The organism is Aeromicrobium tamlense (assembly GCF_013408555.1).
Taxonomy (GTDB): Bacteria; Actinomycetota; Actinomycetes; order Propionibacteriales; family Nocardioidaceae; genus Aeromicrobium; species Aeromicrobium tamlense.
Window position 1 is genome coordinate 2,864,845 of record NZ_JACBZN010000001.1, and the last position, 113,992, is coordinate 2,978,836.

Annotated in this window: 103 protein-coding genes (1 of these 103 cut by a window edge); 33 read left to right on the top strand and 70 right to left on the bottom strand. The window is 70.9% G+C overall.

Annotated features, from left to right (window positions below; all coding sequences use genetic code 11):
- Positions 1-249, top strand: the 3' portion of a protein-coding gene (locus BJ975_RS14045; RefSeq protein WP_179427006.1) for a hypothetical protein. It extends 51 nt beyond the left edge of the window; the window shows 249 of its 300 coding nt (coding positions 52-300); the start codon falls outside the window, past its left edge; the stop codon is at positions 247-249.
- A 131-nt stretch (positions 250-380) separates the two neighbouring features.
- On the opposite strand, the gene BJ975_RS14050 is transcribed toward BJ975_RS14045, so the two are convergent.
- Positions 381-593, bottom strand: coding sequence for a hypothetical protein (locus BJ975_RS14050; protein ID WP_179427008.1), 213 nt, complete (start codon positions 591-593; stop codon positions 381-383).
- A 190-nt stretch (positions 594-783) separates the two neighbouring features.
- Here BJ975_RS14050 and BJ975_RS14055 point away from each other — a divergent pair, with 190 nt between their 5' ends.
- Positions 784-1,281 (top strand): hypothetical protein, encoded by a 498-nt coding sequence (locus BJ975_RS14055; protein ID WP_179427010.1) that lies wholly within the window; start codon positions 784-786, stop codon positions 1,279-1,281.
- Between the two features lie 130 nt (positions 1,282-1,411).
- Here BJ975_RS14055 and BJ975_RS14060 read toward each other — a convergent pair whose 3' ends face one another.
- Complete coding sequence (locus BJ975_RS14060; protein WP_218845943.1) at positions 1,412-2,389, bottom strand: DUF5677 domain-containing protein; 978 nt, start codon at positions 2,387-2,389, stop codon at positions 1,412-1,414.
- Between the two features lie 484 nt (positions 2,390-2,873).
- Here BJ975_RS14060 and BJ975_RS14065 point away from each other — a divergent pair, with 484 nt between their 5' ends.
- Genes BJ975_RS14065 through BJ975_RS14075 form a run of 3 tightly spaced genes read left to right on the top strand, consistent with a single transcriptional unit; the run spans position 2,874 to position 5,226 of the window.
- A complete protein-coding gene (locus BJ975_RS14065) occupies positions 2,874-3,521 on the top strand; it encodes a HipA family kinase (protein ID WP_179427014.1) in 648 nt (215 codons plus the stop codon).
- A complete protein-coding gene (locus BJ975_RS14070; RefSeq protein ID WP_179427016.1) occupies positions 3,491-4,279 on the top strand; it encodes a hypothetical protein in 789 nt (262 codons plus the stop codon). Before BJ975_RS14065 ends, BJ975_RS14070 begins: the two co-directional genes overlap by 31 nt.
- A gap of 5 nt (positions 4,280-4,284) precedes the next feature.
- Positions 4,285-5,226, top strand: a complete 942-nt coding sequence (locus BJ975_RS14075) for a hypothetical protein (RefSeq protein WP_179427018.1) — start codon at positions 4,285-4,287, stop codon at positions 5,224-5,226.
- A gap of 9 nt (positions 5,227-5,235) precedes the next feature.
- On the opposite strand, the gene BJ975_RS14080 is transcribed toward BJ975_RS14075, so the two are convergent.
- Positions 5,236-5,832 carry a hypothetical protein gene (locus BJ975_RS14080; RefSeq protein ID WP_179427020.1) on the bottom strand — a complete coding sequence of 199 codons (597 nt, stop codon included), beginning with the start codon at positions 5,830-5,832 and terminating at the stop codon, positions 5,236-5,238.
- A 279-nt stretch (positions 5,833-6,111) separates the two neighbouring features.
- Positions 6,112-6,465 (bottom strand): nuclear transport factor 2 family protein, encoded by a 354-nt coding sequence (locus BJ975_RS14085; protein ID WP_179427022.1) that lies wholly within the window; start codon positions 6,463-6,465, stop codon positions 6,112-6,114.
- 157 nt (positions 6,466-6,622) lie between these two features.
- Here BJ975_RS14085 and BJ975_RS14090 point away from each other — a divergent pair, with 157 nt between their 5' ends.
- On the top strand, positions 6,623-7,276 hold the full coding sequence (locus tag BJ975_RS14090; protein ID WP_179427024.1) for a hypothetical protein: 654 nt from the start codon (positions 6,623-6,625) through the stop codon (positions 7,274-7,276).
- 292 nt (positions 7,277-7,568) lie between these two features.
- Positions 7,569-8,858, top strand: a complete 1,290-nt coding sequence (locus BJ975_RS14095) for a helix-turn-helix domain-containing protein (RefSeq protein ID WP_179427026.1) — start codon at positions 7,569-7,571, stop codon at positions 8,856-8,858.
- A gap of 232 nt (positions 8,859-9,090) precedes the next feature.
- Here the strand turns inward: BJ975_RS14095 and BJ975_RS14100 are convergent, their stop codons facing one another.
- From BJ975_RS14100 to BJ975_RS14140, 9 genes are all read right to left on the bottom strand, one after another.
- Positions 9,091-10,062 carry an NAD(P)H-dependent flavin oxidoreductase gene (locus BJ975_RS14100; protein ID WP_179427028.1) on the bottom strand — a complete coding sequence of 324 codons (972 nt, stop codon included), beginning with the start codon at positions 10,060-10,062 and terminating at the stop codon, positions 9,091-9,093.
- Between the two features lie 22 nt (positions 10,063-10,084).
- Entirely contained in the window at positions 10,085-10,981 is an 897-nt protein-coding gene (locus BJ975_RS14105; RefSeq protein ID WP_179427030.1) for an enoyl-CoA hydratase-related protein, read from the bottom strand.
- Positions 10,978-11,760, bottom strand: coding sequence for an enoyl-CoA hydratase/isomerase family protein (locus tag BJ975_RS14110; protein ID WP_179427032.1), 783 nt, complete (start codon positions 11,758-11,760; stop codon positions 10,978-10,980). The genes BJ975_RS14105 and BJ975_RS14110 overlap by 4 nt, the downstream gene beginning before the upstream one ends.
- Positions 11,757-12,776 carry an acyl-CoA dehydrogenase family protein gene (locus tag BJ975_RS14115; RefSeq protein WP_179427034.1) on the bottom strand — a complete coding sequence of 340 codons (1,020 nt, stop codon included), beginning with the start codon at positions 12,774-12,776 and terminating at the stop codon, positions 11,757-11,759. Before BJ975_RS14115 ends, BJ975_RS14110 begins: the two co-directional genes overlap by 4 nt.
- Positions 12,773-13,933 (bottom strand): acyl-CoA dehydrogenase family protein, encoded by a 1,161-nt coding sequence (locus BJ975_RS14120; RefSeq protein WP_179427036.1) that lies wholly within the window; start codon positions 13,931-13,933, stop codon positions 12,773-12,775. Before BJ975_RS14120 ends, BJ975_RS14115 begins: the two co-directional genes overlap by 4 nt.
- A gap of 4 nt (positions 13,934-13,937) precedes the next feature.
- Positions 13,938-15,467: a tripartite tricarboxylate transporter permease gene (locus BJ975_RS14125; protein WP_179427038.1), complete on the bottom strand. Its 1,530-nt coding sequence runs from the start codon at positions 15,465-15,467 to the stop codon at positions 13,938-13,940.
- Positions 15,468-15,470: 3 nt separating this feature from the next.
- Entirely contained in the window at positions 15,471-15,992 is a 522-nt protein-coding gene (locus BJ975_RS14130; RefSeq protein WP_179427040.1) for a tripartite tricarboxylate transporter TctB family protein, read from the bottom strand.
- A gap of 72 nt (positions 15,993-16,064) precedes the next feature.
- Positions 16,065-17,045: a Bug family tripartite tricarboxylate transporter substrate binding protein gene (locus BJ975_RS14135; RefSeq protein WP_179427042.1), complete on the bottom strand. Its 981-nt coding sequence runs from the start codon at positions 17,043-17,045 to the stop codon at positions 16,065-16,067.
- 50 nt (positions 17,046-17,095) lie between these two features.
- Positions 17,096-19,252, bottom strand: a complete 2,157-nt coding sequence (locus tag BJ975_RS14140) for an acetate--CoA ligase family protein (protein WP_179427044.1) — start codon at positions 19,250-19,252, stop codon at positions 17,096-17,098.
- A gap of 182 nt (positions 19,253-19,434) precedes the next feature.
- Here BJ975_RS14140 and BJ975_RS14145 point away from each other — a divergent pair, with 182 nt between their 5' ends.
- Positions 19,435-20,094: a GntR family transcriptional regulator gene (locus BJ975_RS14145; protein WP_179427046.1), complete on the top strand. Its 660-nt coding sequence runs from the start codon at positions 19,435-19,437 to the stop codon at positions 20,092-20,094.
- A gap of 4 nt (positions 20,095-20,098) precedes the next feature.
- Here BJ975_RS14145 and BJ975_RS14150 read toward each other — a convergent pair whose 3' ends face one another.
- Both BJ975_RS14150 and BJ975_RS14155 read right to left on the bottom strand, forming a co-directional pair.
- The gene (locus tag BJ975_RS14150) at positions 20,099-21,325 is read right to left on the bottom strand and encodes an MFS transporter (RefSeq protein ID WP_179427048.1); all 1,227 of its coding nucleotides are present in this window, start codon (positions 21,323-21,325) and stop codon (positions 20,099-20,101) included.
- Positions 21,326-21,327: 2 nt separating this feature from the next.
- Positions 21,328-21,798 (bottom strand): MaoC family dehydratase, encoded by a 471-nt coding sequence (locus BJ975_RS14155; protein ID WP_269304689.1) that lies wholly within the window; start codon positions 21,796-21,798, stop codon positions 21,328-21,330.
- A gap of 51 nt (positions 21,799-21,849) precedes the next feature.
- Here BJ975_RS14155 and BJ975_RS14160 point away from each other — a divergent pair, with 51 nt between their 5' ends.
- Complete coding sequence (locus BJ975_RS14160) at positions 21,850-22,899, top strand: zinc-binding dehydrogenase (RefSeq protein WP_179427050.1); 1,050 nt, start codon at positions 21,850-21,852, stop codon at positions 22,897-22,899.
- A gap of 75 nt (positions 22,900-22,974) precedes the next feature.
- Here the strand turns inward: BJ975_RS14160 and BJ975_RS14165 are convergent, their stop codons facing one another.
- Both BJ975_RS14165 and BJ975_RS14170 read right to left on the bottom strand, forming a co-directional pair.
- On the bottom strand, positions 22,975-23,766 hold the full coding sequence (locus tag BJ975_RS14165) for a TIGR03084 family metal-binding protein (RefSeq protein ID WP_179427052.1): 792 nt from the start codon (positions 23,764-23,766) through the stop codon (positions 22,975-22,977).
- The gene (locus BJ975_RS14170) at positions 23,763-24,365 is read right to left on the bottom strand and encodes a TetR/AcrR family transcriptional regulator (protein WP_179427054.1); all 603 of its coding nucleotides are present in this window, start codon (positions 24,363-24,365) and stop codon (positions 23,763-23,765) included. Before BJ975_RS14170 ends, BJ975_RS14165 begins: the two co-directional genes overlap by 4 nt.
- A gap of 182 nt (positions 24,366-24,547) precedes the next feature.
- Here BJ975_RS14170 and BJ975_RS14175 point away from each other — a divergent pair, with 182 nt between their 5' ends.
- A complete protein-coding gene (locus tag BJ975_RS14175; RefSeq protein ID WP_179427056.1) occupies positions 24,548-26,686 on the top strand; it encodes an Ig-like domain-containing protein in 2,139 nt (712 codons plus the stop codon).
- A gap of 89 nt (positions 26,687-26,775) precedes the next feature.
- Here BJ975_RS14175 and BJ975_RS14180 read toward each other — a convergent pair whose 3' ends face one another.
- Positions 26,776-27,846: an alpha/beta hydrolase gene (locus BJ975_RS14180; RefSeq protein WP_179427058.1), complete on the bottom strand. Its 1,071-nt coding sequence runs from the start codon at positions 27,844-27,846 to the stop codon at positions 26,776-26,778.
- A gap of 71 nt (positions 27,847-27,917) precedes the next feature.
- Between BJ975_RS14180 and BJ975_RS14185 the strand changes: the two genes are divergently transcribed.
- From BJ975_RS14185 to BJ975_RS14200, 4 genes are all read left to right on the top strand, one after another.
- Complete coding sequence (locus BJ975_RS14185; protein WP_179427060.1) at positions 27,918-29,240, top strand: ATP-dependent 6-phosphofructokinase; 1,323 nt, start codon at positions 27,918-27,920, stop codon at positions 29,238-29,240.
- Positions 29,241-29,326: 86 nt separating this feature from the next.
- Positions 29,327-30,616, top strand: a complete 1,290-nt coding sequence (locus BJ975_RS14190; RefSeq protein ID WP_179427062.1) for a bifunctional o-acetylhomoserine/o-acetylserine sulfhydrylase — start codon at positions 29,327-29,329, stop codon at positions 30,614-30,616.
- Positions 30,613-31,596 carry a homoserine O-acetyltransferase MetX gene (metX, locus tag BJ975_RS14195; RefSeq protein ID WP_179427064.1) on the top strand — a complete coding sequence of 328 codons (984 nt, stop codon included), beginning with the start codon at positions 30,613-30,615 and terminating at the stop codon, positions 31,594-31,596. The genes BJ975_RS14190 and metX overlap by 4 nt, the downstream gene beginning before the upstream one ends.
- Before the next feature lie 56 nt (positions 31,597-31,652).
- Positions 31,653-31,925, top strand: a complete 273-nt coding sequence (locus BJ975_RS14200; protein ID WP_179427066.1) for a DUF7218 family protein — start codon at positions 31,653-31,655, stop codon at positions 31,923-31,925.
- Between the two features lie 5 nt (positions 31,926-31,930).
- On the opposite strand, the gene BJ975_RS14205 is transcribed toward BJ975_RS14200, so the two are convergent.
- Positions 31,931-32,482, bottom strand: a complete 552-nt coding sequence (locus BJ975_RS14205; RefSeq protein ID WP_179427068.1) for a GNAT family N-acetyltransferase — start codon at positions 32,480-32,482, stop codon at positions 31,931-31,933.
- A gap of 135 nt (positions 32,483-32,617) precedes the next feature.
- A complete protein-coding gene (locus BJ975_RS14210) occupies positions 32,618-33,478 on the bottom strand; it encodes a poly(ethylene terephthalate) hydrolase family protein (protein WP_179427070.1) in 861 nt (286 codons plus the stop codon).
- Between the two features lie 222 nt (positions 33,479-33,700).
- Between BJ975_RS14210 and BJ975_RS14215 the strand changes: the two genes are divergently transcribed.
- A complete protein-coding gene (locus tag BJ975_RS14215) occupies positions 33,701-34,507 on the top strand; it encodes an alpha/beta fold hydrolase (RefSeq protein ID WP_179427071.1) in 807 nt (268 codons plus the stop codon).
- 90 nt (positions 34,508-34,597) lie between these two features.
- On the opposite strand, the gene BJ975_RS14220 is transcribed toward BJ975_RS14215, so the two are convergent.
- On the bottom strand, positions 34,598-35,959 hold the full coding sequence (locus BJ975_RS14220) for a DEAD/DEAH box helicase (RefSeq protein ID WP_218845945.1): 1,362 nt from the start codon (positions 35,957-35,959) through the stop codon (positions 34,598-34,600).
- A 213-nt stretch (positions 35,960-36,172) separates the two neighbouring features.
- The gene (locus tag BJ975_RS14225) at positions 36,173-37,132 is read right to left on the bottom strand and encodes a phosphotriesterase family protein (RefSeq protein ID WP_179427072.1); all 960 of its coding nucleotides are present in this window, start codon (positions 37,130-37,132) and stop codon (positions 36,173-36,175) included.
- Between the two features lie 101 nt (positions 37,133-37,233).
- On the opposite strand from BJ975_RS14225, the gene BJ975_RS14230 reads away from it, so the two are divergent.
- The gene (locus BJ975_RS14230) at positions 37,234-38,235 is read left to right on the top strand and encodes an NADP-dependent oxidoreductase (RefSeq protein ID WP_179427073.1); all 1,002 of its coding nucleotides are present in this window, start codon (positions 37,234-37,236) and stop codon (positions 38,233-38,235) included.
- 53 nt (positions 38,236-38,288) lie between these two features.
- Here the strand turns inward: BJ975_RS14230 and BJ975_RS14235 are convergent, their stop codons facing one another.
- Positions 38,289-39,098, bottom strand: a complete 810-nt coding sequence (locus tag BJ975_RS14235) for an alpha/beta fold hydrolase (RefSeq protein WP_179427074.1) — start codon at positions 39,096-39,098, stop codon at positions 38,289-38,291.
- A 75-nt stretch (positions 39,099-39,173) separates the two neighbouring features.
- Here BJ975_RS14235 and BJ975_RS14240 point away from each other — a divergent pair, with 75 nt between their 5' ends.
- Positions 39,174-39,926, top strand: coding sequence for a nitroreductase (locus tag BJ975_RS14240; protein WP_179427075.1), 753 nt, complete (start codon positions 39,174-39,176; stop codon positions 39,924-39,926).
- A 20-nt stretch (positions 39,927-39,946) separates the two neighbouring features.
- On the opposite strand, the gene BJ975_RS14245 is transcribed toward BJ975_RS14240, so the two are convergent.
- The 14 genes from BJ975_RS14245 to BJ975_RS14310 form a co-directional block, all read right to left on the bottom strand.
- Positions 39,947-40,636, bottom strand: a complete 690-nt coding sequence (locus BJ975_RS14245; protein ID WP_179427076.1) for a TetR/AcrR family transcriptional regulator — start codon at positions 40,634-40,636, stop codon at positions 39,947-39,949.
- Positions 40,637-40,679: 43 nt separating this feature from the next.
- The gene (locus tag BJ975_RS14250; RefSeq protein ID WP_179427078.1) at positions 40,680-41,660 is read right to left on the bottom strand and encodes a cyclase family protein; all 981 of its coding nucleotides are present in this window, start codon (positions 41,658-41,660) and stop codon (positions 40,680-40,682) included.
- A complete protein-coding gene (locus tag BJ975_RS14255; RefSeq protein WP_218845947.1) occupies positions 41,657-42,715 on the bottom strand; it encodes a phosphotransferase family protein in 1,059 nt (352 codons plus the stop codon). Before BJ975_RS14255 ends, BJ975_RS14250 begins: the two co-directional genes overlap by 4 nt.
- Positions 42,712-43,461: an SDR family oxidoreductase gene (locus tag BJ975_RS14260; RefSeq protein WP_218845948.1), complete on the bottom strand. Its 750-nt coding sequence runs from the start codon at positions 43,459-43,461 to the stop codon at positions 42,712-42,714. The genes BJ975_RS14255 and BJ975_RS14260 overlap by 4 nt, the downstream gene beginning before the upstream one ends.
- A complete protein-coding gene (locus BJ975_RS14265) occupies positions 43,461-44,690 on the bottom strand; it encodes an acyl-CoA dehydrogenase family protein (protein WP_179427080.1) in 1,230 nt (409 codons plus the stop codon). The genes BJ975_RS14260 and BJ975_RS14265 overlap by 1 nt, the downstream gene beginning before the upstream one ends.
- 78 nt (positions 44,691-44,768) lie before the next feature.
- On the bottom strand, positions 44,769-45,767 hold the full coding sequence (locus BJ975_RS14270; RefSeq protein WP_179427082.1) for an ABC transporter permease: 999 nt from the start codon (positions 45,765-45,767) through the stop codon (positions 44,769-44,771).
- Positions 45,764-47,404 (bottom strand): sugar ABC transporter ATP-binding protein, encoded by a 1,641-nt coding sequence (locus BJ975_RS14275; RefSeq protein ID WP_179427084.1) that lies wholly within the window; start codon positions 47,402-47,404, stop codon positions 45,764-45,766. The genes BJ975_RS14270 and BJ975_RS14275 overlap by 4 nt, the downstream gene beginning before the upstream one ends.
- A gap of 13 nt (positions 47,405-47,417) precedes the next feature.
- Positions 47,418-48,383, bottom strand: coding sequence for a sugar ABC transporter substrate-binding protein (locus BJ975_RS14280; RefSeq protein WP_179427086.1), 966 nt, complete (start codon positions 48,381-48,383; stop codon positions 47,418-47,420).
- Positions 48,384-48,567: 184 nt separating this feature from the next.
- The gene (locus BJ975_RS14285) at positions 48,568-49,377 is read right to left on the bottom strand and encodes an SDR family oxidoreductase (protein ID WP_179427088.1); all 810 of its coding nucleotides are present in this window, start codon (positions 49,375-49,377) and stop codon (positions 48,568-48,570) included.
- Positions 49,374-50,882, bottom strand: coding sequence for an AMP-binding protein (locus tag BJ975_RS14290; RefSeq protein WP_179427090.1), 1,509 nt, complete (start codon positions 50,880-50,882; stop codon positions 49,374-49,376). Before BJ975_RS14290 ends, BJ975_RS14285 begins: the two co-directional genes overlap by 4 nt.
- A 229-nt stretch (positions 50,883-51,111) precedes the next feature.
- Positions 51,112-52,086 (bottom strand): sugar ABC transporter substrate-binding protein, encoded by a 975-nt coding sequence (locus tag BJ975_RS14295; RefSeq protein WP_179427092.1) that lies wholly within the window; start codon positions 52,084-52,086, stop codon positions 51,112-51,114.
- 169 nt (positions 52,087-52,255) lie between these two features.
- Complete coding sequence (locus tag BJ975_RS14300) at positions 52,256-53,014, bottom strand: SDR family oxidoreductase (RefSeq protein ID WP_179427094.1); 759 nt, start codon at positions 53,012-53,014, stop codon at positions 52,256-52,258.
- Positions 53,015-53,030: 16 nt separating this feature from the next.
- On the bottom strand, positions 53,031-53,699 hold the full coding sequence (locus tag BJ975_RS14305; protein WP_179427096.1) for a histidine phosphatase family protein: 669 nt from the start codon (positions 53,697-53,699) through the stop codon (positions 53,031-53,033).
- A gap of 4 nt (positions 53,700-53,703) precedes the next feature.
- Positions 53,704-54,675 carry an NADPH:quinone oxidoreductase family protein gene (locus tag BJ975_RS14310; protein WP_179427098.1) on the bottom strand — a complete coding sequence of 324 codons (972 nt, stop codon included), beginning with the start codon at positions 54,673-54,675 and terminating at the stop codon, positions 53,704-53,706.
- A gap of 70 nt (positions 54,676-54,745) precedes the next feature.
- Between BJ975_RS14310 and BJ975_RS14315 the strand changes: the two genes are divergently transcribed.
- Together BJ975_RS14315 and BJ975_RS14320 are read left to right on the top strand one after the other, a co-directional pair.
- Positions 54,746-56,146 carry a hypothetical protein gene (locus BJ975_RS14315; RefSeq protein WP_179427100.1) on the top strand — a complete coding sequence of 467 codons (1,401 nt, stop codon included), beginning with the start codon at positions 54,746-54,748 and terminating at the stop codon, positions 56,144-56,146.
- An 89-nt stretch (positions 56,147-56,235) separates the two neighbouring features.
- Complete coding sequence (locus BJ975_RS14320; RefSeq protein ID WP_179427102.1) at positions 56,236-58,050, top strand: endonuclease/exonuclease/phosphatase family protein; 1,815 nt, start codon at positions 56,236-56,238, stop codon at positions 58,048-58,050.
- On the opposite strand, the gene BJ975_RS14325 is transcribed toward BJ975_RS14320, so the two are convergent.
- The 7 genes from BJ975_RS14325 to BJ975_RS14355 form a co-directional block, all read right to left on the bottom strand.
- The gene (locus tag BJ975_RS14325) at positions 58,037-58,786 is read right to left on the bottom strand and encodes an enoyl-CoA hydratase-related protein (protein WP_179427104.1); all 750 of its coding nucleotides are present in this window, start codon (positions 58,784-58,786) and stop codon (positions 58,037-58,039) included. The two genes, BJ975_RS14320 and BJ975_RS14325, sit on opposite strands and share 14 nt — an antisense overlap.
- Entirely contained in the window at positions 58,783-59,649 is an 867-nt protein-coding gene (locus BJ975_RS14330; RefSeq protein ID WP_179427106.1) for an alpha/beta fold hydrolase, read from the bottom strand. Before BJ975_RS14330 ends, BJ975_RS14325 begins: the two co-directional genes overlap by 4 nt.
- The gene (locus BJ975_RS14335) at positions 59,646-60,317 is read right to left on the bottom strand and encodes a nitroreductase (RefSeq protein WP_179427108.1); all 672 of its coding nucleotides are present in this window, start codon (positions 60,315-60,317) and stop codon (positions 59,646-59,648) included. The genes BJ975_RS14330 and BJ975_RS14335 overlap by 4 nt, the downstream gene beginning before the upstream one ends.
- A 191-nt stretch (positions 60,318-60,508) precedes the next feature.
- Entirely contained in the window at positions 60,509-60,952 is a 444-nt protein-coding gene (locus BJ975_RS14340; protein ID WP_179427110.1) for an OsmC family protein, read from the bottom strand.
- Between the two features lie 95 nt (positions 60,953-61,047).
- The gene (locus tag BJ975_RS14345; RefSeq protein WP_179427112.1) at positions 61,048-61,305 is read right to left on the bottom strand and encodes an HPr family phosphocarrier protein; all 258 of its coding nucleotides are present in this window, start codon (positions 61,303-61,305) and stop codon (positions 61,048-61,050) included.
- Between the two features lie 11 nt (positions 61,306-61,316).
- Entirely contained in the window at positions 61,317-63,389 is a 2,073-nt protein-coding gene (locus BJ975_RS14350) for a PTS fructose transporter subunit IIABC (protein ID WP_218845950.1), read from the bottom strand.
- Positions 63,390-63,400: 11 nt separating this feature from the next.
- Positions 63,401-64,342 carry a 1-phosphofructokinase family hexose kinase gene (locus tag BJ975_RS14355; RefSeq protein WP_179427116.1) on the bottom strand — a complete coding sequence of 314 codons (942 nt, stop codon included), beginning with the start codon at positions 64,340-64,342 and terminating at the stop codon, positions 63,401-63,403.
- A gap of 164 nt (positions 64,343-64,506) precedes the next feature.
- Here BJ975_RS14355 and BJ975_RS14360 point away from each other — a divergent pair, with 164 nt between their 5' ends.
- The 3 genes from BJ975_RS14360 to BJ975_RS14370 all read left to right on the top strand — a co-directional run bounded on the left by BJ975_RS14360 (position 64,507) and on the right by BJ975_RS14370 (position 70,037).
- Positions 64,507-66,156 carry a phosphoenolpyruvate--protein phosphotransferase gene (locus tag BJ975_RS14360; protein ID WP_317628263.1) on the top strand — a complete coding sequence of 550 codons (1,650 nt, stop codon included), beginning with the start codon at positions 64,507-64,509 and terminating at the stop codon, positions 66,154-66,156.
- A 152-nt stretch (positions 66,157-66,308) separates the two neighbouring features.
- Positions 66,309-67,769 (top strand): SDR family oxidoreductase, encoded by a 1,461-nt coding sequence (locus BJ975_RS14365; protein WP_179427120.1) that lies wholly within the window; start codon positions 66,309-66,311, stop codon positions 67,767-67,769.
- A gap of 168 nt (positions 67,770-67,937) precedes the next feature.
- Positions 67,938-70,037, top strand: a complete 2,100-nt coding sequence (locus BJ975_RS14370; protein ID WP_179427122.1) for an MMPL family transporter — start codon at positions 67,938-67,940, stop codon at positions 70,035-70,037.
- Positions 70,038-70,041: 4 nt separating this feature from the next.
- On the opposite strand, the gene BJ975_RS14375 is transcribed toward BJ975_RS14370, so the two are convergent.
- The gene (locus BJ975_RS14375; RefSeq protein WP_179427124.1) at positions 70,042-73,314 is read right to left on the bottom strand and encodes a BTAD domain-containing putative transcriptional regulator; all 3,273 of its coding nucleotides are present in this window, start codon (positions 73,312-73,314) and stop codon (positions 70,042-70,044) included.
- Between the two features lie 149 nt (positions 73,315-73,463).
- Here BJ975_RS14375 and BJ975_RS14380 point away from each other — a divergent pair, with 149 nt between their 5' ends.
- Positions 73,464-74,885 carry an FAD-binding oxidoreductase gene (locus BJ975_RS14380; RefSeq protein WP_317628262.1) on the top strand — a complete coding sequence of 474 codons (1,422 nt, stop codon included), beginning with the start codon at positions 73,464-73,466 and terminating at the stop codon, positions 74,883-74,885.
- 103 nt (positions 74,886-74,988) lie between these two features.
- Positions 74,989-76,452 (top strand): amino acid permease, encoded by a 1,464-nt coding sequence (locus tag BJ975_RS14385; RefSeq protein ID WP_179427126.1) that lies wholly within the window; start codon positions 74,989-74,991, stop codon positions 76,450-76,452.
- A gap of 4 nt (positions 76,453-76,456) precedes the next feature.
- On the opposite strand, the gene BJ975_RS14390 is transcribed toward BJ975_RS14385, so the two are convergent.
- On the bottom strand, positions 76,457-77,320 hold the full coding sequence (locus BJ975_RS14390) for an aldose 1-epimerase family protein (protein ID WP_179427146.1): 864 nt from the start codon (positions 77,318-77,320) through the stop codon (positions 76,457-76,459).
- Positions 77,321-77,388: 68 nt separating this feature from the next.
- Positions 77,389-78,828, bottom strand: a complete 1,440-nt coding sequence (locus BJ975_RS14395; RefSeq protein WP_179427148.1) for a polysaccharide biosynthesis tyrosine autokinase — start codon at positions 78,826-78,828, stop codon at positions 77,389-77,391.
- Positions 78,829-78,872: 44 nt separating this feature from the next.
- Between BJ975_RS14395 and BJ975_RS14400 the strand changes: the two genes are divergently transcribed.
- Positions 78,873-79,397: an arsenate reductase/protein-tyrosine-phosphatase family protein gene (locus BJ975_RS14400; RefSeq protein ID WP_179427150.1), complete on the top strand. Its 525-nt coding sequence runs from the start codon at positions 78,873-78,875 to the stop codon at positions 79,395-79,397.
- Here BJ975_RS14400 and BJ975_RS14405 read toward each other — a convergent pair.
- Positions 79,394-81,181, bottom strand: a complete 1,788-nt coding sequence (locus tag BJ975_RS14405) for a DUF4012 domain-containing protein (RefSeq protein ID WP_179427152.1) — start codon at positions 81,179-81,181, stop codon at positions 79,394-79,396. The genes BJ975_RS14400 and BJ975_RS14405 overlap by 4 nt on opposite strands.
- A 58-nt stretch (positions 81,182-81,239) precedes the next feature.
- Positions 81,240-81,830 (bottom strand): LPXTG cell wall anchor domain-containing protein, encoded by a 591-nt coding sequence (locus BJ975_RS14410; RefSeq protein WP_179427154.1) that lies wholly within the window; start codon positions 81,828-81,830, stop codon positions 81,240-81,242.
- A gap of 205 nt (positions 81,831-82,035) precedes the next feature.
- Here BJ975_RS14410 and BJ975_RS14415 point away from each other — a divergent pair, with 205 nt between their 5' ends.
- The gene (locus BJ975_RS14415; protein ID WP_179427157.1) at positions 82,036-83,508 is read left to right on the top strand and encodes a sugar transferase; all 1,473 of its coding nucleotides are present in this window, start codon (positions 82,036-82,038) and stop codon (positions 83,506-83,508) included.
- Between the two features lie 60 nt (positions 83,509-83,568).
- On the opposite strand, the gene BJ975_RS14420 is transcribed toward BJ975_RS14415, so the two are convergent.
- The 3 genes from BJ975_RS14420 to BJ975_RS14430 form a co-directional block, all read right to left on the bottom strand.
- On the bottom strand, positions 83,569-85,761 hold the full coding sequence (locus BJ975_RS14420; protein WP_179427159.1) for a 3-hydroxyacyl-CoA dehydrogenase NAD-binding domain-containing protein: 2,193 nt from the start codon (positions 85,759-85,761) through the stop codon (positions 83,569-83,571).
- 32 nt (positions 85,762-85,793) lie between these two features.
- The gene (locus tag BJ975_RS14425) at positions 85,794-87,008 is read right to left on the bottom strand and encodes an acetyl-CoA C-acetyltransferase (protein WP_179427161.1); all 1,215 of its coding nucleotides are present in this window, start codon (positions 87,006-87,008) and stop codon (positions 85,794-85,796) included.
- Positions 87,009-87,126: 118 nt separating this feature from the next.
- Positions 87,127-87,639, bottom strand: a complete 513-nt coding sequence (locus BJ975_RS14430) for a VanZ family protein (RefSeq protein WP_179427163.1) — start codon at positions 87,637-87,639, stop codon at positions 87,127-87,129.
- Between the two features lie 50 nt (positions 87,640-87,689).
- Between BJ975_RS14430 and BJ975_RS14435 the strand changes: the two genes are divergently transcribed.
- From BJ975_RS14435 to BJ975_RS14455, 5 genes are all read left to right on the top strand, one after another.
- Positions 87,690-88,403: a MerR family transcriptional regulator gene (locus tag BJ975_RS14435; RefSeq protein ID WP_269304608.1), complete on the top strand. Its 714-nt coding sequence runs from the start codon at positions 87,690-87,692 to the stop codon at positions 88,401-88,403.
- Between the two features lie 84 nt (positions 88,404-88,487).
- Entirely contained in the window at positions 88,488-89,495 is a 1,008-nt protein-coding gene (locus tag BJ975_RS16855) for a polysaccharide pyruvyl transferase family protein (RefSeq protein ID WP_179427165.1), read from the top strand.
- Positions 89,492-90,319, top strand: coding sequence for a LicD family protein (locus tag BJ975_RS14445; RefSeq protein ID WP_179427167.1), 828 nt, complete (start codon positions 89,492-89,494; stop codon positions 90,317-90,319). Before BJ975_RS16855 ends, BJ975_RS14445 begins: the two co-directional genes overlap by 4 nt.
- Before the next feature lie 2 nt (positions 90,320-90,321).
- Complete coding sequence (locus BJ975_RS17175) at positions 90,322-91,692, top strand: O-antigen ligase family protein (RefSeq protein ID WP_179427170.1); 1,371 nt, start codon at positions 90,322-90,324, stop codon at positions 91,690-91,692.
- Complete coding sequence (locus BJ975_RS14455) at positions 91,689-92,762, top strand: glycosyltransferase (protein WP_179427172.1); 1,074 nt, start codon at positions 91,689-91,691, stop codon at positions 92,760-92,762. The genes BJ975_RS17175 and BJ975_RS14455 overlap by 4 nt, the downstream gene beginning before the upstream one ends.
- 1 nt (position 92,763) lies before the next feature.
- On the opposite strand, the gene BJ975_RS14460 is transcribed toward BJ975_RS14455, so the two are convergent.
- From BJ975_RS14460 to BJ975_RS14480, 5 genes are all read right to left on the bottom strand, one after another.
- On the bottom strand, positions 92,764-93,951 hold the full coding sequence (locus BJ975_RS14460; RefSeq protein WP_179427174.1) for a lipopolysaccharide biosynthesis protein: 1,188 nt from the start codon (positions 93,949-93,951) through the stop codon (positions 92,764-92,766).
- A gap of 50 nt (positions 93,952-94,001) precedes the next feature.
- Positions 94,002-94,565, bottom strand: coding sequence for a hypothetical protein (locus BJ975_RS14465; RefSeq protein WP_179427176.1), 564 nt, complete (start codon positions 94,563-94,565; stop codon positions 94,002-94,004).
- An 88-nt stretch (positions 94,566-94,653) separates the two neighbouring features.
- Positions 94,654-95,643 carry an alpha/beta hydrolase gene (locus BJ975_RS14470; RefSeq protein ID WP_179427178.1) on the bottom strand — a complete coding sequence of 330 codons (990 nt, stop codon included), beginning with the start codon at positions 95,641-95,643 and terminating at the stop codon, positions 94,654-94,656.
- A 45-nt stretch (positions 95,644-95,688) separates the two neighbouring features.
- A complete protein-coding gene (locus BJ975_RS14475) occupies positions 95,689-97,818 on the bottom strand; it encodes an acetate--CoA ligase family protein (RefSeq protein ID WP_179427180.1) in 2,130 nt (709 codons plus the stop codon).
- Positions 97,815-98,987, bottom strand: a complete 1,173-nt coding sequence (locus tag BJ975_RS14480; protein WP_179427182.1) for an acyl-CoA dehydrogenase family protein — start codon at positions 98,985-98,987, stop codon at positions 97,815-97,817. The genes BJ975_RS14475 and BJ975_RS14480 overlap by 4 nt, the downstream gene beginning before the upstream one ends.
- A 139-nt stretch (positions 98,988-99,126) precedes the next feature.
- Here BJ975_RS14480 and BJ975_RS14485 point away from each other — a divergent pair, with 139 nt between their 5' ends.
- On the top strand, positions 99,127-99,741 hold the full coding sequence (locus tag BJ975_RS14485) for a TetR/AcrR family transcriptional regulator (protein ID WP_179427184.1): 615 nt from the start codon (positions 99,127-99,129) through the stop codon (positions 99,739-99,741).
- A gap of 10 nt (positions 99,742-99,751) precedes the next feature.
- On the opposite strand, the gene BJ975_RS14490 is transcribed toward BJ975_RS14485, so the two are convergent.
- Genes BJ975_RS14490 through BJ975_RS14535 form a run of 10 tightly spaced genes read right to left on the bottom strand, consistent with a single transcriptional unit; the run spans position 99,752 to position 109,582 of the window.
- Positions 99,752-100,612 carry a MaoC/PaaZ C-terminal domain-containing protein gene (locus BJ975_RS14490; RefSeq protein ID WP_179427186.1) on the bottom strand — a complete coding sequence of 287 codons (861 nt, stop codon included), beginning with the start codon at positions 100,610-100,612 and terminating at the stop codon, positions 99,752-99,754.
- On the bottom strand, positions 100,609-101,532 hold the full coding sequence (locus BJ975_RS14495) for an SDR family oxidoreductase (RefSeq protein WP_179427188.1): 924 nt from the start codon (positions 101,530-101,532) through the stop codon (positions 100,609-100,611). The genes BJ975_RS14490 and BJ975_RS14495 overlap by 4 nt, the downstream gene beginning before the upstream one ends.
- A 32-nt stretch (positions 101,533-101,564) precedes the next feature.
- Positions 101,565-102,713 (bottom strand): thiolase C-terminal domain-containing protein, encoded by a 1,149-nt coding sequence (locus BJ975_RS14500; RefSeq protein WP_179427190.1) that lies wholly within the window; start codon positions 102,711-102,713, stop codon positions 101,565-101,567.
- Complete coding sequence (locus BJ975_RS14505; RefSeq protein ID WP_179427192.1) at positions 102,710-103,156, bottom strand: Zn-ribbon domain-containing OB-fold protein; 447 nt, start codon at positions 103,154-103,156, stop codon at positions 102,710-102,712. Before BJ975_RS14505 ends, BJ975_RS14500 begins: the two co-directional genes overlap by 4 nt.
- Positions 103,156-103,977, bottom strand: coding sequence for an MBL fold metallo-hydrolase (locus tag BJ975_RS14510; RefSeq protein WP_179427194.1), 822 nt, complete (start codon positions 103,975-103,977; stop codon positions 103,156-103,158). Before BJ975_RS14510 ends, BJ975_RS14505 begins: the two co-directional genes overlap by 1 nt.
- 1 nt (position 103,978) lies before the next feature.
- Positions 103,979-105,616: an ABC transporter substrate-binding protein gene (locus tag BJ975_RS14515; protein ID WP_179427196.1), complete on the bottom strand. Its 1,638-nt coding sequence runs from the start codon at positions 105,614-105,616 to the stop codon at positions 103,979-103,981.
- Positions 105,617-105,663: 47 nt separating this feature from the next.
- On the bottom strand, positions 105,664-106,581 hold the full coding sequence (locus BJ975_RS14520) for an ABC transporter permease (RefSeq protein WP_179427198.1): 918 nt from the start codon (positions 106,579-106,581) through the stop codon (positions 105,664-105,666).
- 12 nt (positions 106,582-106,593) lie between these two features.
- Positions 106,594-107,541 carry an ABC transporter permease gene (locus BJ975_RS14525; RefSeq protein WP_179427200.1) on the bottom strand — a complete coding sequence of 316 codons (948 nt, stop codon included), beginning with the start codon at positions 107,539-107,541 and terminating at the stop codon, positions 106,594-106,596.
- Positions 107,538-108,575: an ABC transporter ATP-binding protein gene (locus BJ975_RS14530; protein ID WP_179427202.1), complete on the bottom strand. Its 1,038-nt coding sequence runs from the start codon at positions 108,573-108,575 to the stop codon at positions 107,538-107,540. Before BJ975_RS14530 ends, BJ975_RS14525 begins: the two co-directional genes overlap by 4 nt.
- Complete coding sequence (locus BJ975_RS14535; RefSeq protein WP_179427204.1) at positions 108,572-109,582, bottom strand: ABC transporter ATP-binding protein; 1,011 nt, start codon at positions 109,580-109,582, stop codon at positions 108,572-108,574. The genes BJ975_RS14530 and BJ975_RS14535 overlap by 4 nt, the downstream gene beginning before the upstream one ends.
- Positions 109,583-109,817: 235 nt before the next feature.
- Here BJ975_RS14535 and BJ975_RS14540 point away from each other — a divergent pair, with 235 nt between their 5' ends.
- Positions 109,818-111,245, top strand: a complete 1,428-nt coding sequence (locus BJ975_RS14540; protein ID WP_179427206.1) for an MFS transporter — start codon at positions 109,818-109,820, stop codon at positions 111,243-111,245.
- 4 nt (positions 111,246-111,249) lie between these two features.
- Here the strand turns inward: BJ975_RS14540 and BJ975_RS14545 are convergent, their stop codons facing one another.
- Genes BJ975_RS14545 through BJ975_RS14555 form a run of 3 tightly spaced genes read right to left on the bottom strand, consistent with a single transcriptional unit; the run spans position 111,250 to position 113,947 of the window.
- The gene (locus BJ975_RS14545) at positions 111,250-111,615 is read right to left on the bottom strand and encodes a VOC family protein (RefSeq protein WP_179427208.1); all 366 of its coding nucleotides are present in this window, start codon (positions 111,613-111,615) and stop codon (positions 111,250-111,252) included.
- A 26-nt stretch (positions 111,616-111,641) separates the two neighbouring features.
- Entirely contained in the window at positions 111,642-112,784 is a 1,143-nt protein-coding gene (locus tag BJ975_RS14550) for an acyl-CoA dehydrogenase family protein (RefSeq protein WP_179427210.1), read from the bottom strand.
- Entirely contained in the window at positions 112,784-113,947 is a 1,164-nt protein-coding gene (locus BJ975_RS14555; protein WP_317628261.1) for a CaiB/BaiF CoA transferase family protein, read from the bottom strand. Before BJ975_RS14555 ends, BJ975_RS14550 begins: the two co-directional genes overlap by 1 nt.
- Between the last annotated feature and the right edge of the window lie 45 nt (positions 113,948-113,992).

The following is a 113,992-nucleotide window of genomic DNA, read 5'->3' on the forward strand; positions in this document are numbered from 1 at the left end:
CAGACCGCAGTGATCGAGGTCGGCATCTTTGACTCGGACGGGCAGGAACATCGCATCATCGAGAAGGTCCCGGTCCTCACGCGTCGCGATATCACGTCGGCATCGGCGTTCCCGGCGGACCTGTGGATCAAGGCAGACGCGGGCACCGTTGTGGGTGAACACGTCGAGGTCACGCTTGCCCACCCCGTCGAGACAACCGAAGGGCTCACCCAACTCAGAGTCGCGATTAGAGACGTCAAGTGGCTGTGACTTCGTAAGTCCTGCACCCGCGACCGCTCCTCGGCAGATCCGTACGTCCGGCTCGCGGCGTTATGACACGGCTCCAGTCGTCACTTCTGCTGCTCAGCCCCTCGTGCGTACGACCGCACGACGCCATCGGGTCAATGTTCTTTGGAAGCTTCCATAGCCGACTTCGGTCCCGTATACCCAATTGCTTCCAGGGGGGTATCCAGCAGGACATATAGCGCCTCCCCTTCACGGGCGATCAGGTGTCGATTCGATCCGTCGGCGCGTTTGGCCCGGTAGTGGATCTTCCCCTTCTCTCCCGTGTGTCGCCAGGCGACTTCGATGATGGGCTGGGGCAGCTTAGGCATGTCGAACATGTTGCCTTAGCAGCGTCAGCTCGACAATGCGCTCGCTATCGCGCTAGACGACGCGATCGTTGAACACTCGGACGAAGGCCCGGCCGCCGAGAGCACTACTTGTCTCAACCGGCGAACAGAAGCGCGTGCTTCAACTGTCAATCCGGGGGACCGCCGGGCCTGGTCAGTGCAGACTTGCCAGATGGCAACACAAGCGGCGCACAGCGAAGGCGAACGAGTGCGGGCCCTTGGGATAGTCGGATTCGAGCTTCGAATGATGGCTCATAGTTTCGCGCTGCTACGCCGAGCAGAAGTATCCGTTGATGACCCAATGGCGCAGAATGCCTATATCGATTCCGTGTATCTGCATGCACGAGTTTTGATTAAATTCCTTCTCGAATCCGGCTGGGGATCTGATATCCGACGAACGGATTTCGCACCGGAATGGAACCCGGAGCCATTGGACGCTGTCGCGCGGCTGAACGCCAATGCCCGACTCCTGCACAAGTACCTTGCTCACCTCACATGGGAGCGAGCCAGCCTCAACGCGCCAGTCTTGAACTATCCGAACATTGCTGCCGACGTCATCGACGTTGCCGATGCGTGGTCAGCGCACTTAGCCGCATCCACAAACGAGGTCATGTGGAATACCTTCCAGCCCCACGTGTCCCTGGCGCGCCAGACCCTGAACGGACAGTAGATGCGGCGCTGGCCAAGAGCCTCGGCGAGGGAGAGGTGCGGCCGGTAGGCGGCGGATTGACGCACATATAGGAGCTAGCCGCAGCGGCCGAGCTGTCGAGCAAATCAGCTCCGGAGCGGCGCCGTTCGCGTCAGGCCGCGCGTCCATGACACTTCTTGTACTTTCGTCCGCTGCCGCACGGACATGGCTCGTTGCGGCCGGCCGTAGTTTCGGGCGGCAGGACGACAAACCGACTCCTGTCCTCCGCCGTGAGATCGTCCAGCTCGGCGCGACCCGATTCGGGGATGGCAAAGACGGCGATCAGGGCCATGCACTCATAACCGATCGCGAGAGCATCGTGCACCAGGGCGACTGATTGCGCCCGGCTCGCCACCCCGAATCCTTGGTCTCTTGGGTGGCTCTGCATGCGCGCCGTGAGGGACGTCGGGCTGTTGTGGGTCAGGAGGTTTGCCAAAAGCAAGGGTTTCCCAATCAGTACGTCCAGCGCCTCCTGATCGCTCGCTCGCATGCGAGTTCGCGCGGTCTTAGCAAGATCCTTGACGGACTTACCGGTCCAATGACGGTGTCCAAGATTCGTGTCGACTGCGAAGTCACTCACAAGGTTGGCCTCCTCTTCAGACGAGATCCGCGACAGGTCGCTTGTTGTCTCCAGATACCTCGCAGGTGGGGACGTCTGACCCTGCATCTTGAGTGCGACGCTCATCTCGTGGTCGCTGAGGCGCGTGAGTATCTCGTCCGTATCACGAGACGCGAACCACCACAGAGCGACCGTGTCCTCGATCAGAGTCCGGCCAAGGATCACGGCCGGGGCGCCATAGCCCAGAGCACCGAGTCGGAGGAGGCCGTCGAACGTGTTAAGGAGCCGAGCGATGGTCACCTGCTCGGTAACGCTGCTCCGCGCATAGAAGTCTGTGTCAGGTCGGCTGACAGCTTGGACCACTAGCTTCTCAAGCCTGTCGCAAGCGAGGAAGAGATTGCTTACGTCCCTAGACAGGCGCCTTGCATCCCAGAGGTCGGGATGTCGAGCGGTGCGCGATGCGAACCATGCTTCGTCGATTTTCATATGAGTTCCAAGCCGCACGTCTGTAGCACGGCGATAGGCTGCCACACCTTGCTCCATCTGACCGGCACGGTCGAGAAGACGGTGAGTCGGTAGCGCGGGGTGGCGAGCTAGGAGCCACGATGGCTGATGGGCGGTCGACTCGCTCCCTTAGCGGCTATATGCCGCAGGCCTGCCAGGGACCCTACCAGTGGCATCCCCCTTCACATCTTTCTGTCGCGCTCACAACTTGGGCTCCAGGGTGTGCCCTCCCGCGGCCCAGACGCTGGGCTCCAGCTGAGAACGAGCCGGGGCGGAGGCGTCGGTTGCGCCGTACGACGGCAACGCTCCCACCACCTCGAGACCATCGGCATGAAGTTGCCCCGTTAGATCTGCTGCACTAGTAGCGTCCGGCCATGACCACCTTCAAATTGGTGCTGGCTGCATGACTACCAGCGGCGGTCGTTCGAGGCGGATCCCCGGCGTTGCTATTCGGGAGGTCCACGCCGCAGCCGCGACAGGAGTGCATGACGTTCGGTACGGGACTGCACGGGTGCTGGTGAAGCGCGACCCCGACAGCGCCTGCACGATAGTTAACGAGTTCATCTGTGCTCGCTTGGCAATAGGCCTCGGGTTGCCGGTACCGATGGGCGACGCCGGCATGCTCGATAACGTCCGAGCATGGGTTTCCGCGGAGATCGCACTAGACGGCGGAGTCATCCCGCCCGATGCCGATATCGAGCGCGCCGCTCATGCCGCACCCGGAGATTTGGCTGGCATCTGCGTCTTCGACGTGTGGGTTTCCAACGAGGACCGCACGGAAGAGAACGTGCTGTACCACCCAACCATCGGGCTTTGGGCAATCGACCACGAGCGGGCGCTGGGAGGCACCCTCACCTTGCATCCAGAACACCTGGAGGCGGTCAGCCACACTTCGAGTCCTTGGACGCTGATCGCACCGGAACGTCTGGACGCGAATCAACTGCGGGGTTGGGCCTCGCGCGTAAGGAATCTGGATCCACGCATGATCGCGGCGGCCGTCCAAGAAGCGTCTGCGCGAAGGCTGATCGCGACAGCCGCGCAGCGTGATGCGATCATCGACTTCCTGTCGGTGCGTTCGAGGAACATCGAGTATCTACTGAAGGCGTCAATCGGGGAGGATAACTTGCCATGGCTGACCGAACCGCGAGTTGGTTCCTAATCCAGTTCACCGCTGACCTCGCCCGCCGTGAGCCACGCAATGTAGGCGTGGTGCTTGAAACCCCTCAAGGGTGGTTGACGCGGTTTGTCGCACACGGCCCCGACGGTGTTGATGGTCGGCGACTGCGCCGCTTCCGCCTCCCCAAGAATGCCTACGAAGAGTGGGTCGGGTACTTTCACCGGAACATCGACGGCGGAACGTGGGATCGAGTCCTCGAGACGAGCAAGGTTCGCAACTTCCGAGCTCTACGTGGGGGTGAGATCTACGAAGACCGAGATTGGAACGTCGAGCTCGACCGGCTGTTCGGCGAGATGGTGGAGACACGAGATGAAGAGTCATCTGAGGGGCTGAAGAACCGGGTCAAGAGAATCCTTACGGCAGCCGACGTCACCTCTGAGGAGGACTATGCCGTCGAGGTTGACTACGGCGACGACCATCGGAGCGAGGTCTCGTGGGACTTCGCCTACCGAAACGGATCGCTGTGGTTGATGGAAGGTTTGAGGTTGGGCGGCGCACTCGCGCGAACGCAGGCCGAGGCCTTCTACGGTCGAGCGAAGGGCACCGAGAAGGCCATGTCCGCCGGGGGCGGACTCCCGAAGTTCGTTTGCTTTCTCGACGGCGTCGTTGGACTTTCTGACGACGTCGCGGATCGCATCCTCGCGCCGATTGATGCGGTCGCACACGCCGTAGATGTTGACGATGAGGAGCGGGCGATCGAAGAAGTCGCCGCGATGTTCCACCGCAGCTCACAGAACTGAAGCGCGTGGATACATCAGATGACTACAAGGCCGCGATCAAGCGCGCGGTCCTGCCCAACCCAACGGACCTGGTGATGGCCCGAACGCTTCTCCTCAAGCTCGCAGTCGGCGGCCCGATCATCCAAGCGGACTTTCTCAAGGCTTGGCTCTTGGACCATGACCTAGACGGCGATGCCACTCCGGGTTTGGTGGTCGCCGAACGCGGCGCTCTGCTGACCGCGGAGCACGTCGACCGCGGAGAGCCCGCTCTTGTACGCCAGCGAGGTGCCCTTGCATTCCGCGTCGCCGCGACGGAACTCCTGCAGGAAGGGCGCCTACAAGAGGTCAGTGGAAATCTGTATGGCACGTCGGAGCAGATCTCGATCTCGTTGGAGGGTCCAAGTTTCAATTCGAGCGTGACCGTCGACGTCACGATCCCAGTGATCCCCAACGATCGTCGCGTCGGTCTGCCCTACGCCCGCACTGAGCAGCCGCGGCTGGATCTCCTCAACGCTCAGGACTACGTTGCAGGCCTCGGCGAACTGCTGGGAGACAGGGCGCTACGTACCCTCCTCGAAGCTCACGAGGCCTTACGCCGTCGCCTCTGGATCTCCGCGGTCTCGTTGCTCAGCGTGGCGTCCGAGGCGGCTTGGTTCAGTTTGGGTCGCGCCTTGGCTCGCGACACGGGCCAGCTGAGGAAGGCGCTAGAGAATGACTCCGCAGCGGACGTGATCCGGCTGGTCTCCGATGAACTTCGCAGCGGTAAGCGCGCACATCGAGCAACAGTGGACCAACTGACAAGCAGGGCCCACAGCCTGCGTGCTGCACGCAATTACGCACTGCACACCAAGGATGAGCCTGACGCCCTCCTAGAGACCTACTTCACGGAACTTGGATGCATCGCCGAGTTCGCAGCGAGCCGACCCTACTTCGTGGAACTCGCGAGCCTCCTTAGAAAGCTTGATTGAAAAGTCAGATCAGCCGGCAGATTCCTTCGGGTCGGGCAGCGACGCAATCTTCTTGGTCTTGACGCGCTTCCAGGTGGGTTTTGTGAACCAAGGGAAGCGGTATCGGAGGCGCGACTGTCGGTGGTCGCGGGTGCGAACCGAGATAGCCCGGCCCTCCAGCCGTAAGCGGCCGAGAAGACGTGAACGGCGGTTCCAGACAATTGCTACCCAAACGGGCTCGAGCGGAGTGGCCAGGTCGATGGCGTACCGAACTTCTATCTCGATCGATTCGAGCGAGGTCAGGGCCGCTGGCAAGGCGCCCCATCGTCGATGGTCCCAATTAGCGCACTCCAACTCCGTCTCAGGGCACGAGCAACCTACGAGGTGGATCTTCGCATCGTCGCCCCACGAATACAGTTGAGGCTCCAGCCAAGTGTCATCGCCGAAAGGGCGGAACCCGAGCTTGGTAGCGCCCACCTTGTTCAGTACGCCGGGATTCGGAGCAATGTGCAACCAACTACCGCGGTCGGCGTGCCGGTCCCGACGGATCTGCCCGAGCGTGTAGGCCGCGGCAACCAGACCGGCGGCGGCGAGCGTCAGAGCGGAAATGGCTTCAGCGGCACTCACCGTCCAATTCCAAGCCGACTCCGACCAATTCTCGACGCCCGACCAAGACCATGCGTCGATCCCACCCCCTGCACGGTCTGACGGCGTGGGGGACGCTGTCGCCGTCGGAGCAGCAGTTGATGGCGGTGGCGAATCGGCCTGGAGCACGCTCGAACGATAGCGCCGGCCAACTGCATTGTCCGTCGAAAGTTCTGTCGAACGCTTTCTTCACCTGCGTCTAATTGGGCGGTAAGACTCAGCGTTTCCGGAATCCCGGTTGCCATGCGACCGGGGAAACCCTCAGCCGACTGGGACGACGTAGGACTCGACCTCCGCGATGAGGTCGCCGCGGAACGTGAACAGGTCGCTGTAGACGAACGCGAAGCGGCCAGCCTGCTTGTGATGGCCGACGCCCGTGCCCGTGAGGATGAAGACGTCGCCGGCTTCGAAGGCGCGGTCGACGGTCAACTCCGGACTGCCCTCGAAGTCTGGGTTCTCGATCTCGGTGTCGAACTCCGCCTTGCCACGCGTCGTTCGGACGCCGTGCACGTGCCACACGACGTCGTCCGTCAGGCAGCTCAGCACCAGCTCGTGGTCGCTGCGACGGAAACCCTGCATGTAGCGGTCGAGGACCTCCAGCCTGGGGTTGGTCATGCGCTTCTCCTTCGCGACGGTGAGCAAGTCCGGTGGTGGGCACTCTGCCAACGCATCGTCACTCGCACTAGACGTCCTCTGCGAATCGGAGTACGGAATCGCGGGTAGGCGTCTCTTCACTGGCGACACCAGCGGCTCGCCACGGATGGAGAACGTCATGCCCAGTCACCACACCTCGAACACCGAACCCGCGTCGGGGACGAACCGTCGGCGCCGGCGCGGCGTACTTCTGTCCCTCGCGTTGGTCGTCGGCCTGCTCAGTGCTGCGTCGAGCGCTCAGGCGCGTGAGGCCACCACGCCGGACCCCGCAGGCGGCGGGTCGAGCGCCTTCGACCTCTACAAGGTCAAGGTCGTCAACAACGCCAAGGGCGTGCGGGTCACCGTGCGGATGAAGCCGGTCGACTGGAACGCGGAGTCCACTCCCGTCGGCGAGTTCCGCCTGCTGCTCGACACGAACCACAAGTCGGCGGGTGCCGAGTTCGCCGACGAGGTCGGGATCCCGGGCGACGGTGGCTTCCGCGCGCTCAAGGGATCCACGGCGCACCGCGAGAGCTGGGTGACCTACCCGTTCCCCGGCACGTGCGGCAAGACCGTGCGCGAGCGGTACGACCTCGAGAACGGCATCGTCGTGGTCCACGTCAAGCCGAAGAAGGGCTGCCTCTACCACCCGAAGTACGTCCGGGTGAACGTGCGGAGCATCCAGTCCGGGTACATCGACGACTCCGGTTACCACACGTACACGCCAGCGCGCATCGATCACCTGCCGTACAAGAACTCGTTCACCCCGTGGGTGAAGTACTCGCGGAAGTGAACTGCCCTGTGGAGGCGCCCAGTTATCGGCTCGACACCTTCGGTGGGGCTCATCGATCCGTCTCGAGTTGTCACATAGTCCGAGCATCGCCACCAGCAGGGGGCACACCCTCGGTCCCCGCAAAAGGCAGCGCGCCATCGCCGCGGCCGGCGATGCAGCCTTCCGTTCTTGCGAGCGGCCGCCCAGCCTAGAAATTCACGGCCTATGCTGAGCCCTGCCGCTGCAACGCAGCGAAAAACGCGACAGGTCTTAGGGGTCGGTAGACGTGGGCCGAGTGAGCCACTCTTTGCGCTTGTCCGCCGTAAGGCGGGTTGAGTCTGGAGAGCTGTCGGCCCGACAGATCGCCGAAGAGATTGGGGTGACTGCAGGTACGGTCAACCGTTGGAGGAGAAAGTGGCGGGCTGGCACGCTAGGCGAATCACAGGCGCGCACGAAGGACGGAGACCTCCGCCAGAGGTACGGCACCGCACCCTGGCCCAAAACCGACTACAGCGACCTCTTCCCCAAGATCGACACCACCGCACTCTTCCCCAAAACCGACTACAGCGACCTCTTCCCCAAGATCGACACCACCGCACTCTTCCCCAAAACCGACTACAGCGACCTCTTCCCCAAGATCGACACCACCGCACTCTTCCCCAAAACCGACTACAGCGACCTCTTCCCCAAGATCGACACCACCGCACTCTTCCCCAAAACCGACTACAGCGACCTCTTCCCCAAGATCGACACCACCGCACTCTTCCCCAAGATCGACTACAGCGACCTCTTCCCCAAGATCGACACCACCGCACTTTTCCCCAAGATCGACTACAGGGCGCTGTTCTCCAAGCCTGACTACACCTCGATATTTCCAAGGATCGACTATGAGAAGCTGCTGCCGCGTCCAGACTTCTCCGAACTGCGCGATTGGGCACGCGAACTCAGGCGACGATGGTGGCCACCGAACTGGCCCGCCGAGGTCCCCAGCTTCGAGGTGTTGAACGAGATATTGAATGAGGACGGGATCCCCTTGGTGTGGGTGCCGCGACAGTCAATAGTCGAAGCCCTCTTCGCGGCGAAGGACCGCCGCGAGCGCGTCGAGATCCTCCTCAATGAACGCTCGGCCGTCACGCGTGACTGCCAGGAGGCGACGGCCAAGATGACTCACCCTCGCACTTCGGGTTCCAAACCGCTTGCCTTTGCCGCGATTAAGGCACTATCCGATGGGCACGACGAGGCGGCGCAAGCACTCGCCGTGGTAGTCACCGAGTCCGCAGTCCAGACTGCGCTAGCGAAGAGCTACTCCAAAATCAGCCACGAGGTTCGCATCGACGCTGCCGAGATCGGTCTACGCGCTCTGCGTTACCGAGCTGCACTCGCGCCCGTGGCAAGCTTCTACACGCCGTACTACCCAAGCACCGGCGAGAAGCCGAGTGCTCTCTCACGCCACGTGTCGGTTCACTACGCTGAGTCGGACCATTACACGTCTGCCAACTCCTTGCTCTCGGTCCTTCTCATGACGTCCGTCCTCCTGGCCCTCGATGACTACTGGTCAAGAGTCCAGCCTGGAGGCGAGACAGAAGAGGTAATGACTCTCTAGTCTCGCGCCAAGTCCGGGCGTTTCCGGAGCCTTGGTCACGGAAGTGGTTCTTCGAAGACGTACCGGGCGTACCGAGCGACACCCGGCCCCCCTGTCCGCGTTATGCCACAGCGGGGGCCAGTCGTCCTTCCTCGCATCGACATTTCCACGTCTGCGCCGCTGAACTTGGGAAGCATCCGCGACGCAGTGATTCCGCTACAACTCCGACGGGTAGACGCGCTGGCTCCTAGCGTCAGTTGATGAAGCCCGCCAGGCGGCCGTTGATGATCTGCTCGGCGCCGGAGACCATGCGCTCGACGAGCTCGCGGGCCGAGGGGACGTCCTGGATGAGGCCCTGGACCATGCCGACGGACCAGACACCGGCATCGAGGTCGCCGGACTCGTAGACCTCGCGGCCGCGGACGCCGGCGACGAGCTCGCGGATGTCCTCGAACTGGGCGCCCTCGTCGAGCATCGAGACGACCTTGGTGCTGATCTCGTTGCGGGCGACGCGCGCGGTGTTGCGCAGCGGGCGGAAGATCAGCGAGGTCTCGCGCTCGGTGGCCTCGACGATGCGGTCCTTGACGTTCTGGTGGATCCACGACTCCTGCGTGCTCATGAAGCGGGTGCCCATGTTCACGCCGTCGGCTCCCAGCGCCAGCGCCGCGACGAGGCCGCGCTCGTCCGCGATGCCGCCCGAGGCGATGATCGGGATCGAGAGCTTGTCGGCGGCGGCCGGAATCAGCACGAGGCCGGGGATGTCGTCCTCGCCCGGGTGGCCGGCGCACTCGAAGCCGTCGATGGAGACGCCGTCGACGCCCACCTTCTCGGCTCGCAGCGCGTGACGGACGCTCGTGCACTTGTGAAGCACCTTGATGCCGTGGTCCTTGAAGAACGGCATGTGCGGCTCGGGGCTCGCGCCCGCGGTCTCCACGATCTTCACGCCCGACTCGGCGATCGCGTGGCGGTACTCGTCGTACGGCGGCGGGTTGATCGACGGCAGGATCGTCAGGTTCACGCCGAACGGCTTGTCGGTCAGCTCGCGCGCCTTCGCGATCTCACCGGCCAGCGCCTCCGGAGTCGGCTGCGTCAGCGCGGTGATGATGCCCAGCGCGCCCGCGTCGGAGACGGCGGCGGCCAGCTCGGCGCGCCCCACCCACTGCATCCCGCCCTGGACGATCGGATGGGTGACACCGAACGTCTCGGTGAAACGGGTCTTCAGCATGAGGGCTCCTTCGAGGGGGGATTCAGTCGGCGGCCGGGCGGACCGGCCAGTCGGGAACGGCATCGGGCAGGTCGGTGTCCAACCGGCCGGTGAACACGGCGTCGCGCTTCTCGAGGAACGACGCGACGCCTTCCTTGGCGTCGGGTCCCTGCTTGAGCGCGGCGATCGTCTGGGTCTCCAGCTTGTGGGTCTCCCACAGGTCGTCCTGCGTCAGCTGCGACCACAGCATCCGGCGCGTGGCCGCGACGGCGACGCCCGAGGTGTTGTCGGCGATCTCGCGAGCGATGGCACGAGCGGTCGGGAGCACGTCCTCGGGCTCCACGACGCGCGACACCAGCCGCCCGCGCAGCGCCTCGTCGGCCTCGAACACGCGACCCGTCAGCGCCCACTCCGAGGCCTGCGAGATCCCGACGACGCGCGGCAGGAACCAGCTCGAGACGGCCTCCGGCGCGATGCCGCGGCGCGCGAACACGAAGCCGAACTTCGCCTTCGTCGAGGCGATCCGGATGTCCATCGGCAGGGTCATCGTGATGCCCACACCGATGGCAGCGCCGTTGATCGCGGCGATGACCGGCTTCGGGAACGAGGCCAGGCGCAGCGTCACCACGCCGCCGCCGTCACGCGGCAGGCCGGCGATCTCGTCGGCGTCCGAGCGGTCGTTGCGCATGCCGTCGCCGCTGTAGGAGAACGGCTTGTCGCCCGCGCCGCCGAGGTCGGCACCAGCGCAGAACGCCCGCCCCTCCCCCGTCACGATGACGACGCGCACGTCGTCGTTCGCCTCGGCCCAGTCGAGGGCCTCGACCATCTCGGTGCGCATGACCGGCGTGAACGCGTTCATCCGGTCGGGCCGGTTGAGGCGCACCTCCAGGACGCGGTCGGCCAGCGTCAGCGTGATCTGCTCGAACTCGGGAACGCTCACTTGATCGACCACTTCCCGGTGAACTCGGCCTCGGTCTTGTCGGCGAAGGCCTTGAACGCGGCCGGCGCGTCGTCGGTGGCGTAATTGATCGCCTGGGCGCGGGCCTCGTTGTCGAGCACGTCGCGGAACGACTGGACCACACCGTTGTGCAGCAGGTCCTTGTTCTGGGCGATCGCGATCGGCGGCATCGCCGCGAGACGGTCGGCGAGGTCGGCGACGAAGCCGTCGATCTCGTCGGGCTCCTTCACCCACGTGACGAGGCCGAGCTCCTTCGCCTCCTCAGGGGTGACGAAGTCGGCGAGGAACGCCAGGCGCTTCGCCTGCTGGAGACCCGCGAGCCGCGGCAGCAGCCACGCGCCGCCGAAGTCGAGGCTCAGGCCGCGCTTGGCGAAGATCTCGGAGAACTTCGCGGTCGACGACGCCACGACGAAGTCGCAGCACAGCGCCATGTTGAAGCCCGCGCCGACAGCCGCGCCCTTGACCTTCGCGATCGTCGGCTTGTTCAGGCTGTAGAGGGCCTCGGGCGTGCGGCTGATGTTGCGCACGCGCGTCAGCGGGTGGCCCGCCGCCGGTCCGCCGCCGATGTCCGCGCCCGCGCAGAACGCGTCGCCGGCGCCGGTCAGCACCACGGCACGGATCGAGTCGTCGTACGAGATCGTGCGGAGGTGGTCGTGGAGCAGCGCCCAGCCGTCGGCCGTCTGCGCGTTCTTGCGGTGCGGGCGGTTGAGGGTGATCGTCGCGATCTGGTCCTCGACCTCGAGGAGGATGTCGTCGCTCATGCGGTGGCCTTCGCGGAGTCGATGGTGGCGCGGCCGAGGGCCGCGGTGAGCTCGGTGAGGCCGCCGTGGGCCTGCTCGAGCGCCTTGCCGCGCTTGAGCCACAGCTGCAGGTGGTGCTCCCACGTGAAGCCGATGCCGCCGTGCAGCTGGAGCGAGGCGCGGTTGGCCTCGAACTCGGCCTCGACCGCCACGATGCGGGCGGCCAGAGCGGCGGTGAGCGCGTCGGGCGCACCGTCGGCCACCTTCGCCGCGGCGGCGTGCACCGCGAACGCGGCCAGCTCGACCTTCGCGACCGCGTCGGCCAGCTGGTGCTTCACGGCCTGGAACGAGCCGATGACGCGACCGAACTGCTCGCGCACCTTCGCGTAGGCGACGGTCTCGTCGAGCATCCGGCGGCTGAGGCCGATCAGGACGCTCGCCGACGCCGCGGCCTCGTGGGCGAGGACCGTCTCGACGCCGCCACCGGGCAGCACCTGGGCCGCGCCCTCGGGCAAGGTCACCGCGAATTGCCGGCGAGACGGGTCCATCGAACGCAGCGGCGTCAGCTCGCACGCGGACGTCTCGACCAGCTTGAGCTCGTCGCCGTCGCGGAAGATCAGCACGTCGCTGACGTGCGCGTCCGGCACCGAGGCCAGTCCACGCAGCGCGACCGTCGCCGTGGCCGAGCCGTCGGCCAGCCTGGGCAGCCACGCGGCCTGCTGCTCGGGTGAGCCCGCGACCGTCAGCGCGACCGGCGCGGTGACGAGCGACTCGACCAGCGCGTCCGGCACCGCGTGGTAGCCCATGCGCTCCAGCACGAGGGCGAGGTCGACGAGCGTGCCGCCGTAGCCCTCGAACTCCTCGGGCACGAGGATCGTGGTCAGGCCGAGCTGCGCGATCGTCGCGCGGAGCTTCTCCGAGCGACCGGTCTCGGTGGTCCACAGCGCCCGCAGGGCCTCGACGTCGACCTCGGCCGCCACGGCCTGGTCGAACGACGTCGCGAGGTCCTGCTGCTCGGGTTCGAATGCGATCTTCATCCGCGCGGCTCCTTCGGCAGTCCGAGCATCCGCTCGGAGATGATGTTGCGCTGGATCTCGTTGGACCCGGCGTAGATCTCGGCGCCCCGCCCGTGCCAGTAGTTGCGGCGCATGCCGAACATCTCGCCGTCGGGACCGTGGTCGGTCATGACCTCGGCGTCCGCGCCGAGCACCGCGAGGTGCTGTTCGTGGACCGCCGTGTGGATCTGGGTGTAGAGCATCTTCTGGATGCTGGAGACGTCCGGGCCGGTGCGGCCCGTGGCGATCTCGTGCGTCGCGGCGTACGTGGCCTGCTCGTAGGCGAAGGTCCACGCCGCGAGCCGGCCGAGCTCCTCGACCTGGCCCTCGGAGCCGCGCTCACCCGTGTCGCGGGCGAGGTCGACCAGCGCCTGCTCCAGGCGCGTGTGCGTGCCGCGGCCCGTGCCGCGCTCGAGCTGCAGCGACGTGCCGGCCACGCGCCAGCCGTCGCCGACCTCGCCGATCACGTTCTCCATCGGCACCTCGACGTTCTCGAAGAACACCTCGGCGAAACCCGGGTTGCCGTGCAGCTGGCCCAGCGGGCGGATCTCCACGCCCGGCGAGCGCAGGTCGATGATGACGAACGTCAGGCCCTTGTGGCCCTTGGCGGCGGGATCGGTGCGCACGAGCGCGAACATCGTGGTGGCGATGATGCCCTGCGAGGTCCAGATCTTCTGGCCGTCGACCACCATCGTGTCGCCGTTGATGCGACCGGTGGTGCGGATGGCGGCCAGGTCGCTGCCGGCGCCGGGCTCGGAGAAGCCCTGGCACCAGATGTCCTCGCAGTTGAGGATGCCGGGCAGGAAGCGCTGCTTCTGCTCGTCGGTGCCGTGCGCCTCGACGGTGGGACCGCCGTGCACGAGGCCCATCTTGTTGAGGCGCTCCGGCAGCCGGAACCGCGCGTACTCCTCGTCGTAGATCAGCTGGTCCCAGGCGTCGGCGCCCATGCCGCCGACCTCCTTCGGCCAGCCCGGCGCGGCGTAGCCGGCCTCGAAGAGCGCCTTCTCCCACTCCAGGTGCTGGCTGAGGCCGGGCTCGGAGTACGGGCTGTCGAGGCGACCCTTCGGGCCGTTCGCGGCGAACCAGTCCTGCAGCTCGCGGCGGAACGCCTGCTGTTCGGGGGTGAAGTTCAGGTCCATGGTTTCAGTCCTCCGCGAGCTGCTTGGTCATATCGATGATCCCGTTGCCCTGACCGCGGCGACGGCGGATGGCGCCGACGACCGAGGTCACGATGACGAGTGCGACGACGGCGATGATGGTGCCCGAGATCGGGCGGGTGACGAAGATCGACAGCGAGCCGTCCGACATCAGCAGCGACTGGCGGAACGCGATCTCCATGACGCTGCCGAGCACGAACGCCAGCACCAGCGGCGCGGGCTCGAAGCCGGTCTTGCGCATGAGGTAGCCGACGAAGCCGGCGATGATCATGACCCACATGTCGAACTGCGTGTAGCTGATCGTGTAGACGCCGATGAGCGTGATCAGCAGCGCGACGCCGCCGATGATGCCGATGCGCACGCGCAGCAGCTGCACGAACAGGCCGACGAACGGCAGGTTGAGCGCCAGCAGGATCAGGTTGCCGATGAACATCGAGGCGATGACGCCCCAGAACAGCTCGGGGTGCTCGTCGATCATGCCGGGGCCGGGCGTGATGTCCTGCATCATCAGCGCGCCGAGGATCAGCGCGAGGACGGCGTTGGACGGCAGGCCCAGCGTCAGCAGCGGGATGAACGCCGAGATCGACGAGGAGTTGTTCGCGGTCTCGGGACCGGCGACGCCCTCGATCGCGCCCTTGCCGAAGCGGCTCGGGTCCTTCGCGACCTTCTTCTCCACCGCGTACGAGGCGAGCGAGCTCATGACGCCGCCACCGCCGGGCAGGATGCCGATCGGGAAGCCCAGGATCGTGCCGCGGGCGATCGGTCCGCGCGAGTCCTTCCAGTCCTGCTTCGTCGGCAGGATGCGGTCGATCGTGCCGATCGTGCCCGAGCTGGTGAGGCGCTTCTCGAGGTTGTACATGATCTCGCCGATGCCGAACATGCCCATCGCGATGGCGACGAGGTCGAGGCCGGAGATCAGCTCGGGCATGTCGAAGCTGAAGCGCGACGTGCCCTGGATCGGGTCGGGGCCGACGGCGGCGAGCAGCAGGCCGAACAGCGCGGCGATGACGCTCTTCACGGTGGACTTGGTGCCGAGGTAGGTCACCAGCACCAGGCCGAGGATCGTGATGGCCGCGTACTCGGGCGGTCCGAAGCGCAGCGCGGCGGCGGCGACGGCCGGGGCGATGAGCGCCAGACCGATGATGGCGATCGTGCCGCCGATGAAGGAGCCGATCGCGGCGATGCCGAGGGCTGGTCCGCCGCGTCCCTGCTTGGTCATCTCGTAGCCGTCGAGCGCGGTGATCGCGCTCGCGGCCTCGCCCGGGATGCGCAGCAGGACCGAGGTGATCGTGCCGCCGTACATCGAGCCGTAGTAGACGCCCGCGAGCATCATGATCGCGGCCTCGGGCGTGATCGAGTACGTGATCGGCAGCAGCAGTGCGATCGTGGCGGTCGGACCGAGACCCGGCAGCACGCCGATGATCGTGCCGATCGTGACGCCGAGGAAGACGAAGAGCAGGTTCTCCGGGGTGAAGACGACCCCGAAGCCCGACATGAGGTTGGTCAGCGAGTCCATGGGTCAGCGACCTCCCCACAGGCTGGCGACGATGTCCTCGGGCAGGCGGACGCCGAGCGCGGTGACGAAGAGCAGGTAGCTGGCCAGCGGCGCGACGACGGCGATCGCCAGCGACATGCGCCAGCTCTCGCCGTTGAGGCCCTTGAGCCAGAGCATGAGGAAGGCGAAGCCCGCCAGGATCGAGCCGGTCTGCTCGAACATCAGCGTGAAGACGACGAGCGTCGCGAAGCCCCCGAGCACGCGTGCCGTGGCGCCGAGCTCGAACGTCTCGATCCCGTCGCTCATGTCCATCACGAAGCCGAGCAGCGAGACGACGATGATGCTGACGATCAGCACGCGGGGCCAGTAGCCGGGGCCGGGCTCGGTGAGCGTGCCGACCTCCATCTCACTGGTCTGCAGGTGGAAGACCACCGCGATCGCGATGGCGACCACCAGCGGCACCTTGGAGGCGAGCCAGCCGGTGCCGCGCGTGGTCGCGGGAGGGCTCTCGGGCACCGCGGCCTGCTCTTCGGTCATGTCGGTCATGTCGAGGTCCTGTCAGGTGGAATCGGGAACGGTGGGCCCGGACCGCGCACGGTCCGGACCCACCACGGCTGATCAGCCGAAGAGCTGCTTCAGGACCGGTGTCAGGTCCTTGACCTCGTCGTCGATCTTCTGCTGGAGCTCCTCCGAGCCGATGAACTCGGCGGGGATGTTGAGCTCGCCGGCGGCCTTGCGGGTCGCGGGATCCTCCAGCGCGGCCTCGAGCGAGTCCTCGAGCTTCGTGACGATCTCCTCCGGCGTGTCCTTCGGCGCGATGACGATGAAGGACGAGATGCCGTAGGTCAGCTTGTCGAAGCCCGACTCGGCCAGCGTGGGCGTGTCGCCGAGGTACTCCTTGCGGTCGGGACCCATGACCGCGAGCGGGCGGATCTTGCCGGCCTCGTGCTGGGCGCGGACCTGCTCGTTGTACGACGGGATGATGACGTCGACGTTGTCGCCGAGCAGACCGGTCAGGGCCGGGGCGTCGCCCTGGAACGGCACGAGCTTGAACTCGGTGTCGTACTCGGTGCCCATGCGCAGCAGCTCGACGGCCTGCGGGGTCTGGGCGCCGGCGGCGCCGACGGTGATCTTGCCCGGACGCTTCTTGGCGTCGGCGAGGAGGTCGTCGAACGTCTTGTAGGGCGAGTCCTCCTTGACGAAGAAGACGCCCGGCGACTCGGTGACGACGCCGATCGGGGTGCCGTCGCCGGCCTCGAAGCCGACCTTCTCGATGGTGGGGACGCGGCTGATGGCCGACGCGGTGGTCGTGCCGAGCGTCAGGCCGTCCGGCTTGCTGTTGATGACCTTCGCCGAGCCGACGGCGCCGGAGGCACCCTCGAGGTTCTCCACGACGACCGAGACGCCCAGGTCCTTCTCGAACTGCTTGGCGACGGCGCGACCGGCGAGGTCGGTCGGGCCACCGGCGGCGTACGCGACGACCATGGTGATGTCACCGGCCGGGTAGTCCTCGGCGTCACCGCTGGAGGCCGAGTCGCCGCACGCGGCCATCGACACCGCCAGCACGCCGGCGAGGGCTGCGAAGCTGAGTTTCTTCATCGTGTTTCTCCTGTGATGGGTGGGGGGATCAAGGTGTCGCCGGATGGCGATCAGGGGGTGACGCGCTCGGTGATGAGGGCGTCGAGGGCTGCAGCGCCGTGGCCCTGCGGACGCACGAGGAAGGGGTTGACCTCGATGCTGTCGAAGCGGCTGCGGTGTTCCGCGGCCACGTTCGAGAGGGCGACGAGAGCGCCCGCCAGCGCGTCGACGTCGGCCGGGGCCGCGCCCCGCACGCCGTCGAGCATCGCCGAGCCGCGGATCTCGCGGATCATCTCGTGTGCGGTCTCCAGACCGAACGGGGCGAGTCGGTAGGTGACGTCCTTGAGGACCTCGACGAAGATGCCGCCGAGCCCGAACATGACGACCGGGCCGAACGTGGGGTCGTCGACGACGCCCAGGATCGTCTCGATGCCGTCGGTGATCATCGGCGCGACGAGCACGCCGTCGATGCGGGCGTCGGGCTCGTGGCGGCGGGCCGACTCGAGGATCCGGTCGTGCGCCTCCGCGGCCTCCTCGGGGGTGGCCACGCCGAGGACGACGCCGCCGACCTCGGTCTTGTGCGCGATGTCGGGCGAGACCACCTTGAGCACCACGGGACCGCCGACGCGCTCCTGCGCCGCGGCGGCCGCGGCGGCCGACGACACGACGACCTCGGGGGCCACGGGCACGCCGGCCTCGGCGATGAACGCCTTGGCGGTGACCTCGGTGAAGACCTCGGGCAGCGCGGGGACGGACGCTGCCGGGGCCTGCGTGGCCTCGGCGGCACGCGACTTCTCGAAGCGCTGGCGCCGCAGCGCGTAGTCCGTGACGCGGCCCATGATCTGGACGGCCTTGGTGATGTCGTCGAAGACGGGAATGTCCAGCTCCTCGACGGCGCGCTTGACCTCGGGGGTCGAGAGCGTGGTGGCGAAGATCGGCGCCTCGGGGTGCGCCTCGCGGGCCAGCCTCAGCGCGCGGACGACGAGGTCGGTCCACGGCTCGAGCAGCCCCATGTAGGTCAGGCCCATGACGATGGAGTCGAACGCGCCGTCCTTGAGGCAGGCGTCGACGAACGACGGCAGCAGGTTCTCGTCGTTCATCAGCTGCGCGGTGAGGTCGATCGGGTTGCCGACGCCGGCCGGGGGCCAGATCGCCTTGAGCTCGTCCTGCAGCGCCTGCGACGGCGTGGGCACCTGGAGGCCCTGCTCGGCGGCCTCGTCGGCGGCGATGATGCCGATGCCGCCCGAGCCGGTGAGGATGCCGAGGCGGTCGCCCTGGGGCAGCTTGCCCACCGAGAGGGCGTAGCAGACGTCGAAGAGCTCGGCCATGGAGTCCACGCGGATGACGCCGTACTGATCGAACAGCGCGTCGAAGACCTGGTCGGAGCCGACGAGCGAGGCGGTGTGCGAGGCGGCGGCGGTGGCGCCGACCTCGGAGCGGCCGACCTTGAGGACGACGACCGGCTTGCCGTTCTCCTGCGCGACCGCGAGGGCCTGGCGCAGCCGCTCGCCGTCGCGGCAGCCCTCGAGGTAGGCGGCGATGATCTCGACGGAGTCGTCGGCGGCCAGGTGCGCGAGCACGTCGGCCAGCTGGATGTCGGCCTCGTTGCCGGTGGACAGCCACGGGTCGAAGTTCAGACCCGTCTGCTTGCCGTTGACGACCCACTCGCTGGCGATCGCGCCGCTCTGGCTGACGAGTGCGACCTTGGCCAGCGGCTCGACGGCGAACGGCACGCCCACCGAGGCGGCGAAGGTGCCGACGGCACCGTTGGCCGCGTTCATGCTGCCGATGCAGTTCGGGCCGAGGACGCGCATGCCGTAACGGCCGGCGATCTCGAGCACCTGGCCCTGCAGGGCGAGACCCTCGGCGCCCATCTCGGCGAAGCCGGCGCTGAAGATCGTGACGACCTTGACGCCCTGCTTGCCGCAGGACTCCACCGAACTGAGGACGTGCTTGGCGGGGAGGGCGATCACGGCGAGGTCGACGACGCCGTCGACGTCCTCGATCGAGGCGTAGGCCTTGACGCCCTGCACCTCGTCGGACTTCGGGTTGATCGGGTAGATGCCGCCCGTGTACCCGGACTCCTTGATGAAGCGCAGCGGACGGCCGCCGATCTTCGTCGGGTCGGACGAGGCGCCCAGGATCGCCACGCCGCGCGGGTCGAACAGCGCGTCGAGGCCGCGGGTATTGGCGGCCGTGGCGGGAGCTTCGGCAACAGGATGGGGCACGGGGGACGTCCTTCCGTCACGTCTCGGGGTGTGGCTTGGACCACACGTTCCGCATTCAACCATGAATGCGTAATGACATGCAAGAATGTATATCCTTGACTCCTGGAAGGTGTCCCGAACCCATGTATACGCTTCGGAATGCACTGACCACCGACCGACCCACCTGCTGAGAGGCCGTTCCGATGGCGAAGACCACCCCGACCGCGACGGGAGTGCAGCGCTGCCTGACCGAGATCCGGCAGATGATCATCTCCGGCACTCTCCTGCCCGGACAGAAGGTGCACCAGGGCGAGATCGCGGCGCAGCTCAACGTCAGCCGCATCCCCGTGCGCGAGGCGCTGTCGACCCTGCAGGCCGAGGGCGTCCTGGACTACAAGCCCAACACGGGCTTCACCGTCGCGCGGTTCAGCGGCGAGGACCTCGCCGAGATCTACCTGATGCGTCGCCTGCTGGAGACCGAGGTCGTCCGCACGGTCGACCTCGCGGCCGTCGACGTCGACGAGCTCAAGCGGCTCAACGACCACCTCAAGACTCTCAGCGCGAACACCGACCCCGACGAGTGGCAGTCGACGAACTTCGACTTCCACTTCCTCATCTTCGAGCCGAGCCCGCTCAAGCTGGTCCGCGAGGAGATCCGCCGGCTCTGGTACATGTCGAGCTTCTACCGCTCCCTCTACATCCAGCAGGCCGACTCGCGCCTGCGCGTGCACGAGGACCACGACAAGATCATCGAGGCGGTCAAGGCGCGCGACAACGAGGCGCTCATCAAGCTCTCCGACGAGCACCGCGGCAGCACCGAGCACCTGCTCACGCAGCGGCTCGGCTGGTCGCGTCCTCGCTGACCCCTCAGTCGCGGGTCAGCCGGCGCAGCACCACCGGCAGCGACGCGACCGCGACGGCGCCGACGATCACGGCCATCATCACCATCGCCCAATCGGAGCCGAGGGTGTCCGCGACGATGCCGTTGAGCACCGACGCGAGCGGGCGCGAGCCCATGAACGCGATGACCCACAGCGACATCACACGACCGCGCATGTGCGTGGGGACGACGTGGTGCAGCATCGCCGTGCAGCCGGAGAACGCCACGGTGAAGCCGATGCCGGCGAGGAAGAACGCCACGCAGACCGCCGTCGGCGAGTCGAGGAACGGCACGGCGAGCGAGCCCAGCGCGAGACCGGTGAGGCCGATGGCGGGGGCGCGCTGCACCCGCAGGCCGCCGTTGAAGAAGGTGGAGACGCCGCTGCCGATGAGCGCGCCGACGCCGAACGCCGACCCGATGTAGCCGACGAACGCCTCAGGGGCGTCGAGGTCGTGGGCGATCGCGGGCGCCAAGGTCACCACGGGATCGGCGCCGAGGCCGACCGCGGTGACGCCGAGCAGCAGCATCGCGACCACGGGGTTGCGGCGGATGTAGCCCAGGCCGGCGCGGAAGCTGCCGCCCTCGCTCGTCGCGGCGATGGGCTTGTCGCCGCGCGCGATGAGGACCGAGATGACGCCGAAGACCACGTGGCCGCTGGCGGCCACGCCCAGGGCGGCCGCCGGTCCGAACGCCGCCGCCAGGAGCGCGCCGATTGCCGGGCCCGCGGCGCGGCCGAACATCGTCGGGACGGAGTCGATCGCGACCGCGCGGCCCACCTCGTTCGGGTGGACGAGGTCGGACACCATCGCCTGCATGGCCGGGCCGCTCACGGCGAAGCCGATGCCCGCGATCAGCGAGAAGATCAGGACGCCCGCGATCCCGGTGCCCTCGACGCCCCTGAGCCACAGCCAGAGACCGAGGCCTCCGGTGCCGGCGATGCAGAACAGGCGACCGTAGGCCACGAGGCGGCCTCGGCTCGAGCGGTCGGACAGCGGTCCGATCACCGGGGCCAGGACGACCTGCGGGATGAAGTGGACGACGCTGACCGCGGCCACCCACACCGCCGAGTGGGTGAACTGCCAGGCCAGCACCGCCGTGACGACGTGGTGGATCCACACGCCCGTGAACGCCAGGCCCTTGCCCAGAACGAACGGGCCGAACCGGCGGTCGGCCAGCAGCTGCCAGGTCGAGCGGGGGGCCGCGGGGGTGCCCACGCTCAGAAGTAGACGCGGGTGATGTTCTCGGCGATGCAGGCCGGGCGGTCCTCGCCCTCGCGCTCGATCGTGGCGGCCCAGGTCAGCTGGAGCCCGCCGCCCTTGACCTCCTCGGCGTTCGCCAGCGTGAGGCGGCCGCGCAGGCGCGAGCCCACGGGGACGGGCGAGGTGAAGCGGACCTTGTTGAGGCCGTAGTTGACCGCGTGCTTGCGGTTCTCGACGCGGTAGACCTCGAGCATGAACGGAACCATGAGGCTGAGCGTCAGGTAGCCGTGCGCGATCGTCGTGCCGAACGGGCCCTCGGCCGCGGCCTCGGGATCGGTGTGGATCCACTGGTGGTCGCCGGTCGCGTCGGCGAAGAGGTTCACGCGCTCCTGCGTGATCTCGAGCCACTCGCTGACGCCGATCTCCTCACCGACCGCTGCCTGGAGCTCCTCGGGACCTGAGAACACGCGCATTGACTCGACCTCCATCTGATACTTTTTTGTATACATCGGACCATAGCAGACGAAACGGGGTTCACGGTGCGCGCGACCGTCCTGACAGCACCCGGCCGGGTGGGCCTCGAGCAGCGTCCCGACCCCGTCGTCCTCGAGCCCACCGACGCCGTCGTCGAGGTCGTCGCGGCCGCCGTGTGCGGCTCGGACCTCTGGTGGTTCCGCGGCGACAACTCCTTCGACGAGCCTCGCCGCATGGGCCACGAGTTCGTCGGGCGGGTCGTGTCCGCCGGATCCGCCGTGGCGCTGGTGCCGGGCGACTTCGTGCTCTCGGCGTTCACGTTCGGCGACAACACGTGCTCGGCGTGCCGCGAGGGGTTCACCTCGAACTGCGCGCACGGCGGGTACTGGGGTGCTTTCGACGACGCGGGCCGGCCTCTCGACGGGGGCCAGAGCGAGCTCGTGCGGGTGCCGCTCGCCGACGGGACGCTCGTGCGCGTGGACGCTCCGGTGACCGAGGAGCTGCTCCCCCACCTGCTGGCGCTCACCGACGTGATGGCGACCGGTGTGCACGCGGCGCGATGTGCGGGTGTCGTACCCGGCGCCGACGCGGTCGTGATCGGCGACGGGGCAGTGGGCCTGTGCGCGGTCGCCGCCTGCCGTCGCGAGGGCGCGCGGCACGTGACGATCCTGTCGCGGAACCCCGACCGCCAGCGCCTCGCGCGGCTGCTCGGCGCGGACGAGGTGATCGAGGTCCGCGGCGAGGAGGCCGTGCGGCAGCTGCGCTCGCGCGACGGCGGACCGGCGCACGTCCTCGAGTGCGTCGGCACGTCCGAGAGCCTCGCGACCGCGATCGACGCCGCCCGCGTCGGCGGCCAGATCGGCATGGTCGGCATCCCGCACGGCGACGACTTCCACCCGCGCCAGCTGTTCGCGAAGAATCTCGGCCTGCGCGCCGGCGGCGCCCCGGCCCGCGCCCTGCTGGACGAGCTCCTGCCCGAGGTCCTCGCCGGCACCCTGCGCCCGGGCGTGGTCTTCGACCGGCAGTACGACCTCGCCGACGTCGCGCAGGCCTACGCCGACATGGCCAACCGCCGCACCACGAAGGCCCTCCTGCGCGTCTCGCCCCTCGACTGAACGAGGTTTCCTGTCACTTCACGGGGTTTGCGAACCCCGTTAAGTGACAGTTTCCCCGGTTAACCGGGGAAACCGTCAGCGGTCGGCGAGCGGCTTGGGGTCGTTGCCGGGGAGGCCGGCGAAGGCCTGGACGATGTCGAGCCAGTGGTCGGCGGCGGGGCCGGTGGCGGTGACGTCGACGTCGGAGCGGTGGCGGCGGCGCGTGGCGAGCAGCGCGAAGTCCCAGCCGTCACCGATGACGCGCTCGGCGGCGTCCTCGGGACCCCACGTCCACAGCTCGCCCGACGGGGCGGTCAGCTCGACGCGCACCTCGACGGCAGGCACCTCCTCGCCACGCACCTGGTGCGTGAACCCGAAGGTGCGCACGCCGATGTGGCACACGTGCTTGGCGCGGTCGGTGCGCGGCACCGAGATGTCGAGCGCCTCGGCGACGTCGTGCCCGTGCGCCCAGGTCTCCATCAAGCGGGCGGTCGCCATCGACACGGGGCTCATCGGCGGACCGAACCACGGGATCCTGTTGCCCTCGGGCACGGACTGGAGCGCCTCCACGAGGTTCGTGCGACCTTGGCGCCACGCCGGCAGCAGCGACTCGGGCGGCTCCTGCGCGAGCTCGTCGGTCGCCTCGTCGACGTAGCCCTCGGGGTTCTCCAGCGCCGCCACGATCAGCGCGTCGAACGCCTCCTTGTCGCTGATGGCGTACGTGGAGGTGACGTCGGTCCAGTGCAGGTGCGCGACCTGGTGGGCGACGGTCCAGCCCTCCGGGGTCGTGACCGTGCCCCACTGGTCGGGGGTCAGTCCGGCGACCCAGCCGTCCAGCTGGGCCGACTCGGCGGCGAGGTCGTCGAGGACGGCGTCCAGCTTGTTCATCGTTCCAGCTCCCGGTCGAGGGTGTCGGCCCAGGCGTCGAGGATCGAGGCCCGGCGTGCGGAGTCGTCGGTGAGGGTGGCCGCGAGGCCGAGGCCGCGCAGCAGGTCGAGGGTGGCCTGCACGAGCTGGCGGTTGCGTCCGCGCGACTCGTCCACCTCGAGGAGGGTCACGGCGTGGGCGTGGATCTCGCGGCCCACGCGGCGCTCGAACGGGGCGACCTTGGCCAGCAGGTCGGAGTCGGTGCGCGCCGCCACCCAGAGCTCCAGCGCGGCGAGGAAGACCGGCGACGTGTACTGGCTCACGAGCAGGTCCAGCACCGCGCGCGTGCGGCCCTCCTCGGGCAGGGCGTCGATGTCGACCGCGAGCTCCTCGCGGCGACGCTCGGCGAGGTACTCCACGGCCGCGACCACCAGGTCCTGCTTGCTGGGGAAGTGGTGCAGCTGAGCGCCGCGGCTGACGCCCGCGCGCTGGCTGACCACGGTGGTGGAGGTTCCGGCCCAGCCGACCTCCACGAGCGAGTCGATCGTGGCCTCGAGGAGGCGCTGCCGCATGAGCCGCGTGCGCTCGGGCTGGGGCGTCCTCGTCGGGCTCTCGGTCACCGGCCCAGCATGCTGGACCGTGCATTTACAGTCAAGCCTGTTGGTTTTTGCGGACCCGAGCGAACCGCTCACCTAGTCACTTGTGACGGTTGTGAAGCAAAAGCCCGTGTGTGACGGACGTGAAACCTAGTGTCGCTCACGCGGGGTGGAGCGCTCCGTGTCCCCATGCGAGAGCGAACCCCATGTATCGACGCGTCACCTCCATCGCGACCAGCGCGGCCGTCGGCCTCGCCGCCGCGGTGGCCCTCCTCCCCGCCACGGCCCACGCGGCCCCCGAGACCTACAGCGGCCGACTGCAGCTCATCTCCGGCGACACGATCGTCGGCTGTGCGGGCGCGTACGACGGGCAGGGTGTCGCCGGTGCCGCAGCGGTCTCCACCGACCCGGAGTCGGCCCACCGCTTCTCCATTCCCGCCGGGACGCAGCAGGATCTCTCCCTGCAGGACGGCTCCCAGGTGCTGGGAGTCGACGACAACTACTCCGCGGCTCCGATGGGCGGCCGGTACGAGTGGGCGTTCGGTGTGCTGGGTGCTCCCGTAGCCGCCGGCTCGCCCTCGGTGAACCGCCGGCAGACCGCGGTCTGGTCGATCGACCCCGCGACGAAGACTCTCTCCACCGTCTACGTCCGCCCCGACAGCACCGTCGTGCCACTGACGCACTTCCTGTACGGGGAGTTCCGCGGCCACTTCCTGATGACCCCCGACCTCGCCCTTGCGGCGAACGGCATGCGGCCGTCGGTGCCCACCGCGCTGACGCTGCGCCTCGGCGAGGCATGCTCGGGCCCGGTCACGCCGCCGGACGTCGAGCAGACGATCACCTTCACGTCCACCGCGCCGGAGACCGTGCGCCCCGGTGACACGTACGAGGTCACCGCCACGGGCGGCGAGTCCGGCAACCCCGTGACCTTCTCGTCCTCGACGCGGGACGAGTGCACGATCGAGGGCTCGACGGTGACGTTCCACCGCGCCGGCACCTGCACGATCGTCGCCGACCAGGCTGCCGCCACGGGCTTCCTCGCGGCCGACCCGGTCTCGCAGGACGTCCGGGTCGACGCCTTCGAGACCTCGCTCGACCTCTCGTTCGAGCCGGCGAACCCGGTGACCGGCCAGGGCACGACGGCCACCGCGCAGCTGGGCACCGAGGGCACCCTCGGCGACGCCGGCGGCGTCGTCCAGTTCCGTGTGGACGGCGACGTCGTCGACCACGTCGCCTACGACGAGGCCGGCCGCGCGTCCACGGCGCTCGATCTCGGCGTCGGCACGCACCAGGTCGACGCGACCTGGTGGCCCGAGGCGAACCACCAGTACGACGACAGCAGCGACAGCGACACCGTCACCGTCTCGGTCGCCGGCACGACCACGAAGGTCGCGGTGAAGCCGCGCGAGCTGTCCGCCACGGTCGCCCCCGTCGCTCCCGGCGCCGGCACGCCCACCGGCGACGTCACGTTCTTCGTCGACGGCAAGAAGGTCGGCACCGCCGCCCTCGACCACGGCACCGCGAAGCTCGCGCACAGCGTCCCGACCGACGGCACGCACGCCGTCTCGGCCGCGTACGCCGGCAGCACCGAGTTCACCGCCTCGTCGGGCTCGACCTCGCGCAGCAACCCCGCGCTCACGGCTCGCGTCATCTCGTCGCAGAAGTCGCGCGGCGGCTGGTACCGCCACCCGGTCACGATCTCGTTCGGCTGCGACGCCAAGGGCGCCGAGCTGACCACCGCGTGCCCGAAGCCGGTCAAGGTCTCGCGTCAGGGCTCCAGCACCGTCACCCGCACGATCCACACGGCCGACGGCGGCATCGCCACCGTCACCGCCGCGGTGAAGATCGACCGCAGCAAGCCCCGCGTCGGCATCCGCGGCGTGAAGTCCGGTCGCAGCTACTTCGACGCACCGAAGCCGACCTGCTCGGCGAAGGACTCGCTCTCGGGCGTGAAGACCTGCAAGGTCACCACGAAGCGCAGCGGCAGCCGGGTCGTCGTCACCGCCAACGCCACCGACGTCGCGGGCAACGTCCGCACGAAGCGCGCCGCGTACCGCCTCGCGGGCTACAAGATCGAGGGCGCGAAGCTGAAGAACGGCGTCTACCAGGTCCGCCACGGCGAGACCTACACGATCGTCGTCCGCGGCTCGAAGGCCCGCTACGTCTACGCGACGCCGGCGCCCGGCATGCCGCACCGCGGCTCGGTCCCGTTCAAGAAGGCCGGGAAGGACCGCTGGGCCCTCGGCGTGAAGATGTCGATGACGACGAGCCGTACCCGCTCGTGGAACCTCGGCTACACGCAGAACGGCAAGCTGCACGTGATCAAGGTGAAGGTCGTCGGCTGACCGCCACTCACTGACGGAGGTTTCCTGTCACTTAGCGAGGTTCGCGAACCTCGCTAAGTGGCGGTTTCCCCGCTTAACCGGGGAAACCGTCAGGCCATCTCGCCCTCGAGGGTCTCGGGCTGGGCGTCGAGGTCCTCGACCTCGACGGCCGGGGGCTCGCCGATGTGCGTGAGGGCGAACTCGGCGGCGAGCTCGATCGCGAGGTCGGCGTCGGGCAGGTGCCCGGCCATGATCGGGAAGGCGTGGAGCTGTCCGCGCCACAGGTGCACGTCGACCTCGACGCCCTTGTCGTCGAGCAGCAGCGCGAGCGCCTCGACCTCGGGACGCAGGAACTCGTCCTCCACGGCCACCAGCTGCGTGGGCGAGTGGATGTAGGCGCTCGCGTGGAGCGGGTCGGCGAAGCCCTCGATCGGGGCGCCGTCCTCGGGGAGCCACAGCCGGCGCAGCGCCGCGACGCGCGCGATCGGCAGCACGGCCTCGCGCACCTTGTCGACGCGCATGACGTTCTTGTCCTGGCGGTCGGGCTCGAGGCTGAGCAGCGGCGAGAACGCGATGAGCGCGGCCGGTGCGGGCAGGCCCCGGCGCGTGGCCAGCTCGGCGACCTTCATCGTCAGGTAGCCGCCGGCGGAGTCGCCCGCGACGACCACCTTCGAGGCGTCGGGCGCCCGGTCGAGCACGCCGGCGTAGGCGGCGATCGCGTCCTGCACCGACTCGGCGATCCCGGCATCGGGCAGTTGGCGGTAGTCGATCGCGTAGATCGTGCCGCCGGTGGCCCGCACGATCTCCTCGAGCATCGAGCGGTAGGAGTGGACGCTGCCGGTGAAGAAGCCGCCTCCGTGCAGGTAGAGCAGGTGCAGTCCCGTGGTGGGCCCGTCGCCGGGCGTCATCACCTCGCCCGGGACGCCGCCGATCTCGCACACCTCGACGGCGATGTCCTCGGACGCGCCGCGGTTCACGACCTCGGAGAACCGCTGGATGCGTCGGATGGTGCGGACGTCGACCGGAGCCATCCTCAGCAGGGGCTTCACGGTCATCCGCGCGCCGCGCCCGACCATGCGGGCCAGGGGCGTGGGGCTGTCGTGCAGGACCGCCGCGGTGTGCACCGCCCGCATCGGGCGGCGGCGCCCGCGTCCGGATCGGGAGCCGGCCTGCGTGTCCACGTCCCGAGTTTAACGACCGGGTGGACATCCGCGTGCCGATCGCAGATCCTCGGCTCCGATAGCCTGTCACCGTGGTGACGCTCGAGGAACTGCAGGTCCGCACCCTCGGCGAGTGCACGTACGACTCGCCGCTGGCCGACTACGTCGCGGCCCGGAGCACGAACGCCTACTACGTCGCCGAGACCGACCGGGTCCTCATCGACGACACGATCTCGCTGCTGCAGGCCCGCGGCGGCATCCCACTCGACGAGGTCCCCTCGTTCGAGCCCGGCGGTCCGCGCCGCAAGCTCTTCTTCGACCCGAAGAAGACGAAGGTCGGCATCGTGACGTGCGGCGGCCTGTGCCCCGGCCTCAACGACGTCATCCGCGCCATCGTGCTGGAGCTGTTCGAGCACTACGGCGTCACCGACATCACCGGGTTCAAGAACGGCTACGCGGGCCTCGTTCCCGGCAAGTCGCCCGACCCGATCACCCTGACCCCCTCGTTCGTCGAGACGATCACCGACCGCGGCGGCACGGTGCTGGGCTCCTCCCGAGGCGGCCAGAGCGTCCCCCAGATCGTCGACAATCTCGTGCACCGCGAGATCGACATCCTCTTCGTCATCGGAGGCGACGGCTCGATGCGTGGCGCGCACGCCATCGCCGAGGAGGCGCTGGAGCGCAACCTGCCGATCGCGGTGGTCGGCGTGCCGAAGACGATCGACAACGACATCCCGCTCATCGGCACGAGCTTCGGCTTCCAGACCGCCTACGCGAAGGCGGCCGAGTCGATCAAGGGCGCGCGCGTCGAGGTCGAGGCGGCCATCGGCGGCGTCGGCGTCGTCAAGGTCATGGGCCGCGCCGCCGGCTTCATCGCCTGCTACGCCGCGCTGGCAAACCACGACGCCGACTTCGTGCTGATCCCCGAGGTGCCGTTCAACCTCCAGGGCGAGAACGGCCTGCTCGCCACGCTGCGCAAGCGCGTGAAGGAGCGCGGCAGCGCCGTGATCGTGCTGGCCGAGGGCGCCGGGCAGGACCTGATCCCCGCCAGCCGCCGCACCGACGCGAGCGGCAACACCGTGCTCGGCGACTTCGCCGGCTTCCTGCGCGCCCAGATCGCGCGCGACTTCAAGGACCACGACGAGCCGCTGACCCTGCGCTACTTCGACCCCGGCTACATGATCCGCTCGGTGCCGGCCGACCCCGCCGACTCGGTCTACTGCACGCGCCTCGCGCAGGCCGCCGTGCACGCGGCGATGGCCGGCCGCACCGACATGGTGATCGGGCGTCCGCGCCACCGGTTCGCGCACGTGCCGATCTCGGTGGTCGTGAAGAACACGCAGAACGTGAACCCCGACGGCGACCTGTGGCTCTCGGTGCTCGAGTCCACCGCGCAGCCGTTCGACATGTCCTGAGACCCGCTCTCGCATGGTGAGACTCCCGGAAGGACCCGCCGAACGGTGACAGGCTCGGGCTGACACCCGACGTCGAAGGAGCATCCATGAGCGAGCACTGGTCGTTCGAGACCAAGCAGATCCACGCCGGCCAGACGCCCGACCCCGCCACGGGTGCGCGCGCACTGCCGATCTACCAGACCACCTCGTACCAGTTCCGCGACACGCAGCACGCCGCCGACCTGTTCGGCCTCGCGGAGCCCGGCAACATCTACACCCGCATCATGAACCCGACGCAGGACGTCGTCGAGCAGCGCCTCGCGGCCCTCGAGGGCGGCGTCGGCGCGCTGCTCGTGGCCTCGGGCCAGGCCGCCACCACCGGCGCGCTCACCAACGTGGCCGAGGCCGGCGACCACATCGTCGCGTCCGCCAGCCTCTACGGCGGCACCGACTCGCTGCTGCGCCACACGTTCCCGAAGCTCGGCATCGAGGTCAGCTTCGTCGAGGACAACAACAACCCCGAGGCCTGGCGCGCGGCCGCCCGCGAGAACACGAAGGCGTTCTTCGGCGAGACCATCGGCAACCCCAAGGGCGACATCCTCGACCTCGAGGCCATCAGCGCCGTCGCGAAGGAGGTCGGCGTCCCGTTCATCGTCGACAACACCGTCGCCACGCCGTACCTGCTGAACCCGCTCAAGCACGGCGCCGACACGGTGATCCACTCGGCCACGAAGTACATCGGCGGCCACGGCACCGCGATCGCCGGCGTCGTCATCGACGGCGGCACGTTCGACTACGCCGCCCACGGCGACAAGTACCCGGGCTTCAACACGCCCGACGCGAGCTACCACGGTCTCGTCTTCACCGAGGCCCTCGGCCCGGCGGCGTTCATCGCCAAGCTGCGCGTGCAGTACCTGCGCAACGTCGGCCCGGCCGTCTCGCCGTTCAACGCCTTCCTCATCGCCCAGGGCATCGAGACCCTGAGCCTGCGCGTGGAGCGCCACATCGAGAACACCCGCAAGGTGGCCGAGTGGCTCCAGGCGCGCGAGGACGTCGCGAAGGTCACCTGGGCCTCGCTCGACGGCAACCCCTACAAGGAGCTCGCCGACAAGTACACGCCCCGTGGCTCCGGCGCGGTGCTGACGTTCGAGCTGCCCGGCGGCGTCGACGCCGGCCGTCGCTTCATCGACGCCCTCGAGCTGTTCAGCCACGTGGCCAACATCGGCGACGTGCGCTCGCTGGCCATCCACCCGGCCAGCACCACGCACTCGCAGGGCACGCCCGAGGAGCACGCCGCCACCGGCGTCACCCCCGGCCTGGTCCGCCTGGCCGTCGGCCTCGAGGGCATCGACGACATCCTCGCCGACCTGGACGCCGGGTTCCGAGCAGCCAAGTGACCACGATCCAGCCGCTGGGAGACCTCACCCTCGAAGGGGGTGAGGTCCTCCCGCGTCTGGAGGTCGCGTACGACACGTGGGGCGAGTTCACCGGCGACAACGCGGTCCTCGTCCTCCACGCCCTCACCGGCGACTCGATCGTCGCCGGACCCGACGGGTGGTGGAACCAGGTCGTCGGCCCCGGACTCGGCATCGACACCGACCGCTTCTTCGTCGTGGCCGCCAACATCCTCGGCGGCTGCAAGGGCACCACGGGTCCGGCCTCGCCCGGACCCGACGGACGCGTGTGGGGCAACCGGTTCCCCGCGATCACCGTCCGCGACCAGGTCGCGGCCGAGCTGATGCTCACCGAGCACCTCGGCATCGACCGCTGGCACGCGGTGATCGGCGGGTCCGCCGGCGGCATGCGCGCGGTCGAGTGGGCGGTCACGCACCCCGAGCGCGTCGAGCGGCTGTTCCTGCTCGCCTCGTCGGCCTACGCCTCGGCCGAGCAGATCGCCTGGACCTCGACGCAGGCGGACATCATCCGGGCCGCCGGGCCCGAGGCCGGCCTCGAGCTGGCCCGCCGCATCGCGCACACGACCTACCGCAGCGAGGCCGAGCTGGCCGAGCGGTTCGGTCGCGAGGTCCAGCCCGACGGGCGGTTCGCGGTGCAGTCCTACCTGCAGCACCACGGCGACAAGCTGGTGAAGCGCTTCGACGCGTGGTCGTACATCGTGCTCGGCGATGCGATGAACAGCCACGACGTGGGCCGCGGCCGCGGCGGTCTCGAGTCCGCGCTCGGCCGGGTCACGGCGCGCACGGTCGTCGCCGCGATCGACTCCGACCGGCTCTACCCGCCGTACCAGCAGCAGGAGCTGGCCGACCTCATCCCCACCGCCGAGCCGCTCGCCGTGGTGCACTCGCCGCACGGCCATGACGGCTTCCTCATCGAGCACGAGCAAGTGGGCGCGCTCGCCCGCGCCCTGCTCGAGCACTGACCGTCCGGTCGCGGGGAGCCGCGGGTCGTGGTGTCGTGGGATCGAGAGGAGATCCCATGGCACCGAAGAAGAAGACCCCGTCGAGCATCAAGAACCCCGACCTCTACGAGGAGCTGCGCGACGACGGCGCCTCGAAGTCGAAGGCGGCGCGCATCTCGAACGCCGCGGCCCGCGACGGCAAGAAGACCGTCGGCAAGCGCGGTGGGTCGTCACCCGCCTACGAGGACTGGACCGTCGCCGACCTGCGCCAGCGCGCCAAGGAGATCGGCCTCAGCGGCTACTCCGGCAAGAGGAAGTCCGAGCTGATCGACATGCTGCGGAACTCCTGAAGGCGTCAGCGGAGCATGATCCAGACGTCGGGGCCGGCGCTCTCGACCTGCTCGACGACGCGGAACCCGAGTCGCTCGTAGAGGCGCACGTTCGCCTCCGATGAGGTCTCCAGCAGGACGCGGGCATCGCCGAGGTCGGCCAGCGCCGCCTCGAGGACCGTCGTGCCCAGTCCGCGGCCCTGCTGCGCCGGGTCGACGCCGACGGTGGCGAGCAGCCAGTCCGCCTCGGGACGCCGTGGACCGATCGCGACCTCGTGTTCGACGAGGCGCTGCCAGCCGTCGCCGTGCAGCGCGACGATCCGCTCCCCGACCTCGGGTGACGGGTCCGGCAGCGAAGTCGGGATGAGCACGGCCACGGCGTCGAGTTCCGGCGTCGTCCAGACGCGTCCGCCGTGCGCGGCCGCGTGGGCGAGGTACACGCCCTGGATCTCGGTCAGCCGCGCGAGCCGCCCGTCACCCGGGAGGGTCCAGCGGGTCCACGGGTAGTCGGCGAAAGCCTCGCCGAGGACGGAGGCGAGGGTCGGCAGATCGGCGCCGGTGGCGAGACGGGTGGACATCGCGCCACCCTACCCACCGCCCCGACGCACTTCTGGAACGCGTCGAACCGTTCGCGAGAGGAGAACGGTTGAGCGCGTTCCAGAAGTGGAGTGGCGTCGGGGCCGTCCCCCCAGTCCGGCCCCGACGCCCCGTGCTCACTGGATCCGGTAGTCCGAGATCCCGTTGGTCAGCGACGGGCTCGGGCCCGGGCTGATGAACTGCTCGTAGCGGGTGTCGTCGTCGACGTACCGCTTGAGCCAGGCGATCGTGTACTTCGCGATCGTCGTGTTGCTGGTGTTCGGGGCGAAGTGGCTGGCGCCACGCAGCTCCAGGTACGCGCGCCGCTCCGCGTTCGTCAGCGAGTTGTAGAACGGGATCGCGTGCGAGCCGGGGGGCGCGACCGTGTCGTTCTGGGCACCGATCTCCAGCGACGCCGCCTCGACCTCGGGCCACGTCTTGTCGAGGTTCCAGGGCGTCAGGCCGACCGTGGCCTCGATCGAGCGCCGGGACTTGGCGGCCTCGAGCGTGCCGCCGCCGCCCATCGAGTGACCGACCACGGCCTGGCGCGAGGCGTCGATGCGCGAGCGCACCGTGGTGTCGGCGATCGTCTGGTCGAGCGCCGCGAGCAGCTGCGTGCCGCGCGAGCCCGGCTGGTCGAGTCGCGTGTTGGTGTCGATCGTGATGACCACGAAGCCCTGCGACGCGATGCGCGGGCCGAGCCACTGGATCGTCGACTGCGCCGCCGTGTAGCCGGGCGAGATCGCCACCACGCCGAACGTGCCGTCGGCCGTGGACGTCGGGTAGTAGATCGTGCCTCCCCCGAAGCCACGCGCGGACAGCGACGAGATCGTCTTGGTGCTCACGGCGTACGGACCGCGGGTCGCCTCGATGCTGCTGTTGGTCGGGGCCGGTCCGCGCTCGTACGGGTTCTCGGCCGCGACGACCGGCTGGATCGCCGTGCCTGCGGTGAGGGCCGCGCCGGCGAACGCCATCGCGATCAGTCTGGACAGTTTCATGCTCGTCTCCTTCGACGGTCTGGATCGAACCGTTGGGACGAGCTCGTCCAAACACATCGGCTTGCCCCCGATGACGGGCCGATCCAAGGTATATGCACAGGTAGTGCACATAGTTGGTGGACCCACCATGCGCGAGGGTCCCCGAGCCTGTCAAGAGGTGGGTGTGATCCAGCCCACATGTCGCTAAGGTGAGTTCACCTTCAGTTACGACGGGAGTCCCCCATGCCCACGATCGACGTCAACGGCACCACGCTCTACTACGAGGACGAGGGGCCGCGCGACGCGCCGGCCCTGCTGATGAGCGCCTCGATGTTCTTCGACGCGCGGATGTTCCAGGCCCAGGCCGACCGGTTCTCCGACCGGTACCGCGTGGTCCGCTACGACCACCGCGGCCAGGGTCGCAGCGCTCGCGCACCGCGGGAGCAGCTCGACTACGACACCCACACGGCCGACGTCGTGGCGCTCATCGAGGCGCTCGACCTCGAGCCCGTCGTGTTCGTCGGCAACTCCATGGGCGGGTTCATCGGCCTGCGGCTGGCCGCCCGCCACGGCGACCTCGTCCGATCGGTCGTCGTCATGGGCACGTCGGCCGACGTCGAGGAGCAGGCCGACCAGATGGACGCGCTGATCGAGGTGCTCGCCGCGCACGGCATGGAGCCGGTGCTCGAGGGCGTCCTGCAGTTCATGATGGGCACCACCACGCTGACCGATCCGTCCCGCGCCGAGGTGCTGAAGGGCGTCCGCGAGCTGCTGCTGAGCCGCGGACCCGAGTACGCCGACGCCGCGTGGAACATCGCGCACCGGCCGGGCGTGCTGGACGAGCTCGGCAAGATCCGGGTGCCGCTCGTCGTGGTCGCCGGCACCGAGGACGCGACCTACCCGCCGGAGAAGTCCGAGCAGATCGTCGCCGGGGTCCCCCATGCCGAGCTGGTCGTCATGGAGAACACCGGGCACGTGCACGCCCTCGAGAACCCCGAGGCCGTCAACGACGTGCTGGAGCGCCACCTCGCGGAGGTCGCCCCCGTCTGAGGGTCACCGCGCGACCCGAGATGTGCTCCTTTTTCGACCATTCAACGGGTCTGAAAGGTGGAGATTGGAGCACATCTCGGGAGGCGGCGGTCAGTTGCTGCGAGCCGGGGGACGCGAGCCGCTGCGGCGGTTGCGGTTCCGGTTGCCCTGCGGGCGGCCGCCCTGGCCACCACGACTCTGGCCGCCACGACTCTGGCCGCCACGACCGCCGCGGGCCGGGGCCGAGCCGCCGCGCGAGCGGTTGTCGGCGGGCAGCTCGGGCGCCTCGGTGCCCGAGGTCGCGAGCGACTCCGCGGTCATCGGCGACGGGGCCGACCCGGCCTGGTGGTGGCGGGCGGTGACGCCGGCCTTGCGCTGCAGGACCATGACGTCCTTGAGCGCGTCGGGGGTGGTCATCGTGACGACCGAGCCCGACTCGCCGGCGCGCGCCGTGCGGCCCGAGCGGTGCAGGTACGCCTTGTGCTCGGCGGGGGCGTCGTAGTGGACGACCAGGCCGATGCCGTCGACGTGGATGCCGCGGGCGGCCACGTCGGTCGCGACGATCACGGTGGCGTCGCCGCGCGTGAACTGCGCGAGGTTGCGCTCGCGGTGACGCTGCGAGAGGTCGCCGTGCATGTCGACGGCCGTGACGCCCTTCTGGGTCAGCTGCTTCGCCAGGCGCGTGGCGCCGCGGCGGGTGCGCGTGAAGACGATGCTGCGCGGGTTGGCGCTCAGCAGCTCGTAGGCCGTGCGGGTCTTCTCGGTCGGCTCGGTGACGAGCACGTGGTGCTCCATCGTCTCGACCTTGTCCTCGACCTGGTCGACCTCGAACAGCGCGTGGTCGGGCAGGTGGCGACGGACGAGCTTGTCGACGTCGCCGTCGAGCGTGGCCGACAGCAGCAGCCGCTGGCTGTGCTTCGGGGTGCGCGAGAGCAGGGCGTCGATCGGCTTGAAGAAGCCGAGGTCGCACAGGTGGTCGGCCTCGTCGAGCACCGTGATCTCGATGCCGTCGAGCGTGAGGCAGCGACGGTCGAGCAGGTCGGTGAGGCGGCCGGGCGTCGCGATGACGAGGTCGATCGAGCCCTTGAGGGTGTTGATCTGCTTGTTGATCGGCACGCCGCCGTAGACGGTGGTGTGCTTGAGACCCATCTTCTGCGCGAGCGGCAGCAGGGCGGTGTGCACCTGGATCGCGAGCTCGCGGGTGGGCAGCAGGATCAGCGCGCGCGGCGCCTTCGGGCGGCTGGTGCCGCCGGCGAGGCGGGCCAGCACGGGCAGGCCGAACGCGAGCGTCTTGCCCGAGCCGGTGCGGGCACGGCCGAGGACGTTGCGGCCCTCGAGGGCGGCCGGGATGACGGCCTGCTGGATGGGGCTGGGGTTGACGATCTCCTGCTGCGCGAGCTTGCGCACGAGGCCGTCGGGGAGGGAGAGGTCGTCGAAGGTGGGCAGCGAAACGCCGCGGTCGATCTGGGTCAAGGGGTCTCAATCAGTGGAGGTGCCCGCTTGCCAGGGGCGCGATTCTCCGCGCAACATCGTCGGGCCGGACGGCGCTCGAACGGCGCGTCCACCTGTCGAGCCTAACAGCCGGACGCCCGCGGACCCCCATCGTGACGACGTGACCCCGGACTCCCCCGACGCAGCAGGGCCCCGGTGGTTCGCACCGGGGCCCTGCGCTCTCGAGTGGGAGGATCACTCGAAGTATCGGCGCGGGTTCTTGACCAGCATCGTGTCCACGTCGTCCTCGCTGACGCCCTTCTCCAGGAGCATCGGGACCACGTCGTCGGGGATGTGACGGAAGTTCCAGTTCGGCTGCATCGCGACCTTGTCCTCGGGCGTGAAGTAGTCGATGTAGCACGAGGCGTCGTGCGCCAGCGTGATCTTGTCGACGAAGCCACGGCGCACCAGCTCGACGATCGTGTCGACGCGCTTCTCAGTGCTGAGGTAGACGTCGAGGCCGAAGCGGTCCATGCCCAGCAGCGAGCCGTTCTCGGCCAGCTCGGTCAGGTAGTCGACGTCGTCGGAGTCGCCGGAGTGACCGAGCACGATCTTCTCCGGGGCGACGCCCTCCTCGCCGAGGACCTTCTGGGCCACGAGGCCCGAGCGGGTGTGCGGGTTGGTGTGCACGGTGACGGGCGCACCGGTCTGCGAGCTGGTCTGGCCGACGGCACGCATGACGCGCTCGACGCCCGGCGTCAGGCCCGGCTCCTCGATGACGCACTTCAGGAACGCGGCCTTCACGCCGGTGTCGAGAATGCCCTCGGTGATGTCCTTGACGAACATCTCCACGAGCGGCTCGGGCTGGTCGAACAGCAGGCCCGGGCCGCGGTGCTCGAACTGGTGCGGCAGGTCGTTGTACGTGTAGAGGCCGGTGGCCACGACGATGTTGAGGTCCGTCTGCGCGGCGACCTTCTGGATGCGGGGGATGTACCGGCCGAGCCCGAGGACGGTCGGGTCGAAGATCGTGTCGATCCCGGCGGCCTTGAGGTCGTTGAGGTCGCGGACGGCGTCGGCGACCTTCTGGTCCTCGTCCCACTCGCCGTCGTAGTTGATGCGGAACTCCTCGCCGAGGACGAAGACGTGCTCGTGAACGAGGGTTCGACCCAGCTCGCTGCTGTCGATCGGGCCCTTGACGGTCTGCACGGTGGCCATGGCACTCCTTGGATGCTCAGTTGATGTGGCTTGTGTCACACCCTTAGGATCACAGTACTGAATTTGAGATCGGATTCAACTGCCTTTCGAGAGGATTTTTCGTGACCCACACGAAGCGCATCACCCTGGCCCAGCGACCGACCGGTCTGCCGGACGACTCCACGTGGTCGGCCGAGGAGGTCGACCTGCCGGCGCCCGGCGACGGCGAGCTCCTCGTCAAGGTCGACCACATCTCGCTCGACCCCGCCATGCGCGGCTGGCTGAACGACGTGCGCTCGTACCTGCCGCCCGTGCAGATCGGCGAGGTCATGCGCGCCGCCGGCACGGGAACGGTCGTCGAGTCGAACCACCCCGACTTCGCCGTGGGCGACGCGGTCACCGGCACGCTTGGCGTGACGGAGTACGCCATCTCGAACGGCGAGGGCCTGCAGAAGATCGACACGTCGGTCGCCGGACCGGCCACGTGGCTGGGCGCGCTCGGCATGCCGGGCCTCACGGCCTACCACGGCCTGCACGAGGTCGGTGAGATGAAGGAGGGCGACATCGTCGTCATCTCCGCCGCCGCGGGCGCGGTGGGCAGCGTCGCGGGCCAGCTGGCCAAGGCCAAGGGCTGCACGGTCATCGGCATCGCCGGTGGCGCCGAGAAGTGCGCCTGGCTCAAGGAGATCGGCTTCGACGAGGCGATCGACTACAAGAACGAGAACGTCCTGAAGCGCCTGCGCGAGGTCGCCCCGAAGGGCATCGACATCTACTTCGACAACGTCGGCGGTGACATCCTCGACGCCGCGCTGGCGAACCTGCGCCACGGCGCCCGCGTCATCATCTGCGGCGCCGTCTCGACGTACAACGACGAGAAGCTGGCTCCGGGCCCGAAGCGCTACATGTCGCTGCTGGTCTTCCGCGCCAAGATGCAGGGCTTCCTGGTCTTCGACTACCCCGAGAAGGACGCCGCGGCGATCGCCGACATGTCCGACCTCATCGGCTCGGGCAAGCTCGTCGCGCGCGAGACCGTGGCCGAGGGCGGCGTCGAGGACTTCGGCCAGACGCTGCTGGGCCTGTTCGAGGGCCGCAACACCGGCAAGCTGGTGCTGAAGGTCGCCTGACCCCCGCACGAGAACGGCGCCGGAGCGAGATCGCTCCGGCGCCGTTCGTCGTCTCAGGCGTGCGCGGCGAGGAAGTCGAGCACCTTCGGCTCGACCGTGTCGGGAGCCTCGAGCAGCGGGCTGTGGCCGACCTTCGGCACCATCACGAGCTCGGAGTCCGGCAGGCCGTCGGCCAGCTCGGCCGCCCAGTCCGGCGGCCGCACGGGGCACTCCTCGCCCGAGACCACGAGCGAGGGCACGGCGATCGACGGGAGCAGCGGCGTGGCGTCCTTGCGCCGCATGACCCCGACCATGGCGGGCAGGAGCTCGGCGGGCAGCTCGCTCATGCGCCCGGACCACAGGTCGACGACGTCCTTCTTCTGCGGGTCGGCCAGGGTCGACTGCCCGAGCATGACCTGCTTCAGGAACTCCAGCGTGTCGCCCACGAAGCCGTCCTGCGCGGCGCTCGTCGCGAACGCGACGTACTCCTCGACCTTCTCCGGCGGCTCCGCGCGCACGGACGAGCCGACGAACGCCAGCGCACGGACGAGGTCGGGACGGTAGGCGGCCAGGCGGGCGGCGACGTCGCCGCCCATGGACGAGGCGACGACCAGCGCATCGCTGATCCCGAGCGCGTCGAGCACGGCCGCGGTGTCGCCGGCGGCCTGCTCCATCGTCACCTCGTCGGTCTCGGCGGGGGCGCTCGCGCCCTGCCCGCGGAACTCGGGACGGACGAAGCGGAACCGGCCACGGCCCGCCTCGACGAGGCCGTCGAACATGCGGTGATCGAGGAACAGGGAGTGGAGGCACACCACCGTGGGGAGGTCGTCCTCCCCCGTGTCCTCGACGTGGAACGTGCTGCCTGCTGCGTGGATGGTCGTCATCTGGGGGGATCCTCTCGTGTGACCTGTGTCACGGTCTTGGGTCACACTAACCTGAAACCGAATATGATTTCGACTATGAGTTCCGAGAGCGCCCTGTCCCCCGCCCGCCCCGGCTCGCTGGAGCAGCAGGCCCTCGGCGCCGGACCGGAGGCGCCGCTCGCCGACCTCCTCCGTGGCCGGCGCAGCGTCCGCGGCTACCGGCCCGATCCCGTCCCGGCCGACGTCATCCGCGACGTCCTCGCCGACGCGATCCTCGCGCCGTCGTCGATGAACACCCAGCCGTGGAAGTTCCACGTCCTCTCGGGCGAGGTCCTCGACCGCATCCGCGAGGAGAACACGCGGCTCATGCTGGCGGGCGCCCCGATCCAGCGCGACGTGACCGTCTCCGAGCGCTACGAGGGCGAGCACCGCGACCGGCAGGTCGACATCGCCAAGCGCCTGTTCGGCGCGATGGGGATCGCCCGCGAGGACCAGGACGCGCGGCTGGACTGGACGATGCGCGGCTTCCGCCAGTTCGACGCGCCGGTGTCGATCGTCATCGCGCACGACCGCAGCCTCGAGGCCGTGAGCCCGATCGCGCACTTCGACCTCGGCGCCGTCGTGCACGCGCTCGTCCTGTCCGCGTGGTCACGCGGGCTCGGCACCGTGATCAACAGCCAGGGCATCATGCAGGGCGCCGCGGTGCGCCGGGAGGCGGGCATCCCCGACGACCACGTCATCTTCACCGCCGTCGCGATGGGCTATCCCGACGAGGACTTCGCCGCCAACCACGTGCGCTCGGCACGCGAGTCGGTCGACGAGGTCGCTCGCTTCGTGGGTTTCGACTGAGCGTGGGATTCGAGTAGGCCTCAGGCGCGCTTGGAGCCGTCCAGCGGGACGCCGAGCGCGTCCATCCAGACCCGCGTCGCCGTGCGGACGATCGCGTCCTCGCTCATGCCCGGCTCCTCCAGGGCGAACACGTGGTACGCCATGCGCCCCAGGATGGGCGAGAGCGCGCGTGCCGTCATGTACGGATCGAGCTCGGGATTGGCGTAGCCGGCGTCCTGGAGCCGCTTGATCCACCGCGCGTTGCGCTCGGCGAACGCCTTGCCGCGCTCGAGGCGCAGCTTGCGGAAGTCCGGGTCGATCGTGGCCACCTGCTCGAGCAGCAGGTTGAGCTTCGCGTTGCGCTTGTACGCCTCGACGTAGGCGCGGTTGCTCGCCTCGAGGATGCCCGCCACGTTGCTCAGGTCGTCGTCGACGCGGGACAGGCCCGGGTGCAGCATGTCGTCGGCGGCCGCCTGCATGACAGCGGTGAAGATCTCCTCCTTGCTGTCGAAGTAGGTGTAGAAGGTGCCGATCGAGCAGTTCGCCCCGGCCGTGATGTCGGCGAGCCGCGAGTTGATGAACCCGTCGCGCTCGAACACCTGGCGGGCGGTGGCCACCAGCGCGGCGCGCGTGCGCACGCCGCGCGCGGTGGTGGGCATCTCGCGGACCCGGGAGGTGTCGACCAGGGTCGGCAGCTCGCGGACGACGTCCTCTGCTTCTGCTTCGCTCATGACACGTCGATCCTACTGTCCGGTAACTGTTTGTCGCCCGGACTCACCGGATCACCACGGGATTGACGGGCGCTCCGGTGCCGCCGACGACCTTCAGCGGGGCCGCCGTGTAGAGGAACGTCCACCGCCCGTCGGCAGCACAGGCGGCCGCCAGGTCGTCGAGCCAGGCGATCTCGGTGAACGTGACGCCGAGGTTGCGCATGAGCGCGCTGTGCAGCGGCAGCACGACGCCGTGGTTCGGGTCCATCGTGACCTCGTTGGCGATGGTGTCGGTGACGAGGTTCGGGATCTCCATCCGCTGGAACCACGAGACGAGCTCGGGCGAGTAGGTCAGGCCGGGCTCGCAGAAGTCGGCGTAGAAGTCCTCGGGCGTCGTCTCGTACCAGTGGCCGATGAAGCCGGTGCGGATGAGGAGGACGTCGCGGGGCTGGATCTCCTGACCCTGCGCCTTCGCCGCCTCGACGAGGTCGACGTGGGTGAACGTCTCGCCCTTGTCGAGGTGGTCCTTGCCGCGGTGGCGGGCCATGTCGATGAGGATGCCGCGGCCGACGATGCCCTTCTGCGCGATGGGCAGGACCGAGGCCTTGCGCATGTGGCCGACCGTCTCGGTGGCGTCGAACCCGTTCCAGATCTTGCCGCCGTACCAGACGTGGCCGAGGGCGTCGTACTGCGTGGACGCCTGCAGGTAGATCGTCGCCTTGTCGTCGGCGTAGTGCGCGCCACCGGGGGTCTCGTCGCCCTCGCCGCGCTGGAAGAAGCCCTCGTCCATGACGTTCTCGCGCTGGATCTGCTCGCGGCCGGGCCACACCGGGTCGCCGTGGCCGGGCGAGCCCATCGGCACCTGGAGCGTGAAGGTCTCGCCCGAGACGATCGCCGCGGCGCCGCGGACGGCCTCCTCGGGACCGAGGTAGTTCAGCGAGCCGACCTCGTCGTCCGGGCCCCACTTGCCCCAGTTGGTGGGCGACTCGGCCAGCACGGCCTCGGTGTCGGGCGCGGTGGTCTCGGTGGTGGCGTTCTCGGTCATGGTCGTCCTCTCGGGGTGGTGAGCCGACGGCCGGCCAGTCCGGTCGTCTCGGCGACGTGCCAGGCGTGGTCGATGATCGCCTGGATGCGTTCGGGGGTGGGCGCTCCGCCCTCGGCCGTGTTGGCCGGGTTGTCGAGGGTGCGCCGGTAGACGCCCTCGCAGATGATCGCGACCTTCCACACGCCCAGGACGTGCCAGAAGGCGAGCGTGTCGCCATCGCGCCCGGAGGCGTCGAGGTAGGCCTGGGCCAGCTCGGCGCGGGTGGGGAACCCGGGCAGGGTCGAGGCCTCGAAGAGACCGCTCGCGGTCTCGCCGGTCTCGGGCCAGTAGGCCAGGGTGCTGCCGATGTCGGCCATCGGGTCGCCGAGGGTGGACAGCTCCCAGTCCAGCACCGTGCGCAGGGCGCCGGTGTCGCCGTCGACGATGACGTTGCGGATGTGGAAGTCGCCGTGGACGAGCGAGAGGTCGCCCGGCGGCGGCACGTGGGCCTGCAGCAGGGCGGTCAGCTCGTCGAGGTCGGGGCGGTCGGCGGTGCGGCTGGCCTCGAACTGACGGGTCCAGCGCTTGAGCTGGCGCTCCGCGTAGGGCGACCGCGACGCGAGGTCGCCCAGGCCGACGGCGTCGACGTCGACGGCGTGGATCGCCGCGAGGGTGCGCGCGATGCCCAGGCCCACCTCACGCCGGACGGACGGGTCGAGGGACTCCGCGATCTCCATGGTGTCCAGCACGACGCCGTCGACGTGCTCCATCACCACGACCGGCACGTCGGAGACGGCGGGGTCCTCGCAGACCCCCACCATCCTCGGCACCGGGACCGGCGTGTCCTGCAGGGCCGACAGGATGCGGTGCTCCCGCACCACGTCGTGGGCCGAGGCGAGCAGCTCGCCCAGCGGGGGCCGGCGCGCGATCCACTGCCGGCCCTCCTCGTCCCGGAGCCGGTAGGTCAGGTTGGACTGGCCGCGGCCGACGCGGGTCGCGGAGATCGTCCCGCCCACGTCGATGCCGCGGCCACGCATCCAGCCCGCGAGGGCGTCCAGCTCCAGGGCGACGGTCACCGTCCGCTCCCCCAGCGCTGGCCGCCGTCGATCACGAGGGTCTCCCCCGTGATCCAGCTCGCGGTCGTGCCGGCGAGGAAGGCGACGGCGGACCCGATGTCCTCGGGCTCGCCGATCCGGCGCAGCGGGGTGTTCGCCGCGACGGCCTCCTCGTGCTCCTTCCACAGCTCCTCGGCCAGGCGCGTGCGCACCACGCCGGGAGCCACGGCGTTGACCCGGATGCCCGGGCCCAGCTCCTGCGCCTGGTGGCGCGTCAGGTGCACCAGCGCCGCCTTCGAGGCGTGGTAGACCGCCAGGTTCGGGCCCACGGCGAACGCGCCGAGCGACGCGGTGTGCACCACCGAGCCGCCGTGCTCGCCCATCCAGAGCTCGTGCGCCAGCTGCGTCCACAGCGTGGGACCCCACAGGTTCACGTCGAGCGTCTTGGCGAAGCGCGAGTGCTCCTGCTGCACGAGCGAGCCGAAGGCCGGGTTCGTGCCCGCGTTGTTGACCAGGACGTCGATGCTGCCGAACCGCTCCAGCGTGCGCTCGAGGCACGTGCGGGACGCGGCCTCGTCGACGACGTGGGCGCCGATGCCGATGGCACGCTCACCCACCTCGCGAGCGGCGGACTCGGCGTCCTCCTCCTTCCGCGCGGTGAGGACGACGTTCGCGCCCTCGTCGTGCAGGGCCCGGGCGATCGCGAGGCCGATGCCCCGCGATGCGCCCGTCACCACGGCGGTCTTGCCGGCGAGTCCGAGATCCATCAGGCGTCACGCTCCGAGGCGCGGCGGCGCAGCTCGACCCGGGCCAGGGTGCGCTTGTGCACCTCGTCCGGACCGTCGGCGATGCGCAGGGTGCGCTGGTGGGCGTAGAAGCTGGCGAGCGGGAAGTCGTCCGTCACGCCGCCGCCGCCGTGCACCTGGATGGCGCGGTCGATGATCTTGAGCGCGATCTCGGGCGCCTTGACCTTGATCGCGGCGATCTCGGTGCGGGCCTTCTGGTTGCCGACCGTGTCCATCAGCCACGCGGTCTTGAGCACGAGCAGGCGGGTGGCCTCGATCTCGATGCGGGCCTCGGCGATCCAGTCCTGGATGTTGGAGCGGTTAGCGACGGGCTCGCCGAACGTGGTGCGCGCCTGCGCCCGGTCGATCATGAGGTCCAGCGCGCGCTCGGCCATGCCGATGGAGCGCATGCAGTGGTGGATGCGGCCGGGGCCGAGGCGGGCCTGGCTGATCATGAAGCCGTCGCCCTCGCCCGCCAGGAGCGCGGTCTTGGGGACCCGCACGTCCTCGAACAGGATCTCGGCGTGTCCCTCACGGTCCATGTAGCCGAACACGGGCAGACCGCGCACCACGGTGACGCCGGGGGTGTCGATCGGGACGACCATCATCGACTGCTGACGGTGCGTCTCGGCCTCGACGTTCGTCTTGCCCATGACGATCAGCACGCGGCAGTTCGCGTGCAGCGCGTTGGACGCGAACCACTTGCGGCCGTTCAGCACGTACTCGTCGCCGTCGGCCACCATGCGCAGCTCGACGTTCGTCGCGTCCGAGCTGGCCACGGCCGGCTCGGTCATGCAGAACGCCGACGCCATCTCGCCCGCCAGCAGCGGCTTGAGGTACTTCTCCTTGTGCTCCTCGGTGCCGAACAGCTGGAGGACCTCCATGTTGCCGGTGTCGGGGGCGTTGCAGTTGATCGCCTCGGGCGCCAGGTAGGGGCTGCGACCGGTGATCTCGGCCAACGGCGCGTACTGCAGGTTCGTCAGGCCGGGCGAGCCCCACTCCTCGTTCTTGTGGGGGTGGAACAGGTTCCACAGGCCCAGCGAGCGGGCGGTCTTCTTGAGGTCCTCCAGGACCGGCGGGTGGAAGTTCGGGTTGCCCGACTCCGCCATCTGCTGGTGGTACACCGCCTCGGCCGGGTACACGTGCTCGTCCATGAAGGCGTTGAGCTTGTCCTGGTACTCACGCGTCATCGCATCGGGCTCGAAGTCCATCGATCTGTCTCCTCAGGGTGGGGGTGCGGGGCGCCGGCGTCCGGCACCCCGCGGGAAGGGTTTCGTGAAGTGGCGACGCTAGGCAGCCGCGCGCCGGCGGGCCAGCGTTCCGACGCCGACGCCGAGGATCAGCAGCAGTCCCTGGAAGAAGTACTGCCAGTAGGTCTCGAGTCCGATCAGGGCGATCGAGTTGAAGCCGACCGAGACGGTGATGACGCCGACGAGCGTGCCCAGGATGTGGAACTGCCCGTCGCGCAGGACGGCCGAGCCGAAGAACGACGCGGCGAACGCGCTCAGCAGGTACGTGTCGCCGGCCGAGACCGCCGCGCTGCCCGTGCGGGACGCCAGCAGGAAGCCGGTGACCGCCGCGCACATCGAGCAGACGACGAACGCGATGACGCGCACGCGGTCGACCCGGATGCCCGACAGCTCGGCCGCCACGCGGTTGCCGCCGACGGCCTGCATCGACTGGCCCAGCACCGTGCGGTTGAGCAGCCACCACAGCAGCGCCGCGATGACGAGCATGATGTAGACGGGGTAGGGGATGCCCAGGAAGCGGCCGAACGTGATCTCCAGGAACGCGTCCGGATCGCCGAGGGCGACCGGGGCGCCGTCGGAGATCATGTAGTTCACGCCGATGACGATCGTGCCGACACCCAGGGTCGCCACCAGGGCCGAGACGTTCATGAAGGTGACGACGAACCCGTTGATCAGGCCCACGATGCCGCCGACGACCAGGATGGCCACCAGCGCGAGCGGGATCGAGAAGTCCTGGTTCACCATGAGCCAGCACGCGGCCACGCCGGCGAGGCTCGCCGTGTTGCCGATGCTGAGGTCGAACTCGCCCGTCACCAGCACGAACGTCAGACCCATCGCGATGATGGCCGAGAGCGCGCTCTGGTTCAGGATGTTGATCGCGTTGTCGACCGTGGGGAAGGTGTTCGGCGCCAGGATCGACGTGACGATGATGAGCGCCGCCAGCACGAGCAGCGCGCCGTAGCGGCCGAACCACTCGAAGTAGTGGGACTTCGAGGCCGGCGCCTCCGCGGTCGGCTCGTTCTCCATGAGCGTGGTCATGCTTCCTCCGTTTCGGTGGTGCCGGAGCTCTCGTGGCTTCCGAAGCACAGTGCGGTGAGGTGGTCCTCGTCGAATTCGCTGGCCGGGACCTCGGCGACCAGCTGTCCCCCACGCATCACGAGGACGCGGTCGCAGATCGCGAGCTCCTCGAAGTCACTGGAGATGACCAGGACCGAGGTGCCCTCGGAGGCCAGTCCGGTGATGATCCGGTAGATCTCGGCGCGAGCGCCGACGTCCACCCCCACGGTCGGCTCGTCCAGCACGAGCAGACCGGGACTGGTCCGCACGTACTTGCCGACGACGACCTTCTGCTGGTTGCCACCACTGAGGTGGTGGGCGGTGTCGCGGATCGAGCGGGCCTTCACGGAGAAGCGCTCCATGAGGGCCTGCCCGGTGGCCCGGGACGACTTCGGCCGGAACCGCGAGCGCATGCTCGGCGACGAGCCGTGCTCGGCCATCGCGAGGTTGTTCTCGACCGTGTCGGTCAGGACCAGCCCCTGGCTGCGCCGCTCCTCGGGCACCAGCGCGATGCCCGCGCGCAGTGCCTCGTGCGGCGACTTCGGCGCGTACGGCGCGTCGTTCAGCGTCATCGTGCCGCCGGTGGCCCGGTCGGCGCCGATGAGCAGCCGCGCCAGCTCGGTGCGGCCCGCGCCGACCAGGCCGGCGATGCCCACGATCTCGCCCTCGTGGACGTCGAACGAGGCACCGATCACCCGCGGCGCACGGCTCAGGTTCCGCACCGACAGCCGCACCGGCCGGGTCTCGGCGACGGTCTCGTCGGCCTCGGCCTCGAGTCGCGACACCAGCTTCTCGACCTCGCGGCCGACGATCTGGGTGGTCAGCTCCTGGCGGTCGGTCTGCGCCGAGTCCAGCGTGGCGACCTTCTGCCCGTTGCGGAACACCGTGATCGTGTCGGAGACCTCGAGCACCTCGTCGAGACGGTGGGAGATGTAGAGGATGCCCACGCCGTCGGACGTCAGCTCCTCGATCACCGCCATCAGTCGGCTGGCCTCCTCGTCGGTGAACGAGGCCGTCGGCTCGTCCATCGCGATGAACCGGGCATCGCGCATGAGCGAGCGTCCCAGCGAGACCATCCACCGGTCCGAGACCGACAGCTGCTCGACCTCGACGTCCAGCGGGATGTCGAACCCGAGCCGCTCCTGCACGGCCTTGGCCTCGCGGCGCAGGCGACGCAGGTCGAGGATCCCGAATCGTCCGGGATGACCCGATCCCATCGCCATGTTCCGCAGCACCGAGAACTTCGGCACCAGGTTCAGCTCCTGGTGGATGAAGCTCAGGCCGAGGTCGGCCGCATCGCGCGGATTGGCGACCTCGACGCGCCGGCCGTCGAGGAGGATCTCACCCTCGTCGGCCCGCTCGAGGCCGGCGAGGATCTTGACCAAGGTCGACTTCCCGGCGCCGTTGGCCCCGCACAGGGCGTGGACCGAGCCGGGCTCGACCTCGATCGAGACGCCGTCCAGAGCCCGACTGCCGCCGAACGACTTGGAGATGCCACGCATCTGGAGCAGCCCCGTCGTCGTCGGCTCCGGTCCGGGCCGGACGCTGTCAGTGGCTCCGGTCATCTTCTCCCCCTCGTCGCCCTGCGCGGGCACGTCGAGCTCTGGACGGATCGTCATGTCAGCCAGCCCTTCAGGACGCGTCCGCGCCGGGGTTGTCCTTCAGGTACTGGTCGAGCGTCTCCGGCGTGATGATCGGGAAGGGGATCTCCTCGGTCTTCGGCTCGGCGTCCACGCCGCCCTTGATCACGTCGGGTGTCGCGTCGAACAGCATCTGGGCCGAGCCCGCCGTGTCCGGAGCCGCGGTGGCCGCGAGCTGGCCCTCCTTGAGCGCCTTCAGCGCGGGCGGGGTGCCGTCGTAGCCGTAGATCTTCACGTCGTCACGACCGGCCTGCTTGGCCGCCACGATCGCGCCCATCGCCGGGTCGTCGAAGCAGGCCCAGATGGAGAGCGGCTCGGAGCCCTTCGGGTTCTTGGCCAGCCACGTCGTGGCGAACTTCTGGCCCGACTCCAGCTGGCCCGGAATCAGGACCTCCTGGCGGTCGACGGTGATGTCGGTGCCCTCGACGGTCTTGTTGAAGGCATCCTCGCGCAGCTGGCACGGCAGGCCCGGCTTGTAGCCCAGCGCGAGCACGCGGCCCTTGCCGCCCATGTTCTTCACCATGGCCTCGGGGACCTCGGTGCCCGGCGAGACGACCAGGTCGAACGTGACGCCGTCGGCGCCGCCGCCCGCGATCGACGCGACGGGGATGCCCGCGGCCTTGGCGGACTTCAGGCCCGCCGTCAGCGACTTCGACTCGATGACCGAGACGATGATCAGGTCCACGTCCTTCTGCACGAAGTCCTGCATCGCGCCGATGGCCTTGTCGACGGCACCGTCGGGGTTGGCCGTGGTGACCTCCCAGCCCTCGTCCTCGGCGAGCTTCGTGTACTTGTTGATGACGGCCTCGGTCGTGACCTCGCTCGGCGCGAAGCGAACGATGCCGACGGAGTAGCTGTCGTCTCCGCCGTCGGATCCGGAGGACGAGCCTCCACAGGCGGCAGCGGTGCCCAGGGCGAGAGCCATGGTCGCTCCCAGTGCGATGCGTCGGAACTTCATCGAGCCTCCTCAAGCTCTTGACCACCTACGGGGTGGTTCACCGGTCCCCCTGTGGCGAGGCCGGATGCGGTGCATCCGGTCGACGCCCGACGGCCGCGCGTGCGGTCGCCGTCGTGCAGTCGTCCGAGCGGGCGGCTCCACGCATGCCGCGACGCGAGGTCGCGGCGATGTCTGGGATCCCTCGTCACGCGAGGGAGTCCTGATAGCGGCGCATGCCGCGCAGCCAGCGGTCGTAGTCCGACCCCTTGCGGCGGTAGAACTCCAGGACGTCGGGGTGCGGCAGGATCAGGAACTCGTCCGTGCCCAGCGACTCGACGACGATGTCCGCCACCTCGAGTGCCTCCAGGACGAGTCCCGCCTGCGTGACCGCCTTCGCGCCCTGACGCGCCGCCGCGCTGTCGGAGTCGGCGCCGCTGTTGAGCATCGCCGTGTTGACGCCCATGGGGCACAGGCAGCTGACGCCGATGCCGCGCGACCCGTAGGTGACCGACAGCCACTCCGCGAAGGCGACCGCGGCGTGCTTCGTGACCGAGTAGGTCGCCGAGCCGATCTGGGTCAGCAGGCCGGCGGCCGACGCCGTGGACAGGAAGTGGCCGCTGCCGCGCTCGAGCCAGCCCGGGACGAGCAGCTCGGCCGCGCGCACGTGCGCCATGACGTTGACGTCGATCGAGGTCTGCCAGTCCGACGGCGTCGCGTCGAGGTTCTCGCCCAGGCCCACGCCCGCGTTGGCGGCGTAGAGGTCCACGGGGCCGAACGCCGACTCGGCGAGTGCGATCGTGGACTTGATGTGCTCGACATCCGAGCAGTCGCCCGCGAGCGCTTCGATCGTGCCGGGGTGGTCGGCGGCGATCGCGTCGACCTCCTCCTTGAGGCGGCCCTCGTCGAGGTCGGTGGCGACGACGCGCGCACCGTGCTCCACGAAGCGCCGGCACAGGGCCGCGCCGATGCCGCCACCGGCGCCCGTGACGATCGCGACGCTGCCGTCGAGCCTCATGCGCGGTTCCCCTGCGCGGCCACCGAGCGCAGCTCGTCGCGGTCGATCGCCCGCTTGAGGATCTTGCCGGTGGCGCCCTTCGGGAGGGCGTCCACGAACGCGAACAGGTGCGGCACCTTGTAGGCCGAGAGCCGCTCCTTGGCCCAGGCGCGGATGCTCTCGGTCGTGGCCTCGGAGCCCTCGGTCAGCACGGTGACCGCGGCGATCTCCTCGCCGTAGTGCTCGTCCGGCACGCCCACCACCGCGACCTCGACGATGTCGGGGTGCTCGTACAGCACCTCCTCGACCTCGCGCGGGTAGACGTTGTAGCCACCGCGGATGATGAGGTCCTTCACGCGGTCGACGATGCTGAGGTAGCCGTCGGCGTCGAGCGTGCCGATGTCGCCGGTCTTGAGCCAGCCGTCGCGCAGGTCGGCGGCGGTCGCGTCGGGCCGGTTCCAGTAGCCCTTCATGATCGTCGGGCCCTGGATGTAGACCTCGCCGGGCTGGTCGGCGCCGAGGACGTTGCCCTCGGGGTCGCGGACCTCGATGGTCGAGCCGGGCAGCGCGGGTCCGACCGTTCCGGTCTTCTGCTCGCGGTTGATGTCGTTGAAGGTCGCGGCGCCCGTGGACTCAGTCAGCCCGTAGCCCTCGAGGATCGCGCAGCCGAAGCGGTCCTTGAACGCCCGGATGACCTCGACCGGGAGGCTCGCGCCGCCCGACGTGGCCAGTCGCAGCGCGGTGAAGTCGTCGGCCGTGTAGTCGCCCCCGACGTGCAGCATCGCGTTCCACATCGTCGGCACGCCGGCCAGCGTGGTGAGCTCGTCGGCCACCATCACGTCGAGCATGACCTTCGGGTCGAAGGGGTGCACCAGCGAGAACGAGGCGCCGGTCGACAGCGTCGTGTTCATGCAGACGGCCTGTCCGTAGACGTGGAAGAGCGGGAGCCCGGTGCCGAAGCGGTCGTCGGGATCGATGTTGAGCACCGGCTGGAACGACGTCACCGTGTCGACGAGGTTCGCGGCCGTGAGCTCGGCGCCCTTCGGGCGGCCCGTCGTGCCCGACGTGTAGAGGATCAGCGCGGTGTCCTGGGCCGCGTGCTGGTGCGGCTCGGTGAGCGGCTCGGCGTCGAACGAGAAGCCGGCGTCGATCTGCCAGAAGTCCAGGCCCCTGTCGGCGGCGGCGGCGCGCGCGTTGTCGGCGCACTCGTGCCAGGCGATGACGAGCGAGGCGCCCGAGTCGTCGAGCACGTAGCCGATCTCCGGCTCGGTCGACATCGTGTTCATCGTGATGACCGTGACGCCGGCGGCGTGCAGGCCGTAGTAGATCTCGGGGAACTCCGGGATGCTCGGCGCGATGAACAGCACCCGGTCGAGCGGCGCGGCGCCCGCGGCGCGGACGGCTCCGGCGACCTGCTCGTTCGTCCGGCGCAGCTGGCCGAAGGTGATGGTGCGGGGCGAGCGGATCGCGACGCGATCGGCATCGGACTCGGCGTGAGCCCAGACATCGGCGGCGATGTTGACCATGCGGGGGGACCTTTCGACGCTGCGTGTGACCTATGTCACCGAGCAACGTATGTGAAACCGATCACAGGTTCAATAGGAATCTGAACTCAATTTCAGAAATCTTTTCGGGCCATGGACAGCGACCCTCCAGGCCGCGTCGAACAGCCGGGACACGCGGAAAGGCCCGGCACCGCAGGGCGGTGCCGGGCGCTCCGGCGTGCTCACGAACGGGTGGAAGGACGGTGAGCCGTCACTTCACCTCGTCCGGGTACTTCTGCGCGAACTCGTCGTAGGACTCCTTCGTGACCACGAACGTGGGGATCGGGATGTCCTCCGGCTCGGCGTCGACGCCGCCCTCGATCACCTCGGGCGTGCGCTCGGCCAGCTCGCGGCCGGCGCCGGCGACGTCGATGAACGCCGTCGCACGCATGGCGCCGGACTGGACCGCCGTCACCGCGGCCGGCGTGCCGTTGATGCCGTAGACCTTGACGTCGGTCCGGTCGGCCGACCGCAGGGCGCTGACCGCGCCGAGCGCCGGGTCGTCGAAGCACGCCCAGATCGCGAGGTTGCCGCTGTCCTTCGGATTCTTGGCCAGCCACGCCTGGGTGAACTTCGTGCCGCTCTCGACCTGGCCGGGGATGGCCACCTCCTGGCGCGTGACGGTGATGTCGCTGCCCTCGAGCGCCTCGTTCAGCGCCTCCTCGCGACCGATGCACGGCAGACCGCTCTTGTAGCCCAGGAGCAGCAGCTCGCCCTCGCCGCCCATGTCCTCCACGAGCTGCTTCGACAGGTCGGTGGAGACCAGCGCGCCGGAGTCGGCGTTGAGCGGCACGCCCTCGCCGGAGCCGCCGCTGAACGAGATGATCGGGATGCCGGCCTCGGTGGCGGCACGGACGCCGCCGGTGATCTGGTCGGTCGGGAAGACCGTGACGATGATGAGGTCGACGCCCTTCTGGACGAAGTCGTTGACGGCGCTGATCGCCTTGTCCACCGAGCCCTGCGGGTCGACCTTCGTGACGTTCCAGTCCTGCTCGTCGGCGTAGTCGATGTAGGAGTTGATCGCCTTCTCGGCGGTCTCGTCGGTGGCCGAGAACTGGACGATGCCGATGTCGTAGGAGTCGTCTCCCCCGCCACCGTCACCGTCGCCTGTCGAGTTCCCGCACGCGGCGGCTGTCGCCAGCGCCGCGACCATCGTCGCCCCGAGAGCCATGCGTCGAACGTTCATCGAGCCTCCTCAAGCTCGAGTCCGCTCACCGATGGGCGGACTCATGACCTCCTCCCCGGCGTCTCGGACGAGCCCGATGTGAGGTAGGTCACGCTGAACCTAGGTGAAGTCAAACTCAACTTCAATAGTGCCGACGAGTCATCCCGTCGCCCCTTCCGTCGCGGAGCGCTCAGACGAGCTTGCGCACGACCGACAGCGGAGCGTGCTTCATGACCTGGCCGATCGGCGCCCAGGGCCAGGCGGGGACGGCGGCGTCGACGACCTCCTTCTCGATGTACTTCACCATCGCGGCGGTGCCCGTCTCGGTGTCGACCATCAGCCGCTGCTCCTGCGCCACCTGCTCGTTCATCTCGCTGGCGATGTAGCCGGGGTAGAGCGTCGTGACCTTGATGTCGTGACCCTTGCGGCCGATGAGGTCGGAGCGGATGCCCTCCGCGAGGTGGGCCACGCCCGCCTTGGTCGCGGCATAGGTGGTCATCGACGAGGGCATGCCGCGCATCGCCGACATCGACGAGATCAGCACGAGGTGGCCGGCGTTCCGCTCGTAGAAGTGCTGCATCGCGGCCTCGGACTGCGCGAGCGCGGCGACGAAGTTGGTCATCGCGGTCTGCCGGTTGGCCTCGAACTTCCCGGTGCCGATCCGGCCGCCCTTGCCCAGGCCCGCGTTGACGACCACACGGTCGAGTCCGCCGAGGGCGTCGGCCGCCTCGCCGAAGACGCGGAACACGGCGTCGTGGTCGTTGACGTCGAGCGCGTGCACGGAGACCTCGATCCCGGGGTGCGTGGCGACGAGCTCGTCGCGCAGCGCCTCCAGCCGCTCGACCCGCCGGGCGGTGATGGCCAGGTGGTGTCCCGACGCGGCCAGGTGCCGGGCCATGCCCTCGCCCAGGCCCGAGCTGGCGCCCGTGATCAGCGTGTTCCGTCGCATGTCGCTCCTCGTGGTGTCAGCGGAAGGTGACGTCGGCCGCGGGCAGGTGCCCGTGGTCGTTGAACGTCAGCACCCGCGGGCCGGTCGCGCCCACCATGAGCGTAGTGACACTGCTGTTCACCACGACGTCGTTCAGCTGCTGGAACGCCGAGTCGTCGCCGGTGATGAGCTGCGAGGCGACCATCGCGATGGGTCCGCCGGAGGTGAACACCAGCACGCGGCGGCCCTTGCCCGAGGCGAGCCGGACGGCCTCCTCGAAGCCGGCCAGGACCCGCTCACGGAACAGCTTGTAGGGCTCGGCGAAGTCGCCCTCGCCGCGACGCCACACGTCGATCGCCTCGTTCAGCGCGGCCTGGAACTCCTTGGAGTTCTTGGTCAGCGCACCCGGGTCGAAGGCCGTGGCGACGGCGAGGTGGTCGTACTCGTTCCAGCGCGGGTCGATCTCGTACCCCGACAGGCCCGGGTCGGCGTCCTCCTCGCCGAGGCCACTGGCGTCGATCGCGGCGATCGCGGTCTGGGCGTGCCGCAGCATGCCCCCGGCGATGGCGTCGGTGAACACGACTCCCCCGGCCTCCCAGGCCGAGCCGAGCGCGGCCGACTGGCGCGTGCCCAGCTCGCTGAGGCGGTCGTAGTCGTCGGTGCCGAAGGACGCCTGACCATGACGCACCAGGTGCAGGGTTCCCACGTGCTCAGACCTCCAGCACGAGCTTGCCCGTGGCCTGCGCGCGGTCGAGCGTCAGCAGGGCCTCGGAGGCGTTCTCGAGGGGGAACGACTGACCGACGACCGGCTTGAGCGCTCCCGACGCGAGGTGCTCGGCCATGGCCTCCCACTGCTGCTTGATCAGGCCCGGGCGCTTCATCGCGTAGGCGCCCCAGCCGACGCCGACCGCCGACAGGTTGTTCAGCAGCAGGCGGTTCGCGGCGATCTTGGGGATCTCGCCGGCGGTGAAGCCGATGATCAGGATGCGGCCGTCGTCGACGAGGCAGCGCAGCGAGTCGGTGAACCGGTCGCCGCCCGCCGGGTTGCCCACGGGGTCGACGACGATGTCCACGCCGCCGGACGCCTTGACCGCGTCCTTGAAGCCCTCGGACAGCACGTACTCGTCGGCGCCCGCGGCCACGGCGATCTCGCCCTTCGCGTCGGTGGAGGTCACGGCGATCACGTGGCCGGCGCCGAACGCCTTCGCCACCTGGATCGCTGCCGTGCCGATGCCGCCCGAGGCACCGTGCACCAGCACGCGCTCGCCCTCGGCGAGACCGCCGCGGTTGACCAGGGCGAAGTAGACGGTGCCGTAGTTGAAGATGAACGAGGCACCCTCGGCGAACGAGACCGAGTCGGGCAGCGGGAAGGTCAGCAGCACGTCGGCGACGACCTGCTCGGAGAAGCCACCCAGCATCGGCAGCGCGGCCACGCGATCACCCGGGGCGAAGCCGGAGTCGGCCGGGGCCTCGACCACGACGCCCGCCACCTCGGAGCCCGGCGTGAACGGCAGCGGCGGCTTCAGCTGGTACATGCCGCGGCTCTGCAGCAGCTCGGGGAAGGAGACGCCGGCCGCCTTGACGTCGATGAGGACCTGGTCCTCGCCGCGCTTCGGGGCCTCGACCTCGAGGAGTTCGACGGCCTCGGGACCGTCGAGGGACGTGATCTGGATCGCTCGCATGGAGCGAGCGTAGCGGATATCTAAGCGCTTGCTTAGCCCCTCGTCCACAATCTGAGGATATCCTCACGTTATGGCCACCGGAGTCCGCTTCCCCACCGACAGTTCCACCGCCACCGCCCGACAGGTCGTCGCCGACGCGCTCCGGAAGGTCGATCCGGTGGGCGCCCGCGCCGCGGAGCACGAGACCAACTGGCGCCGTGGCTACCTCACCCACTTCTCGCGTCTCGTCGAGGCGGGACTGGGCGAACCGGCCGACGCGGTGACCATCGCGACCGAGGGTCTGCGCAGCATCTCCGAGCAGATGCGCTGCGGCGACGCGAGCCTGGCGGACGCGCTGGTCGCACCGGCCGAGGGCGAGCCCTGGACCACCGTCGAGATCGCCGGCGAGGGCGAGGCCGAGACCGAGCTCAGCGTGCCGTACCACGGGCGCCGGCTGACCGGAGCCGAGCTGGACGCGCAGCTCGACGACTGGGTGGCGCGCGGCGTCGTCGAGCCGACGTTCTCCGACGCGATCCGCGAGGTCGCCGCGCACCCCGAGTGGCTGCGGCTCGAGGGCGACACGGTCGTCGTGCTGGGCGCGGGCGCGGAGATGGGCCCGTACCGCTCACTGCTGCGCTGGGGCGCCGACGTCGTCGCGGTCGACCTCCCGCGCGCCGACATCCAGAAGCGGATCCGCGACCACGCCCGTGAGGGCGCGGGACGCGTGAGGGTGCCGGTGGGCGGCAAGGAGACCGGCGCCGACCTGCTGCACTCGCTGCCTGAGCTGGGCCGCTGGATCGAAGGGCTCGACGGCCGCCTCGTCCTCGGCACGTACTGCTACGCCGACGGCGCCACGCACGTGCGCGTGTCGATGGCCGCCGACGCGCTGGCGGCGCGGCTGCTCTCGCAGCGGCCCGACACCGCGCTGGCCTACCTGGCCACGCCGACCGACGTGTTCGCCGTGCCGGCCGGCGCCGTGACGACCTCGAACGAGAACTACGCGAGCGGTCGCAGCCTCGTGCGCGCGCCGTTCCGGATGCTCAGCGGCGGACGACTGCTGCAGCGGAACTATCCGCCGGACGTCGAGATCGGCGTGTGCGACTCGCTCGTGCCGCAGCAGGGACCGAACTACGCGCTGGCGAAGCGCGTGCAGCGGTGGCGCGCCGCGGCCGCCCGCCACGACGGTGCGACGGTCTCGCTCAACGTCGCCCCGGCCACCCGGACGGCCTCGGTCGTGAAGAACCGCGCCCTGGCCGCGGCCTACGCCGGCGCGCACCGGTTCGGGGTCGAGGTGTTCGAGCCCGCCACCAGCAACGTGCTGATGGCGGCGCTGCTGGTTCACGACCTGCGCAGCGGCCACGCGCCCTCGGACGAGCCGTGGCGCGAGGAGGCCTACGCCGCCGCCCACGGCGGACTGTGGACCGCGGCCTACCACCCGCGCTCGGCCCTCGGCCTCGCCGCGGTCCTCGGCTTCGCCGGCTCGCGCGCCTGACTCCGCCCGCTCTCCGCGAGTGGCACTCGCAGGGGCCGAGGAGCCGGAGAGCCGGGACGTGAGGCCGTCGGACCGGTAGAACGGTGGGCATGAGTCGACCTGCGGTCCTGCCCGTCGTCCACCTCGCCGCCGGCACGTGGCTGCTGGTCGACCTGTGGCGCGGGTGGACCCCGACCCTCATCACGATCTTCGGCCAGGCGGCCTCGACGCCGCCCGAGCTGATCGGCGCGTTCGCGCTGGGCTGCCTGCTGGTGCCGGTGGTCGTCGTCGCGATCGCAGCGCGCACCCGCCACGCGCTCGTCGTGGCGACGGTGGCGCTCGTGGTCGCGCTGACCTGCCGGGTCGCGCTCCAGCTCACCGAGGGCGGCCGGCCGCACCTGACCGTCGCGTCGATCGGCACGGTGGCGGCGATGACGTGGCTCGCGCTCGCACTCCCCCGCGTCCGAGACGCCGCCGTCACCGGTGTCGTCACGGGACTCGCACTGTCGGTCACCACGCATGCCGCCCTCGGCACCTGGGGCGCGGTGTGGCGCGACGATGCCTGGGCGTGGGCGCTCGTGGTGGTCCAGGTCGCGGTCTGCCTCGCCACCGCGCGGGTCGAGGGCGACGGAACGCGGATCGGTCGCCGCCTCGCGTGGACCCTCCTGCCCGGCCTGTTCCTCGCCGGCGTGATCGTGGCCAACGCCGGTCGCGCGTCGGCCACCCTCGACGAGGCCGGACTCGCCGCCGTGGCGTTCGGGGCGACGGCGGCGATCGCCCTGACCCTCGTCCGGGTCACCCGGTGGTCGTCGACCCTGGCGGCGGTCGTCCTCGTCGCGGCGGTCGCCGCCTCGGCCGTCGTCACCGACGCGGACGGGCTGCTGCCGAGCTGGACGGTCCTCGCGTTCGCCGTCGGCATGCCCGCCCTCGCCCACCTCTGGTGCGCCGCCGATCAGGGCGATCGGGGCACGCCAGTCGTCGTCGCGCTCGGCGGCGTCCTCTGGGGCGCACTGCTCTTCGCCTACTACGCCGGCTACGACCTGGGCTATCGCGCGGACTGGCTACTTGTCGTCCTCGCCGCGGTGATCGGCGTCGTCGCCGCCTCCGCACCAGCACGGAACGGGACCGCGGCGAGTCCGAGGACCATCGGCGGGATCGGGGCCGCTGCCGTCGCGGCGGCCCTCGCCGCGGCCTTCGCGCCCGCGCTGACGATCCGGACCTTCCACACCGACGGCCCACGCGACGGCGAGCTCCGGGTGGCCGCCTACAACCTGCGCATGGGCTACGGGATGGACGGCGACTTCCGGCCCGAGGCCGTGGCCGCGATCCTCGTCTCCGCTGACGTGGGACTGATCAGCGAGATCGACCGGGGCTGGCTGTTGAACGGCGGCCAGGACCAGCTCGCGATCCTCGAGCGACTCACCGGCCGGACGGCGTGGTTCGGCGCCGCGGCCGACCCGGTCTGGGGTGACGCGGTCCTCCTCGACGCCGAGGCAGCCGACGTCGAGCGCATCGCGCTGCCCTCGCACGGCGCCGTGACCGGAGCGCAGGCGATCGCGGTGCGCCCGAAGGCGCCATGGGACGCCCGCTGGCTCGTCTCCACCCACCTGCAGCCGGTGGGCGACGACGAGGGCGTGACCGCGCAGTCGGCCGACCTCGCCGTCTGGCTGCGTGGGCTCGGCGGCCCGATGGTCGTGGGCGGCGACTTCAACATGCAGGAGGGCAGCGAGGCCCATCGCCACGTCACGGGCATCGGCCTCGTCGACGCCGCTCCGGGCGGCGCGAGCACGAGCGAGGCCGACGACCCCGTGAAGCGGATCGACTACGTGTTCTCGACGGCCGACCTGGTGGCCGTGGACGTCGACGTGCCCGGCCTGCGGGCGTCGGACCACCTGCCGGTGGTCGCGACGCTCAGGCCCCGGTGAACTTGGCCTGACGCTTCTCGCTGAACGCGGCGACGCCCTCGGCGAAGTCGTGCGAGGCGCCCAGGACGCCCTGCTCGACCGTCTCGGTGGCGAGCGTCTCGTCGAGGTGCAGCAGGGCCGCGGCGTTGATCGCGGACTTGATCCGCGCGTACGCCATCGTGGGGCCCGACGCCAGCTTCTCGACGAGGCCGTCCACCGTGGCCTGCCACTCTCCCGCGGGCACGCAGTGCGTGATGAGGCCGGCGGCGTACGCCTCGGGGTTCGGCAGCCGCTCGCCCAGCATGAGCATGCGGGTGGCACGGGCGCGGCCGATGGAGGCGGCGATCAGCTCGTGCGCGGCGCCGTCGCCCATCAAGCCCACGTTGACGAACGCCTGGAGGAAGTAGTCGTCCTCCTTGGCCACCTGGAAGTCCGAGGCGAGCGCGAGCGACGAGCCGATGCCCGCCGCGAGGCCGTTGAGCGCCGCGACCACGGGGAACGGCGCGCCGGTGAGCGCGTGGATGAGGCGGTCGGCGGCCTCGAGGATGCCGGTGTTCGTCGCGCCCGGCGCCATCACGGCACCCGAGCAGAACGCGCGGCCCTCGCCCGTGAGGACGGCGACGCGGACGCCCTCGGCGTCCTCGAGCGCGTCGCTCATCTGCTCGAACATCTCGGTCGTGACCGAGTTGAGCCGCTGCGGGGCGTTCAGGGTCAGCGTCAGCACGCCGTCCGTGCGGTCGACCAGTAGGTCGGTCATCGATTCCTCCATTGTCCGAGCAGGGTCTGCAGCACCGCGATGAGCGCGGTGGGCTGGTCCAGCATGATGTGGTGTCCCGAGTCGGGGATCACGGTGACGGGCACGTTGCCGCCGAGCCGCGAGCGGATCTCCTCGGTGATGTCGGTGGTGGCCATGCCGCGCTCGCCGCGCAACAGCGCCACCTCGCACGCGCTGCGGGCCACGTCGGCGGGCTCCATGCTCGAGCGCAGGAAGACGCGCGGGTCGAACTTCCAGGTCCAGCCCGAGCCGTCCGCCCGGACGACGTGGTGGATCGAGCCGCGGGCGATGTGGTCGCGGATGTACGGCAGGCACGAGGGGTCCTCGGGCAGCGTGCGGAAGCGTGCGACCATCGTGCGGGCGTCGGGGTAGAGCGGCATCGAGAGGTCGGCGCGGTCGTTGCGCCACGAGCGCGCCTCGGCCGAGACCTCCTTGACCGGCGAGTCGATCGCGGCCGCGCCCAGCATGTCGGCGCCGTGCTCGCGCGCGGCGGTGAGGGCGACGAAGCCGCCCATGCTGTGGCCGAAGACCACGGGCTTGGCGCTGGTCTCGGAGGTGGCCACCGCCATGACCTCGCGGGCCCAGGCCTCGAGCGTGTACGCGTCGCGGCGGCCGCTGTCGCCGTGGCCGCTCAGGTCGAGCGCGAGGACGCGGTGGTCGACCGCGAGGTGCGGGCCGACGTGATCCCACCAGCCGGAATGCGCGGCGCCACCGTGCACGAGGACCACCACCGGCGCGCCGGGCTCGCCCCACGCGCGGTACGCGATCGGGACGTCGTCGACCTCGATCTCGAGGTGCTGGGGCTTCTCGTCGAGAGCCCACGTGAACCACTCGGGAACGGTCACCGATGGAACCTCGTCACTTCGTGCAGGGGGGCCCGGCCGGCCCGGAACGAGTTGGCCGGATGGTCGGGGTCGGCGTGGCCGAAGGAGATGCCGCAGACGATCAGGCGGTCCTCGGGCAGGCCCAGCCACTCGCGCAGGAACTGCGACTTCTGCGCCAGGGCGGCCTGGGCGACGGTGGCGACGCCGCGGGCCTGCGCGGCCAGCAGGAACGACTGCACGAACAGGCCGCAGTCGATCGCGGCGTAGACACCGAGCGGGGCGGGCGCCGAGACCACCGCGACGTGCGGGGCGCCGAAGAACTCGAAGTTCCGCAGCATCTCGCGGGCCGAGCCCTCGCGGTCGCCCTTCGCGACGCCGACGGCCTGGTAGAGCTGCCAGCCGACCTCGCGGCGTCGCTCGGCGTGCACGCCCTCGTAGCCGGGCGGGAAGGGGTAGTCCGAGCCGAGCGAGGCGTCGGCCATGAGGTCGTGGCGGAGCCGGACGAGCGCCTCGCCGGACACGATGTCGACGTGCCACGGCTGGACGTTGCACCACGACGGGGTGCGCGACGCGGAGGCCACGATCGCCTCGATCTCGGCCTCGGCGACGGGCTCGTCGGTGAAGCCGCGGCAGCTGAAGCGCGAGGCCAGCAGCCGCTCCAGGACCTCGGCGTCCGACTCGTCGACCATGGGGACACCGTACCCGCAGCGAACTTCCCGTCAACCGTGACGGTTTGTTCGCGGTGTGGCTGGTGGGGCGGTGAGTCCTCAACCCCTCCCGCTCGCGGGCGGTGAGTGGTCAACCGTTCGGGAGGGTCATTCGGTTGACTGGTCACCGCGCCTCATGGGGAAGGGTTGAGGGCTCACCGCTCTCCGCGGGCTCAGGTCTCGGAGGTGCGGACCTGCACGACGCGGATGGGCGTGGGCGCCTCGACCGTGCGGCTGACGGTGCACAACTGCTTGTGGGTGCGCTCGATGGCGTCGGGCACGCGGTCGGCCATCTTCTGACCCATCTCGTCGTGGTCGAAGGAGATGTCCACCGTGACGACGAGGTCCTCCATGATGTTGCCGCCCGAGGCGTCCTTGACCTTGTGGCCCTCGACCGAGATGTCGAAGCGCTTCGGCTCGGCGCGCTTGGTCAGCGCCTCGACCGTGACGCCGGTGCAGCCACCGAGCGCGACCAGCAGCAGCTCGACGGGGGTGAAGTCGGTGTTCTGGCCCTCGCCGATCGAGATGACGCCGCCGCGGCCGTTCTCGGCCCGGTACTCCATCTGTCCGGTGCGGACGAGGTGGACGCTGCGCAGGGTGGTGGACTCATCGCTCATGCCACGACCCTAGGCCGCGACGGGACGACCCGCCGGACAGCACGACCGGCCGCCGGAGACGTGGATTCCGGCGACCGGTCATGCGACCCGGCGGGTCAGGCGTCGAGGTCGGCCTCGACGAGCGCGGAGATCTTCTCCAGGACGGCGGCATCGTCGCTCTCGACGGTGACTTCGGCCCCCTGGCCGGCGCCGAGGGTCATGATCATCAGGGCGGACCCGGCGTCGACGGGCTCGCCGCCGGCGACGGCGAGGGTGACGGGCACCCCGGCCTCGGTGACGGCCGCGGCGATCGTGGCGGCCGGGCGGGCGTGGAGGCCGACGGCCGATCCGACGGTGACGGTCTTGCTGGGCATCTGCTGTCCTCTCAGACGGTGACGGGGTCGTCGGCGGCGAGCGCCGCCTGCTTCTTGTCATGACCGACCTGCTTGAGGACGGTCACCAGGAATCCTGCCACCAGTGTCCCGATGATCAGGGAGACGAAGAACCACAGGACGTTGTCGACGGCGAAGAACACGAAGATGCCGCCGTGCGGGGCCACGCAGGTGACGCCCATGGCCATCGAGAGCGCACCGGTGACGACACCACCGGCCATCATCGCGGGCAGCACCCGGAACGGGTCGGCCGCGGCGAACGGGATCGCGCCCTCGGAGATGAACGAGGCGCCGAGCAGCCAGGCGGCCTTGCCGTTCTCGCGCTCGGCCGGCGCGTAGAGCTTCGGCCGCAGCGCCGTGGACAGCGCCATCGCGAGCGGCGGCACCATGCCGGCGAGCATGACCGCGGCCATGATCTTGGACTGCGACGAGCCGGCGTCGAGCGCGCCCGCGGTGGACAGGCCCGTGACGGCGAAGACGTAGGCCGCCTTGTTGACCGGGCCGCCGAGGTCGAAGCACATCATCAGTCCGAGCACCGCGCCCAGCACGATCGCCGAGCTGCCGGTCATGCTGTTCAGCCCGTCGACGAGGGCCTCGTTGAGCCAGGCGAGCGGCTTGGCCAGCACGAGGATCATCGCCATGCCGACCACCAGCGTGGAGACCAGCGGGATGACCACGACCGGCATCAGGCCGGCCAGCCAGCGCGGGACGCCGCGGTGCGCGAACCACGCGGCGACGAGGCCCGCCAGGAGGCCGCCGACGATGCCGCCGATGAAGCCGGCGCCGTTCGGGTTGGTCTCGGTGACGCCGATCTGGCCGGCGGCGTAGCCCATCACGAATCCGGGCGCGATGCCCGGACGGTCGGCGATCGCGTAGGCGATGTAGCCCGCGAGCGCCGGGACGAGGAAGCTGAACGCCCACGATCCGAGCAGGAAGACGAGCGCGCCGATGTAGTACAGGAAGGCGCTGCCGAACAGGGCGTGGTCGCCGGCCTCGGGCAGGTTCGTCAGCGAGTTGTTCGCGAGGATGTCTCCGGCCGTGTCCGTGACGTCGTAGCCCGCGAGCAGGAAGCCCAGGGCGATCATCAGGCCGCCGGCCGCGACGAACGGGATCATGTAGCTGACGCCGGTGAGCAGCCAGCGCTGGAGCTTCTTGCCGATGTGCTCGTCGTCGCCGGCCGCATCGGCGGTGGTGGCGTCGGCGTCGCCCTCGACGCGCTGCGCCGACGGGTCGGCCGCCGCGGCGAGGGCCGCGTCGATCATCGCGCGCGGCTCGTTGATGGCGCGCTTCACGCCGCTGCGCACGACGGGCTTGCCGGCGAAGCGGGCCTGGTCCTTGACGCCCACGTCGGTCGCGAAGATCACCGCGTCGGCGCTCGCGATCTGCTCGGGGGTCAGCGGCGTGCTGCCCGAGGAGCCCTGCGGCTCGACGGCGAAGTCGACGCCCGCGTCGGTCGCGGCCTGCGCGAGCGCGTCGGCGGCCATGTAGGTGTGCGCGATGCCCGTGGTACAGGCGGTGACCGCCACGACGCGCTGGCGCGCCGCCGTCTCGGCCGTGCTCCCGGCGGGCGCCTCGGCGGCGGCCGGGGCGGGGGGCGCGGGCTGCTTCACGTCGACGCCGGAGGTGGCCTCCTCGACGAGCGCGATCACGTCGTCGGCCGACTGCGCGTCGCGCAGCGCCTGCGTGAAGTCCGAGCGCACGAGCGCCCGCGCCAGCGACGAGAGCAGCTTGAGATGCGCGTTCCCGGCGCCCTCGGGTGCCGCGATCATGAAGACGATGTCGGCCGGGCCGTCCGGCGCACCGAAGTCGGCGCGGTTCGACAGCCGCGCGAACGCCAGCGTCGGCGCCGTGACCGTGGCGGTCCGGCAGTGCGGGATCGCGATGCCGCCGGGCACGCCCGTGCCCGCGAGCGCCTCGCGCTCCTTGGCGGCGGCCGCGAGGTCCACGGCCGAGCCGGCGCGTCCGGCGGCCACCACCTGGGCCGCGAGGGCCTCGATGACGCCCCCGGCCTCGGTGCCGAGATCGACGTCGAGCGACACCAGCTCGGGAGTGATGAGCTGTTCCATGTTGTCCTCCATCAGGCGGGATCCACGGCTTCGACGTGGGGTGCTGCGGGTAGGTCGGTGGGGGTCGGCAGCGCCGACCCGGGCAGGGCCGCGGCGGCGGCACCGTGGACGGCGGCGCTGGCCAGGCACTCGGCGGGCGAGGCGCCGGCGGCGTGCGCGACGAGGTAGCCGGCGAGCGAGGAGTCGCCCGCGCCCACGGTGCTGCGCACCGAGATCGGGGCGGGTGGGCAGAACCACGAGCCCTCGTCGGTCGCGAGGACGGCGCCCGCTCCCCCAAGGGTCAGCAGGACGGCGCCGACGCCGTGCTTGTCGCGCAGCTCGTGGGCGCGGTCGGCTGCGTGGCGCGGGTCGCGCTCGATCTCGTCGGGGTCGCAGTCGAGCAGCTCGGCCAGCTCGTCGGAGTTCGGCTTCATGAGGTCGGGAGAGGACTGCTCGACGGTGAGGCCGAGCGCGGCGCCCGAGGTGTCGACGGCGACGCGCGCGCCCGCCTCCTGGAGCCGGCGCGTCGTGGTGGCGTACCAGTCGAAGGGCACGCCGGGCGGCAGCGAGCCGCTCAGCACGGCCCAGTCGCCGGCCGAGACGGCGCCGACGAGGGCGTCGGTCAGGGCCGTCAGCTCGGACTCGTCGAGGCGCGGTCCGGGCGAGTTGACCTTGGTCGTGGTGCCCTCGGGCTCGGCAAGGGTGAGGTTCACGCGCAGGCGACCGCTGACGGGGACGGCGCGGTAGTCGAGGCCGAGCGCGTCGAGGGCGGAGAGCAGCGGCTCGTCCGCGGCGGCCGGGAGGACGGCGGTGACGGGCACACCGGCGGCGTGCAGCACGCGGGCGACGTTGATGCCCTTGCCGCCGGGATCGTCGTGGGCCGCCTCGCTGCGCACGACGCCGCCGCGCTCGAGCGGCTCGAGCAGGCCGACGAGGCGGTCGATCGCAGGATTCGCGGTGACGGTGACGATCACGACGGCTCCTTCCGGTCCTGGTAACCAGCGTCACACGTCCGGGGTTCGCGTGCGCTGTGGATTCTTGTGGCTTTCAATGTTGTCTTGTATTGATTTATGTCACATCGTGGGACCTTGTCAAGACCCCGGTGTCTCCTGGATCACGTGGGCGTTACCGTCGAGAGGTGAGCACCGTGTACTCCGGAACCGCTGTCGTCCCAGGAATCGGCGTCGGCCCGGTCGTCCGACCGGCCCCCCGCCCGACCGCTCCGGAGCACGAGGACTCCGCCGACGCGTCGGTCACCACCGTCGCCTTCGGAGCCGCCGCGGCCGAGGTCGCACGGCGCCTGCGCGCGCGGTCGCAGTCGGCCAGCGGCGCCGCCTCCGAGGTGCTCGCCGCCACCGCCGGCCTCGCCGAGGACCGCGGACTGGCCACCTTCGTCGCGAAGCACGCGGCCCAGGGCGCCGGCCCCGCCACCGCCACGACGGCCGCGATCGAGGAGCTCGCCGCGATGTTCACCGCGGCCGGCGGCCTCATGGCCGAGCGCGTGACCGACCTCTACGACGTCCGCGACCGCATCGTCGCCGAGCTGCTCGAGCTGCCCGAGCCCGGCATCCCCGTGCCCGACGAGCCCTCGGTGCTGCTGGCCGACGACCTCGCCCCCGCCGACACCGCGGGCCTCGACCCGTCACGGATCGTCGCGATCGCCACCGAGCTGGGCGGCTCGACCAGCCACACCGCGATCATCGCGCGCCAGCTGGGCATCCCCTGCGTCGTCGCCGTCACCGACCTGGCCGCCGTCGAGGCGGGCGCCCGGGTCGCCGTCGACGGCACCACCGGCACCGTCACCGTCGACCCCGACGAGGCGCAGGTCGCCGAGCTGATCGAGGCCGACCGCCGCACGCGCGAGGCCGCCGCCGGCTGGACCGGCCCGGGCCGCACCTCCGACGGACACGCCGTGCAGATCCTCGCGAACGTGCAGGACGGCGCCGGCGCGCGCGTCGCCGCCGAGCAGCCGATCGAGGGCGTCGGCCTGTTCCGCACCGAGCTGTCGTTCCTCGACCGCGCCACCGAGCCCAGCGTCGACGAGCAGGCCGCGATCTACGCCGAGGTCTTCGAGGCGATGGGCGACAAGAAGGTCATCGTGCGCACGCTCGACGCCGGCTCGGACAAGCCGCTCGCGTTCGCGAACCAGCCCGACGAGCCCAACCCGGCGCTCGGCGTGCGCGGCCTGCGGATCGGTCTGGCGACCCCCGAGATGCTGGACCGCCAGCTCGACGGCATCGCCGCCGCCGCGGGGCGCACCGGCGCCGACGTGCGCGTCATGGCGCCGATGGTCACCACCGAGTCGGAGGCGCAGTGGTTCGCCGAGCGCGTCCGCGCCCGCGGCCTGCAGGCCGGCATCATGATCGAGACGCCGTCCACGGTCCTGCTGGCCGACCGCCTGTTCCGCCACCTCGACTTCGTCTCGATCGGCACGAACGACCTGTCGCAGTACACGTTCGCGGCGGACCGCATGGCGCCCACGCTGAGCGACCTCACCGACCCGTGGCAGCCGGCCCTGCTGGCCTCGATCAAGCTCGTCGCCGACGCGGGCCGCCGGGCGGGCAAGCCGGTGGGCGTGTGCGGCGAGGCCGCGGCGCACCCGCTGCTCGCGTGCGTGCTGACGGGCCTCGGCGTGACCTCGCTGTCGTGCGCGGCCACCGCCGTGCGCCCCGTCGGCGCGAAGCTCGCGCAGGTCACGCTGGCGCAGTGCGAGGAGGCCGCCGAGGCCGCCCTCGCCGCCTTCGACGCCAGCCGCGCCGCCCAGGCCGCCGCCGAGATCCTCGCCTGACCGATCCGCTCGGGCCACTTCACGAGGTTTCCTGTCACTTCACGAGGTTCGCAAACCTCGCGAAGTGACAGTTTCCCCGGTTAACCGGGGAAACTGTCACCCCCGAACCGCCAAAAGTCGCGAGGGGCCGCGGTGGGCCGTTGACTGTGGGCATGCGCTGTCTGGTCACCGGGTCCACCGGCTACGTCGGGGGACGGCTCGTCCCGCAGCTGCTCGAGGCGGGCCACGAGGTCCGCGTGCTGGTGCGCGACGAGCGCAAGGCGCGGGCGCACCCGTGGGCCGAGGACGTCGAGATCGTCGTCGGCGACGCGACCAGCCGGGACGACGTCCGCCGCGCGTGCGAGGGAGTCGACGTCTTCTACTACCTGCTGCACTCGATCGGCTCGTCCGGCGACCTCGTGCGCACCGAGCACGAGATGGCCTCGACGATCGCCGAGGCCGCGCAGGAGGCCGGGGTCGGCCGGTTCGTCTACCTGTCGGGCATGGTGCCGCAGGACGAGGAGCTGTCCGAGCACCTGAGGTCGCGCGACGAGGTGGCCCGCGTGCTGCTCGACTCGGGCGTGCCCACGGCGGTGCTCCAGGCGGGCATCATCATCGGCTCGGGCTCCGCCTCCTTCGAGATGCTGCGCTACCTGACCGAGCGGCTGCCCGCGATGGTCACGCCGCGCTGGGTCGACTCGCGCACGCAGCCCATCGCGATCCGCGACGTCCTCCACCTGTTGGTCGGCTGCGCGGAGCTGCCGTCCGACGTGAACCGCCGCTTCGACATCGGCGGCCCCGACGTCCTGACGTACCTCGAGATGATGCAGGGCTACGCGAAGGTCGCGGAGCTGCCGCGGCGACGGATCCTGCGCGTCCCGGTCCTGTCGCCGAGCCTCTCGAGCCACTGGGTCGGCCTCATCACCCCCGTGCCGGCGAACCTCGCCCGCCCGCTCGTCGAGAGCCTGCGCAACACCGTGGTCGCGCAGGAGGACGACATCTGGCGGTACGTCGAGCGCCCGCCCGGCGGCCTCACCGGGTTCGAGCGCGCGGTCGAGCTGGCGCTCACCAAGATCCGCGACCTCGACGTGCCCACGCGGTGGACCTCCGCCGCCACGCGCGGCGCCCCGTCGGAGCCGCTGCCCGAGGACCCCGACTGGGCGGGCGGCTCGCTCTACACCGACGAGCGCACGCGCGAGGTCGCCGCGACGCCCGAGGACCTGTGGGCCGTCATCGAGGGCATCGGCGGCGACCACGGCTGGTACTCGTGGCCGCTGGCGTGGGAGGTCCGCGGCCTCATCGACCGGGCGTTCGGCGGACCCGGCCTCCGGCGCGGCCGACGGGACCACAGCAAGCTCGTCGTCGGCGACGCCGTGGACTTCTGGCGCGTCGAGGAGGAGGACGAGGGCTCGTTCCTGCGGCTGCGCGCCGAGATGAAGGTCCCGGGCCTGGCGTGGCTCGAGCTGCGCGTCGGCTCGGACGACGCGGGCACCACCTCGTTCCACCAGCGCGCGCTGTTCCACCCGCGCGGTCTGCTGGGACACCTCTACTGGTGGGCCGTGTGGCCGTTCCACGGCATCGTCTTCGGCGGCATGCAGCGCAACGTGGCGAAGGCGGCCGAGGCGCGCGCCTGAGCGCAGCCGGGAGCAGGACCTCGCACCCGCGGTGTATCAGAACCGCGGCGCCGGGGTCATGGGATGGCGTGCCCGACAGGGCTCCAAGTCACCCCCAAGTCGGGCGCAAGGTCTCGGACCGACAGTCGGTGGCACGGAACGACCCTCCCACCGAAGGAACCGAGACACATGTCCTCCCTCTTGTACCGCTTCGGCCGCACCACGGCCCTGCACCCCTGGCGCACGCTGGTCGGCTGGCTGATCGTCGCCGCCTGCGTGTTCGCCGCCGGCTCCGCGTTCGGGGGCACCACCCAGGACGACTGGAACGTGCCCGGCGCGGAGTCCCAGCGCGGCATCGACCTGCTGCGCGACCACCTCCCCGACGCCGGCAACGCCTCGGCGAACATCGTCGTCCACGACGACACGGCGATCCCCGCGAGCATCCTGGCCTCGCTCGGCGAGCGCCTGCAGGACGTCGCGCACGCCTCCAGCGTGAGCCCGCCCCGGATCAGCGAGGACGGCCGCACCGCGGTGCTGCACCTCGCCTACGACACCGAGGTCACGCACCCCGACCTCATGGGCGACGTCGACCCGCTCGACGAGGCCGTCGAGTCCACGCGCGACGCGGGCTACCAGGTCGAGCTCGGCGGCGACCAGCCGTCGACCGCCTCCGCCCCGATCGAGGGCTACGGCGAGCTCATCGGCGTCGGCGCCGCCCTGCTGATCCTGCTGATCGCGTTCGGCTCGGCCGTCGTCGCGGGCCTGCCCGTGCTGGTGGCGGTGTCCGGCCTCGCGGTCGGCTCGGCCGGCGTCACCCTGCTGGCCGCCACGATGGACGTCTCCACGTCGGCACCGATGGTGGCCACGATGGTCGGCCTGGGCGTCGGCATCGACTACGCCCTGCTGCTGGTGAGCCGGCACGCCGAGTTCCTCGCGCAGGGCCATCCCGTCGAGGAGGCCGCCGGGCGCAGCCTCGCGACCGCCGGCAAGTCGGTCGTGTTCGCCTCGCTCACGGTGCTGATCTCGCTGCTGGGCCTGGGCCTGGCGGGGCTGCCGACGTTCTCGACGTTCGGCTGGGCGACCGCGATCTCCGTCGTGGCCGTCATGCTCACCGCGATGACGCTGGTGCCCGTGCTGTGCCGGTTCGCAGGCCGCAAGGTGCTGGCGCGCGGCCTGCGCCGCGGCGCGGTGCGCACCGAGCGTCCGCTCACCGCCCGCTGGGCCGAGCGCGTCACGCGGCGTCCGCTGCTGTGGGCGCTCGCCGGCACGACGATCATGATCGCCCTCGCCGCCCCCGTGCTCGACATGCGCACGTGGCCGCAGGACGACGGCAACCAGACGACCGAGGTCACCACCCGGCGCGCGTACGACCTCACGGCCGACGCGTTCGGGCCCGGCGCCACGGGTCCGATCACGGTGGTCGTCGACCACGCGAAGGTGCCCGCTGCCGAGGTGGCCGACGTCCGCGCTGCCCTCGCGAGCCACGACGACCTGGTCGCGGTCTCCCCCGCGACGACCTCGCCCGACGGAGCGGTCAGCGTGCTGACGGCCGAGCCGGCGTTCGGACCCGCCGACGAGCGCACCTCCGGGCTCGTCGAGGACCTGCGCGCCGACCTGCCGGCGGGCGTCGAGGTCACCGGCCAGACGCCGCTGTTCGCCGACATCGCCGAGATGCTGTCGCACCGCCTGTGGGTGGTCATCGCGTTCGTCGTGGCGGTCTCGGTGCTGCTGCTGATGCTCGTGTTCCGCTCGATCGTGATCCCGCTGAAGGCGGCCGTCATGAACCTGCTGTCGATCGGTGCCGCCTACGGCGTCATGACCGCGGTGTTCCAGTGGGGCTGGGGCGCGGGTCTGCTCGGCATCGATCACGCCGCGCCCGTGTCCAGCTGGGTGCCGATCCTGATCTTCGCGATCCTGTTCGGCCTCTCGATGGACTACGAGGTGTTCCTGCTGAGCCGCATCCGCGAGAAGTGGCTCGACACGGGCGACGCCACCGGCAGCGTGGTGCACGGCCTGTCCGCCTCGGGCAAGGTCATCACCGCGGCCGCGGCGATCATGGTGGTCGTGTTCCTCGGCTTCGCGACCGAGGGCGACCTCGTGGTCAAGATGCTGGGGCTGGGCATGGCGACCGCCGTGTTCCTCGACGCGACGATCGTGCGGATGATCCTGGTCCCCGCCACGATGACGCTGCTCGGGAAGTGGAACTGGTGGCTGCCGGGCTGGCTGGACCGGGCCCTGCCGCAGGTCGACGTCGAGGGCGACGAGCGCGCGCTCGAGCCCACCCGCTGAACGGCTAGAAGCCGAACTGGTCCCGCTGGTCGCGCAGTCGCTGCGCGGCCAGCGGGATCTCCCACTGCTCGCACAGCTCCTCGGCGCGGTCGGCGTGTTCCCTCGCTGCGTCGAGGTCGCCGAGGGCCGCGTGGGCACAGGCGACGTAGTGGTCGACCGGCCCCGAGGCGTTGCCCGACCCGGCCGAGCAGCTGGAGCCGAGGAAGGGCGCGATCCGCTCCAGCGCCGCGGCTGCCAGCGCGCGGTCGCCGACGTACATCGCCGCCTCGGCCGCGTTGCACCACGCCAGCATCGAGAACCAGTCGTCGTGGTCGAGGTCCACGGCGTACCGGCGCAGGTGCTCGCGGGCGTCGTCGACCCGGCCGGCGCGGCACAGCAGCGCGGCGGTGACCGACGTCAGCGGCAGCGGGTCGGTCTCCTCCATCGCGACGAGCACGTCGACGACCTCGCCCGCGTGGCCGCTCCACACGGTCAGCACGAGCTCGGCGCCGAGGATCGCGACGTCGGACTGCGGCAGCGTCACGGTGCGCTCGACGCGGCGCATCCGGTCGAGCATCGCCGCGCACTCCTCGAAGCGGCCGGCCATCGCGAGCCACGGGATCTCGAGGCCGTCGAGGACGAGCTGCGCGTACGCGAGCCGCAGGCGGTCGGCCTCGGCGCGCGCGCGGGCGATGACCTCGCGCATCTCCAGCGGACGCCCGGCCTCGCCCAGCGCGACGGCCTGCAGGGTCGCCGAGATCACCACGTCGCGGTCGCGGCCCAGCTCGCGGGCCAGGCGCACGGACTCGTGCGCCCACTCGGCCCGCTCGACGGCCGTGTCGGCCTTCCACAGCGCGGCCACGCCGACCTGCGCGACGTCGACCATCAGGCCGGGGTCGCCGAGCTCCTCGGCCATCGCGCGCGCCTTCGCGACCAGCTCGGCGCGCTCGTCGAAGGGCGAGGTGTAGTACTGCTCGCTGGCCAGGGCGACCAGCGCGCGGCAGCGCAGCGCCGACGGCTCGGGCGGCAGGTCGTCGAGGGCGTCCCGCAGCGCCGTGACCACGACGTCGTTGACCTCGCCGTGGTTGGTGGCCTGCCACAGCGCGCCCTGCGTGGTGGCGAGGGCGGCCGCGGCGAGCAGCCCGGGGTCGCCGATCGCCCGGGCCTCGCCGATGGCGGCCGCGACGCCGGCGGCCAGCTCGGTCCAGCGCGCCGACCAGCGATGCGCGTCGGCCAGCTCCATCCGGGCGTCGAAGCGGTCGCGGGCGGTGGCGGCGGGGTCGTCGGACATCGCCGCGAGGGCCGCGGTCAGCAGCTCGGCCCGGTCCTCGTGGGCGTGCAGCGCGCGGGCGTCCTCGGCCGCGCGCTCCGCCGCGCGCCACGCCGTGGCCGCGTGGGCCGGGCCCGCCGCCAGCCAGTGGCGCGCCTCCTCCGACGCCCGGTCGGTGTCGGCGATCGCCGCCGCCACCGCCGCGTGCCGGCGGGCCCGCCGGGAGGCGGAGAGTCCCGCGTAGAGGCTGTCGCGCACGAGCGCGTGGGCGAACGCGTACCGGTCGATGCCCTCCTCGACGACGAGGCCCGCCCCGACCGCCGGCTCCAGCAGGTCGAGCGCGCCGTCCTCGTCCGTGCCGAGGACGGCCGCCAGCGTCGGACCGTCGAACTGGCGACCCACCACGGCCGCCGTCGCCAGCACGGCGCGGGTCTCCTCGGGCAGCCGCGCGAGGCGACGCGCGAGCACGTCGTGCACGGCGCGGGGCGTGTCGTCCTCGGCCAGCAGGGTGGCGAGGTCGCCGCGCTCGCCCGCCAGCCGGGCGTACTCGACGAGGAAGAACGGGTTGCCGTCCGTGCGCTCGTGCAGGGCCGCCACCTCGGCGGGCGACGGCGCCGCCTCGGTGACCCCTCCGACGACCTCCGCGACCTCGTCCGGACCGAGCCCCGTGAGGTGCAGGCGGAGCGCGTGCCGACGGGCCAGCGCCTCGGCCGCGTCGGCCAGCAGCCCCGCGGGCTCGGGGTGGTCGCGCCACGTCGCCAGGACCAGCAGGCGGGCGTCGGTGACGGACTCGGCCAGCAGCATGAGGCCGCGCAGGCTCGCCGGATCGGCCCAGTGCAGGTCCTCGAGGACCACGACGACAGGTTCCTCCCGTGCCTGCGAGCGCAGCGCGGCGAGGATCGCCTCGCGCACCCGGAAGCCGTCGGCCGCGTCGGTCACGTCGGGGAAGTCGAGCCCGAGGGACTCCAGGACCGAGCGCCACGGCCACAGCGGCGGCGCGCCCTCGTCGCTGGAGCACCGGCCCACGGCGACCCGCGCGCCCGCGGCGACCGCCCGCCGTCCCAGCTCGGCGGCGAGCCGGCTCTTCCCGATGCCCGGCTCCCCCGTCACGGCGGCGAACGAGGTGGTCCCGGCGAGCGCCGCGTCGAGTCCGCGGGCGAGCGCGGCGAGCTGCTGGTCGCGACCCACCATCGGCCACGGCGTCGCGACGGCCACCGCGGTCTCGACCGGGTCCTCGGGGGGCGGGGTCCAGTCCAGCTCGGCGTCCTGACGCAGCAGCGCGGTCTGCAGGCGGCGCAGCTCGGGACCCGGCTCGATCCCGAGCTCGTCGTCGAGCACCTCGCGGACGCGCCGGATCACCTCCAGCGCCTCCGCCTGCCGTCCGGACCGCGCGAGCGCGAGGGCGCGCAGCCCCCAGAGCCGCTCCCGCAGCGGGTGGGCCGCGGTCAGCGCCTCGAGCTCGGCGGCGGCCGTCGCGTGACGACCGAGGGCGAGTGCCGCGACCGCACGGTCCTCGAGCGCGACGACCCGCAGCTCCTCCAGCCGGGCCCGCTCGGCCACCGCCGCGGGGGCGTCGCCGAGCTCCGCGTAGGGCGTGCCGCGCCAGCGTGCCAACGCGGCGCCGAGCAGCGCGTCGACCGCCTCGAGCTCGGCCCGGGTCGGGCTGGGCGCCTCCAGCCGGCGGTGGCCGTCGGCGACCGCCAGCTCGAAGGCGTGCGCGTCGATGTCCTCGGCCGGCACGCGCAGGGCGTAGCCGGCGCCGACCGTGACGAGCACCTCCGCGGGCGCCCGTCGCACGCGGCCCGGCTCGAGCACCTTGCGCAGCCCCGAGACGTAGGCCTGCAGCGTCGTCACGACGCCGGGCGGCGGGGCGTCGCCCCACAGCAGGTCGACGATCGTGTCGACGCCGACGGGCCGGCCGCCGGACAGCGCGAGGGCGGCGACGAGGGTGCGCTGCTTGGGCGTGCCGAGATCGAGCTCGACACCCTCCGCCGAGACCGCCACGGGCCCCAGCACCCTCAGCTCCACAGTCGAAGCATAGGGACGCGCCGGGGCCGCCGACAGGGGTTCGGTGCGGCCCTCCGCGAGCGACTCCAAGTCAGGCCCCAGTCGGTATCAAGCGCTCCGGCCGATGCTCTCGAGGACCGGAAACACCGACAGAAACAAGGAGCACCACCGTGTCCATCCACGAGACTCTCGACCAGCTCGACCGCCCGGCCGACCGCCTGCGCGGGCTGATCGGCGGAGCCGTCCACCTCCCCGGCGACCCCGGGTACGACGCGGCACGATCCGCCTGGAACCTCGCCGTCGACCAGCGTCCCGCCGCCGTCGCCCTCCCTCGCGACGCCGACGAGGTCGCCCGGATCGTCCGCGCCGCCCACGCCGCCGGCCTGCGGGTCGCACCGCAGAGCACGGGCCACAACGCCGGGCCCCTCGTGGCCGGTGGCCTCGACGACGTCGTCATCGTCCGCACGAGCGAGCTGTGCGACGTGAGCGTCGATCCCGAGCGACGCCTCGTCCGCGTCGGCGGCGGCACCGTCTGGCTGCCGGCCGTGACGGCGGCCGCCGAGCACGGCCTCACCGTCCTGCACGGCTCGTCCGTCGACGTCGGCATCGCCGGCTACAGCCTCGGCGGCGGCATGGGCTGGTACGCCCGCCGGCTGGGCCTGGCGACGAACAGCCTCACGGCCGTCGAGATCGTGCTGGCGAACGGCGACCTCGTGCGCGCCGACGAGCAGACGAACACCGAGCTGTTCTGGGCCGTCCGCGGCGGCGGCGGCAACTTCGGCATCGTCACGGCACTGGAGTTCCGCGCGTACGACTTCAGCACCGCGTACGCCGGGATGATGATGTGGGACGTCGAGATGGCGCCGCGCGTGCTGGACATGTGGCGTGCCTGGGCCCCCGTGGCCCCCGACGAGGTGACGACGTCGTTCCGCATCATGAGGATCCCCCCGATCCCCGAGATGCCCGACTTCGTCCGCGGCCGCACGATCGTCGTGATCGACGGCGCCGTCATGGCCGATGACGAGCGCGCCGCCGACGTCCTCGCGCCCCTGCGGGCGCTGGAGCCCGAGCTCGACACGTTCGGCCGGGTGCCCACCGAGACCCTCGTGCACCTGCACATGGACCCGGAGGAGCCCGCTCCGGGCGTCATGCGCTCGACGATGCTGCGTGAGCTCGACGACGCAGGGGCCGACGCGTTCCTGGCGCTCTTCGGCCCCGGCGTCGAGACGCCGCTCATGGTGGCCGAGCTGCGCCAGCTCGGCGGTGCCGTGGGACGTCCTCACGAGGGCGGCGGCGTGCTGACGCACCTCGAGGGCGAGTTCGCCTTCATCTGCGGCGGCATCGCGCCCACGCCCGAGCTGGCCGCGATGGTGGCCGCGCTCGGCGAGCAGGCGGTCGCGGCCCTGGGGCCGTGGACGAACGGACGGTCGTACCTCAACTTCGCCGAGGAGCCGACCGACGCCCGCACGGGCTACGCCGACGACGCGTGGCTCCGGCTGGCCGCGATCCGCTCGGCGGTCGACCCCGAGGGCGTGTTCGTCGCGAACCACGCGATCCCGCGCCTCTACGAGGACGGCGTGCCGACCCGCTGAGCCGTCCCCCGGGCCGAGCCCGCCGAGACCCCCGCGGTCTCGGCGGGCTCGTTCGTCGAGGCCCCACTTGCCGGGCAGCCCGCGCGGGTCCAGAGTCAGGGCCATGAGCCTGTTCCGGACGAAGAGCATCGAGCAGTCGATCGCGGAGACCGACGAGCCGGAGCACCAGCTCCGCCGGGACCTCAGCGCCAAGGACCTCATGGTCTTCGGCGTCGGCGTCATCATCGGCACCGGCATCTTCGTGCTGACCGGCCAGGAGGCCCATAACCACGCGGGTCCCGCGATCGTCATCAGCTTCCTCATCGCGGGAGCGGTGTGCGCCCTCGCCGCCCTCTGCTACGCCGAGTTCGCGGCGACCGTCCCCGTGGCGGGCAGCGCGTACACGTTCAGCTACGCCACCCTCGGCGAGTTCATCGCGTGGATCATCGGCTGGGACCTGCTGCTGGAGCTGGCCCTCGGCGCTGCCGTCGTGGCGCGCGGCTGGTCGGGCTACCTGCAGGAGCTGCTCGAGCTGCCCACGCAGATCGCTGGCGACGAGGCCGTGGTCGACGTCGCCGCCATCGGCATCGTCGTGCTGCTGTCGTTCCTCGTCATCGCGGGCACCAAGCTGTCCAGCTCGGTCACGAGCGTCTTCGTGCTCATCAAGGTCTCGGTCGTGCTGTTCGTCGTGGTCGCGGGACTGTTCTTCATCAAGGCCGCGAACTACACGCCCTTCATCCCCGACGCCCAGAAGCAGGAGCTGGAGAAGGGCGCCGACCAGCCGCTCATCCAGGCGGTCTTCGGCATGGCGCCCACCGCGTTCGGCGTCATGGGCATCATCGCCGCAGCGTCGGTGGTGTTCTTCAGCTACATCGGCTTCGACGTGGTGGCCACGACGGCCGAGGAGACCAAGAACCCGCAGCGCGACGTGCCGCGCGGCATCCTCGGCTCGCTGCTGATCTGCACCGTGCTCTACATGGCCGTGTCGTTCGTGATCACCGGGATGCTGCCCTACACCGACGACCGCATGAACACCGGCGCCCCGTTGGCCGAGGCCTTCTCGGCCAACGGCATCGACTGGGCCGCCAACCTCATCTCGCTGGGCGCCGTCGCCGGCATGACCACGACGATCCTCGTGCTGCTGCTGGGCCAGTCACGCATCCTCTTCGCGATGTGCCGCGACGGGCTGCTGCCGCGCGGACTGGCGAAGGTGCACCCCACCTTCGGGACGCCCTACCGGATCACGATCATCACCACGGCGTTCGTGGCGATCCTCGCCGGCTTCGTGCCGCTGGCCGAGCTGAGCCACCTGGTCAGCATCGGCACGCTGTTCGCGTTCGCGCTGGTCTCGGCGGGCGTGCTGATCCTGCGTCGCACGCGGCCCGACCTGGAGCGCGCGTTCAAGGTGCCCTTCGCGCCGCTCGTCGCCGGCGCGTCGATCCTGACGTGCATCTGGCTGATGCTGAACCTGTCGCTGCTGACGTGGGAGCGCTTCCTCATCTGGATGGCGCTCGGCGTGGTCATCTACGTCGTCTACGGCCGCCGCCACGCCCGGCTCGGGCAGACCGCCACGGACGACGCCCGCTGAGGGGTCAGAGCAGCTCGATCGCGTAGGAGAGCTCCTCGCGGCCGCCGGGGGCCACGACGGCGACGCCCGGCTTGCCGGCGAGCTCGCCCACGTAGTCGGCCGGGGCCGGACGGCCGCGCCACGGCTCGATGCAGACGAAGCGGGCGCCCGGCACCGACCACAGGGTGATGCCGGTGAAGCCGTCCCACGTCAGGCGGACCTGGCGGCCCGCGCCCGAGGAGTAGACGAGGCCGCGGCTGGCGACCTCGGGCAGGATCACGGCGCCCTCGGTGAACCACGAGTCGTTGAGCGTGACGACGCGGTCCCACGCGGGGTTGTCGAAGCGCTCGTCGGTGAGCAGGTTGTCCACGACGCGGCGCGCGGGCGCGGTCTCGGGCTCGTCGAACCGCACCTGATGCATCGACCGCGGCTGGTCGTCCTCGAGCGGCCACACGAACGCGGGGTGCGAGCCGAGGTCGAACGGCATCGGCACGTCGCCCCGGTTCTCGACCGTGTAGTGCACCGAGAGGCTGCGCCCCTCGACCACGTAGGTCACCGCGAGGGCGAAGTCGTACGGGTAGTGCTCGCGGGTCTCGTCGTCGGCGACGAGCACGAGCGAGGCCCGGTCGTGGCCGCTGTCGACGACCGACCACTCGCGGTCGCGGGCGAAGCCGTGCTGCGGCATCGGGTAGGTGCGGTCGCCCACGCGGACACGGTCGTCCGGCACCCGGCAGATCACGGGGAACAGCACGGGGGCGTGGCGCCGCCACGGATCCTCGCCCGACCACAGGTACTCGTGGTCGTCCTCGTCGCGGATCGAGACGGGCTCCGCCCCGTGGAGCGCGACGGCGACGCTGATCTCGCGGTCGCGCAGGACGAGGGAGGCCATGTCACCGACGGTAGACACCCGACCCCTCCTCGCGCATGCCGAACGCGGATGACATCGCGAACGTCACATCATCGGTCCGTGCGGGAGGCGCGGTCCCCCAGCAGCGACCGCCTGCGCGCGCGCCGGGCGGTCTCGGGCTCGTAGCCGTACCCGTACCCATAGCCGTATCCGTATCCGTAGCCCCGCCGGCGCTTGCGCGGCTTCGGCGACATCGTCACCACCGCACCGCACAGCCGGGCGTCCACGCTGGCGAGCCGGTCCAGGGCGGAGGCGTACTGATCGGTCGTCGTCGAGCCGTGCCTGATCACCATGATCGCGCCGTCGGTGGCGGCGGCGAGCGGCGCCGCGTCGGTGACGGGCAGCAGCGGCGGCGCGTCGACGAGGACCACGTCGTAGTCCAGCCGCAGCCGGTCGAGCAGCTTCAGCATCGCGGCCGAGCCGAGCAGCTCGGCGGGATTCGGGGGGATCCGTCCCGAAGGGAGCAGGTCGAGCGTGCCGCCGACCTTCTGGATCGCGTCCTCGGGCTCGACGCGGCCGAGCAGGATCGTCGTGACGCCGACGCTGCCCTCCAGCTTGAGGTACTCGGCGAGCTTCGGGCGGCGCAGGTCGGCCTCGACCAGCAGCACGCGCTGGCCGTTGTCGGCGATGACCTGGGCGAGGTTGGCCGCCGTGGTCGACTTGCCCTCCGACGGCACGGCGCTGGTGACGACGTAGCACCGGTTGGCGGCGCCGGCGTCGATGAACTGCAGGTTCGTCCGCAGCACGCGGAACGCCTCGACGCGCGGATCGTGTCCCGACCGTCCGCGCACGAGCGGCTGCTTCACGGCGTCGCGCTCGAAGTGGATGTCGCCGAGGACCGGCACCTCGCGACCCGACACGGCGGTGATGTCCTCCTGCGACGTGATGCGGTTGTCCATCAGCTCGCGCAGGACGGCGAGGCCGTACCCGAGCAGCAGGCCCAGCAGCAGCGCGATGCCGAGGTTGCGCGCGGGCTGCGGCGACACGGGCGAGCCCGACACCGTGGCCCGGTCGACGATCGAGGCCTTGACGGGAGCCTCCTGCTGACCGTCGGGCGTCTCCAGCTCGCGGACGTAGCCGGCGAACGCCTCCGCGACCGTCTGGGTCAGCTCCTGGGCGCGCTCGGGCGACGGGTCCGTGACCGAGACCGACAGCACGACCGTGTCGAGCTCGATGCTCGTGTCGATCCGCTCCATGAGGTCCTGCGGCGTCTCGTCCAGGCCGAGCTTCTCGACGACGCGGCTGGCGACCTCCTCGCCCTTGATGAGGGTCGCGTACGACTTCACGCGCTGCTGGCTGAACTGACCGCCCTGCTGCAGCTCGCCGCCGTCGGCGCTCTGCGGCGTCTTGACGAACAGGCGCGCCGTCGACTGGTACTGCGGCGTCACCGAGACCGTGTAGAAGCCCGCCGCCGCGACCGTCAGGACGGCCACGACGGTGATCAGCAGCCACCGCTCCCGCGCGATGCGCAGGTAGTCCTTCAACTCCATGTAGGCCTCCGAGTGGGAAGACGATCGGCAGTAGGCTCCTGCGCGTGAGCCCCCGGATCCTGGTCGTGTGCACGGCGAACGTGTGCCGCTCGCCGGTGATCGAGGCGATGCTGGGCCAGCGGCTCGGGCCCGGCTTCGAGGTGACGAGCGCCGGGGTGCGCGCGCCCGTGGGCCGTCCGATCGACCCCGACTCGGCCGATCAGCTGCGCCGCCGCGGCCTCGACGTGCCGCAGCACGCCGCGCGGCAGCTCACGCGTGAGCTCGTCGCGGAGTCCGACCTCGTGCTCACCGCCACGCGGGCGCACCGCGCCGAGGTGCTCGACCTCGACCCGCGGGCGCTGCGCCGCACCTTCACGGCGCTCGAGCTGGCGGGACTGGTCGAGGACGCGGAGTCCGGCAGCGTCGCCGAGCTCGTGGCGGACGCCGCCGCACGCCGGTCGCAGGGCCCCGTCGACGTGGACCTCGTCGACCCGATCGGCCGCTCCGAGCAGGTGCACGCCGAGGTCGCCACGCGGATCGAGGCCGCGGTGGCGTCGATCGCGTCCGCGCTCCAGCGCGTCCGTTCCTAGGACCGGCGACATGCGCTCGGCACCCTGACGTCGTTGCTCGAGGTGTCGATCCCCGGCGTCTCGAAGTAGCGGGCGTCGCCGTCGGCGCCCGCTGCGGTCTGCACGCGCCAGGTCACCGAGATCTCGTCGCCCGGCGGGATCGTGAGGGTGCCGTACTGGACCGCGCGACCCTCGTACGTGACGTCGCTCGAGGCCAGCGGTCGCTCCTGCCCGTCGATCGTGAAGCCCACGACCCGGCCGCCACGCGGCGCGAGGAGCCGGTAGGTCAGCAGCTGGTTGCCCTTGGCGGTGCGGGTGCCGCGCCCGGTGACGTACCAGGGCGACTCCTCGGGATCGCCGCTGAACTGGTTGCGGAACGACGTGGTGACCAGCACGACCTGGCTGCGGTCGGCGCGGCACGTGGTGGCCTTCGCGCGGGTGTCGTAGCGCAGGAACCACTGCATCTTCGACTGCGCCGCGTCGGTGACGTAGAGGCCGATGTGCGGCGTGTCGTCGTCCTGCGCGACCCGGCCGGCCACGGCGGTGTCGGCGATGACCTGCTGGCTGTCGTCCTCGCGGAACCACACCTGCAGGCGACGCTCGGAGGCGGCCTCGGACAGGGCCGAGACGATGCGCGTCCAGTCGCCGCGCCCGTTCATGACGGCCTCGAAGGTGCGTCCGGTGGCGGACTCGAAGTAGGCGTCCTGCGCGGACGGGTCCTCGAAGTCGACGTAGACGCCGTGCAGCAGGCGCTGGACGGCGTTGTCGGCCGTGAGGGAGGGTCCACCCTCGACCTTGACCGTGCCGACGCCCCGCAGGACGTAGGACATCGCCACGGCGTCGAGGCTGACGACACCGTCGACGTCCTCGCCGAAGGCCCGCTCGGCGCGGTCGGCCCAGATCCGGGCCACGCGCGGGAAGTCGGGCGAGATGTTCGTCGAGCGCACGTCGTGCCCCATGATCGTGCCGAACGCCGCGCGCTCCTCGCGGGTCAGCCGCGCGTCGGCCTGCCGGGTGCCGTCGGCCGCGAGGTTGAGCTCGCCCGAGGCCGCCTGCGCCGACAGGGTGATCCTGCCGTCCTTCGTGGTGAGCAGGACGAAGACGCCCGCGAGGCCACCGGTCGAGCGGATCTCGGCGTTGGTCTGGAACACCAGCAGCAGGTGCTGCTCCCCGGTCGCGCCCAGCGCGGCGGGCGCCAGGCGCATGACGCGGCCGGCCGCGTCGGCGGCACGGTCGGCGTCGTCGACCTGGCGCTGGAGGTCGAGCACCGGCCGGACGAGCGGGCCCAGCAGGCCCTCGGCGTCGATCGCGCGGATGTCGTCGGCGTTCTCGGCCAGCACCCGGCTCGCCTCGGTGACGGCAGGAGCGAGGGTGGCCAGCGCCTCCACGTCGACCTGCCCGTCGCGCGGCTTGAAGCTCTGCACGGACAGCGTCGAGCCGGCCTCCACGAGCGGGGGCAGCCCGCGCGTGGCGATGTCGTCGATCGAGGCGGACGTGACCTGCACCGCCTCGACGTTGCGGCCCAGCCACGGCACCTTCGCCGCCGCGTCCCACAGGCCGCCGCTGCTCGTACGGTGCGCGTGCGACGCGCTGGCCTGCAGCCGCTCGAGGGTCGCTGCGGCCGCCTCGGCCTCGCCGGAGGCCATCTGGTCCTTGAGGGCGACCGCCTGGTCCTGGGCGCGCAGCAGGCTCGACGCCACGTCCTTGGCCTCCAGGGCCAGCGGCACCACCGCGAGTCCGGCGACCGCCAGGCCGAAGCCGACGGACAGCCAGACGACGGCCGACCTCCGCGAGGTGCGCCTCATGGCCGCACCGCGAGGTCGGCGCGCCGTCGCGTCCGGCCCGCCGTCCCTCTCACCGCGGTCAGGCGGACGTGCGGCGTCGGGCCGCGACGACGGCGACGCCGCCGCCGATCACGACCAGGGCGCCACCGAGCGCGAGCAGCTGCCAGTTCGAGCCACCGGTGTCGGCCAGGGCGCCGTTGTCGGCGCTGGCCGAGGTCTCGTCGGCCGAGTCGTCGCCCGCGTCCGCGGCATCGCCCGCCACGACGACCGTGAAGGTCTGCGTCGTGGTCTGGTCGCGCGTGGCGGCCCACGTGGCGTCCTCGCCGTAGGAGACCGGCCGGAACGGGCCCTCCGTGGAGTAGCGGCACACGACCCGGCCGGTGTACGTGCCGGGATCGGTGGGCGCCGCGAAGGTGGCGGAGTAGTCGAAGTCGACCGAGCCGGGGGCCGTCGTGCCGTTGAAGCGGGCCGACCAGGCGCACTCGACGTTGGAGGAGAACGACACGGTGAAGTCCTCGCCGGGGACGACCTCGACCGTGGAGTCACCTCCGTCGGGCACGATCACCGGATCGCCGTAGCCCTCCGAGGAGGCGGGGCCGGCGACGGCGAGCAGGGCGAGCGCCCCGAGGCCGAGCAGGTACGAGAGTGGGCGAATCAGTCGGGCAGCCATGTCGTGTTTCCCCTCGAAGCGGCCAGCGGAATGGTGACGCACACCAAATGTAAGTGTTTACTTACAGGTCTGTCGAATGGTTTTCTTGGCAGGTGTACCCGGGGAGTCGTCCTCGGATCGGGACGAGGGGGTGCTTCGCGACATGACGACTGATGGTTCTGGTGTGACGGGAGTGACTTTCCGGCGACGTTCCGGACTCGCTCCCGTGGCCCGCGCGGAGGACGCCATCCAGCGCCTCCTGCGGCCCGAGGGACTCAGTGCGACGCGCCGCCAGTACGTCCGCCGCGTGGCGGTCAGCGACCTGCTCGTCCTGCTCGTGGTGATCTTCTCCTCCGAGTACGCCTGGCTCGGTCGCCAGGCCGACCAGATCGACGCGCAGTTCGGCCTGGGCTACACGAAGTTCGGCATCCTCCTCGCGCTCGGCTGGTGGCTCGCGCTGCGCCTCGCCGGCACCCGGGAGCGCCACGTCATGGGCTCCGCCGCGGAGTACCAGCGCATCGTGCACGCCACCGTCACCGTCTTCGGCGTCATCGCGATCGTCGCCGTGCTGCTCGAGTTCAACCTCTCACGCGGCTACCTCGCGCTCGCGTTCCCCTGCGGCCTGCTGGGACTGCTGCTCACGCGGCGGGCGTGGCGGCGCTGGCGCCGCCGCCAGGTGCTGCGCGGCCGCTTCGTCGAGAACGTCCTCGTGGTCGGACTGCCCGACAACGCCCGCGAGATCGCCGGCTGGTTCTCGCAGCACCCCGCCGAGGGCCTGCGGGTGACCGGCGTGTGGCGACCCGCCGACGCCACCGAGAGCCAGTGGCTGCGCGTGGGCCAGCAGTTCATCCCGGTCATGGGACGGGCGCGCTCGCTGCAGTCGGCCGTCCACCTGTCCGACGCCGACGCGGTGATCGTGTCGGCCACCGACGAGCTCGGGCACCACGGCCTCCGCGACCTCACGTGGGACCTCGAGGCCGCAGGCATCGAGATGCTGCTGTCCCCCAACCTTCTGGCCGTGGCCGGCTCGCGCATCAGCATGCGCGAGGTGGCGGGGATGCCACTCGTCGCCGTGAAGGAGCCGCAGTACGCCGAGGCCGGCAACTGGCCCAAGCTCGTCTTCGACTGGTGCGGCGCGGCGGCACTGCTGATCGCGACCTCACCGCTCTTCGTGGTGACCGCGCTGGCGATCAGGCTGTCGAGCCCCGGACCCGTCTTCTACCGCCAGGAGCGCGTGGGCCGCGACGGCGCGCCCTTCCAGATGATCAAGTTCCGCTCGATGCGGGTGGGCGCCGACGCCGAGCTGGCCCGGCTGCTCGAGGAGCAGGGCACCGCCGACCGGCCGCTGTTCAAGGTCGAGGACGATCCCCGGATCACCCGGGTCGGGCGCTTCATCCGTCGCTACTCCATCGACGAGCTGCCCCAGCTGCTCAACGTGATCCGCGGCGACATGAGCCTCGTGGGCCCGCGGCCCCAGCGCGAGGGCGAGGTGGCCCTCTACGACCGTGCCGCCCTGCGCCGCCTGCGCGTGCGCCCCGGCATGACCGGACTGTGGCAGGTCTCGGGCCGCTCGAACCTCTCGTGGGACGAGGCCATCGCGCTGGACATGCACTACGTCGAGAACTGGACCCTCATGGGCGACCTGCAGATCCTCACCCGCACCGTCCGCGCGGTGCTGGCCAAGGACGGCGCGGTCTGACCCCTCCGCGACGACGCCCCGGTCCGAGCGGACCGGGGCGTCGTGCGGCAGAAGCGTCGATCAGGCGATCTTCTCGCCCTTCTCGGCCTTCTCCAGCAGCAGGGCCGGCGGGCTGAAGCGCTCGCCGTACTTCTCGGCCAGCTCCTGCGCGCGCTCGGTGAAGGCCTTGATGCCGATCTCACCGTTCGCGGCCACGTAGCCGTTGACGTACTGGAGCGCGCCACCGTGGACCGGCGGGAAGCCGATCCCGAAGATGGAGCCGATGTTGGCGTCGGCCACCTGGCGGATGACGCCCTCCTCGAAGCAGCGGACCGTCTCGATCGCCATGATGAACGTCAGGCGCTCCTCGATGTCCTCGAGCGGCACGTCGACGTCGTCCTTGACGAACAGGTTCCACAGCTCGGGCCACAGGTACTTCTTGCCGCCCTCCGGGTACTCGTAGAAGCCGGCGCCGCCGGCCTTGCCCGGACGACCGAGCTCGACGAGCTGGTTGACGACCTCGGACGCGGGCGTGACGGGCAGCTCCTTGCCCTCGGCCGCGGCGGCCTTGCGGGCCTCGCCCTCGATCTTCTGCTGCAGCGTGAGCGAGACCTCGTCGGACATCGCGAGCGGCTGGCCCGGGAAGCCCGCGAGCTGCGCGGCACGCTCGATGACGACCGGGTCGACGCCCTCGGCCAGCATCTCGACGCCCTCCATCACGAGCGTGCCGAACACGCGCGAGGTGAAGAAGCCGCGGCTGTCGTTGACGACGATCGGGATCTTGCGGATCTGCTTCGTGAAGTCGATCGCGCGTGCGAGGGCCTCGTCGGAGGTCTTCTCGCCCACGATGATCTCGACGAGCTGCATCTTGTCCACGGGGCTGAAGAAGTGGATGCCGATGAAGTCCTCCGGCCGCTGCACGCCCTCGGCGAGGGTCGTGATGGGCAGCGTGGAGGTGTTCGAGCCCAGGAGCGCGTCGCCGTTGACGATCGGCTCGAGCTCGCCGAACACGCTGTGCTTGAGCTCGACCGACTCGAAGACGGCCTCGACGACGAAGTCGCAGCCGGCGAGATCGGCGTAGTCTGCGGTCGGGTGGATCCGGCCGAGGATCTCGGCCTTCTTCTCCTCGGTGAGGCGACCGCGCTGGACCTGCTTGGCCAGCAGGCCCTCGGAGTAGCCCTTGCCCTTCTCGGCGGCCTCGACGCTGACGTCCTTCAGGACGACCTCGATGCCCGCGCGCGCCGCCTCGTAGGCGATGCCCGCGCCCATCATGCCGGCGCCCAGGATGGCCAGCTTCTCGGCCTTGCGCTCGGCGATGCCGTCGGGGCGCGAGCCACCGGCGTTGATGGCGCCGAGGTCGAAGAAGAATGCCTGCGTCATGTTCTTGAACTGCTGGCCGATGAGCAGGTTGACCAGGTAGCGCGACTCGATCCGGCTGGCCGTGTCGAAGTCGACCTGGGCGCCCTCGACGACGGCGCTCATGATGTGGCGCGGCGCGATGTACGGCGCACCCTTGAGCTGCTTCTTCAGGTTCGCCGGGAAGCTGGGCAGGAAGGCCGCCAGCTTCGGGTTGCTGGGCGTGCCGCCGGGGATCTTGTGACCGGGGCGGTCCCACGGCTGCTTGGCCGCGTCCTCGTCGCCGGCGTTCGCCTCGACCCAGGCGCGGGCCTTCGAGATCAGCTCGTCGGCCGGCACGATCTCGTCGATCAGGCCGATCTTGAGCGCCTTCTCGGGCTTGTTGCGCTGGCCCTGCAGCAGGACGTTCATGAGCGCGTCCTGGATGCCGAACATCCGGGTGGTGCGGGTGACGCCGCCACCGCCGGGCAGCAGGCCGAGGGTGACCTCGGGCAGGCCGATCTCGTAGCGGCCCTCGGCCGCGATGCGGTGGTGACAGGCCAGGGCGATCTCCAGGCCGCCGCCGAGGGCGGCGCCGTTGATCGCCGCGACGACCGGCTTGCCCAGCGTCTCGAGCTTGCGCAGCGTGGCCTTGATCGACTCGACGTTGTCGAACAGCGCCTGCGCGTCGGCCGGGGTGGCCTGGGTCATCAGCTTGAGGTCGCCGCCGGCGAAGAAGGTCTTCTTCGCGCTGGTGACGACGACGCCCTTGATGGCGTCGGCGTCCTGGGCGATCTCGTCGGCGAGACGGTTCACCGCGGCCTCCATGGAAGCGCGGTAGGTCTCGTTCATCGTGTTGGCGCTCTGGCTCGGGTCGTCGATCGTCAGGGTGACGATGCCGTTCTCGACCTCGTAGCGCACCGCGTCGGTTGCAGTCATACGTATTCCTTCTCGGGTCTCGGGTCGGGAGGTCAGATGCGCTCGACGATGGTCGCGATGCCCATGCCGCCGCCGATGCACAGCGTGGCCAGGCCGTAGCGCTTCTCGCGACGCTCGAGCTCGTCGACGAGGGTGCCCAGGATCATCGCGCCGGTGGCACCCAGCGGGTGGCCCATCGCGATCGAGCCGCCGTTGACGTTGGTGCGGTCGTGCGGGAAGTCGTCGAGGTCGCGCATGAGCTTGAGCGCGACGGCGGCGAACGCCTCGTTGATCTCGAGCAGGTCGATGTCCTCGATCGACAGGCCGGCCTTGTCCAGCGCCTTGCGGCAGGCGGGGCCCGGGCCCGTCAGCATGATCGTGGGCTCGGAGCCGATGACGGCGGTCGAGACGATGCGGGCGCGCGGCGTGAGTCCGTGGCGGGCGCCGGCGTTCTCGTTGCCGATCAGGACCAGCGAGGCGCCGTCGACGATGCCCGAGCTGTTGCCGGCGTGGTGGACGTGGTTGATCTGGTCGACGTCGACGTAGCGCTGGAGCGCGACGGCGTCGAAGCCGCCCAGGTCGCCGATGTCGGCGAACGAGGGCTTGAGGCCCGAGAGCGACTCGACGGTGGTGCCCTCGCGGACGAACTCGTCGTGGTCGAGGACGGTCAGGCCGTTGAGGTCGCGGACCGGCACGATCGACTTGTCGAAGTACCCGTTGGCGATCGCCTTCGCGGCACGCGCCTGCGACTCGGCGGCGAACGTGTCGACGTCCTCGCGGCTGTAGCCCTCGATGGTGGCGATCAGGTCGGCGCCGATGCCCTGGGGCGCGAAGCCGGTGTCGAGCGAGGTCTTGGGGTCCATCGCCCAGGCGCCGCCGTCGGAGCCCATGGGCACGCGGCTCATCGACTCGACACCGCCGGCGATGATGAGGTCCTCCCAGCCGGACTTGACGCGCGAGGCGGCCTGGTTGACCGACTCCAGGCCCGAGGCGCAGAAGCGGTTGAGCTGCACGCCGGCGACCTGCTGGCCGAAGCCGGCGGCCAGCACGGCGGTGCGGGCGATGTCGGCACCCTGGTCGCCGACGGGCGACACGACGCCGAGGACGACGTCGTCGACCTGGTTCGGGTCGAGGTCGGGGTTGCGCACCTTGATCTCGTCGAGCAGGCCGGTGACCAGCGAGATCGGCTTGACCTCGTGGAGCGACCCGTTCTTCTTGCCGCGCCCGCGCGGGGTACGGATGGCGTCGTAGATGAATGCCTCGGTCATGGATGTCCTCACAGCCGGTGGAAGCGTTGGCGATGATTCTGACACCATTACTGTCAGAGTCGCCACATACCCCCAGTATTCCACCCGGGCGAAGATCGATCCATGCCTGACTTCCCGGTCAGGATCCGGACACGACGAGCCCGGTCAGGAGCACCGCGAGGACCCCCACGGTGACCACCGCGAGCGCCCAGGAGCCCGTCCGGGCCAGTCGCGAGCCACCCGCGGCCGCGCGCATCGCGGCGAAGCCGAGCACCGCGCCCACCACGTCGGCGGCCACGTCGAGCACCGAGGCGGTGCGGTCGATCGGTCCCTGCCACTGCGCGATCTCGATGACGATGGCGACCGCGCCACCGAGCAGGGCGGCCACCAGGATCGAGGCGCGCGGGAGCGCCCACGCGACCAGGACGCCCACCGGAACGAAGAACACGACGTTGGCCAGCACCTCGGCCGCGTCGACGACCCGGTCGGTCGAGATCGAGAGGGCGTCGGCGATCGCGGAGGTCAGTCGCCAGTCCTGGACGGCGAGCCCGGAGTCGACGTGGCGCGGCCACAGCCCGATGGCCGCCAGCAGCAGGACGTAGAGCGCCGCGAGCACGATCACGGCGCGCGTCGGCCTGCGGCGCTGCTGCACCTGCCCGAGCGTAGGGCAGCGCGAGGGCGAGCGGGACTACTCTCGACCACGTGAACGACGCCCCCGAGTCGATCGGCATCGAGCAGCTGGCCGAGCGCGTCGGCATGTCCGTGCGCACCGTGCGCTTCTACGCCGGCCGCGGCCTGATCCCGCCGCCGCGCCGCGAGGGCCGCAACGGCTACTACGGCGCCGACCACATCGTCCGCCTCGAGCTCGTCCGCGAGCTGCAGGCCCACGGCTTCACCCTGCAGGCCATCGAGGGCTACCTCGACAAGATCCCGGGCGACGCGACGCCCGGCCAGGTGGCGCTGCACCGCACGCTGCTCGCGCCGTGGATGCCCGAGCTGCCCGAGACCCTCCAGCGGGCCGAGCTGGAGCGCCGGGCCGGTCGCGAGCTGACCGACGACGCGCTCGAGCTGCTCATCGCCCTCGGCGTCATCGAGCCCACCCCCGACGAGGACGTCTTCAAGCTGGCGCCCGCGCACCTGGCCGTCGGCATCGGGTTCCTCGAGGCCCAGCTGCCGATCGAGGCGGCGCACGCGGCGCGCAAGCTGATCCTCGCCCACGGCACCGCCCTGGCCGACGAGCTGACCGCCCTGTTCCGCACGCAGGTGTGGCCGCACCTCACCTCGTCGGGGCAGCCGCCCGAGATCATCACCTCGATGATCGAGCGCTTCAAGCCGCTCACGATCCAGGCGCTGGTCACGGCGTACGAGCAGGCCGTGGACGAGCAGAAGCGCGAGACGGTGCGTCGCCGGAGCTGATCCACGCGTGGCGGGCGGGGCTTATGGGGCGGGAGTGACTCGCACTATGCTGGCCGCCAGCCCACAGCTCAGGTCGGGGGGACCGTGTCAGCGTCGTTCACCAAGGGACAGGCCGTCCGCCGGGCCGTCCGCCGGCGCTGGGACCTCTACACCGATCCCGCTCGCCGCGAGCGCGTCGCCGCGGTCCGCGCGCTGGGCACCTCCCTCAGCACCGACCCCCGGGCGCGCGTGCCCCACGCCGGCCCGGCCGAGCTGCGCGAGCTGGCGCAGCGGTACCGGCTCGCCGCGGACGCTTTCCTCGTCGACGGCCACGTGCCGCTCGTGTGGTGGAGCCACACCCCCAACTTCGGCGACCTGCTCTCGCCCTGGCTCGTGGGGCTGCTGACCTCGCACCCCGTGACGTACGCCCCGGCGGACGGGCCCTCGTACCTCGCGGTCGGCTCGATCGTCGGCGAGGCCCGCAAGGACTCGGTCGTGTGGGGCTCGGGCGCGTTCGGCTCCGAGGGCAAGTGGGGCATCACGCCCGCCGCGGAGTACCGCGCCGTGCGCGGTCCGCTCACCCGCAGCCGGCTGCGCAACATCGGCCTGCCCGTGCCGCGCGTCTACGGCGACCCGGCGCTGCTCAGCCCTCTCGTCCACTGGCCCGACGTCGAGCCGGACGCCGAGGTCGGCATCGTCGTGCGCTGGTCCGAGAGCCAGTGGGCGCGGGCGCGGGCCGGCGAGGGCGTGCGGATCATCGACCTCGGCAGCAGCGACGTGACCGGCACCCTGCGGGACCTCGTCTCGTGCCGGCGCATCGTGTCGTCCTCGCTGCACGGCCTGATCCTGGCCGACGCGTACGGCATCCCGAACGCGTGGCTGGACTCCGACGACGGTGCCGGCGGCAGCCGCCCGGCCGGCGGGGAGTTCAAGTTCTACGACTACATGGCGTCGGTGGACAAGCTGCGCCACGCGCAGTCGCTCACGCTGGGCGACGAGCCGATCGAGGCCGGGTGGCTGCTCGACCGGCTGGACTTCGCGGACGAGCCGATCGCCTTCGACCACGCCGCCCTGCTGGACGCCTGCCCCTTCCTGGAGCGCATCCCCGCATGACCGTCTCCGATCCGGGCATCGCGCAGATCCAGGTGCTGCTGCGACGGGCGCTGGCCGAGGTCGACCGCGTGCTGGCGCCGTCGGGCTGCCGGTACTTCCTCGCCTACGGCACGGCCCTCGGCGCCCGGCGGCACGGCGACCTCGTCCCGTGGGACGTCGACGCCGACCTCTACGTCCCGTCGGCGGACCAGCCACGCGCGGTCGAGGCGCTGCGGGCGGGCCTGGCCGGCACGGACTTCGCGGTGGAGGCGCCCGGCGACCCGGGCTACGAGTACCTCTTCCCCCGCGTCGTGCTGCGCGGGGTGCACCACACGCTGATCCGGGTCGACCTGTTCCCGCTCGACGTCGCGCCCGACTCCTCGGGCGCGCGCCGGGTGCTGACACCGCTGCTCAAGCTCACGGCGCAGCTGCACATGCTCCGGGTCATGGACCTGGCCGAGCGGCGGCACTACGACCGGCGCAAGGCGACGGTCGCGCGGCTGGCGCGCGCGGTGCTCTCGCTCGTGCCGGCCCGTGCGATCGCCGGCGCCCATCGCGGTCTCGTCGCGAGGGCAGGCCGGCTCGGCAGCGGCGCGCTGTGGGTGAACACCTGCGGTTCGTACGGCGCGCGGGAGTACGTGCCGGCCCGCTGGTTCGTGGGCGGGACCGCGCTCGACCTCGGCGGCCTCGCCCTGCCGGCGCCCACTCCGGTCGACGAGTACCTGCGGCACGTCTACGGCGACTTCCTCACCCCGCCGCCCGACGACCGGATCGCGCACGAGGTCGCGTTCGCCCGCGAGCACTACGTGGAGCCGCTGCGCTCCGCCGGGGTCCTGGACCGGTAGCCGTGCCCGCCCTCACCCAGCTCCGACCGCCGCGCTCCGGCCCGCCGCCCGGCCTCGTCGCCACCGCCGTGGCCGGCGCGATCGGCTGCGGGGTGCTGGCGGCGGCGCTCCCCCGGCTCGGCCTCGCGCTCGCCCTCGCGCTGGTGGCGCTCCTCGCGGTGCGGCTGCTGCGGCTCAGCACCGTCGAGCTCGTCGTCGTCACGATGCCGTTCATGTTCTTCCCGCCGATCGGCTTCCTGCTGAACGTGTCGGTGGCGGACTTCCTGATGCCAGTGCTCGTGGTCGTCACGTGGCCCCGCGTGCGCGACGCGCTCGACCCGTTCCGTCACGGCGTCCTGCGCCGGTTCACCGGGCTCTCCGCCGTCCTGCTGTTCGTCATGGTCCTCTCGGGCCTGGTGGCCGCGCTGACGCTGCCGGTCTTCGACGCGCGCGACGCCGTGCTCGACACGATGAAGCTCGTCGTCGTCCTCGTGTACTTCCTGACGCTTCTCGCGGCGTTCCTGATGCTGTCCGAGCGACGGCTGCTGCGGGTCGCGCGGCTGTGGGTCTGGTGCGCCGTAGCCCAGGCGGCGGCCTCGCTCGCGGGACTCGCGCCGTCCGACGGCACCCGCGCGCTCGGCTGGTTCCAGGACCCGAACCTCTACGCCGGGTACCTGCTGACCTCGGTCGCGGTGGCGTTCTACCTCGTGGCCCGGGACCGGCTCGCGGCCTGGCCGGTGCTCCTGCTGGTCCTGCTGGCCGGCGTGCTGGCGACGGGCTCGCGCGGAGGACTGGTCGCGATGGCCGCGCTGCTCGGGCTCGCGGTCGTCGCGCTGCTGTCCAGCCGGATCGGCACCCTGCTCATGGCCGGCGGCGTGGCGGGCCTCGCCGTGCTGCTGTTCGTGCCCGACATCCTGTCGCGCTCGCTGCTGCCCGGCGTCGAGCGGCTGCTGACGTCGTCGGAGGCCGCCGACACCGACCCTCGCTGGCGGCTGTGGAACCGGGCGTGGGAGCTGTGGACCGACCACCCGCTGCTCGGAGTCGGCATCGGCCAGTACCCCGAGTACTCCGCCGGCCTGACGCCGTTCCGGAACTGGACCGAGGGCCAGGTCGCCCACAACACCTTCCTCAGCTTCGCGGCCGAGGGCGGCATCGTGGGCCTGCTCGCGTTCGGCGCGGTGATCGGCGCGACCGCGCTGCAGGTGCGCCGGGCGGCCCACCTCACCCGGATGCAACGCGCCGCGCTGCTGCTCGGCGTCGTCGTGATCGTCACGATGATGCTGACGCTGAACCTGCAGAACCTGCGCTACGTCTGGGCGTTCTTCGCCTTCGCCGTGGCCGCCGCCGTGACGCGCGACGCCGCGCCGCACGACGTCGCGGAGGAGCAGCGATGACGGCCGAGCGCGCCATCGTCCACCTCGCCCAGCCCACCACGGGTGGGGTCGCCGAGGTCGTCCTGCAGCTGGTCGAGATCGGCGTGGCCGACGGCCGCCGCGTCGTGGTCGGCTGTCCGGCCGACGGCTACCTCGCCGAGCGGGCCAGGGCCCTCGGCGCCGAATGGCTCCCGATCGAGCTGCGGCGCGCGCCCGGGCCGTCCGACGTGGCCGCCCTGCGCCGCACCCGCGCGGCGATGCGCCACGCCGACGCGGTGTTCGCGCACTCCAGCAAGACCGGGGCCCTGGCCCGGCTGGTGCGGCCGCGCGGGACCCGCCTCGTGTTCGTGCCGCACGGCTGGTCGTGGCTCGTCGGCGGCCGGCTCGCCGGGGCCTACCGCACGGTCGAGCGGCTGCTGGCCCGGCGTGCCCACGTCACCGTGGTGGTGGGCCGCGACGAGCTCGCGGAGGGACGCCAGGTCCTCGGCCGACGTCCCGCCCTGGAGGTGATCGAGAACTCCGTCGACCTCGAGCGCTTCCGCCCGCCGGAGGTCCCGCGGCCCACCGACGGGCGCACCGTCGTGTGCGTCGGGCGGCTCACCCGGCAGAAGGGCCAGGACCTGCTGGTCCGCGCCGTCGCGCAGGGCGGCCTCGACGTCTCGGTGCGGCTGGTCGGCCCGAGCGATCCCGCGGAGCGCGAAGACCTCGAGACCCTCGCCCGCGAGCTCGGCATCGCCGAGCGGGTGGAGCTCGTCGGCGCGGACGACCCCGTCCGTCACCTGCAGGAGGCCGACCTCGTGGTCGTCCCGTCGCGCTGGGAGGGCCTGCCGCTCGTCCTGCTGGAGGCGATGGCGTGCGGCGCTCCGGTCGTGGCCAGCTCGGCCGCCGGGGTGGACGCGCTGGCCGACGCCGGCGTGGTGGTCCCGATCACCGAGGAGGACGCGTTCGTCGAGACGCTCGCGAAGGCGATGCGCGACCTGCTCGCGTCGCCGGAGCGCCGGGTCGAGCTGGGGTGTCGAGCCCGCACCCGCGCCGAGGAGCGCTACGGCCGCGAGCGGATGGCCGAGCAGTACCGCGCCCTCTGGTCCTGACTCAGAGCGCGCGCCGCAGCAGGACCGCCCCGGCGACGGCCCGCGCGGCGACGCCGGCCAGCACGACGTACCCGGCCGAGAGCAGGGTCGCGTCCCCGTACGTGAGGGCGGCGAGCACGAGGGCCGCCGCGAGGCCGACGACCGCGACGCCCACGCGCGAGCGGTAGCGGTTGAGGACGAGCTGCGGCGCGGTGGTCGCGTAGTCGACGCTGAGCGCCACGACGGCCAGCGCGATCGGCAGGAACTCCCAGCGCGTGAGCGTGAACTCCTCCCCGAACACGAGCGGCAGCACGGGCGGGAACGCGAGCAGCGCCAGCAGCGCGACGCCGAGTCCCACGCCGACCTGCCGCAGGCCCACGCCCTGGGAGAGCGCCCGCAGCCGCGCGACCCCGCCGGACTCGAGGCCCGCCCGCAGCGTGCGCAGCTGCGTCTGCTGGATCGAGCTGAGGAAGAGGTTCGCGAACGTGACCACGTACTGGGTGACCGCGAAGACGCCGACGACGGCCGCGGAGGCCGACGCCGCCAGGTAGATCGTGGGCAGGTAGGTCATCGCCGAGGCGAGCCCTTGCGACACCCCGAGGCTCGTCCCGGCGCCGAGGATGCGTCGCGCGTCCGCGCGGTTCGCCCGCCACGGAGCCGGGTCGATCGTCCGCAGGCACCACGTGGTCACCGGCACGAGCACGACGACGGAGGCCACGAACGACCCCCAGATCGCGGCCTCGGCCGGCAGCTCGAACGCCAGCGGCACGGCCACCGCGACGACCGTGAGCAGCGTGTTCGTCCACATCCAGCGCGCGACGGCGCCGATGCGCCCGGCGGCCTGGAGGCAGCCGTGGCAGATGTCGAGCAGCGAGTCGGCGGCTCGCAGGCCGAGCAGCGGCACCAGCACGGCGGCGGGCGGGAACGAGTCGATCCACAGGGCTGCGAGGCCGATGCCCGCGACGGCCAGCGCGACCGCGGCGATCCGCAGCGCGAGGTAGGCCCGGAACGGCGGCCCGCCGCGCAGGGTCTGCAGGACGTTGCGCAGGCCCAGCTCGGCCAGGATGAAGACGGGGAAGGTGACGGCCATCGCGTAGGCGAACTCGCCCGCGCCCTCGGCGCCGCTGAGCCGCGCGAAGCCCCACAGGATCAGCAGGGTGGTGGCGGACTTGCCGGCGTAGCCCGACAGCAGCAGCAGCGAGTTCTTCAATCCACCGGTCCTTCCGGGTCCGTCCGTAGAACCCTAGAGGCCGGGACCGCTCAGGTCAGCGCGGGCACACGCAGCCGCGCGAGCAGCAGCATGCTGACGTCCTCGGACGCGAGATGCATCGGCGCGAGGATCGGGCCGGCGGCCGGCGGCAGGTCGCCCAGCAGGAGGGAGTCGCCGTCGGACAGGACGACGCTGCCGCGGGGATCGGCCAGCGCGCACGCCAGCCAGCGGCCGTCGGCGTCGGGGCTGCCGGTGGCGATCGAGCCGATCAGCGCCGCGGCCGCGCGGGCCGGCGGCACGAACGCGAAGCGACGCCAGCCACACTCGTCCACGGTCTCGACGAGCGTCTCGGACCCGGCCGTGGCGTACCAGTGCATCGTGCGGCCGTGCATGAGCGTGATGTCGTCGGCCGAGGTCTCGTAGAGGCTCAGCGGGGTCACGTCGGCGACGGTCGCCAGCACGTCGGCCAGGCGCGGCCACAGGGTCCGGCCCGAGGGACCGGGCTGGACGCGCTCACGGTCGACGAAGCGGGACGCGCGCACCGATCGCGGGCCGAGCTCGCCGTCGGGGGCCACGAGGATGTCGGGGTTCGCGGTGTGCCACCAGGACTGCATCCAGATCACCTCTCGTCCGGCGCGGGGTGCGCCGTCAGGGAGGAGACCGGGTTGTGAGTCGGGCGTGACGCGATTCGACTCAGGATTCTCAGGAGTCGCGTGCCGTCACGCGAGTGAGGAAGGCAACCGAGGCGCCCATGACCTTCTCGCCCTCGGGGGTCCTCAGGTCGAACTGGAACTCGTGGCCCAGCTCGGGGAAGAACAGGGGCTCGTGCTCCACGCCCAGCTCGCCGAGGCGGGTCGCGAGGGCGCGGCCCTGCTTCGTCAGCGGGTCCCCGTCGCCGCCGCTGAGCAGCGTGGGCGGGTAGCTCGCCGTGGCGTGACCGACGATCGAGGCCTCGCGCACCCGCGGGTCATCCGCGTCCTTCGTGCCGAGGTAGGCCCACGCCACGGTGCGCACGAACCAGCCGCCGATGCCCTCGTCGTCCATCGCCATCGGCGGGTCGTAGGGGCCGCAGTGCAGCATCGCCCCGCGCAGCTGGCCGGGCCGGAGGGCGGGCTCGATGCCGATCAGGCGCGCGTACGCCGGATCGGCGACGAGAGCCGCGTACTGGGCCGCGATCTGGGCGCCCGCCGAGTCGCCGGCGAGCACGATCCGGTCGGGATCGACGCCCAGCTCGTCCGCGTGCTCGCGGACGAACGTCAGCGCCTCGCCGAGCTGGCGCAGGGGCGTCGGGTAGTGGTGGTCGGGCGCGAGGGAGTAGTCGAGCGAGACGCCGACGTAGCCCTCCTGCGCCAACAACCGCAGGTACGGCGCAGGCTGCTCCTTGTCGCCGCCGATCCACGCGCCACCGTGCACCCACACGACGGCGGGCAGCGGCCCGCTGCGGTCCACCGGCGACCACACGTCGAGGACCTCGTCGGGGCCGTCGCCGTAGGCCACGTCGGTGCGCCCCTCGACGCCCTCGGCCTCGTCGCCGCGGAACTCGCCCGTGTCGGTCAGCGAGAACAGCCAGTTGACGACGTACACCCCCGGTCGTGGGCTGAGCTGCGCCCAGACCACGACCCCGAGGGCGGCCACCAGCACCGCGAGGAGCACCCGCAGGGCCCAGCGCCCGACCGCCCGCACGACTCGCACGCGCCCGAGCCTATGCCTCCCGCGCCGTGCCGGCGGGCGATCCGGTCACTCCCCCGACCAGGTGACCAGCGCGTCGAGCGCCTCGATCCGGTCGGCCGAGGCGCGCAGCGGGTTCACCTCCAGCGCGACCAGCTCGTCGCCGAGGGCGTGCGCGACCGCGCCGATCCGCGTGATGACGCGGGCCAGCTCGTCGAGGTCGACCGCCTCGGTCCCGCGCGCGCCCTGGAGCGCCTGCACGCCGCGCAGTGACCCGATCGCGCGACGGACCTCGTCCTGCGCGACCGGCAGCACCCGCAGGGCGCTCTCCCCGAGCAGCTCGACCCACACGCCGCCGAGGGCGACCGCCATCGTCAGTCCCCATGCCGGGTCGCGCACCACGCCGACCAGCAGCTCCGAGCCGCCGCTGCGGTGCGGCTGCACCAGCACCCGCGCCCCGTCGTGGCCGGCAGCCGCCACGGCCCCCAGCACCTCCTCGACGGCCTCGCGGACCTGGTCGGCGGACGCGAGCCCCAGCTTCACGCCGCCGATGTCGCTCTTGTGCTCGAGGCCGTCCACCGCGGCCTTGACCACCACGGGGTAGCCCATCGAGTCGGCCGCCGCGGCCGCCTCCTCGGGGGTCGCCGCCAGCTCGGACGGCACCATCGGCACGCCGTTCGCCGCCAGGAACGTGGCAGCGGGCTGCTCCGCCCACGAGCCGCGACGCTCCGGCAGCCCGTCCGGGAAGACCGGCTCCACGCGCGGCGGCTCCTGCTGACCCTCGCCGTGACGACGCACGACCTCGGACCAGCGCACCGCGTGACCGAGCGCGGTCAGGCCGTGCTCGATGCCGCCCGCGACCTGCGGGTACTGCGACCCGGCCTGGATCATCCGGCCCGTCTCGTTGATGTCCGTCAGGACGTTGCCCACCGGGATGATGGGCGTCGGCGACTCGCGGATCGTCTGCGCGTTGCGCGTGTACAGCTGCAGCGCGAGGTCGGGGTCGGCCGTCTGTCGGGGCAGGTCCTGGAGCATCATGACGAAGTCGATGCCCGGGTCGGCCGCCACGATCCGCAGCGCGTTGCCCATGAGCTCGCGGTCGAGCAGCACGTAGCCGGTGACGTCGAGCGGGTTGTTCGGCGTCGCGAACGACGGCAGCACCTCCGTGAGCTGCGCCATCGTCTCGGGCGTGAACTCGGCCAGGTCGAGGCCCTCGTCCTCCGCGCGGTCGGCGATGATCTCCGACGCGCCGCCCGAGGGGGTCACGACGCCCACCCGGCGACCCGGCAGCGGACCCGTCTCGGCCAGCAGCCCCGCCGTGATGATGAGGTCCTCCAGCGAGACGACGCGGATGACGCCGAGCTGCGCGAACGCCGCGTCGACCGTCTTGTCGTCGCCCACCAGGGCACCGGTGTGCGCCTGCGCGGTGCGCGAGGCCTTCACGCTGCGCCCGATCTTGAGCGCGACGATCGGCTTGCCCGCCGCCAGCGCCATCCGGGCGACCTCGGCGAACTCCTCGGGCCGGCGCACCGACTCGAGGAACAGCGCGATCGCCTTCGTCTTCGGGTCGTCCACCAGCCCGCGCACCACGTCCGTGACGGACATGATCGTCTCGTTGCCCATCGCCACGAGCAGCGAGATGCCGATGTTGCGCGACTGCGCGAACGACAGCACGCTGCTGGCCAGCGCGCCACTCTGCAGCACCACGCCGACCGAGCCGGCGATGAGCGGCTGCGGGATCGGCAGGCCGTACGGCGTGATGCCGTCGGCCGCGTTGATGAAGCCGTTGCCGTTCGGCCCGAGGATCGTCACGTCCAGCTCGGTCGCGAGGTCGAGCAGCTCCTGCTCGCGCACCGCACCCTCGCCGCCCACCTCGCCGTAGCCGGCGGTGAGGACCACGTAGTGCCGCGTGCCCCGCTGCGCCCCGAGCCGGATCACGTCCGGCACGACGTCGATCGGCGTCATGACGTAGACGAGGTCGACCTGGCCGGGGATGTCCGCCAGCGACGCGTACGCCTTGGTCCCGTGGACCTCCGGGGACTTCGGGTTCACCAGGTACACGTCACCGGTGAACCCGTTGACCTGCAGGTTGGCGAACGTGGCGACCGACCAGCCCGACTTGTCGGTGGCGCCCACGAGGGCGACCGACTTCGGGCGGAAGAACGCCAGCGGATCGATGCGCGAGCCGGGATCGGTCATGACAGCGAGGCCCCCACCTTGACGTGACCGCGCAGCAGGTTGCGCGCGATCGTGCGCTTCTGGATCTCGTCGGTGCCCTCGAAGATGCGCAGCAGGCGCAGCTCGCGGTACCAGCGCTCGAGCGGCAGCTCCTTCGTGTAGCCCATGCCGCCGTGGATCTGCAGCACGCGGTCGACCACGCGGTTCGCCATGTTCGTGCCGTAGAGCTTCGCGACCGAGGAGGCGTGGCGCGCGTCGCGGCCCTGCTCGACCTCCCACGCGGCGTGCAGCGTGAGCCAGCGCGCGGCGTCGAGCTCGACCGCGCTGTCGGCGATGTGCCACTGGATCGCCTGGTACTCCGCGATCGGCTTGCCCATCGAGATGCGGCTGTTCGCGTGCTCGACGGCCATCTCGATCATGCGCTCGGCGGCACCGAGGGCGCCGGCGGGAATCATGTAGCGGCCCTGGCCGATCCACTGCATCGCGAGGTCGAAGCCGTGGCCCTCCTCGCCGAGGATGTTGCGGTGCGGCACGCGCACGTCCTGGAAGCTGAGCGAGGCCGGGCCCCACTCGCCCATCGTCGGGATCGGGGTGGACTCCCAGCCCATGTCCCGGTCTACGAGGAAGCACGTGACGCCGCCGTTGGCGCCCAGCTCGGGGTTCGTCACCGCGAAGACCATGACGAAGTCGGCCTCGTTGCCGTTCGTGATGAAGATCTTCTCGCCGTTGATGATCCACTCGTCGCCGTCGCGCACCGCGCGGGTGCGGATGCTGCGGGCATCGGAGCCGGCGCCCGGCTCGGTGATGGCGAAGCAGCTGCGGCGGTCGCCCTCGATGGTCGGCAGCAGGAACTCCTCCTGCTGCTCCGGGGTGCCGGCGTAGAGGATGTTGTCGGCCGAGCCGCCGAAGCGGAACGGGACGAAGGTGCGACCCGCCTCGCCGGCGATGATCGCCGACATCACCGGGCCCACCGCCATGCCGCCGTACTCCTCCGGGGTGTTGATGCCCCAGTAGCCGTGCTTGCGCGCCTTGGCCTGCAGATCGCGGAGGGTCTCGCGGTCGATGCCCGGCCGCCCCTCGCGCTCGTTCAGCAGGACTTGGCTCTCCAGCGGCATGACCTCCTTGGTGATGAACTGGCGCACCGCACTGCGCACCGCGCGCTGTTCCTCGCTGAGCTCGAAGTCGATCATCATCTCTCCTCTGAGAATGTGTTTCTAGAATCGTCCTCTAGAATTGTGTTTAGCATCACGTACGGATGGTGTGCCGTCAAGGGGCGAAAAGGTCCTATGCTGTGTCAGCACCGCAGGCCGAGATCACGAGGAGCCGTCCATGTCCGCCACGGAAGCGCCCCGCCCCCCAGGGCGCCGATGGGCGAAGACGGAGGAGACCCGTCGCCAGGTCCTCGACGCCGCCGCCGAGGTGTTCATCGAGCAGGGCTACACGCGCGCCGGCATCTCCGACGTCGTCGACCGGGCCGGCTCCAGCGTCGGCAGCGTCTACCACCACTTCGGCGGGAAGGCCGAGCTCTACTTCGCCCTCTGGGACGAGTACGTCGGCCGTCTCGCGCGGGCCGCCGCCGACGCGGTCGCCAAGGTGCGCGCCTCGGGCGACGCCGACCCGCTGGTGCAGTTCGAGGCGGGCATGCTGGCCTACCTCGAGGCCGGCTGGCGCGACCGGCGCCTCTACCCCGTCTTCTACTCCGGGGACGCGCCGCCGGAGTTCGAGACCCAGCGGCGCGATCGCAGCCAGGAGTGGATCCGGCGCAACGTGATGATCCTCGGCCTGGGCAACACCGTGGAGGACCGGCTGACGGTCGCCGCGCTCACCAGCGTGGTGGGCGAGGCCGCCCGCGTCGCCGTCGGCTGCGGGACGGCCGCCCAGGCCAAGCGCGTGGCACGGCACGCCGTCGTGCTGGTCCGGCGGCTCTACCCCGACGCCGACTGACGCGCGGGCCTCAGTCCAGCGCGAACCGGGCCCGGCCACGGTCGATCACCACCGTGCCGTCGGCCCGGCGCACGCGGAACGCCACGTCGCCGGTGTCCACGTCCCACAGCTCGACGCTGAGGTCGTCGCCGGGCAGCACGGGCGCGGAGAACCGCCCCGCCATCGAGCGCATCGCGTCGCCGTCGCCCTTCGCCACGGCCGACACCAGCACCCGCGCGGTGATCCCGTAGGTCGCCAGGCCGTGCAGAATCGGTCGCTCGAAGCCGCCACGCGCCGCGAACGAGGGGTCGCTGTGCAGCGGGTTGCGGTCGCCGCTGAGCCGGTAGAGCAGGGCCTGCCCCGGCCACGACCCGGTCGCCACGACCTGGTCGGGCTCGCGGTCGGGCACCGGTGCGAGACCGGGCTCGGCCGCGGTGCCGCCGAAGCCGCCCTCGCCGCGGATGAAGACGCCCGACCGCGCGGTCACGAGCGGCTCGCCCGTGTCCGCCAGCACGGCCTCGGCCTGCGACCGCACGAGCGCGCCACTGCGCTTGTCCTCGATCCCCGTCACCATCGAGGTGATCGAGACGGTCCCCGAGGGCGGCAGCGGCCGGTGCAGCTCGAGCTGCTGCTCGGCGTGCACCAGCATCGCCGGGTCGAAGTCGCCGAGCTTGCGCCCGCGGGCGCCCCACGTGAGCATCACGCCGTACGACGGCAGCACCTTCTGACCGTCGCCGCCGGGCTCACCGTGCTCGGTCGTGTACGCCAGGTCCTCCAGCGGGTTGTCGTGGCCGGCTCCCACGCCCAGGGCGTAGAGCAGCGCGTCGGTGCTGGTCCAGGACTTCTCCACCGGCTCGGACAGGACGCCGACGATGTCGTGGTTCAGGCTCATCGGGTCGCCTCCTGGGGAACCTTGCCGTTCATGACCGCGTTGGGCCGGGCCTGCGCGAGCAGGTCGGGGAGGATCCCGTCGAGGTCCTCCACCGTGAGCCGCCGCTCCTCCTCCACGCCGGGGCCGGCGATCCAGCCCTCGGCCACGCTGACGTGGCCGCCGCGGATGTTGAAGACCCGTCCGGTCACGTCGGCGGCCGCCGGGCTGGCGAGCCAGGCCACGAGCGGCGAGACGTTCTCGGGTGCCCCGGGGTCGAACTGGCCCTCGGGGATCTCGGGCCGGTCGGTCCGCAGGCCCTCGGTCATGCGCGTCAACGCGGCGGGCGCGATCGCGTTGACGGTGATGCCGTAGCGGGCCAGCTCGCGCGAGGCGATGATCGTCAACGAGGCGATCCCCGCCTTCGCGGCGCCGTAGTTGCCCTGCCCGGGGTTGCCGTAGATGCCGGACGAGGACGTCGTGTTGATGATGCGCCCGTCGACCTGCTCCCCCGCCTTGGACAGCTCGCGCCAGTGCTTGGCCACCGCGCTCATCGGCGCGAACGTGCCGCGCAGGTGCACCTTGATGACGGCGTCCCACTCCTCGATGGTCATGTTGACGAGCGTCCGGTCGCGCAGGATGCCCGCGTTGTTGACCAGGACGTCGACCCTGCCGAAGGCGTCGAGCGTGGCGGCCAGGAGGCGCTGGGCGCCCTCGGGCTCGCTGATGTCGTCGCCGTTGACGAGCGCGAGTCCGCCGCGGGCGCGCACCTCCTCCGCCACCTGCTCGGCGGGGCCGGGCTCGTGACCCGTCCCGTCCAGTGAGGCGCCGAGGTCGTTCACGACGACCGCTGCCCCCCGGTCGGCGAACTCGAGGGCGTGGGCACGCCCGAGCCCGCGCCCCGCTCCCGTGACGATGACGACCTGACGATCTCCTGCAGACATGCGTTCTCCTCTGGTGGTGGGTCGGTGGGCGGTCATCCGCGGGTGAGGACGAGGGTCGCGGCGCTCATGAACATGCCGCCGTTGCCGAGCACGAGGCTCGTCTCGACGTCGTCGACCTGCGCCTCGGCCTGGCCGCGCAGCTGGCGCACGGACTCCTGGATCGCGAACATCCCGTACATGCCCGTGTGGGTGTAGGACAGCCCGCCGCCGTTCGTGTTCATCGGCAGCGAGCCGCCCGGGGAGGTGTTCCCCTCGGCGACGAAGGCCCCGGACTCGCCGCGGCCGACGAAGCCCATGTCCTCGAGTCCGTACAGCGGCACGTGGGCGAAGGCGTCGTAGATCATCAGGTGGTCGATGTCGGACGGGCCCATGCCCGCCTCGCGGAACGCGGCCTGGCTCGACAGCGTGAACTGCCGGCACGTGCTCATGTCCTCCATCTGCGACACCATCGGCGTCGTCGCGGCCTCGCCCGTGCCGGCCACGTTGACCAGCGGGAGGTCGCTGCCGTGGGCCTCGGCGAACTCGCGCGAGGTCACCACCAGCGCGCCGCCACCGTCGGTGACCAGGCAGCACATCAGCAGCGTGAACGGCCAGGCGACCATGCGGGCGCCGAGCACCTCGTCCACCGTGACCTCGTCGCGGTACATCGCACGGCTGTTGCGCGACGACCAGCGCCGCTGCGCCACCGCGACCTCGGCGAGGTGCTCCAGCGTGTTGCCGGTCTCCTGCAGGAACCGCAGCGCCGGGATCGTGAACGTGGTGGGCGGGCCCAGGACGCCGTAGGGCATCTCGAACTGCGCCATCGACGAGTCGGGCTGGCGCGCCCACGGGGCGGCGCCGACGCGCGACCGACCGGACTCGCCGTGCGTGATGAGGACGGCGGTCGCGTGACCGGCCCGGATGGCCGCGACGGCGTGCCGCACGTGGAAGAGGAAGGACGAGCCGCCCACCGACGTGCCGTCGACGTAGGTCGGCGTGATGCCCAGCGCGTGGGCCACCGCGACGGGGCCCGGCCCGCCGGTGGAGACCGTGGCGATGCCGTCGATCTGGTGCAGGCCCAGGCCGGCGTCCGCGAGGGCACGCCGCGCCGACTGCACGTGCAGCTCCAGGGTGGAGGTCTCGGGCAGCCGCCCGACCTCCTCGGTCTCGGCGGCGCCGAGGATGACGACGTCGTCCCTCATCGCGCGACCTCCGACTCCGACGGCTCGAAGACCGGGATCGCGAGATCGCCGCGCTGCTCGAACGTCACCTGCAGCGGCAGGTCGAGGGGGAGGAACTGCGGCTCCGGCGGGACGCCGACGATGTTCGTCATCATCCGCGGGCCCTCCTCGAGCTCGACGACGGCGATCACGGTGGGCGGCTCGAAGCCCGGGGCCGGTCGCTGCGAGATGACGTAGGAGTACAGGGACGCCCGGCCCGAGCAGGTGATCCACTCCAGCGCCTCTCCCCCGCACCGGGGGCACGACGAGCGCGGGTAGAAGAACGGGCGGTCGCAGTCGGTGCACGACTGGATCCGCAGCTCGCCGGCCGCGGTGCCGTCCCAGAACGGCCGGGTCTCCGGCGAGGCCTTCGGGACGAAGCGGTCGGCGACGTCCGCTCGTGGCTTGGTGTCGGTGATGGGCATCAGCGAGGTGCCTTTCTGGTGGAGGGGCCGACGTCGGCCCGCGAGTCGTCGAGGTAGTGCAGGATCGCCTCGACCGACGCCTGGGCGGCGCGCAGTCGCAGCGAGTTCAGGTGGGGGTGGATCGCGCGGGCGATCTCGGCCGGGCCGCGTCCGGCGGCGGCATGGGCCGCCACCTGGTCGACCCGGCGCAGCCGGTCGCTCACGCGGTCCTCCAGGTACTGGCGCGGCTCGCGCACCACCGGACCGTGACCGGGCAGGAACACCCAGTCGTCGTCGACCACGTCGGCCAGGCGCCGCATCGACGACAGGATGTCGACGATCGTGCCGTCCGGGTGGCTGATGAACGGGTTCACCCGCGCCAGCACCGTGTCGCCGGTGAGGACGAGCCGGTGGTCCGGCAGGACCAGGCTCACCCCGTCGGCGGTGTGGCCCGGCGTCCGGATGGCCCAGGCCTCGCTGGCGCCGAGGTCGAACCGCGTGCCCTCGGCGATCACGCCCCGCTGGACCCGCGGCCGGATCGGCGCGGACCAGCGCTTCGCGAGGGGCGCGGCCGCCTGCGAGTGGTCGCCGTGGTGGTGGCTGAGCACGACCTCGCGCAGCCGGCTGCCGCTCGCGTGCACGACCTCGTCGATCGCCTCGAGGTGCTCCGGGTCGTCCGGCCCCGGGTCCACCACGATGGCGTCCCCGCCACCGGTGAGCACCCAGGTGTTCGTGCCCTCGAAGGTCCACTCGTTCGCGTTCGGCGCGAGCACCAGGTGGATCCCCGGCGCCACCTCGAGGGGCTCGCCCGGCCGTGGTGCGGTGCCATCGACATCCCACATGTCAGTCCTGCTTCAGCCAGATGTTCTCGTACTCGCGGGCCGAGTAGTCCGGGTGCGGGTTCCACGAGCGCACGCGGGGCGAGAGCAGGGTCTGACCGTCGTAGACGTACAGCGGCAGGGGCGTCAGGACGTTCTCGAGGATGTACCGGTCGATCTCCTGGAGCGCCTTCTCGCGCTCGCCCGTGTCGGTGATCGCGCGCTGCGCCTCGATCTTGGCGTCCAGCTCCGGATCGTTCACGTTCGACCAGTTGCGGCTGCCCTTCGAGTGGTACTCGGTGGTGAGGTACTCGTCGGCGGTGAGCATCGGCGTCTGCAGTCCGTAGGCGATGTCGTACTTGCCGTTGGGCCACGTGTCACCGGCGTAGGTGGCGTAGTCCTGGACGTCCAGCTTGACCTTGATGCCGATCTTGGCGAGGTCCTCCTGGACCCACTGCGCCTCGCGCACGATCGTCTCGCCGTAGCCGGTCGTGACGACCATCGTGGCCTCGAAGCCGTCGGGGAAGCCGGCGTCGGCGAGCTGCTTCTTCGCCTCGTCCGGGTCGTACGGGACGAGCTTCTCGACCTCCTCGGTCGGCAGCGCGCCGAAGATCGTCGGGGTGATCGGGCCGGTGACCGTGCCGCCGGCGCGGATGCTGTCGATCATGCCCTGCTTGTCGATCGCCATGGCCACGGCGCGACGCACCTCGACCTGGTCGAACGGCTTCGACTCGGCGTTCATGTAGACGCGGGTCTGCGTCGTGCCGGCCTCCTGGCTCTTCTGCAGTCCCTCGACCTGGCTGAGCAGCTGGTCGACCTGGCGCTTCTCGGTGGAGAGCGTCGTCATCATGTCGATCTTGTTGCTGCGCAGCGCGGCGATCTGCGCCTGCGCGTCGGGCATGATCGTGGTCGTGTAGCCGTCGAGGTACGGCTGGTTCTCCACGAAGTAGTCGGGGTTCTTGACGTAGACGCGCTCCTGGTCGCGCTTCCACGACTCGAGCATGAACGGCCCGGTGCCGATGGCCTCGGTGGCCGGGTCGAAGCCGCCGTCCTTCGCCTCGCACGGCAGGATCGCCAGGAACGGGTTGGCGAGCGTCTCGTCGAACGCCGAGAAGCCGGACTTGAGCGTGAACACCACGGTCTGGTCGTCGGGCGCCTCGATCGAGTCGACGTTGCCGATCAGGCCCAGCGCGTGGCCCTGGATGTCCTTCATCCGGTCGAACGTGCAGAGCACGTCCTTCGAGGTGAACGCCCGGCCCGACACCGGGGGCTTGTCGTGCCAGACGACCCCGTCACGGAGCGTGATGGTCCAGGTGCGGTTGTCCTCGCTGGTGTCCCACGACTCGGCGAGGTCGCCCTCGACCTCGTTCGTGCCGTACTCCACGTCCTCGCCGGTCTTGAACGCCAGCAGCCGGCTGTAGACCGCACCGATCGCGGAGTGCACCGAGTACGCCGGCTCCTTCTGCAGGTCCAGCGACGGCGCGTCGGCCGTGCCGGCGATGTGGAACGTGCCGCCCGGCTGGGGCGGGCCGTCGTCCGTGACGAGCGCGCCCTCGGCGGAGGACTCGGACGAGCCGCCGCCGCTGCCGAAGCAGGCGGACGACACGGCCGCCGTCGCGACGAGGATCGCGGCGAGCTTCGCCGGTCTGCGGGTGGTGGTCATGGTGTCTCCTTGGGTCGCGGCACGGGGTGATCGGCGGGAACGGGTGGTCATCGACGTTGCTTGGGGTCGAGGAAGTCGCGCAGCGCGTCGCCCAGCAGGTTGAACGCGAGCACGGAGATGGACAGGGCCAGACCGGGGAACAGCGCCATCCACGGCGCGATCTCCAGCTGGCGCGAGGCCTCGCTGAGCATCCGGCCCCAGGACGGGGTCGGCGGAGGCGTGCCGATGCCCAGGAAGCTCAGGGCCGACTCGGCGATCAGGACGATCGCGAACAGCAGGCTGGTCACGACGAACAGCGGGGCCATGAGGTTCGGCAGGCCGTACTTCACCAGGATCCGCTTCGTGCTGCACCCGACCGCGCGGGCCGCCTCGACGTAGGTCTCCTCGCGGATGCGCAGCATCTCGCCGCGTGCCACGCGGTTGAAGGCGGGGATCACGAGCAGCGCCAGCGCGAGGATCGTGTTGCGGATGCTCGGGCCGAGCAGGGCGGCCACGAACAGCAGCAGGACGATCGACGGGACCGCCATGAGCGAGTCCATGATCCGCTGGATCACGGTGTCGACCCACGTGCCGCCGAAGTAGCCCGACACGATGCCCAGCACCAGGCCGGCGACGCCGCCGATGGCGAGGGTCGCGACCGAGATGAGCAGCGAGGTCCGGGCCCCGTAGAGGACGCGGCTGAGCACGTCGCGCCCGAGGTCGTCGGTGCCCATCAGGTGGTCGGCGTTCGGCGGCACCATGATCGCCGCGCGGTTCTGCGCGAGCGGGTCGTACGGCGAGATCAGCGGCGCGAGGATCGCGAGCGCCACGAACACGAGGATGATCGCGGCCGCGACGGCGCCGAAGGGCTGCTCGCGCAGGTAGCGCCACATCCCGCGGCGCCGGCGGGCGCCGCGCGACAGGATCGGCGGGGGCAGCGCTCCCGTGGCGGTGGCGGACGCGAGACGGGGTTCGGTGGTCGTCATGACGAGGGCCTCTCAGTACCGGATCCGCGGGTCGACGACCGCGTAGAGGATGTCGACGAGCAGGTTGACGAGGATGAACAGGCCGCCGTAGACGATCACGCAGCCCAGGACGACGGGGTAGTCGCGGTTCTGCACCGCGTCGAAGATCAGCGAGCCCATGCCGGGGATGCTGAAGATCGACTCGAGGATCACGGTGCCGCCGAGGATCGCGCCGACCTGCAGGCCGAGCAGCGAGAACACGGGGATGAGGCTGTTGCGACCCGCGTGCTTGGCCAGCACGGTGAACTCCGAGGCGCCGCGCGAGCGGACCGTCCGGATGAAGTTCGAGCCGAGGACCTCGAGCATCGAGGAGCGCAGCATGCGGGCCACGCCGGCCATCGACCCCACCGCGAGCGCCAGCGCCGGCAGGGCGAGGTGCGTGAGGTTCTGGGCCAGGTTCTCCCCCGGCCCGACGTAGACCAGCGGTGGCGACCACCCGAACCACTGCGCGAGGTAGGTGATGAGCAGCAGCGCCAGCCAGAAGTTCGGGATCGACATGCCCACGACGGCCAGGACGCGCAGGATCTGGTCGGTCAGGGAGTTCGGCTTCAGCGCCGAGATCACGCCCAGGGGGATGCCCAGGGCGAGGCCGAGGAACAGGGCCAGCAGGCCCAGCTCGAGCGTCGCGGGCAGCCGCTCGGCGATGTGGTCCACGACCGGGCGCCCGTCCTGGAACGAGGTGCCGAAGTCCAGCCGCATCGCGTCGGTCATGAAGGTGAAGAACTGCGAGACGAGCGGCTCGTCGAGACCGAGCTCGGCGGAGCGCTGGGCGACCTGCTCCTCCGTCGCGCCGGGTGCGTCCGCCAGCTGGAGGCGGACGACGTCGCCCGGGATGAGCCGCAGCGTGAGGAAGGTGAACGTGGCGACGAGTCCCAGGACGAGGAGTCCGTAGCCCACGCGACGGCCGGCGAAGGTGATCATGCGTCGACGACCTTCCGCTCGTCCACGAGGTGGCAGGCGACCTCGCGCTGCCCCAGCTGGAGCAGCTGCGGCTCGTCGTGGTCGCACGGCTCGAACCGGCGCGGGCACCTCGTGTGGAAGTGGCAGCCCGACGGCGGGCGGCTCGGACTCGGGATCTCGCCGGCGAGTGGCGAGCGCAGGTGACCGCGGTTCTCCAGCGACGGCACCGCCTCGACCAGTGCCGCCGTGTAGGGGTGCTGCGGCGCGTTCATGAGGTCGTCGGTCGGGCCGGACTCGACGACCTTGCCGAGGTACATCACGCAGATCCGGTCGGACATGTAGCGCACCACGTTGAGGTCGTGCGCGATGAAGAGGTAGCTCAGCCCGAGCTCGCGCTGGACCTCGCGCAGCAGGTTGAGGATCTGCGCCTGCACCGACACGTCGAGCGCGGACACCGCCTCGTCGCACACGATGAGGTCGGGGTCGGTGGTGAGCGCGCGGGCGACGCCGATGCGCTGGGCCTGGCCGCCGGAGAACTGGTGCGGGAACCGCTCGAGCGCCCGCGACGGCAGGCCGACGAGGTCGAGCAGCTCGAGACAGCGCCGGTGCCGCGACTCCGGGGTGCCGATCCGGTGGACCACCATCGGCTCGGTCAGCACCTCCTCGATCGTCATGCGCGGGCTGAACGAGCTGACGGGGTCCTGGAAGACCAGCTGCATGCGGCGGCGGAGTCGGGCGAGGTCGCGGCGGCCCAGCCTCGAGACGTCGCTGCCGTCGAACGAGACCCGGCCGGAGGTCGGCTCCAGCAGGCTCAGCGCGAGCCGGCCGAGGGTCGACTTGCCCGAGCCGGACTCGCCCACGAGGCCCACGGTCTCGCCGCGGCCCACCGAGAGGCTCACGCCGTCGACGGCGCGCACCGGAGGCTGGCGCTTGCGGCCGGGGAAGTGCTTCACCACGTCGCTCAGCTCGAGGATCGGACCGGTCGACGGCGTCACCTCCGGCACGACGCTGACGGGCGACTCGGTCACCGGCGCGACCGGCGTCCCGGCGCTCATCGCGCCACCCCCGCCGCGAGGGCCGGCTCGTCGGCCTCGGCCACCCGCCAGCACCGGGCGTTGCGCCCGTCGATCTCGAGCAGCTGCTGCGGCTCGTCGCACCGGCCGGCCTCCGACAGCGGGCACCGGGTCGAGAAGCGGCACCCGGTGGGCATCGCCTCGAGCGACGGCACCACGCCGGGAATGGCCGGCATCGGCTCGTCGCGCGGCGTGTCGGGTCGGGGGATCGCTCGCAGCAGGGCCTGCGTGTACGGGTGCTTGGGGTCGGTGAGGATCTCCTCCACCGTCCCGGTCTCCACGACCTCGCCGGCGTAGAACACCGCGACCCGGTCGGCCATCTCGGCGACCACGCCCATGTCGTGGGTGATCAGCATGAGGGCGACGCCCGTCTGCTGCTGCAGGTCGCGGATGAGCCGCAGCACCTGCGCCTCGACGGTCACGTCGAGCGCCGTCGTCGGCTCGTCGGCGATGAGCAGCCGGGGCGAGCACGCCAGGGCGCCGGCGATCATCACACGCTGGCGCTGGCCGCCCGAGAGCTGGTGGGGGTAGGCGTCGACCTTCGACTCCGGATCGGGGATGCCCACCTCGGAGAGCAGCTCCACCGCGCGGCGCCGGGCCTGCTTCTTCGACATCCTCTGGTGCATCCGCAGCGCCTCGGACAGCTGGTTGCCGACCGAGAACAGCGGGTCCAGGGCCGTCATCGGGTCCTGGAAGACGATCGAGACCTCGTTGCCGCGCAGCTGGCGCAACCGCTTCTTCGACGCGTGGGTGATGTCCTCGCCGTCCCAGCGCACCGTGCCGCCGCTGATCCGCCCGTTGCCGAGCAGTCCGAGCATCGCGAGCGCGGTCACGCTCTTGCCCGATCCGGACTCGCCCACGACGGCGACGGTCTCCCCGGCCCGGATGTCGAGGCTCACGCCACTGATCGCCTCGACCTGCCGGCCGCCGGTGCTGAACTCCACGTGCAGGTCGTCCACCCGGACGAGCCGCTCACCTGAGGTGGTCACAATTCCGTACCCCAATCTAGAATCTCACTCTAGGATGGCTTGATCATCCAGTGCGGGCACGGATGTGTCAAGGGTCACATCCCGCGCCGCGCGACCTACCCGGCGTGTGACTCGGAGTGACACCACGGACGGGTGGTGCAAAGAACGTGATTTTAGAATATGGTTCTATTCGGGAGGTGCCGTGAGGAGCCAACGACCACGTGCCGGCGCCGCTGCCTGGTCCACGCTCTGCGTCGTGTGCCTGGTCAGCATGCTGATCGGTCTCAACTCGAGCACCGTCAACGTCGCGCTGCCCGCCCTGACGCGGCACTTCGACGCGACCCAGCTGCAGGCCAGCTGGCTGATCCTGGGCTACATGGTCGCCAGCACGGCGTGCCTGCTGCTGTTCGGACGGATCAGCGACATCGTCGACCAGCGGCGCTTCTACCTCGGCGCGCTCGCGCTCTACACCATCTGCAGCCTCGCGTGCGGCTTCGCGCCCACCGTCGACTGGCTGATCTGGCTGCGGATCGTGGCCGCGCTGGGCGGCGCGATCCTGCTGGGCAACGGCGCCACCTTGATCCACGCGATCTTCCCGCGTGACTCCCTCGGCAGCGCCATGGGCCTGTACGCCGCGTCGTTCCCGATCGCGAGCCTCATCGGCCCGATCGCCGCCGGCATGATCCTCGAGGTCACCGACTGGCGGTGGGTGTTCTGGATGAACGTCCCGATCGGCCTGGTCGCCTTCACCACGGGCTGGTTCCTGCTGCGGCGCAAGGACGAGCGCGAGGAGAAGACCTCGCTCGACCTGCCCGGGAACGTGATCGTGATCGCCGTCATCACGCTCACGACCGTGGGCATCTCGCTCGTCACCGAGTTCACGTGGAGCAGCCCGTGGGTCTGGGGCAGCCTGCTGCTCGCCCTCGCGCTGCTGCCCGCCCTGGCGTTCGCCGAGCGCCGCAGCCGCCACCCCGTCATCGACGTCGAGACACTGCGCACCCACGGCATCGGCCTGCTCCTGCTGGCGGGGTTCTTCCTGAGCGCGGGCCGGTTCCCGGCCATCGTCCTGATGAGCCTCTACCTGCAGGGCCCGCTGGGCTTCCGGCCCAGCGAGACGGCCCTGCTCCTGCTGCCGATGCCGATCGGCAGCATCCTCGGATCGCTGTGCGTGGGGCGGCTGTCCCGGCGGTGGCGCTCGCGGCAGATCTCCTCGTTCGGCGCGATCGTCGGCCAGCTCGGCGTGTTCGCCCTGGCCGGGGGCGTGTTCACGCAGAACACGTGGGTGCTGGGTGTCGGGCTCGTCCTCATGGGCATGGGCACGGGCCTGTTCATCGGCTCGAACGCGACCTCGCTGCTCGAGGCGACGCCCGAGTCCAGCCTCGGCGTCGTGAACGGCATGCGGCTCGCGGTGCAGAACACCGGCAACGTGCTGAGCCTCGCGGTGGCCCTGACGCTCATGACGATCGGCCTCAGCCCGGCGCTGAGCGACGCGGTGCTGCAGGCGTCGATCCCCGGCGATCCGCCCGCCGAGGTCATCGCGGGCTTCGGCTACGCCCTCCTGCTGCTGTGCATCCTCGGGCTCATCGGCATGACGCTCTCCATCGTCGCGGCGCTGAAGCCGTCGCCGGAGATCCTCCAGGAGCACGACGCGGTGGCCCTGCAGGGCGCCGCCGAGCCCACCTGAACCGTCAGTCCGCCTCGATCCCGAGGTGCACGACGAAGCCGCCGGGGTCGCGCACCTGCGCGACGCGCTCGCCCCACGGCATCGGCGCCGGCTCGGCGATGCTCGTCCCGCCCGCCTCGAGGGCCGCCCGGTAGGCGTCGTCGAGGTCGTCGACGTAGAGCCACAGCGCCATCCCGATCGGCTCGGTCCCCAGGTCGTCGTCGACGGCGATGCCGATCGACGAGCCGCCCAGCGCGAGCGCGACGTAGACGTCGCGACCGCCGGCGTCGAACGCGTAGGTGCGCTCGGCGCCGAAGGCGTCGCGGTAGAACGACTCGAGCCTCGGCAGGTCTCGCGTCGCCAGGATCGGGAAGCCGCCCGTCACCCCCATGGGGGCAGCCTACGAAGGGCGCGGGGTCAGATGCCCAGGGAGCGCCCGACGATCTCCTTCATGATCTCGGTGGTGCCGCCGTAGATCGTCTGGATGCGCGTATCGCGGTACGCCTTGCTGATCGGGTACTCGCTCATGTAGCCGTAGCCGCCGTGCAGCTGCAGGCACGAGTCGACGGTCCTCTTCTGCAGCTCGGTGGTCCACCACTTGCCGGCCGCGGCGTCGTCGATCGAGAGCTTGCCATCGTTGAGCGCCTCCACGCTGCGGTCGACGAAGACCTGGGCGATGCGCTGCTCGGTCTCGAGCTCGGCCAGCACGAACCGGGTGTTCTGGAACGAGCCGATCGGCTTGCCGAACGCCTTGCGGCTCTTCACGTACTCCAGCGTCATGTCGATGACCTGGCGGCACGCGGCCGCCGCGACGACCGAGATCGTGAGGCGCTCCTGCGGCAGCTTCTCCATGAGGTAGACGAAGCCGCGGCCCTCCTCGCCCAGCAGGTTCTCCACCGGCACGCGGACGTTGTCGAAGAAGAGCTCGGCGGTGTCCTGCGCCTTGAGGCCCAGCTTGTCGAGGTTGCGGCCGCGCTCGAAGCCCTCCATGCCGCGCTCGAGCACGATCAGCGACACGCCCATCGCGCCCGCGTCGGGATCGGTCTTGCACGCCACGATGACGAAGTCGGCGTTGATGCCGTTCGTGATGAAGGTCTTCGCGCCGTTGACGACGTAGTGGTCGCCCTCGCGCACGGCCGTGGTGCGGATGCCCTGGAGGTCGGACCCGGTGCCGGGCTCGGTCATGGCGATCGCGGTGATCATCTCGCCCGACACGAACTTCGGGAACCAGCGCTGCCTCTGCTCGTCGTTCGTGTAGCTGAGCAGGTAGCCCGAGACGAGGTCGGTGTGCAGCGCGAAGCCGACGCCGCTCGCGCCGACGCGGGTGAGCTCCTCCTGAAGCACGACGTTGTAGCGGAAGTCCGAGACCCCGCCGCCGCCGAACTCCTCGGGCATCATGAAGCCGAGCAGGCCCAGCTCGCCGGCCTTCGTCCAGACCTCGCGCGGCACGATGCCCTCGCGCTCCCACTCCTCGTGGTGGGGCACGACCTCCTTCTCCAGGAAGGTGCGCACGGTGTCGCGGAACGACTCGTGCTCGGGCTCGAACAGGGTGCGCTCCATCAGTTCTCCTCGTTCTCGACGGCGACCTTGTTCTCGATCAGGTCGTCCACGTCCTCGATGCCCCACGCGGTCAGCGCCTCGCGGGTGCTGGCGCCCGGCCGGTCGGGCGCCCGGTGGATGCCGGTGCCGGTGGCCGAGAAGCGGGGGGCGGGTGCGGGCTGGGTGATGCCGTACTCCTCGACGTACGTGCCCCGCGCGACGTGGTGGGGGTGCTCGTACGCCTCCTCGAGGGGCACGACGGGGGCGACGCAGGCGTCGGTGCCGGCGAAGAGCGCCGTCCACTCCTCCTGCGTCCGGCTGAGGAACCAGGTGCGCAGCGTCTCGCGCAGCTCGGCCCAGTTCTTGGGGTCGTTCCGGTCGGGCAGGTCGCCCAGGCCGACCGAGGCGAACACCTCCTGCATGGCGTACCAGAACCGCGGCTCGAGGCCGCCGACGCTCATCCAGTAGCCGTCCGAGGTCTCGTAGACGTCGTAGAACGGGGCTCCGGTGTCGAGCAGGTTCGTGCCGCGGCGGGGGCTCCACGCGCCGGACTGCTGCATGCTCACGGTCATCGCCATGAGGTGCGCGACGCCGTCGGTGATCGCGGCGTCGACGACCTGCCCCTCACCCGTGCCGCGGGCGTGGGTGAGCGCGGCGAGCACGCCGGTGACGAGGTACATCGACCCGCCGGCGAAGTCGCCCAAGAGGTTGAGCGGCACCTGGGGCGGACCGCCGGCGCGGCCGATCGGGTCGAGGCCTCCGGCGACGGCGATGTAGTTGACGTCGTGGCCGGCGGAGGAGGCCAGCGGGCCGGTCTGGCCCCAGCCCGTCATCCGGCCGTAGACCAGGCGTGGGTTCCGCTCCAGCGCGACCTCGGGGCCGAGCCCGAGACGCTCCATGACGCCGGGACGGAAGCCCTCGAGGAGGATGTCGGCGCGCTCGACCAGCTGGAGCACGAGCTCGACGCCCTCCGAGGTCTTGAGGTCGACGGCGGCGCTGGGCCGGTTGCGGCCCAGGATGTCGCGCTCGGGAGGCGCGACCTGCAGGGCGTTGCCGCCCGGACGGTCGATGCGGATGACGTCGGCACCGAGGTCGGCGAGCAGCATCGCCGCGAACGGCCCGGGCCCGATCCCGACCATCTCGACGACGCGCACACCACTCAGGGGTCCTGTGCTCTGGGTCACGCCGTGATTCTGACACCAACGCTGTCACAGTGGCAACCGACTCCC

Coding starts and splice junctions, on each gene's coding strand:
- BJ975_RS14445 (WP_179427167.1), top strand. CDS start 89,492: ATGACCGTCTCCGATCCGGGCATCGCGCAGATCCAGGTGCTGCTGCGA.
- BJ975_RS14055 (WP_179427010.1), top strand. CDS start 784: ATGGCAACACAAGCGGCGCACAGCGAAGGCGAACGAGTGCGGGCCCTT.
- BJ975_RS14365 (WP_179427120.1), top strand. CDS start 66,309: ATGCGCTGTCTGGTCACCGGGTCCACCGGCTACGTCGGGGGACGGCTC.
- BJ975_RS14385 (WP_179427126.1), top strand. CDS start 74,989: ATGAGCCTGTTCCGGACGAAGAGCATCGAGCAGTCGATCGCGGAGACC.
- BJ975_RS14475 (WP_179427180.1), bottom strand. CDS start 97,818: ATGACCGATCCCGGCTCGCGCATCGATCCGCTGGCGTTCTTCCGCCCG.
- BJ975_RS14050 (WP_179427008.1), bottom strand. CDS start 593: ATGCCTAAGCTGCCCCAGCCCATCATCGAAGTCGCCTGGCGACACACG.
- BJ975_RS14245 (WP_179427076.1), bottom strand. CDS start 40,636: ATGAGCGAAGCAGAAGCAGAGGACGTCGTCCGCGAGCTGCCGACCCTG.
- BJ975_RS14340 (WP_179427110.1), bottom strand. CDS start 60,952: ATGAGCGATGAGTCCACCACCCTGCGCAGCGTCCACCTCGTCCGCACC.
- BJ975_RS14265 (WP_179427080.1), bottom strand. CDS start 44,690: ATGGACTTCGAGCCCGATGCGATGACGCGTGAGTACCAGGACAAGCTC.
- BJ975_RS14175 (WP_179427056.1), top strand. CDS start 24,548: ATGTATCGACGCGTCACCTCCATCGCGACCAGCGCGGCCGTCGGCCTC.
- BJ975_RS14270 (WP_179427082.1), bottom strand. CDS start 45,767: ATGACCACGCTCATGGAGAACGAGCCGACCGCGGAGGCGCCGGCCTCG.
- BJ975_RS14125 (WP_179427038.1), bottom strand. CDS start 15,467: ATGGACTCGCTGACCAACCTCATGTCGGGCTTCGGGGTCGTCTTCACC.
- BJ975_RS14110 (WP_179427032.1), bottom strand. CDS start 11,760: ATGAGCGACGACATCCTCCTCGAGGTCGAGGACCAGATCGCGACGATC.
- BJ975_RS14240 (WP_179427075.1), top strand. CDS start 39,174: ATGAGTTCCGAGAGCGCCCTGTCCCCCGCCCGCCCCGGCTCGCTGGAG.
- BJ975_RS14455 (WP_179427172.1), top strand. CDS start 91,689: ATGACGGCCGAGCGCGCCATCGTCCACCTCGCCCAGCCCACCACGGGT.
- BJ975_RS14410 (WP_179427154.1), bottom strand. CDS start 81,830: ATGGCTGCCCGACTGATTCGCCCACTCTCGTACCTGCTCGGCCTCGGG.
- BJ975_RS14425 (WP_179427161.1), bottom strand. CDS start 87,008: ATGACCGAGGCATTCATCTACGACGCCATCCGTACCCCGCGCGGGCGC.
- BJ975_RS14235 (WP_179427074.1), bottom strand. CDS start 39,098: ATGACGACCATCCACGCAGCAGGCAGCACGTTCCACGTCGAGGACACG.
- BJ975_RS14350 (WP_218845950.1), bottom strand. CDS start 63,389: ATGGAACAGCTCATCACTCCCGAGCTGGTGTCGCTCGACGTCGATCTC.
- BJ975_RS14505 (WP_179427192.1), bottom strand. CDS start 103,156: ATGCCCATCACCGACACCAAGCCACGAGCGGACGTCGCCGACCGCTTC.
- BJ975_RS14120 (WP_179427036.1), bottom strand. CDS start 13,933: ATGGACCTGAACTTCACCCCCGAACAGCAGGCGTTCCGCCGCGAGCTG.
- BJ975_RS14335 (WP_179427108.1), bottom strand. CDS start 60,317: ATGGTCGACGAGTCGGACGCCGAGGTCCTGGAGCGGCTGCTGGCCTCG.
- BJ975_RS14420 (WP_179427159.1), bottom strand. CDS start 85,761: ATGACTGCAACCGACGCGGTGCGCTACGAGGTCGAGAACGGCATCGTC.
- BJ975_RS14205 (WP_179427068.1), bottom strand. CDS start 32,482: ATGTCCACCCGTCTCGCCACCGGCGCCGATCTGCCGACCCTCGCCTCC.
- BJ975_RS14210 (WP_179427070.1), bottom strand. CDS start 33,478: ATGAAACTGTCCAGACTGATCGCGATGGCGTTCGCCGGCGCGGCCCTC.
- BJ975_RS14525 (WP_179427200.1), bottom strand. CDS start 107,541: ATGATCACCTTCGCCGGCCGTCGCGTGGGCTACGGACTCCTCGTCCTG.
- BJ975_RS14495 (WP_179427188.1), bottom strand. CDS start 101,532: ATGTCTGCAGGAGATCGTCAGGTCGTCATCGTCACGGGAGCGGGGCGC.
- BJ975_RS14480 (WP_179427182.1), bottom strand. CDS start 98,987: ATGATCGACTTCGAGCTCAGCGAGGAACAGCGCGCGGTGCGCAGTGCG.
- BJ975_RS14515 (WP_179427196.1), bottom strand. CDS start 105,616: ATGACCACCACCCGCAGACCGGCGAAGCTCGCCGCGATCCTCGTCGCG.
- BJ975_RS14275 (WP_179427084.1), bottom strand. CDS start 47,404: ATGACGATCCGTCCAGAGCTCGACGTGCCCGCGCAGGGCGACGAGGGG.
- BJ975_RS14390 (WP_179427146.1), bottom strand. CDS start 77,320: ATGGCCTCCCTCGTCCTGCGCGACCGCGAGATCAGCGTCGCCGTCGCG.
- BJ975_RS14165 (WP_179427052.1), bottom strand. CDS start 23,766: ATGAACAAGCTGGACGCCGTCCTCGACGACCTCGCCGCCGAGTCGGCC.
- BJ975_RS14490 (WP_179427186.1), bottom strand. CDS start 100,612: ATGAGCCTGAACCACGACATCGTCGGCGTCCTGTCCGAGCCGGTGGAG.
- BJ975_RS14465 (WP_179427176.1), bottom strand. CDS start 94,565: ATGCAGTCCTGGTGGCACACCGCGAACCCCGACATCCTCGTGGCCCCC.
- BJ975_RS14285 (WP_179427088.1), bottom strand. CDS start 49,377: ATGAGGCTCGACGGCAGCGTCGCGATCGTCACGGGCGCCGGTGGCGGC.
- BJ975_RS14085 (WP_179427022.1), bottom strand. CDS start 6,465: ATGACCAACCCCAGGCTGGAGGTCCTCGACCGCTACATGCAGGGTTTC.
- BJ975_RS14545 (WP_179427208.1), bottom strand. CDS start 111,615: ATGGGGGTGACGGGCGGCTTCCCGATCCTGGCGACGCGAGACCTGCCG.
- BJ975_RS14145 (WP_179427046.1), top strand. CDS start 19,435: ATGGCGAAGACCACCCCGACCGCGACGGGAGTGCAGCGCTGCCTGACC.
- BJ975_RS14510 (WP_179427194.1), bottom strand. CDS start 103,977: ATGTGGGATGTCGATGGCACCGCACCACGGCCGGGCGAGCCCCTCGAG.
- BJ975_RS14130 (WP_179427040.1), bottom strand. CDS start 15,992: ATGACCGACATGACCGAAGAGCAGGCCGCGGTGCCCGAGAGCCCTCCC.
- BJ975_RS14290 (WP_179427090.1), bottom strand. CDS start 50,882: ATGGTCAACATCGCCGCCGATGTCTGGGCTCACGCCGAGTCCGATGCC.
- BJ975_RS14225 (WP_179427072.1), bottom strand. CDS start 37,132: ATGGCCACCGTGCAGACCGTCAAGGGCCCGATCGACAGCAGCGAGCTG.
- BJ975_RS14250 (WP_179427078.1), bottom strand. CDS start 41,660: ATGACCGAGAACGCCACCACCGAGACCACCGCGCCCGACACCGAGGCC.
- BJ975_RS14405 (WP_179427152.1), bottom strand. CDS start 81,181: ATGAGGCGCACCTCGCGGAGGTCGGCCGTCGTCTGGCTGTCCGTCGGC.
- BJ975_RS14070 (WP_179427016.1), top strand. CDS start 3,491: ATGGCTGACCGAACCGCGAGTTGGTTCCTAATCCAGTTCACCGCTGAC.
- BJ975_RS14280 (WP_179427086.1), bottom strand. CDS start 48,383: ATGAAGTTCCGACGCATCGCACTGGGAGCGACCATGGCTCTCGCCCTG.
- BJ975_RS14260 (WP_218845948.1), bottom strand. CDS start 43,461: ATGGATCTCGGACTCGCCGGCAAGACCGCCGTGGTGACGGGCGCATCG.
- BJ975_RS14320 (WP_179427102.1), top strand. CDS start 56,236: ATGAGTCGACCTGCGGTCCTGCCCGTCGTCCACCTCGCCGCCGGCACG.
- BJ975_RS14315 (WP_179427100.1), top strand. CDS start 54,746: ATGGCCACCGGAGTCCGCTTCCCCACCGACAGTTCCACCGCCACCGCC.
- BJ975_RS14345 (WP_179427112.1), bottom strand. CDS start 61,305: ATGCCCAGCAAGACCGTCACCGTCGGATCGGCCGTCGGCCTCCACGCC.
- BJ975_RS14395 (WP_179427148.1), bottom strand. CDS start 78,828: ATGGAGTTGAAGGACTACCTGCGCATCGCGCGGGAGCGGTGGCTGCTG.
- BJ975_RS14135 (WP_179427042.1), bottom strand. CDS start 17,045: ATGAAGAAACTCAGCTTCGCAGCCCTCGCCGGCGTGCTGGCGGTGTCG.
- BJ975_RS14100 (WP_179427028.1), bottom strand. CDS start 10,062: ATGCTGAAGACCCGTTTCACCGAGACGTTCGGTGTCACCCATCCGATC.
- BJ975_RS14300 (WP_179427094.1), bottom strand. CDS start 53,014: ATGCGACGGAACACGCTGATCACGGGCGCCAGCTCGGGCCTGGGCGAG.
- BJ975_RS14115 (WP_179427034.1), bottom strand. CDS start 12,776: ATGAAGATCGCATTCGAACCCGAGCAGCAGGACCTCGCGACGTCGTTC.
- BJ975_RS14190 (WP_179427062.1), top strand. CDS start 29,327: ATGAGCGAGCACTGGTCGTTCGAGACCAAGCAGATCCACGCCGGCCAG.
- BJ975_RS14155 (WP_269304689.1), bottom strand. CDS start 21,798: ATGGAGGTCGAGTCAATGCGCGTGTTCTCAGGTCCCGAGGAGCTCCAG.
- BJ975_RS14485 (WP_179427184.1), top strand. CDS start 99,127: ATGTCCGCCACGGAAGCGCCCCGCCCCCCAGGGCGCCGATGGGCGAAG.
- BJ975_RS14370 (WP_179427122.1), top strand. CDS start 67,938: ATGTCCTCCCTCTTGTACCGCTTCGGCCGCACCACGGCCCTGCACCCC.
- BJ975_RS14500 (WP_179427190.1), bottom strand. CDS start 102,713: ATGAGGGACGACGTCGTCATCCTCGGCGCCGCCGAGACCGAGGAGGTC.
- BJ975_RS14530 (WP_179427202.1), bottom strand. CDS start 108,575: ATGAGCGCCGGGACGCCGGTCGCGCCGGTGACCGAGTCGCCCGTCAGC.
- BJ975_RS14325 (WP_179427104.1), bottom strand. CDS start 58,786: ATGACCGACCTACTGGTCGACCGCACGGACGGCGTGCTGACGCTGACC.
- BJ975_RS14295 (WP_179427092.1), bottom strand. CDS start 52,086: ATGAACGTTCGACGCATGGCTCTCGGGGCGACGATGGTCGCGGCGCTG.
- BJ975_RS14215 (WP_179427071.1), top strand. CDS start 33,701: ATGCCCACGATCGACGTCAACGGCACCACGCTCTACTACGAGGACGAG.
- BJ975_RS14520 (WP_179427198.1), bottom strand. CDS start 106,581: ATGACGACCACCGAACCCCGTCTCGCGTCCGCCACCGCCACGGGAGCG.
- BJ975_RS14310 (WP_179427098.1), bottom strand. CDS start 54,675: ATGCGAGCGATCCAGATCACGTCCCTCGACGGTCCCGAGGCCGTCGAA.
- BJ975_RS14090 (WP_179427024.1), top strand. CDS start 6,623: ATGCCCAGTCACCACACCTCGAACACCGAACCCGCGTCGGGGACGAAC.
- BJ975_RS14550 (WP_179427210.1), bottom strand. CDS start 112,784: ATGGAGCGCACCCTGTTCGAGCCCGAGCACGAGTCGTTCCGCGACACC.
- BJ975_RS14200 (WP_179427066.1), top strand. CDS start 31,653: ATGGCACCGAAGAAGAAGACCCCGTCGAGCATCAAGAACCCCGACCTC.